A 113,696-nucleotide genomic window follows, 5' to 3' on the forward strand; every position below is an offset into this window, starting at 1 on the left:
CGCCCGGTGAGGAAAGCGCGTTCACCGGGCGGCCCGGCGGTCACTCGTCGGTCTCGCGCTGACGGCCCCAGCGGCGGCGGGTGGCGGACTCCTTCTCCCGGGCCAGCCGGCCGACCAGCCCGAATCGGCTGACCTGCCGTGGCGCCGCGTCCGGGTCGGCCAGCAGCATCACCACGCTGGCGCCGCCGAGCCGGGCCCGGTCGATGCTGACCGACCCGTTGGCCTGCTGCGCCACCCGACGGGCGATGTCCAGGCCCAGGCCGGTGGAGCCGCGGTCGCTGGCTCCCCGCCGCAGCGCCCGGTCCGGGTCGGCGATGCCGGGACCCGCGTCGTCGACCCGGACCGCGATGTACCCGTCCCGGCGGGAGACCGCGACCTCGAAGGCGGTGCCCTGCGGGGTGTACCGGAACACGTTGCCCAGCACCGCGTCCAGCGCCGCGGCCAGTTCGGCGCGGGGCACCGGTACCGGGATCCGCAGCTGCGCGCCGGTGACCCGGTGCGAGCGGTTCTGGTCGCCCGCCAGCGCCGCCCAGAACACCATCCGGTCCCGGACCACCTCGCTGACGTCACAGCTGCCCGGCAGGGCCTCTGCGGAGACCGTCTTGCGGGTCGTGTTGATCAGTACGTCGATCTCGCCTTCCAGCGTCACGATCGCCTGCCGGATCCGTCGGATCGTCCGGCGCCGGTCGAGTTCGGCGGCGCTGAACGATCCGACGCTGGTGTCGTCGGAGTCCAGGGCGTCGGCGTCCAGCCGCAGCACGGTCAGCGGGGTCCGCAGCCGATGCGACAGGTCGGCGACGAGTTCCCGTTCGTCGGTGCGGGACGTGACCAGCCGGTCCGCCATCCGGTTGAAGGCGTACCCGGCTTCGGCCAGTTCGCGTGGCCCGCTCGGCTGGATCCGCAGCTCCAGGTTTCCGTCGCCGACCGCGAGGGCCGCGTCGACCAACCCGCGCGCGGACGAGACCGCCCGGGCGGCGAGCCGGTCCACCACGATCACCGACGCCACCACCAGCCCGATCGCGACCAGGATCAGCATCAGCCAGGTGCCTCCGGTGCCGGCGTTCAGCGCGGCCTCGGCGACGAAGACCTCGACCACGAGGACGCGGCCGGCGACCGGTACCGGTTCCAGCCGGACCACTCCGCCGGGTACGTCGGCGACGACCGGTGCGCCGTCCCGGATCGCCCGGTCGACGTCCTGCGAATCGGCCCGGGGCGAACCGCCGGTGGACAGTCCGTGCACGACCGGCGGGTCGGTCGAGTTGCCGCTGCCCGCCTCGATGACCCGTCGGACCACCGCCGGATCGGAACTGACCGCCAACGCGCCGGTGATCATGGCGCTGCGTCGGGCCGCGTCGGCGAGGGCGTCCTCCCGGACGTCCCGGTCGAGCGCCGTACCGAGCGGGATCAGGAAGGCCAGCGCGACGATGGTGGTCATGCCGGCCCCGAGGTAGGCCAGGGCCAACCTCAGTCCGGTACCACCAACCGGAACCCGACCCCCCGCACGGTGCGCAGGTAGCGGGGCTTCGCCGCGGACTCGCCCATTTTGCGGCGGAGCCAATACAGATGTACGTCGATGGTCTGGTCCTCGCCGACCGATGGCTGCCGCCATACCTCCTCCAAGAGTTCCCGGCGGGACACTACCCGGCCCGGCCGGGCCGCGAGATAGGCCAGCAGGTCGAACTCCTTGCGGGTCAGTGCCAGTGGCACCCCGTCCAGGAGTGCGCTCCGTTCGCCGACGTCGATCCGCAGCCCGCCGACGGAGTGTACGGCCGGCTCGACGGTACGGCTCGCCCGGCCGACCCGACGCAGCACGGTGGTGATCCGGGCGTCCAGGTGGGCGCCGGTGAAGGGCTTGACCATGTAGTCGTCGGCACCCGCGCGGAGCAGCCGGACGATCGCCTGCTCGTCGTCCCGGGCGGTGGCGATGATGATCGGTACGTCGGTGATGCCGCGCAGCATCCGGAGCGCGTCGGCGCCGTCCAGATCGGGTAACCCGAGATCGAGGACGACCAGGTCCGGTGTTTCCGCGGCAACCCGGCGGAGGGCATCGAGAGCCGTGCCGACCGCGTGCACCGCGTGCCCGCGGTCGGCCAGTGAGCGCAGCATCGCGCCGCGTACGACATGGTCGTCTTCGACCAAAAGCACCGTGGCCACCTGATGACCGTACTGCCCGTGGCAAGTCGGAGAAATCGGCGTCCAGTATGGGGGAATCGGCCCCTTTCGTAGCGGGCTGGCCGGGTCAGCCGGCGCCGCAGGGCTGGCCGTTCAGCGTGAAGCCGGTCGGCCGGGGATTGCTGCCGCCGTGGCTGCCGTTGAACCCGATCCCGACCGAGGCTCCGGCGGCCAGGCTGGCGTTCCAGGTCTCGTTGCTCGCCGTGACGGCGGTGCCGGTCTGGGTCCACCGCGCCGACCAGCCCTGCACCACCCGCTGCCCGGTCGACGGGAACGTGAAGGCGAGCGTCCAGCCGGTCAGCGCGGTCGACCCGGTGTTCCGGATCGTCACGTCCCCGGTGAAGCCGCCGCCCCACTCGTTGACCGCGTACACGACCTGGCAGGCCGAGCCGCCGGAATCACCCGTCGTGGTCACGCCCACCGTCGCCGACGGCGCCGAAGCGTTGCCGGCGGCATCGACCGCGACCACCTGGAACTGGTACGCGGTCGCCGCCGTCAGGCCGGTCACCTGGTACGAGGTCCCGGCGACGGTGCCGAGCAGCGTCTGTGTGCCGCCCGTCGTGCGGTACACCCGGTAACCGGTGACCCCGACGTCGTCGCTGGACGCCGCCCAGTTCAGCGTGGTGCCGGTGGCGGTGGTGCCGGCGGCGGTGGGCGTACCCGGCACCGTCGGGGCGGTGGTGTCGGCCGGCGGCCCGCCGGAGTAGCCCAGCCCGAAGCCGTACGGGAAGAGTGGCGTCTTGCCGTCTCCGTCGTTGATCGGCTGCTGGCCGGCGCTGCTCATCCAGCTCACCGGCAGTTTGCCGCCGGGCTGGTGGGTGCCGAACAGCACGTCCGCCACGCCGCCCCCCTCGGTGCCGGGCAGCCAGGCGGCGAGCAGGGCGTTCCAGTTGGGCAACTGCGCCGAGATGTCCAGCGGTCGGCCGGAGACCAGCACCACGATCACCGGTACCCCGGACGCGCGCAGAGTGTTCAGGGTGGCGAGGTCGGTGGCGTCCAGTCCCATCGCACCGGGCCGGTCGCCCCGACCCTCGGCGTACGGCGTCTCGCCGACCACCGCGATGGCCGCTTGGTACGAGCTGTCGATGCCGGTTCCGGCGGCGTGGTAGGTGACCGTGCTGGACGGTGCGACCGCGTTCCGGATGCCCGCCAGGATCGAGGTGCCGGCGGTGATCGCCCCGCTGCCGCCCTGCCAGGAGATGGTCCAGCCGCCGCTGGCGTACCCGATGTTGTCGGCGCTCTTGCCGGCCACGAAGATCCGGTTGTTCGCGGCGGCCAGCGGCAGGACGTTGCCGTCGTTCTTCAGCAGCACCTGCGACTGGGCCACCGCCTGCCGGGCGAGCGCCCGGTGCGCCGCACTGCCGACGGTGGCGGTGTACGAGCGGTCGGTCAGCGGCCGCTCGAAGACGCCCAGCTCGAACTTCTTGGTCAGGATCCGCCGGTTCGCGTCGTCGATCCGGGCCTGGCTGACCCGCCCGGCCTGCGCCTCGGCGCGGAGGAAGCCGATGAACTGCCGCCAGCCGGTCGGCACCATCACCATGTCGATGCCCGCGTTCACCGCCTGGCTGACCTCGGCCGCGGTGAACCCGGTCGCGCCGTCGAGCTGGTCGATGCCGTTCCAGTCCGAGACCACGAACCCGGTGAACCCGAGTTCGCCCTTGAGGACGTCGTTGATCAGGTACGAGTGGCCGTGCAGTTTCTGCCCGTTCCAGCTGCTGTAGGAGATCATCACGGAGCCGACGTTCCGGCGTACGGCCTCGGCGAACGGCGGCAGGTGGATGTTCCGCAGTTCGGCCTCGGAGAGCTGCGTGTTTCCCTGGTCGGTGCCGCCGGTGGTGCCGCCGTCGCCGAGGTAGTGCTTGGCGGTGGCCAGGATCGAGCCGCTGGCGTCCAGCGAGGCGCCCTGTAGCCCGTCGATGACGCTGGTCATCGAGCCGACCAACGCCGGCTGCTCACCGAAGGACTCGTAGCTGCGGCCCCACCGGTCGTTGCTGACGACGCACAGGCACGGCGCGAACGTCCAGTCCACGCCGGTGCCGGTGACCTCCTCGGCGGTCGCCCGGCCGATCTGCCGGACCAGTTCCGGGTTGCGGGTCGCGCCGAGTCCGATGTTGTGCGGGAAGATCGTCGCGCCGACGACGTTGTTGTGCCCGTGCACCGCGTCCGAGCCGTAGATCATTGGAATTCCCAGCGGGGTGCCGAGGGCCGCGTTCTGGAACCGGTCGTACATGTCGGCCCAGCTCGTGGCGTTGTTCGGGGTCGGCGCCGAGCCGCCGCCGGAGAGCACCGAGCCGAGCCGGAAGTTCGTGATGTCGGCCGGGGTGACCGAGGCCCGCTCGGCCTGGGTCATCTGGCCGATCTTCTCGTCCAGGCTCATCCGGGCCAGCAGGTCGTCGACCCGGGTGGCCACCGGCAGGGCCGGATCCTGGTACGGCAGCGCGGCGGCACCGGCCGGCTGCGGGGCCGGTACGCCGATCCCGAGCAGGGCCAGCAGGGCGACGAACAGCAGGACGCGGGGCAGGGCGGCGGAGGAGGGTGGGGTACGCACGGGAGGTCCTCTCGGCGGCGCGTCCCGTACGCCCGGCGCCGCTCCCCGGCATACGGCCACGGCAAAGATCGATGACCATCGTTAGTGTCGGCTCCCGTCGACCCTATTCGGGAGCGCTCCCAGCCGCCTCCCGACACACCCTAACGATCAGATAACGCCCTCCGCTGAGGGTGTTAGGAGGGGGCCCTTCTTATGCAGAAAACGATAGGAAGGGGCCCTTCCTTACCGGGCGGGCAGTTGCAGGACCCAGCGGTACGCCTGGACTAGGCCGGTGTCGAAGCCGGCGGCGGAGCCCCAGAGGAAGAGTCGGAAGCGGCGGTAGAGCGGCGCACCCCAGCGCTGCTCTATCTCGTCCCGGGCGTTGTCCAGCCGGCGGGCCCACTCCCGGCAGGTCAGGTAGTAGTTGTGCCGGTCGTCCGCCAGGCTGAGCAGCTCGAACGGGGAGTGGGCCACGTGCCGCAGGTACTGGTGCAGCAGCAGCGGCGCCGAGCCGCCGGGGTAGACGTACCGCTTCATGAAGGTGGAGACGAGGTGCTTGCGGCGCATCGCCAGCGCGTCCAGGTAGACCCGGCCGCCGGGGCGGAGCAGTTCGGCGTACTTGCGCAGCGTGGTGCGGTAGTCGGGCAGGTGTTCGGTGACCCCCATGTTGACGATCGCGTCGAAGCGCTCACCGGGGGAGTAGCCGAAGATGTGTTCCCGGACCACCCGCACCGGCAGCCGCTCGCGGTCGAACAGTTCGGTGAGGAAGCGCTCCGACTCCACCGACAGCGTGGTGGTGGTGACCTTGATGCCCTTGCGGGCGGCGTGCTCGGAGAAGGCGCCCCAGCCGCCGCCGACCTCCAGTACGTGGTCGCCGGGCTGCACCCCGATGGCGTCCAGCGCGAGGTCCATCTTCCGGGTCATCGCGTCCTCGAGCGGCTCGGTGTCCGAGACGAAGACGCCCTCGGTGTAGCACCGGTGCCGCTGGTCCAGGAAGGTCAGGAAGAAGTCCGAGTCCTCGTCGTAGTGGTGCGAGATGGCGCGGCGGTCGTCCTCCTTCCGTCCGCCGCGCAGCAGCGCGGGGACGAACCGGCCGAGCCAGGCGATGGGATGTCGGTCCGGAAAGAACGACCGCATCCGCAGCGCGGCGGCGAGGTCGCCGTCGACGTCCAGCGAGCCCTGGAGGTACGCGACGGCGACGGCGAACTGGTCCAGTGCGGCGAGCGCCTTGGCGCCGCGCTCGTCCTTGATGATGATGGTGAACAGCGGTTCTCCGCTGCCGAGGATCTGCGCCGGCCCGCCGGCCGGAGCCACCGCGAACGGCACCGCCGGCTCGGTGGCGAAGAAGGTCTCGTATCTGCGCTGTAGTGCGCTCACGGCGTCCATGGGTGTCACGGCGTCAATCTAACGCCGAGGTAGCGGCGCCGGCAGGTGGAAAAGCCAGGACCGATAGCATCTCCAGAGTCGAACCTCTCGGCGCAGTCCGTTTCGTCCTAGATCAAAGGAGCCACCCGTGTCCGAAGCCCGTACCCCTGTCGTGGCCGACCCCGTCGTCGTCGCGGCCGGGACGACGGCGGCCGAGGCGGTGGCCGCGGCGGGTCTGCCCGGCGCCGGTCCGGGGGCGATCGTGGTGGTCCGCGACCCGGACGGCCGGCTGCGCGACCTGGACTGGACGCCCGAGGCGGACACCCCGGTCGAGCCGGTCCGGCTCGACTCGCCGGACGGGCTGAACGTGCTGCGGCACTCGACCGCGCACGTGCTGGCCCAGGCGGTCCAGGACACCTTCCCCGAGGCCAAGCTCGGGATCGGCCCGCCGATCGACAACGGCTTCTACTACGACTTCGACGTCGACCGCCCGTTCCAGCCCGACGATCTCGCCAAGCTCGAGAAGCGGATGCAGGAGATCATCAAGTCCGGGCAGCGGTTCCGGCGGCGGCGCTTCGACAGCCTGGAGGCGGCCCGGGTCGAGCTGGCCGACGAGCCGTACAAGCTGGAACTGGTCGACGTCAAAGGGGCCGGCACCGACGGCGGCGGCGCGGGGTTCGACGCCGGTGAGGTGATGGAGGTCGGCGCGGGTGATCTCACCATCTACGACAACCTGGACGCCGACTCGGGCAAGGTCTGCTGGTCGGACCTGTGCCGGGGCCCGCACCTGCCCAGCACCCGGCTGATCGGCGCGTTCAAGCTGATGCGTTCGGCCGCCGCGTACTGGCGCGGCAACGAGCGCAACCCGCAACTGCAACGGGTGTACGGCACCGCGTGGCCGACCCGGGACGCGCTCAAGGCGTACCTGAAGTTGCTGGAGGAGGCCGCCCGGCGCGACCACCGCAAGCTCGGCGCGGACCTCGACCTGTTCAGCTTCCCCGACGAGATCGGCTCGGGCCTGGCGGTCTTCCATCCGAAGGGCGGGATCATCCGTCGGGAGATGGAGGACTACTCCCGGCGCCGGCACGAGGCGGCGGGCTACCAGTTCGTCAACTCCCCGCACATCACCAAGGGCCAGCTCTTCGAGACCTCCGGCCACCTGCCGTACTACGCCGAGACGATGTTCCCGCCGATGAAGCTGGAGGGCGCGGACTACTACCTCAAGGCGATGAACTGCCCGATGCACAACCTGATCTTCCGGGCGCGCGGGCGTTCCTACCGGGAGCTGCCGCTGCGGCTCTTCGAGTTCGGCACCGTCTACCGGTACGAGAAGTCCGGCGTGGTGCACGGCCTGACCCGGGTACGCGGGCTGACCCAGGACGACTCGCACATCTACTGCAGCCGGGAGCAGATGCCCGGGGAACTCACCACGCTGCTGACCTTCGTGCTGGACCTGCTCCGGGACTACGGCCTGGACAACTTCTACCTGGAGTTGTCGACCCGGGACGACTCGCCGAAGTTCATCGGTTCCGACGCGGAGTGGCAGGAGGCCACCGACGCGCTCCGGGTCGCCGCCGAGGCGTCGGGGCTGGACCTGGTGCCGGACCCGGGCGGCGCGGCCTTCTACGGGCCGAAGATCTCGGTCCAGGTCAAGGACGCGATCGGCCGGAGCTGGCAGATGTCCACCATCCAGGTCGACTTCAACCAGCCGGAGCGGTTCGGGCTGGAGTACCAGGCGTCCGACGGCACCCGGCAGCGGCCGGTGATGATCCACCGGGCGCTGTTCGGTTCCATCGAGCGGTTCTTCGGCGTGCTGACCGAGCACTACGCCGGTGCCTTCCCTGCCTGGCTGGCCCCGGTGCAGGTGGTCGGCATCCCGATCCGGGACGAGCACGCCACCCATCTCGACCGGTTCGTGGCGGCGCTGCGTGCCGAGGGGATCCGGGCCGAGGTGGACACCTCCGACGACCGGATGCAGAAGAAGATCCGGACCGCCCAGCAGCAGAAGATCCCGTTCATGGCGATTGCCGGGGACGCGGACGTGGAGGCGGAGGCGATCTCCTTCCGTTACCGGGACGGTTCGCAGCGCAACGGCGTACCGCTGGTGGAGGCGGTGGCGCACGTGGTCGAGGTGGTCCGGTCGCGTACCAACTCCGGCCCGAGCGCGGAGCCTGCGCCCGAGGCGGTGTCGGAGTAAGCATCGGAGTAGGTGCCGGAGTAGGCGTTCAGGTCGGGGTGGGCCGGGAGACCGTCGGCCCGTCCGGGGCATTGACCGGGAGTCGCTGTGTCGGCATAGCCTCGGGCCGGGTATGCGGGAAAGCCCTTTCCGCACCGGCTCCCGGATTGGCGGCGGCATGCGACGCAGGACGATTCTCGCCACCGGTGCGGCATCGGCGATCGCGGCGGTGGGGGCGCTGCCGGCGGCCCGGCCGGAGCCCGACACCGCCGGGGCCTCACCGTGGCTGCCGACGGCACCGGCGACGTCGGTGGCATCCAGGCGGCGGTGGACGCCGTACCGTCCGGCAACCCGTCGACCTTCACCATCAGCATCCGGCCCGGGGTCTATCCGGGCCAGGTGATCGTGCCGGCGGACAAGCCGCACATCGTCTTCCGGGGCCTGTGCGCCGACCCGGCCCGGGTGGTGATCACCGACGACCGGGCCAACGGCACGCCGCGCCCCGACGGCGGCACCTGGGGCACCTCGGGCAGCGCCTCGGTGACCATCTCCGGCGCCGACTTCACCGCCCGGAACCTCACCTTCGCCAACTCCTTCGACGAGGCCGCCCACCCGGAGATCACCAACCGGCAGGCGGTCGCCGTGCTCACCCGCGCCGACCGGCTGGTCTTCGACAACGTCCCGTTCCTCGGCAACCAGGACACCCTCTACGTGAACAGCCCCGACGTGGCGACGGTCAGCCGGGCATACTTCCGGAACTGCCACATCTCCGGCGACGTCGACTTCATCTTCGGCCGGGGCAGCGCCGTCTTCGACCGCTGCGAGGTCCGGTCGCTCGACCGCGGCTCCACCACCAACAACGGGTACGTCACCGCGGCGAGCACCGACGTCGGCAACCCGTACGGCTTCCTCTTCGTCCGCAGCAGGCTGACCGGACCGGTCGCACCGGGGACGGTGTACCTGGGCCGGCCCTGGCATCCGAGCAACGACCCGAACGCCATCGCCCAGACCGTGATCCGGGACAGCTGGCTCGGGCCGCACCTCAACCCGGCACCGTGGACCGACTTCGGCACCTGGTCATGGCGGGACGCCCGCTACGCCGAGTACGCCAACCGAGGTCCCGGGGCTGCCGTCGGCCCCGACCGGCCGCAGTTGTCCACCGCCCAGGCCGCGGCGCTGACCCCCCGGGCCTACCTGACCGGTCCGGATGGCTGGGACCCGATGCGCTGGTCGTAGGATCATCGGCGTGACAGGCGCGGCGCCCCACGCGGAACCCGGTATGCCCGACGGGCTGGATCGGCTCTGGACACCACATCGGCTCACCTACATCTCCGGACCGGACCGGCCGGCCGACGGGCACGAGAAGCCGTCCGGCTGCCCGTTCTGCCTCGCCCCGGAACGCGAGGGCGAGGAGAACCTGGTGGTGCACCGGGGGGACCGGGTCTTCGTGGTGCTCAACCTCTACCCGTACAACCCCGGACATCTGCTGGTCTGCCCGTACCGGCACCTGGCCGACTACACCGAACTGGACACCGAGGAGACGGCGGAACTGGCCGACTGCACCCAGACCGCGATGCGGGTGGTCCGGCAGGTCAGCAACGCGCACGGCTTCAACATCGGCATGAACCAGGGCGGGGTGGCCGGCGCCGGCATCGCGGCCCACCTGCACCAGCACGTCGTGCCGAGGTGGGGCGGGGACGCCAACTTCATGCCGGTGATCGGCCGGACCAAGGTGCTGCCGCAACTGTTGGCCGACACCCGTGCGCTGCTCGCCCAGGCCTGGCCCGTACCGGCCTGACCCCGGCCCGCGCCACGCGGCGTTGCTTCCCGGGCTGACCTGCGGATATCAGAACCCGATACGGTACGGCGCGGCTCCGCTACGCGGCGAGGCCGGGCCGGGGCCGGCGGTGGCCGGTACGGAGTCCGGAGCGGATCGTCCGGGAGATCTCCTGCCGACCGAGCCCCGCCTGCCGCGCCGCGTCACCGAGCACCACCGTGATGTCGTGGTCGTCGAGCAGATGGACGGCGGCGAGCTGCCCGAGGTGGTACGCGGCCAGGTAGAGCGTGGTGTTGCGGGTGCCGGTGACCGCGCTGGCGACCGTGCTGGCCTCGGCGGCCAGGGCGGCACTGGCGTAGCGCTCAGGATGGCGTACCCGCTCGCCGCTGCCGTCGCCGCCCGGGGCGCTGATACCCGGACGGTTGCCGCCCGGGGACCGGCTGCCCGGACGGTCGCCGGCCGGGGCGGGCGGGAAGAGCAGGGCGGCCAGCTCCGCCGGGCAGTCGCCGAGTGGGACGTCCGGTGGGCGGACCCAGCGGTAGTGTCGCCCGCTGGCGTGCCGGGACGGTGGCGCGACGACGTACCCGTCGACACCGCGCCAGTCCACGCCGGGCAGCAGCGCCGTCCGGTTACCCGCGCCCGTCGGTCGCAGGTAGATGTGCCAGCCGCCGGAGCCGGTCCGGACGACCGGGCCGGAGATCGTGTGGTCGGACACGAGTTCACGCAGTGCGGACACCCCGGCGGGGACGTCGATGTCGCAGACGTCGAAGCAGACGCCGGTCCGGGCCGCGACGTTCGCCTCCGGCCAGCGGGTCCACCACCGCCGGATCAGCTCCGGCCGGGTGCTGGCGTCGTGCAGTCCGTGCCGGATCAGGCTGCGGTGCCAGCGGGGATGCTTGCCGGGTCGGTCGCAGTCGATTCCGCCGCAACTGCACCCGGCCCCGACCGGGGTGTGCAGCGGCAGTACGGGTACGCCGGCGGCGGCGTACTCCAGGGCGGCGCGCAGCAACGGTGACATTCGCCCGACCTCCTCGCCGGTCGGATACCCGCCACCAGGATATTCGAACATGCGTCCGAACGCAGCATGCGTCCGAACGCAGCCGTCGTCGTCTTCCCGACGTCGACGCCGGTGGAACGCTCAGCCGGCGGCGGAGGTCCGCTCGGCCGGCGGCGGTGGGCCGCTCAGCCGGTGGCGGAGGTCCGCTCGCCGATCAGGGTGACCAGTTCGGGCCAGGACTCGACCCGGTGCACCGACGCCAGGTGTCGCCGGTGGCTGCGTACCTCGTGCTCCCTCGGCCGGAACAGGAACCGGTTCGGCACGGTGTCCAGATAGGAGAGAACCTCCAACCGGTCGTCGACGAAGTGCGTGAGCCCCAACGCGGCGGCGATCGGCGCCTTCGCCTCGCGGGTACGGCAGAAGTGCACGTTGTCGGCCGCGATGCCGGTACGGCGGTAGAAGTCGTGGTGCGCCAACCACAGCCGGCTGCGTTGCTCGACCCGCTCACCGCACTTCGACACCAGGTGGACGTGCTCGCCGAACACCTCCGAGACCACGGTGGCCAGCGCGTCGAACACCCCCGGCATCGGTGGCGTACGCCGGAAGTCCTCGAGCAGCGAGGTGTCCTGGTCGGCCTCGTCGGCCCGCTCCGTACCCTGAGCGGTCGTCTCGATCGGATACAACCGATCCACCTGTTGGATGATGACCCCGCCGATGTCCACTCCGATGCGCATCAACTGATCATCGTCGTCCGTCCCTGGTGGAGTCCACCGAGTTGCCGGGCGAGGCCACCGGACCGGCCAGCGACCGGACGGTTCCCGAGCAGTTGGATCCGTCGATGTACCGGCCGGATATGACACGCTTACGGACATGAATGCGAATACACGGATGTTGGGTCGCAGCGGCATCGAGGTGAGCGCACTCGGTCTCGGCTGCTGGGCCATCGGAGGCGTCTGGCACGAGGGTGACCAGCCGTTGGGCTGGGGGCAGGTGGACGACGACGAGTCGATCCGCGCGGTCCGGCGCGGCCTGGAACTCGGGGTTACCCTCTTCGACACCGCCGACGTCTACGGCACCGGGCACAGCGAGCGGATCCTCGCCCGCGCTCTCGCGGGGCACCGCGACGAGGTCGTGATCGCGACCAAGTGGGGATACACGTATGACGAGGCCAGGCGGCAGGCGACCGGTCCGGACCCGTCGCCGGAGTACCTGCGTCGGGCGGTGGCGGCGTCGATGCGCCGGCTGGACACGGACCGGATCGACCTGTACCAACTGCACCTCGGCGACCTCGCCATCGACCAGGCGGCGGAACTGCTCGGCACGCTGGAGGAGTTGGTGGCCGACGGCAGCATCCGGTCGTACGGCTGGAGCACCGACTTCCCGGACCGGGCGCAGGCGTGGGCCACCTCCGGTACGCACTGCACCGCCATCCAGCACTCGTTCTCGGTGCTCCAGGACTCACCGGACGTGCTGGCGGTCTGCGAGCGGTACGACCTCGCCAGCGTCAACCGGGGACCGCTGGCCATGGGCCTGCTGTCCGGCAAGTTCACCGAGTCGTCCACGCTGGCCGCCGACGACGTACGCGGAATCGCCCCGATGTGGCTGGACTGGTTCCGGGACGGCCGACCCGCCCCGGAGTTCCTCGCCCAGGTCGCCGCCGTCCGCGAGGCGCTGACGGCAGACGGTCGTACCCTCGCCCAGGGCGCGCTCGGCTGGCTCTGGGCCCGCAGCGCCAAGACCCTCCCGATCCCCGGATTCCGTACCGTCGCCCAGGTCGAGGAGAACGTCGGCGCGCTGGCCCACGGCCCCCTCCCGGCCGACCAACTCGCCGAGGTCGACCGCCTTCTCGCCAAACTGTAAGGAAGGGCCCCTTCTTATCGCTTTCTGCATAAGAAGGGGCCCTTATTAACACCCCTGCACGCCCGCGCCGCTCAGCGGCTGTTGCTGTGCTCCTTGCGGAACTGCTCGGCCAGGTGGGCGGGCATCGGCTCGTAGCGGGCGAAGGCTCGCCGGAACGTGCCCCCGCCGGACGTCATCGAGCGGAGTTCGACGGCGTACCGGACCAGTTCGGTGGCCGGCACCTCCGCCCGGACCAGGGTGTGTTCCGTACCCGCCGGGTCCGGCTCGGTCCCGAGCACCTTGCCACGCCGTCCGGACATGTCGCTCATCACCGCGCCGACGGAGGTGTCCGGCACCCGGACCACCACCTCGTCGACCGGCTCCAGCAGGGTGACCTGGCCCTTCTCGGCCGCGTCCCGCAGGGCGAGCGAACCGGCGGTCTGGAAGGCGGCGTCGGAGGAGTCGACACTGTGCGCCTTGCCGTCGACCAGGGTCACCTTCACGTCGACCACCGGATAGCCGGCGACGATGCCCCGGTCCATCTGGCTGCGTACGCCCTTCTCGACCGAGGGGATGTAGTTGTGCGGCACCGCGCCGCCGACCACCCGGTCGGCGAACTCGAACCCGCCACTGCGGGGCAGGGGCTCCACCTCGATGTCGCAGACCGCGTACTGGCCGTGCCCGCCGGACTGCTTCACGTGCCGGCCGTGGCCCTTCGACGCGACCGCGAAGGTCTCCCGCAACGCCACCCGTACCGGTTCGGTCTCCAGGTCCACGCCGCCGCCCCGGAGCCGCTCCAGCACCACCTCGGCGTGTGCCTCTCCCATGCACCACAGCACGAGCTGGTGGGTCTCCGGGTTACGTTCCAGCCGCATCGTCGGGTCACCGGCGACCAGCCGGGACAGGTTCTTGGCCAGCGCGTCCTCGTCGGCCCGGCTCTTGGCGACGATGGCCACCGGCAGCAGCGGCTCGGGCATCTCCCACGGGGCGATCAGCAGCGGATGCTCCTTGGCCGAGATGGTGTCGCCGGTCTCGGCCGTACCCGACTTGGTGATCGCGCAGATGTCTCCGGCGACGCAGTGCGGCACCTCGCGCAGCGCGGCGCCGAGCGGGGCGTAGACGTGCGCGATCCGCTCGTCTGCGTCGTGGTCCGGGTGGCCGCGTTCGGCCATGCCGTGTCCGGAGACGTGTACGACCTGGTCGGGTCGCAACGTGCCGGAGAAGACCCGGACCAGGGACACCCGCCCGACGTGCCGGTCGATGGTGGTCTTCACGACCTCGGCGACCAGCGGGCCGTCGGGGTCGCAGGCCAGTGGTGGCTGCGGGGTGCCGTCGACCCCGGTGACGGTGGGCAGGTCATGCTCCAGCGGGGTCGGGAACGCCGAGGTCAGCAGCTCCAGCAGCGCGTCGATGCCCAGTCCGGTCTCGGCGCAGACCGGTACGACGGGATAGAAGTGTCCACGGGCGACGGCCGTCTCCAGGTCGTCGATCAGGACCTCGACCTCGATCTCCTCCCCGCCGAGATAGCGGTCCAGCAGGGTCTCGTCCTCGCTCTCCGCGATGATGCCCTCGATCAGCTCGTTCCGGGCGTCGCCGATCGCCGGCAGGTGCTCGGGATCGGGGTCGCGGACGGTGGCGGGCAGGCCGTCGGAGTAGTCGAAGATCCGCCGGGTGATCAGACCCATCAGTCCGACCACGTCGACCCCGTCGTCGTCCAGCATCGGCAGGTACAGCGGAAGGACGTTGTCGCCGAAGACCCGCTGGCACAGCGCCACGGTCTCGTCGAGGTCGGCCCGCTGGTGGTCCAGCCGGGTGACCGCGACGGCCCGGGGCATGCCGACCGCGGCGCACTCCTGCCACAGCGCGGCGGTGGCGCCGTCCATCCCGTCCACCGCCGAGACCACGAACAGCGCAGCGTCCGCCGCCCGCAGCCCCGCCCGGAGTTCACCGACGAAGTCGGCGTAGCCGGGGGTGTCCAGCAGGTTCACCTTGACGCCCTGGTGCGTCAGCGGCGCGCAGGCCAGGGCGATCGACCGCTGCTGCCGGACCGCGGCCGGGTCGTGGTCACAGACCGTGGTGCCATCGACCACCGCACCGGGCCGCGAGATCGTGCCGCTCGCCGCCAGAAGCGCGTCGACCAGCGTCGTCTTGCCCGCGCCGGAGTGGCCGACGAGCACCACGTTGCGAACCCTGCCGGGTTCATCCACCACCGGCGCCGGGCCGGTGACTCCTTTCTCCGAACTCTTCTGCGCCATCGGGCGCACCTCCCTAAGCCGGTGGTTGGTGGCGACCGCCGCGCGCGACGGGGGAGCTGCCCTGGCGACTCCGCGGCGATATCCTCGGGTGGCCTGCCGTGCCCGGGGGACGTGCCGGGTGGCAAGGTGAGCGAAGTCACGTCCCCTGCTCCGATCTCACACCCGTACAAGACGTGACACAAGCCCGCAGCGCGAACTAGCCGCCACCGGACGTACCGGCCCGGTTGCGCGCCCGTTATGGTGGGACGGCCATGGCGAAGATCTTCCAAGTGTCGGCCCGTGCGGGCATGACCCGCGTTGTCGAACCGATTGCCCGGACCCTGCTACGGGTCGGAGTGACGCCCAACGCCGTCACCGTGACCGGCACCCTGGGGGTGCTGGTCGGCTCGATCGCGCTCGGTGCCCGGGGTTACCTGGTGGCCGGTGCGCTGGTCGTGACCTTTTTCGCGCTCACCGACCTGCTCGACGGCACCATGGCTCGGATGCGTGGCGGGTCCAGCCGGTTCGGCGCCTTCCTCGATTCGAGCATGGACCGGGTCTCCGACGGCGCCGTCTTCGGTGCCGTCGCGTACTGGCTGGCCACCCAGAACGACCACGTCGGGGTGGCCGCCGCGCTGATCTGCCTGGTCTCCGGCGGGCTGGTCTCCTACGTGAAGGCCCGGGCCGAGGGGCTCGGCATGACCTGCAACGTCGGCATCGCCGAGCGGACCGAACGGCTGTTGATCGTCGGGGTCGGCGGGCTGCTCACCGGCCTCGGGCTCGACTGGGCGTTGACCACCGCACTCTGGCTGCTCGCCGCCGTCTCCGTGTTCACCGTGGGGCAGCGGATGACGCACGTCTACCGGCAGGCCCAACGCGCCGAGCTGGGCGTCGACGCGTGACCGGGCGAGCGGGCGCGTCGAGCGGGCGGATGGACGCACAGGCCGGCCGAACGGGCGTGCCGAGCGGGCGGGTGGACGCGTGACCGGGCGGCGGGCAGGCCGGTGACCCCGGTCGAGTTCGCCTACCTGGCGGGCTGGCGGATCGTGCGGACCCTGCCGCAGCCGGTCGCCGCGGCGATGTTCCGGGCCGCCGCCGACTACGCCCACGGCAAGCGTGGCCGGGGTACGACCCGACTCGCCGCCAACCTGCGCCGGGTGGTCGGCCCGGAACTGCCCGAGGCCGAGTTCGACCAACTGGTACGCCGTGGCATGCGCTCCTACGCCCGGTACTGGCTGGACGCCTTCCGGCTGCCGTCACTGCGCCGCGACCAGATCCGGAACTGGTTCCAGCTCGACGGCGCCGACATGCTCGCCGCCGACATGGCGGCCGCCCGGGGCGCGGTGGTGGCGTTGCCGCACTCCGGGAACTGGGACGCCGCCGGTGCCTGGGTGGCCGCGATGGGCTGGCCGATCGCCACCGTCATGGAGCGGCTCAAGCCGGAGGGGGTGTACGAGCGCTTCCTCGCCTTCCGGCGCGAACTCGGGATGGAGATCCTGCCGACTCACGGCGGCGAACGGGCACCCTTCGAGGTGCTTGCCGACCGGCTCGGCGCCGGATACCTGGTGCCGCTGCTCGCCGACCGTGACCTGTCGGCGCGCGGGATCGAGGTGCGGTTCTTCGGCGGACGGGCCCGGATGCCGGCCGGACCGGCCCTGCTCGCCATCCGCACCGGCGCACCCCTGTACGTGGCGGCGCTGTGGTACGACCCGGCCGGGCCGCGTGGCCGGCTGGTGGGTCCGCTGGAGGTGCCGGAACCGGACAGCGGGCCACTCGACGAGCGGGTCCGGGCCCTGACCCAGCAGATCGCCGACCACCTGGCGGCGGGCATCGCCGGGCATCCGGAAGACTGGCACATGCTGCAGCGGGTGTGGATCGACGAGGGGACGACCGCCGGCTCGACCGGGTCGACGGGAGCGTCGAAGGGCCGGTCCGACGCGGGGCGTGACGGCGCGGGGCGTGACGGCGCGGGGCGTGACGGCGCGGAGCCAGGAGTGGCCAACCCGTCCCCGATGCCCGGGCCGGCCTAGAGGGGGAGGGGACCCAGTGCGGATCGGCATCGTGTGTCCGTACTCCTTCGACGTGCCGGGTGGGGTGCAGAACCACATCGTCGACCTGGCGGAGGCGCTGATCGGTCTCGGACACGAGGTGAGCGTCCTCGCGCCGGCGGACGACGACTCGCCCCTGCCGTCGTACGTCGTCCCGGCCGGTCGCTCGGTGCCGTTCCCGTACAACGGTTCGGTGGCCCGGATCACCTTCGGGCCGGTTTCCACCGCCCGGGTCCGGCGGTGGCTGTCCCGGGGACAGTTCGACGTGCTGCACGTCCACGAGCCGTTCGTGCTCAGCCTCTCGCTGCTCGCGGTGCTCTCGGCCCGGGGCCCGGTGGTGGCGACCTTCCACACCGCGATGACCCGGTCCCGGGCATTGGCCGTCGCCCAGGGCATGCTGCAACTCGTGCTGGAGCGGATCACCGCTCGGATCGCGGTGAGCGCGCTGGCCCGCAGGCTCCAGGTGGAGCACCTCGACGGCGGCGCGGTGGAGATCCCCAACGGGGTGGCGGTGGCGAAGTTCGCCAATGCCGAGCCGTTGCCGGGCTGGCCCGGCCCCAGCGGCCCGGGTCAGGGCGGCACGCTGGGCTTTCTCGGCCGGTTCACCGAGCCTCGGAAGGGGTTCGGGGTGTTGCGGGACGCGTTCGTGGCGCTCGCCCCCGAGCGCCCGGGGCTGCGGCTGCTGGTCGCCGGCCCGGGGGATCTGGCCGACCTGTACGAGGGCGTACCGCCGGGGCTGCGAGACCGGATCACCTTCCTCGGCCGGGTGTCCGAGGAGGACAAGGCGCGGATGCTGCGCAGCGTCGACCTCTACGTCGCGCCGAACATCGGCGGCGAGTCGTTCGGGATGATCCTCACCGAGGCGATGGCCGCGGGCGCGACGGTGGTGGCCAGCGACCTGGACGCGTTCCGGCGGGTGCTGGACGGTGGCCGGGCCGGGGAAATCTTTCCCACCGGGGACGCCCAGGCGTTGCGCGGCACCCTTGCGAGGCTGCTCGACGATCCGGTGCGCCGGGCGGAACTCTCCGCCTGTGCCAAGGAGGTGGTCGCGGCCTTCGACTGGCCGACGGTTGCCCGCCGGGTTCTCGAGGTATACGCAACAGCGATCGAGGCCACCGACGGTCGCGTGCTGGACGAGGAGTGGATCGGCCCGATCTGAGCCTGCTGGGCCGGAATTCGCCCATCGGGCCGACCTGAGCGGGATCGACCGCGATGGGATGATCAGGCGATCCGGGCCGGCCGGACCGAGCCGGCCCGGGTGACGTGCCAGGGAAACGGGAATGAGGCCGCACTACGATGCCGGGCATGTGGTGGGTGGTGGGCGTCGTCGTGGCGGTCGTCCTGGTAACGACGTACCTGACCTGGACGGCGGCCCGGGTCGACCGCCTGCACTCCCGGGTGGAGTCGGCGGCCCGGGCACTTGACGCGCATCTGCTCCGCCGGGCGGCCGCCGCCGCGGTGCTGGCCGAGGAGCGGTACGCGGTGGAGCTGTACGCCGCGTCCCGGATCGCGCTCGATGCCGAGGGCGACGAGCGGGAGGCCGCCGAGAACGACCTGACCCGGCAACTGCGGATCACCCCGCTCGACCCGGACGACCAGGCCGCCGGGGCGGTGATCGGGGCCAGCCGTCGCCTCGGACTGGCCCGCCAGGTCCATACCGATCTGGTCCGTGACGCGCTGTCCGCACGGCGGCGTCCCCTGGTCCGGCTGATGCGGATGTCGCGGAAGCACGAGCGGCCCCGCTACTTCGACATCGACGACCCGACGCTGGACACCCGGACCGGACTCTCCGTCAGCTGAAACCGGGCTGAACAAGCTCCGGTGACCGGGCTGGGGAGCCTCCGGTGACCGTGAGCCGGGACACAGGGCAGTCCACCCGGGGGCTGATTGGCTGTCGGTCGCGCGTTGTACTCCGCGTAACATCGGGGGCGGATTTCATCCGCCAAACCACTGTCGAGGAGCGAGAACGCCGTGTCCGATTCCACCGCCAAGTCCGGTTCCGACCATTCGACGGCCCCGGAGCAGACCGGAAGTGCCACCCCTGTGGTCGGCACCGCACGGGTCAAGCGGGGCATGGCCGAAATGCTCAAGGGTGGCGTGATCATGGATGTGGTCACCGCCGAGCAGGCCAAGATCGCAGAGGACGCCGGCGCGGTCGCGGTGATGGCGCTGGAGCGGGTACCCGCCGACATCCGCGCCCAGGGCGGGGTGTCCCGGATGAGCGATCCCGACATGATCGACGGCATCATCAACGCGGTTTCCATTCCGGTGATGGCGAAGGCCCGGATCGGCCACTTCGTGGAGGCCCAGGTGCTCCAGGCCCTCGGCGTGGACTACGTGGACGAGTCCGAGGTGCTGACCCCGGCGGACTACGCGAACCACATCGACAAGTGGCAGTTCACGGTGCCCTTCGTCTGTGGAGCCACCAACCTCGGCGAGGCGCTGCGCCGGCTCACCGAGGGAGCGGCGATGATCCGCTCCAAGGGCGAGGCGGGCACCGGTGACGTCTCCAACGCGACCACGCACATGCGCAAGATCCGTGGCGAGATCCGTCGCCTCGGCTCGCTGCCGACCGACGAACTGTACGTCGCCGCCAAGGAGTTGCAGGCCCCGTACGAGCTGGTCCGGGAGGTGGCGGAGACCGGGAAGCTGCCGGTCGTGCTGTTCACCGCCGGTGGCATCGCCACCCCGGCCGACGCGGCGATGATGATGCAGCTCGGCGCGGAGGGCGTCTTCGTCGGCTCCGGGATCTTCAAGTCCGGTAACCCGGCGCAGCGGGCCGCCGCGATCGTCAAGGCGACCACGTTCTACGACGACCCGGACGTGCTGGCCAAGGTGTCGCGCGGGCTCGGCGAGGCGATGGTCGGGATCAATGTGGACGACATCCCGGTGCCGCACCGCCTCGCGGAGCGGGGTTGGTGAGCGCGAGGAGTGAGCCGGGTTTGCGAGCCCCGCAGTCGCGAACGGATGGCGGGTTGGTGAGCGCGAGGAGTGAGCCGGGCTTGCGAGCCCCGCAGTCGCGAACGGATGGCGGGTTGGTGAGCGCGAGGAGTGAGCCGGGTTTGCGAGCCCCGCAGTCGCGAACGGATGGCGGGTTGGTGAGCGCGGGAAGTGAGGTGACCGTCGGGGTCCTCGCGCTCCAGGGTGACGTCCGCGAGCATCTGCTGGCGCTGACCTCGGCGGGCGCGACCGCCCGCCGGGTCCGCCGGGCGGAGGAGCTTGAGCAGGTCGACGGCCTCGTCATCCCCGGCGGCGAGTCGACCACCATCAGCAAGCTGGCCGACGAGTTCGGGCTGCTCGACCCGCTGCGCAAGCGGATCGGCGCCGGCATGCCGGTGTACGGCTCCTGCGCCGGGATGATCATGCTTGCGACCGAGGTGCTGGACGGACGTCCCGACCAGCAGAGCTTCGGCGGCATCGAGATGACCGTACGGCGCAACGCGTTCGGGCGGCAGGTCGACTCCTTCGAGGCGCCGGTCGAGATCGCCGGCGTACCGGGGCCGAGTTTCTCGGCCGTCTTCATCCGGGCGCCCTGGGTCGAGCGGGTCGGCGACGGGGTCGAGGTGCTGGGGCGGGTGACCGGGGGGCCAGCCGCCGGCCGGATCGTCGCGGTCCGGCAGGGGAACGCCGTCGCGACATCGTTCCATCCGGAGTTGACCGGGGACCGGCGCCTGCACCGCTGGTTCGTGGATCTCGTCCGGCGTTCCGAGGACCGTTCCGAGGACCGATCCGGGGCCTGAACCGGGCGGGGAGGCGCCACCGAGCGGGGCCGATCCGGACTGCGATGTGCGAACCGTCCGATCCGACCCCGTGCCGGGCGTGAATAGGCCGGAAGGGCGTCGGTAGGATTGTCGCGGGTTCGGCGGTTCTTCGTGGAGATGGCGCGCGGTGCAGTCGACGCAGACGGCGGGTAGCAACGGAGGTTAGCTTATGTCCGGCCACTCAAAGTGGGCGACGACGAAGCACAAGAAGGCGGTCATCGACGCCAAGCGCGGCAAGATGTTCGCGAAGCTCATCAAGAACGTCGAGGTCGCCGCCCGTACCGGCGGTGGTGACCCGGCCGGTAATCCGACGCTTTTCGACGCCATTCAGAAGGCGAAGAAGAACTCGGTACCCAACGACAACATCGACCGGGCGGTGAAGCGCGGCTCCGGGTTGGAAGCCGGCGGTGCCGACTGGCAGACGGTGATGTACGAGGGGTACGCCCCCGGCGGCGTCGCGCTGTTGATCGAGTGCCTGACCGACAACCGCAACCGCGCCGCGACCGAGGTCCGGACCGCGCTGACCCGCAACGGTGGTTCGCTGGCGGACGCGGGCTCGGTGTCGTACATGTTCTCTCGCAAGGGTGTCGTGATCGTGCCGAAGGCGGGCCTGTCCGAGGACGACGTGCTGCTCGCCGTGCTCGACGCCGGTGCCGAGGAGGTCAACGACCTCGGTGAGGCGTTCGAGGTGATCTCCGAGCCGGGTGACCTGATCGCGGTCCGGACCGCCCTCCAGGACGCCGGCATCGACTACGAGTCGGCCGAGTCGTCGTTGGTCCCGAGCATGACCGTGCCGCTGGACGCCGAGGGCGCCCGCAAGGTGTTCAAGCTGATCGACGCCCTCGAGGACTCCGACGACGTGCAGAACGTCTTTGGCAACTTCGACGTCTCCGACGAGGTCATGGCGGCGGTCGGCTGAGGCCCTGGCGCCGTCGAGCCGATCGTTGCTTCGGCTCGGCTCGGCTCGACGGCGCGGTATCCGTACGCGGGTGAATCTCCGGCCGGCTCCGCTCATCCAGCCCTGCGCGCGGTCAGTCGCGTTTCGCGCGCTCGGCAATGGCCGGCAGGACGTGCACGAACGAGGCCAGGCTCTTGTACGGTTCACCGTCCAGGACCCGCGCCGCCAGCCCGAACGGGAACCCCGTCACGCCGAGCACCGATACCGCCGGGGTCCCGGGTGACGTTTCATGCATGATCCACTCGCCGCCGCGATGGACGGGTTCACCGGCTTCAAGACCGCCGCCGCTGAGGAGATCCCCGCCGCGGTCGCGGTGATGGACCCCTTCCACGGTGGTGCGCCTTGCCGGCGACGCCCTCAACGACTGCCGCCGCCGCGTTCAGCGCGTACCCGCTCAGATCGGTCAACGGCGCACCCGATAGCGCAGGTGAAGCACCCGGTTGCCCTGAATCACCACGTCAGGATCCTCCAACAGGTGCTGCGCGTCGACCGACCCGAAGTAGCGCTTGCCGGACCCGAACACGACGGGTACGACGTCCATGCGCACCTCGTCGACCAGGCCCGCGGCAAGCACCTGGCCACCGACGTCGCCAGCGGCGACCTCGACCATGCGGTCACCCGCAAGCTCCTGCGCCTTGGCCACGGCTGCCTCGACGCCGTCGACGAAGTGGAACGGCGCCTCGGGGTCCCAGCCCTCGGGCTTCGGCCGGTGCGTCACGACGACCACGTGGTCGACCCCGCTCGGAGGCTTCCCGTCCCAGCCGTCCGTCATGTCGAAGACGTGGCGGCCGGCGATTGTCGCCCCGATCTGGTCCCAGTACGGCCGGGTGTAGTCGTAGGACGTCTGCGACACCTTCACGTAGCCGCTCTCGTCCAACGGCACGTCACCGCTGGTCAACCAGTCGAACAGCGGTCCGGGCTGGTCGTTCTCGTCCGCGATGAAGCCGTCTACCGACACCGAGCTGTACATGACCACCTTGCCCACGGGGCTCTCCTCTGCTCTGGGGTGCCCCCAAATTAACGTGTCGTGAGCTGTCGCTCTTGTAAGAAATCAATCGGCCGGCAGCGGCCAGCCGTCCAGCACGTGGCCGGGATGTTCGCGCAGGAACCGCCGCCGGACTTCGACGTACCGGGTCGGCGTGAGCCCGGTGAACGCCCGGAACTCGTGGCCGAAGTGGGCCTGGTCGAAGTAGCCTGCGCCACCGGCGAGGTCGCCCCAGTCGATCGGTCCGGCGGGGTTGATCGCGAACACGGTGGCGACGAAGCGCCAGGTGCGGGCCAGCCGCTTCGGCGTGACGCCGATGAGCTCCTTGAACCGCTGTGCCAGATGAGTGCTGCTGACACCGGCTGCCAAGCTCAGGTCGCCGATCGCCACCGCCCCGCTGGTCGTCGCGATGACGCTGCTCGTGTGGCGGACCAGCCCCAGGCCGGCGGTCTCGCACAGCCGTCGCATCAGCTCCTCCTCGAGCAGCGTCAGCATCTCGTGCGGTCCGTCCGCCGTGGCCAGCCGGTCCCGCAGCTCAGCAATGGCGGGCCGGCCCCAAACCTGCTCTACCGTCACCGGCCGGTCACACAGCTCGGCCGCGGGCATCGGCAGGAACGGCGCCAGCCCCCACGGCTTGAAATGCACGCCGACGGACCGGGTCGGGAGTGGGTAGCCGAACTCCCACGCGTGGGTGGGCATGGTGACCACGCAGCCGTCGGCGTACTCGGCCGTCTCGATGTCGGTGCCGGCGCGGATGCGGAACGGCGCCCCGAGGTTGACGATGAGCAACGCCGACGGCGCGGGCGGCAGCATCAGCAGGGCGTACGGCGGCGCACCGCCCAGGTAGTAGAGGTCGTCGATCAGCCCGTCCAGCGGCGGTCGCGGCACTCTGGACACGTACTCCACGCCCACAGTATCGCCGGCATCGCGCGCCGGGATGGTCCGGCCGCGCTGCCGCCAGCATCGAGCCGGCGCCGATCCCGGACGAGCGCCCGGCCGCGGACATTTGCGACTGCTACGCGGCCGCGGGCTGTTCGCCGCCAAGTCGACCTCGTCCAGCGCGGGGACGAACACGTCCGGCGGGATGTGGAGTTCGTCGGTTGCGTAGGCGCCGAACCGGAGGATGTGGGAGGCGAGGTAGGGCGAGATCGGGCGCTGTTCCATGCTGGTCTGATGGCGATCGTCGGGGTGCTCCGGGAATTCGATTCCGATCGAGGCTGGGGTGTCATCGACGCCCCGGAGACCCCGGGCGGCTGCTGGGTGCACTTCTCCGCCATCGCCGCGCCCGGCTTCCGGGCACTCGCCGCCGGTCAGCAGGTGTACCTCCGGGCCGAGAACGCGGATCAGGACGGCTACGCGTACCGGGCGGTCAAGGTCTGGACGGGCGGTCCCGGAGAGCCGCCCGATCGGATCCCGGACTCGGACCCGGGCGCGCGGCCGGCGTACCGGAGCACGCTGACCATCGTCTACGACGATCCGACGGACGGGCCGACGCTCGACTAGCGCTCGGTGGCCGGGCCGAGCACCGGCTTGACGTCGAGGATGGGTGTTCCGTCCAGGGCTTCCAGGTCGCGTACCCGGATCCGGAGATCGTCGATCTCTACGATGGACACCCGGTGCAGCCCGATCGGATTCGGCCGGTCCGGTGAGCGGGTGCTGAACACTCCCGTCGGTGGTCGGTGAAGGTCGCCCCGGGGATGCACCACCAGTACGTCCCGGCTGGACCGGTCGAACCAGGTCAGCAGGAGAACGTCGACGCCGACCTGAAGATCACGCAGCCCCTCGCGGATCTCCGGCTCGAACACCAGCCACGCCTCGGGTGAACCCTCGTCGCCCTGCCTCGGCGCCGTGGCCCGGTCGACCAGCGGAGACTCGACCCGCCCGATCGGACGCAGCGCGTACGGTGTGCCGGCCGGATCGCCGTGGCCGCCCGGATCGACGTGGTCGCCCGGCTCTGCCTCGATGGTCATGAGTCTCCCCCCGATCGTGCGCCGACCGAGTCTAACGAACTGACTCGGGCCTGCTGGGCCCTTGCCACGGGAGGGGGCGTGGAATTGGATCATGAGGGTGGACGGCCACCTCTCGCATCTGGCGAATCTCGACCTGAACATGCTCGTGGCGCTGCGCGAACTGACCCGTGAACGCAACGTCACCCGGGCCGCCAGGCGTCTCGGGGTCACCCAGCCGGCGGCCAGCGCCGCCCTGTCCCGGCTGCGCCGACACTTCGGCGACGAACTCCTGGTACGTCGTAAGAGCGGATACGTGCTCACTCCGCTCGCCGTCCAGTTGGCTGAGCAGGTCGAGGCGGTGTGCGTCGCGGCGGAGCGCCTGTTCGCGACGAGCACGCACTTCGACGCGGCCACCTCGGATCGGGAGTTCACCCTGCTGATGGCCGACTACACGATCGCGGTCGTCGGGGAGCAGCTCTCCCGGCTGGTCCGGGTGGCGATGCCGCAGGCCGGGCTCCACGTCCGGTTGGTCCGCGAAGCGCTGGCCCTGGACTACGCCGAGACCATCCGTTCCATCGATGGCATCGTCGCCCCGCCGATCGGCCGGTTCCGGGCCCCGGACGTCCACTCGGCCGAACTCTTCCGGGACCGCTGGGTCTGCGTGGTCTCCGCCGAGAACCGGGCGCTGGACACCGACACCCTGTCCCTCGACGATCTCGCCCGGCTGCCCTGGGTCGCGCCGTACCATCCGGGTCAGGGGTTTCCCTCGGCCGCTCCGATCGCGCGGCAGCTCACCCTCCTCGGCATCCAGCCCCGGGTGGCGGTACGCGTGGAAAGCTACCTCGCGGTGCCGTACTTCGTCGTGGGTACGGACCGGATCGCGCTGCTCCAGGAGCGGGTCGCCTCGAAGTACGCCGATCAGTTCGCCCTCAGGGTGCTGGACTGCCCGGTCGAGCCGGAGCCGATCATCGAGGCACTGTGGTGGCACGAATCCTACGAGGACGACGCGGCCCACGCCTGCCTGCGCCAACTCCTCGCCCAAGCCGCCGCCAAGCTGTAAGGAAGGGCCCCCGCTTATCGGATTCTGCATAGGAAGGGCCCCTTCTTAACCACCGTCCCCCGTGGGGGCGCGGCGGGGAGGATGGGCGGGGGTCATAAACGACGTTTATGGCAGGTAGATGAAGTCTTTGTTTCCGTCCGTGATGGCGGCGTCGTTATCTTGATCCACAATCCAGCCGGGCTCCGGCCGGAAGAAGGTTGAGGTAGCGATGATGATGTTGTCGAGGTGGTACCGGGCGATCCGCCTGCGCGGACGATCCCGCGCCCACCGCCGTGCACTGGTCGGATTCGCGGCGACGACCACGGTGCTCGGGCTCGCGGTGACGATGGCTGTCCCGCCAGCGGCCTGGGCGACACCGGCCGCTGGGGCGGGACCAGCCGCTGGGGCGAAATCGGGCGGCCATCCGGAATTGACGGTGCTCTCGGGACGGGCCGACATGGTCTCCGGCGGCAACGCGCTCGTACAGGTGGCCCTGCCCCGGGGCGCCCGCGTCGCCGATCTGCGGGTGACGGTCGAGCGGAACCGGACCGTCCGCGACGTGACCCGCCAGTTCGCGCTCCGGGCCGACGGGCGGGTGACGGGGCTGGTCGACGGCCTGCCGGAGGGGCGCAGCGTCCTCGTCGCACGGGTGGACCACGGTGACCGGGCGCAGCTCCCGATCACCAACTACCCGATCGCCGGACCGATCTTCTCCGGCCCGCACAACAGCCCGTACGTCTGCGAGACGGAGACCGCCGGACTCGGACCGGCAATCGACGCCAACTGCCTCGCGCCGACCCGGTACGACTACTTCTACCGCTCCTCGGCCGACAACACGTTCCACCCGTACGACCCGGGCTCGGCGACACCGTCGGACGTCGCCAGCACGACGACGAACGACGGGAAGACGGTCCCGTACATCGTGCGGGTGGAGTCGGGCGTGATCAATCGCTCGATCTACCGGATCGGAGTCCTCTTCAACCCGCAGGGGCAGGCCTGGCAGCCGTGGGCGCCACAGCCCGGCTGGGCCCGGAAGGTGATGTACGTCTTCGGGCCCGGCTGCGGGGCCGGTTACCGGCAGGGGAGCAACGCGGCGACCGAGGTGCTGGACGACTTCGCGCTGTCCCAGGGCTGGGCGGTCGTGGTCTCGACGCTAAACATCGCCGGCACGCACTGCCAGAGCGCGCTCACGGCCGAGACGACGATGATGATCAAAGAGCACCTGACCGAACGGTACGGCCAGCCGCGTTACGTGATGGGGTTCGGCGGCTCGGGCGGAAGCTGGAGCCAGCACGTGATCGCCGAGCAGTACCCGGGACTGCTGGACGGCATCGTCCCCCAGTACGGCTTCCTCGACTTCAACGCGCTGCTCTACGGCGACCAGGTCGACTGCGCCCTGTTCGGCTCGTACTACGCGAAGTCGCCGCAGTTGTGGGCGGACCTCGCGGACCGCAACGCGGTGGAGGGGCGCGACTATCGGGTGTGCCAGGACGCCCAGGCGGGTCGTGGCCTGGCCCAGGTGCAGGCGACGGCGCGTTGCCCCAACGTGCTGCCGCAGTCGAGCTTCTACCACCCGGTGACCAACCCGGACGGGATCCGGTGCGCGTACCCGGACGCGAACGTGAACCTGCTCGGGCGCCGGAAGTCCGACGGCTTCGCCAACCGGCCGTTCGACAACGTCGGCATCCAGTACGGGCTCGGCGCGCTCGCCGACGGGACGATCACCCCGGAGCAGTTCGTCGACCTCAACGAGAAGGTCGGCGGCTACGACATCGACGGCAACCCGACGGCGGGGCGCTCGGAGGCCGACTTCGAGGCGCTGCGGCTGTCGTACCAGAACGACCTCGTCACCAGCGGAGTCGGCCTCCGGCAGACGCCGATCATCGACATCTCGGTCGGCGACACCCAGGGGGACACCCTGACCGGCGGCCACGAGCAGGTCTTCAACACCATCCTGCGGCAGCGGCTCAAGGCCGCGAACGGAACGGCCGCCAACCAGGTGATCTTCACGTCCGCCAACGCGGGTACCCGGAGCGGCACGGACACCGACATCGGGCGTACCGCCCTGCGGACGATGGACCAGTGGCTGGCCGGGATCGAGCGGGACACCTCGGCCGTGGACCGGGCGACCAAGGTGATCCGGAACAAGCCGGCCGGTGCGGTGGACCGGTGCTGGGACCGGGCCAACACCCCGGCCGACCCGGCCTTCTGTGCGGAGAACGCCCCGGTGCGGGGGATTCCCCGGATGGTCGCCGGCCAGTCCCCTCGGTTCGACGTGTTGAAGTGCCGGCTGGAGCCGTTGAAGCGCGGCGACTACGACGTGCGCTTCACCGACGAGCAGTGGAGCCGACTCGTCCGGACCTTCCGGACCGGTGTCTGCGACTGGTCGAAGCCGAGCGTCGGCAACGTCGGACATCCGCGACAGTGGGTGAGCTACGCGGCCGGACCGCAGGGCACCAAGATTGGTAGGGCCCCCGTCTCGACGCCGGGTGGCGGGCGCTAACTCCGTCCGGAAAAGCTGCCGTCGCGTGGTGGGATCCGGTCCGGTGTGCACCGGCATTCGATCCCGCCACGCGACGGCGCCGCGCTCGGTCCCGAGCCGACCCTAAGCCCGGTCCCTCGTCCAACTCAAAAATCGTTCGAACAGCTCCGCCGGAGTGACATCGGACAGGTCCCGGGCCGCCTCCCGCATCCAGTCACCGGCCCGAGTGGACAACCGGCACGGGTCGGTGGTCCGCAACAGCAGTATCCGGGCATCGGGACAGGGCCAGCGCTGGTCCCCGCAGCTACAGGTCCACTCCGGACGTACGGCCGCGTGGTCGACGGCACTGGAATTGCGAATAGCCATCAATCTTTTCGGCCTCTCAATCGATGGCGCGAGGTGCGGGAAGGTCCGGCGTGGAAGTTCCGCAGGGCTCAACTCCCGACTCCGGTTTGGTCACCGTCGACGACCGACGAGTTGCAAATGATGATGACTTTGGCATCGCAGCCGTAACCTCAGCCCGGCATTGGTCGAATTACCTATTCGGTGGCTCCTGAGCCGCAGCCGGGACGGTCGGGGCGGTCCGGCGGGCGCCACATCGGCCACAGTGGCGGGCCACCCTCGGGCAGGGTCAGGCAGCCGTCGGCGTGATAGCCGTGTCGCTGGTAGCGGTCCCGTGCCCCCGGGTCGCCGGCCACCAGGTAACCGGGCAGGCGGGCCGCGTCGAGCAGCCGGTGATGGTGCCGCAGCAGCGCACCCGCGAGACCCCGACCCTGCCGGGCCGGCCGCACCCCGAGGTACGCCAGGTGGTGGTGGGCGCTGCCCGGATGGTACGCGAGCAGGAGCTGGTCCAGCAGGTCGAACCGGTCCGCCCAGCGTCCGGTGGCGGCGAGCAACCGCATCCGGTACGACGGTGGGTCCGCCGCCGGACGGATCCGGTCCCGCCACACGGCGACGCCGGACAGGTCGTCGGTGACGTGCACGGTCCCGTCCGGGACGGCCGACGCCACGACGGTGGCGAACAGGTCGCGGCTGATCGCCAATCGCTCGTCCGGATCGGGTACGAGCCAGGCAGCCACCGGCCCGGCCTGGAACGCCTCGGCGAGTACCCGGCCGATCCAGGCGACCTCGCCGGCGGTGGCCTGCCGGACGGCCGGCACCGATCGGGCAGTCGACTCCGCTCCGCGAAATGGCAACGGGAACTCCTTTGCGGGTAATCAGCTTCGAGTCCATCGCATGAATCGTTCGAACAGCTCGGCCGGCGTGACGTCGGGCAGGTCCCGGGCGGCGTCGGTCATCCAGTCGGCCGCGTACATGGCCAGGCTGAGCCGGTCGGTGGTCAGCAACAGGAGTTCGCGGGCCCGAGGGCAGGGCCACCGTCGGTCACCGCAGCTACAGTTCCATTCCGGACGTACGGGGGAGTGGTCCTCGGGTGCGACGTGGGAAACGGCCATCGGCATTCGGCCTTTCCAATCGGGAGGGTGCCGGGGCGGAGGCCGGAATGAGAATGCCGGAGAGATCAACCTCCGCCCCGGTTCTTTCCCGCCACCGGGGGAAATCGGCGGCGTGCACATGATGCTGACTTTGCCACTGGTATCGCGCAATGCTGCGGGCCAGAATCGTGCCCCAAGGGATGAGGTGCCTTACGCGACGACAGAACGGGAGATGACGTGGACGACTCGGGGAGTACCGTCCCGCGTAGGCAACTGGGCAGATATCTGAGAGATCTCCGCGAGCACGCCCACGTAACGGTGGCCGCTGCCGCGCGGGAGTTGGAATGGTCGACGCCGAGAATCTGGCGCTACGAGACCGGTCAGGTGCCGATGCACCCGAACGACGTCGAGGCGATGTGCCGGCTCTACGGCGCCCCGCCGGAGACCATCAAAACCATGCGCTCGTTGGCCCGGGAAACGAAGTCTCGCGGCTGGTGGTACAGCTACGGCGAGGCAATTGACGAATGGTTCAAGCTCTACGTCGGACTGGAGGCGGAGGCAACCAGGATCAGAAAGTACGAAACCAACGTCATCCCCGGGCTGCTCCAGACGGTGGACTACGTGCGGGAGATCATGGCAACTGATCATCCGGAGATGGGTTCTGCCGAGCGGCAGGCGAAGGTGGAGGTCCGACTTCGCAGGCAGGGGCTCCTGTCTCGGACGGTGCCTCCAGGGCCACGACTCGACGTGATTGTGGGCAAAGTGGTGCTCCGTCGTCCGCTGCGGGACCGAGCCGCAATGGGGCGGCAGCTCGACTACCTCGTGGCGGCCGGAGGGCGGCATAACGTCACCGTTCGGGTCCTGCCGCTCGACGCTGGGCTGCACCGCTGGGCGATGGCCGGAGGGTTCACCCTGCTGGACTTCACGACCGAGAACGTCCGGGATCCAGAACCAACGACGGTCTACATGGACGGACCGTGTGGCGCTGTCTATCTGGAAAAGCCACACAAAATTGAGATCTACGAGGACGCTTGGCGCTCGCTGACCACGTTGGCGCTGAACCCGGAAGAATCCCAAGCGTTGATCACAGCGATCGCAAAGGAGATGCACGATGCGGAGTGATGGTGTGTGGCGCACGTCGTCCCGCTCCGGCGGCAACGGCGACTGTGTCGAGGTGGCGTGGGTACCCGGCTCGGTAGCGGTGCGGGACAGCAAGGACCGGTCCGGCCCGGCGCTGGCCTTCCCCGAGTCGGCGTGGCGGGCATTCGTCCAGGTCGCACAGTCGAAGGGCTGAGCCCCAACGCAAACTGGATGATCCCGAAGAGTTCGGCTGGTCTGAGCCGGCCGAACTCTTCGGGATCATGGGTACGAGTGTCAGATGGTGAAGCCGCCGTCGACGTTGACGGTCGCACCGGTGACGTACGAGCCGCCGTCGCCGGCCAGGAAGGCGACGGCCGCCGCGATCTCGGCCGGTGCGGCGTACCGGCCGAGGGCGGTGAAGCCCCGGATCGTCTCGGCGAACGGGCCGTCGGCCGGGTTCAGTGCCGTGTCGGTCGGCCCGGGATTCACCAGGTTCACGGTGATCCCGCGCGGCCCGAGTTCGCGGCCGAGTCCCTTGGTCAGGCCGGTCAGCGCCGTCTTGCTCATCGAGTAGATCGCGTGCCCGGGGAACGGGAGCCGCTCGCCCACGTTGCTGCCGATGTTGATGATCCGTCCACCGTCGGTCATGTGCCGGGCGACGGCCTGCGCGGCGACGAACGGCGCCCGGATGTTCACCGCGATGGTCTCGTCGAGCGCCGCCGCCCCGATCTCCTGCACCGAGGCCACCAGGTACACCCCGGCGTTGTTGACCAGGATGTCGAGCCGGCCGAACTCCTCGACCGTCCGGTCCACCGCCGAGGTGACCGCCGCGACGTCGGCGCTGTCCGCCGCGATGGCGACCGCCCGTCGACCGATGGCCTTGATCTGGTCGACCACGGCCGCGGCCGCACCAGCGTCGCTCTGGTACGTCAACGCCACGTCGGCGCCGTCCTCGGCCAGCCGTACGGCCACCGCCGCGCCGATGCCTCGTCCGCCGCCGGTGACGAACGCTACCTTTCCATCAAGAACCAGATCTTTTCCATAAAGAACGTTACTCATGCCACCTATCGTGGTTCAATCCCGAGCTGTCGTCTGGCGGTGATCGGACGCCTCGTTCGGGCGTAGATCAGCAGCGCGCCGGCGGTGAGGGCGGCCAGCGCGACCGTGGCGACCCCGGATCCGAGCAGTGTGCCGCCGGCTCCGAACGCCGTCACCAGCGGGCCGGCGAGCGCGGCACCGAGCGGCATGGCCGCGGTGGTCACCGCGCTGCGGGCGGCGAGCACCGCCGGCAGGTCGGCGGGTTCGGCGGCGTTCTGGAACAGGGCGAGGCTGAACGCCGGGAACGGCCCGTAGACGAGTCCACCGACGGCGAAGCAGCACATGGTGAGCCACACCGAGGTGCCGAGGCCGAACGGCAGCAGGGACAGGCCCCAGCCGGCGATCACCGCGATGGTGACCGGCCACTGCCGGGCGGCGGTGAGTGTGCCGCCGAGCAGGCCGCCGACGACCGCCCCGATCCCGAACACCGTCCAATATGCCCCGAGGAGGCCGGCGGCGCCGGTCAGCTCGTCGGCGACGTACAGGGGAAGGGCGACCTCGACCGGGCCGTAGAGGAAGTAGAAGACGGCGGTGACCCCGACGAGCCCGACCAGTTCGGGTCGCCGGGCGAGGACCCGGAAGCCGGTGCCGGTCGGCCGGTGGCCCCCGCCGGCACCGGTGACCGGCGGCAGGTCGAGCCGGCTCGCCTGGACCGCCAGCAGCAGGTAGCTGAGCGCGTCGACGCCGAGCACGAGCGCCGGATGGACCCCGGCGACCAGCAGGCCAGCCAGGGCCGGCCCGACGACGAAGGCCGCCTGCTGGCTCGTGCCGACCAGGGCGTTCGCCGGCAGCCGGCGGTCCGCCGGAAATATCTGACTGATCAGGGTGTACGTGCCGGCGCTGCCCCAGGCCGTGAGCAGCGACGATCCGGCGAGCAGGGCGATGTACGCGCCGGCGGTGAGCTGGCCAAGCAGGTGCAGCACGACGATCGCGCCGAGGGCGCCGGCCCGGAGTCCGGCGTTCGCGATCACCAGGCGACGGGCCGGCACCCGGCTCAGCCACCGGGCCAGCAGCAGGGCACCGGCGGCGGCCGGCAGGGTGTACGCGGCGACCGCCACCCCGATGAGCAGACCTGCCTGCTCGGGCGGGGCGAGCCGGAGGGCCAGCCAGGCGATGGCGACCACACTCATCCCGTCGCCGAGGTGTGAGCCCACCAGCGCGGAGAGCAGCCGGCGGAAGGCCGGTACGCCGAGCGTCGCCCGGTACGTCTCCGGCACGAGCCGGCTCGCCAACATCATTCCGGGACGATGCCACTTCAAGCCGGGTTGAGGTCAACCGGAGGTGGGCCGCTCGCTGCCCGTACTCGCCGGGGCGGCGGCCCACCGGTTGGTGGCGTCAGGCCACCTGGATGTTGGTGTCCACCGAGCACCAGAACTCGATGCTGGTGTAGGGGCTCGGCGGTGCGGTGATGTTGGCCCTTCCGTAGAAGCTGCCTTCCAGGTACGGCAGCGGTCCACCGGAGAACCATCGCCAGTTGACGTGGATCCAGGGCTGGTCCGCGACGTACCAGTGACTTTCCGGCCAGAACGGATGGACGAACCACGACACCTGGACCCAACGGTTGGCCGGACAGCCCACCAGCCCCGCCACCCCCACGTCCGGGGTGGCGGTGCCGTCCGGCGCAAGGGTTGCCTGGGTGGCCGCGCCGAGGTTCTTCCCGGCGCCCGGCGACAGGGTGGCGGCTCCGGCCGGTGTGGTCACGGCCGGAGCGGTGAGAGCCACCGCCGCCAACAGGACCACCGTCAGCAGGTTCCTGATCGAACGCATCGCTGCTCCCTAGTGAAGTCCGTGATTCGGGGCGAGTGGACCTCGCTCCGCGAGACCGCGCCGGGGATGGATGACGTTTGCCGCCGCCGTCCGCCCCGGCGCTGGTTCGACGATCGCCCTGCGTGAACCGGGGTGGGAAGGGCGGCGGAGTTATCCGTACAACGCCGTACGGTCCGCCGTACGGATCCGTACGGCGACCGGCCGTAGTATCGCGCTTACCCACTGCTGTCATCCGCCTGTGCGGGAGGGATGTCATGTCGAACTCCGTGTCGACCGACGTGGACCAGCCCGGACCCGCCCGGGTGCGTACCCGGCAGGACTTCGCCCGGGAACTGACCCTGCTCCGCGAGCGGGCGGACCTGACGGTTCGGCAGGTCGCGGGCCGGGTCGGGGTACAGGGCGCGCACAGCACGATCGGCGACTGGTTCGCCGGCCGGGGCCTGCCGTCGGCCAGTTCCGGCGATCTGCTGGTGCGGGTGCTACGGGTGTGCGGGGTGGTCGACTCCGATCTGGTCGAACAGTGGCTGCATGCCTGGCGGCGGGTCCGGCGTGCACCCGGGCGCCGAAGCGTCGGGCCGGAACCGTACCGGGGGCTGGCGAGCTACCAACCCGAGGATGCCGACTGGTTCTTCGGCCGGGAGGCGCTGACCGGGCAATTGATCGCTCGCCTGGCCGACCTGCACGTGGCGGGCGGTGGCCTACAGGTGGTGGTCGGTGCGTCCGGGTCAGGCAAGTCCTCACTGCTGCGGGCCGGCATGGTGCCGGCGCTGCGGGCAGACGCTCTGCCGGGCTCGGCCCACTGGCCGGTGCTGCTGTTCACGCCCGGTTCCCACCCGCTCGACGAACTGGCCGAGCAGTTGGCCGGGATCACGGGCGCCGCTGCGGAGTCGACGCCACCCCGGCGATGGGTGCTGGTGGTCGACCAGTTCGAGGAGGTGTTCGTGGCCTGCGCGGAGGCCGAGGAGCGGCGGCAGTTCATCGACGCCTTGTGTGCGGCGGCCGGCGGGCCCGACGGAGCGCTGGTCGTACTGGGACTGCGCGCCGACTTCTACGCGCAGGTCCTCCGGTACCCACAGCTCGTCACGGCAGTGCAGGCCGGTCAGCTCGCGGTCGGGCCGATGAGCGAGGAGGAGCTGCGGAAGGCGATCGTGCGCCCGGCCCAGCAAGCGAAGATCGATATCGAGACCGGCCTGGCGGACCTGCTGCTGCGCGAGGTCGCGCCCCGCAGCGGCGGTACGGGGACCGGGGCGCACGACGCCGGTGTGCTGCCGCTGCTGTCCCACGCCCTCTACGCCACATGGTGCCAGGGGCGGAACCGGCGGATGACGATCGCCGACTACCGCGAGGTGGGTGGGATCGACGGTGCCGTGGCGGCCAGTGCGGCGAAGGTCTACGACGAGCTGACCGCGCCGCAACAGGAGCTGGCACGCCGGCTGTTCCTGAGTCTGGTCCACGTCGCCGCCGACACGGCGGACACCCGGCGCCGGGTCCCCACCGCCGAACTCTTCGCCGAGCACGACGATGCCGGCGTCGCCGAACTCGAAGACGTCCTCGACCGGTTCGTCGCGCAGCGGCTCGTCACCGCCGACGTCGACACCGTCGAGATCAGCCACGAGGCACTGCTCGCCGCCTGGCCGCGGCTGCGGGCGTGGCTGGAGGCGGATCGCGCCGGACTGGTCGTCGGCCGGCGGCTCACCGAGGCGGCGGTCACCTGGCGGCGTGAGCACCAGGACCCGGCCGCGCTCTACCGTGGGACCCGACTCGCCGCCGCGCAGGAGTGGGTGGAGACCTCCGGGCACCGGGTGAACCTGACCCCACCGGTCCGGGAGTTCCTCGACACCTCCGTCCGGCACGAACTCGCCGAGCAGCGCGCGGTCCGCCGCCGCGCCCGCCGGCTCCGCCAACTGGTCGCCGGTCTCCTGGTGATGCTGCTGTGCACCGTCGTGGCAACCGCTGTCACGGTGCGGAGCCTGCGAGCGACCCGAGCCGAACGCAACATCGCCGTCTCCGGCAAGGTCGCCAACGAGGCCACCGCGCTGCGTACCACGAATCCCGCGCTGGCCGGGCAACTCAGCCTCGCCGCGTACCGCCTGGCACCCACTCCCGAAGCCGCCGGCAGTCTGCTCAGCACCGCGGCCAATCCCTACTTCACCCGACTGACCGGCCACACCAGCGCGGTCTACGCGGCGGTGTTCGGTCCCGACGGACGTACCCTGGTCACCGCCAGTTCCGACCACTCCGCCCGGCTGTGGGAGGTCGGCGACTCCCATCACCCGGTACCCGTGGCCACCCTCGTCGGGCACACCGACCAGGTCTACGCGGCGGCGTTCAGCCCCGACGGGCACATCGTCGCCACCGGTGGAGCCGACCGCACGGTGCGGCTGTGGGAGGTGGGCGAGCCGAGGGAGGCCCGAGCCGTCGCCACGCTGACCGGGCACACCGGAGACGTCCGCCGGGTGGCCTTCAGCCCCGACGGACGTACCCTGGTCACCGCCAGCGCGGACCGGACGGTGCGGCTGTGGGATGTCGGCGATCCCGGCGTCGCCGGACCGCTCGCCGTCCTGACCGGCCACCGGGAGGGCGTCGCCGCCGCGGTGTTCAGTCCCGACGGGCGTACGGTGGCCAGCGTCGGCTCGGACCGTCCCGTCCGGCTCTGGGACGTGTCGGACCGGCGGCGCCCGGAACCGCTGCCGGTGTTGACCGGCCACACCGACCGGGTGCTCTCCGCCGCGTTCAGCCCGGACGGACGAACCCTGGCCACCGGAAGCTTCGACAACACCCTGCGGTTGTGGGATGTCGGCGACGTGCGGCACCCTGGCCCGCTGGCGGCGCTGACCGGCCACGAGAACGGAGTCGTCTCGGTGGCCTTCGGGCCGGACGGGCACACCGTTGCCACCGGCAGCTACGACCAGACGGTACGCCTGTGGGATATCGCCGACCCGCACTTCGCCAGCGCTCCGGTCACGCTGAGCGGGCACGGGGAGACGGTCTACTCGGTGTCGTTCAGCCCCGACGGACGTACGCTCGCCAGCGCCAGCAGGGACGCGACGGCGCGGCTCTGGGACGTCCGGGGACCGGTCCTGACCGGACACGCCGGTCCGGTGCACTCGGCGGTGTTCAGCCCGGACGGCCGGGTCCTGGTCGCCAACGCCTACCGGACCTCGCGGTTGTGGGACGTGGGTGACCCGCGCAGCCCCCGCCCCCTGGCCACCCTGACCGGTCACACCGACAACGTGGTCATGGCGGCGATCAGTCAGGACGGCCGGGTCCTGGCCACCGCCAGTCTCGACCGCACGGTCCGGCTGTGGGACCTGACCGACCCGGGCGCTCCGACCCCGCTGGCGACCCTGCCTCCGGACACCGACAACGTGTTCGCGGTGGCGCTGAGTCCGGACGGCCGCACCCTCGTCACCGCCGGTGCCACCCGGGCGGTCAGGTTGTGGGACGTCACCGATCCGCGTCGTCCCCACCGGCTGGCGGTGCTGACGGGACACACCGACCGGGTCTTCACGGTGGTGTTCAGCCCGGACGGCCGTACCGTCGCGAGTAGCAGTGCCGACCGCACGGTGCGATTGTGGGACGTGGCCGATCCCCGGCTTCCCGCTCCGTTGGCCACCCTGGACGGACACGGCAACGGGGTGAACTCGGTCGCGTTCAGCCCGGACGGGCGTGCCCTGGCGACTGCCAGCTTCGACCACACCGCGCGGCTGTGGGACGTCGCCGACCTCCGGCGACCCTCCCTGACGACCACGCTGACCGGCCACGCCAACGGGGTGAACTCGGTGACGTTCAGCCCCGACGGGCGCACCCTGGCCACGGCGGGTTTCGACAGCACGGTGCGGATCTGGGATGTCGTGGACCGCCACCGGCCCGGCCCGCCGGTCGTGCTGACCGGGCACACCGACCGGGTCAACTCGGTGAGGTTCGCCCCGAACGGACGCACGATCGCCACCGGCAGCGCGGATGCCACTGCCCGGCTCTGGGACATCGACATCGATCGGATCGGCGACCGGGTCTGCGCCTTCGCCGATCTTCCCGTCGACCGCCCGCAGTGGCGACAGTACTTCCCGGACCTGGCGTACCGGCCACCCTGTCCGTGACCGCATCCGGCGCTCGGCCGACCGGTCGCGCCGGGACCTCTCCGCTCGTCGTCGGCCGGCGGCCGCCTGACCAGGTCGTCCGTCAGCGTTCACCTCTTGGTTGATCAAGATCGGTAGCCTCGCCTGCCATGGACGATCCAACAAGCGGTCCCGCTCGGGTAACCCGGCGCGGCATGCTCATCGGCGCGTTGACGACCGCCGGCCTGGCCGCGACCGGCGGCAGCGCCGCGTCGGCCCACCCGCCGCATCCGGCGCATCCAGCCCACCCGGCCCGTCCGCCGGCCCGCCGACGGGTACTGGTGGCCACGAACGAACCCTGGGGTACCTATCACGTCGCGCCGCTGCTCGCCGCCGCGCGGCGCGGCGGATACCAACTGACCCAGCTCGTGCCGGACCACACGCAGATCAAGCCCGGCGACCCGGTTCCGGTGGCAACCCCCGACGAGGCACCGCAGGCCGACCTGCTCGTGGTCACAGGCGCCGGGGACTGGCCGGCGGACTGCGCCGACCGATTCCGTCGACTGCCGCTCGCGGCCAGCTCGCTGGCCTACCTGAACCCGACCGAGGCGCCCCGGGCCCGAGAGATCCGGTCACGGCTGCGGACCATCACCTCGTCCTCGCCCGCCGAGGCCCGTGCGTTCGCCGGCTACCTCGGCCTCCGTCGGCCGATCCAGGTCGTCGGCTCGCCGCAGACCGACGATCTGCCGAAGCGCCAACCGCAGCCGGACACCGTGCTCGTCCTCACCAGCGTCACCTACCCGGACGCGACCGGCGGCGCGGCACCCGGTACCCAGCTGTTGCTGGACGCGGCCGCCCGGCTGCATGCGGCAGGCAAGCGGATCGTGGTCGGGATGCACCCGCGCGAGAATCCAGCGCTCTGGGAGCAGTACGAGATCAGCGCGGTGCCGTCCGTGCAGGCATCGGCAGCCGCCGAGGTGGCCATCGGAATCCCCGGCACCGTCTTCCCGCTGGTCGTCGCCGTGGGAACACCCGTGGTCGGCTGCGTCGACCCGGCTCTACAGGTACCGGACTATCTGCTGGACGTCTGCTCGTCGACCATCAGCACCGCCGAGCAGTCGGTCACCGCCATCCAGCAGGCCCAACTCCCCGACCGGACGACCATCGCCGACGCCGTCGGCCCGGTCGGCGGATCGGCTGTCCGCCTGCTCGACGCGTGGAGCCGTAGGGTGGGTCGTCCCGGGCGCGGGTAAACGGCGGCCGTGGATGCGGGGCGTCCAGCAGCCCGGGTGTCGGGCAGTGGCCCGGGTGCGGTGGTTGGCGAGGCACCGCCATCCGCCCGTACGGCGGACGGTTGGCTATTGCCCGACGCCTGGTGTGGGCCTGGTCACCACGCCGGCAAACTCGGTCGCAATCCGTCAGGGGTGCACGGGAGACTCGCCGGATGTTGCGTAGCGCCCTGCCCAGCCGCCCCGAGGCGCGCCGGCTCCTGGTCGGCACGATCTTCTCGGCCATCGGCCGTGGGCTCACGCTGCCTTTTCTCTTCATCTACCTCACCGAGGTCCGTCAGTTCGACGCCACCACCGTGGGCCTGCTCATCGGCTGGTTCGGCCTGTGCGCGCTCCTGATCGCGCCGCTCGGCGGCACGCTGATCGACCGGCTCGGCGCCCGTCGGATCGTGCTGCCGGCGCTGCTGATCGAGGCGGCCGGCGTCGGCGGGCTGGCGCTGGTGACCGAGGTCTGGCACGCCTGGATCGCATTGACGCTGGCCTCCATGGGCGCCGGGGTGATCTGGGCCGGGCAGAACACGATCCTGACCTCGCTCACCACCGAGGCCGAGCGGCAGAATGTATTCGGGCTCCAGTTCACGCTCCTCAACCTCGGCATCGGCGTCGGATCGGCGGTCTCGGGCTCGATCGTGCAGGTGGCTGAGCCCAGCACCTTCCAGCTGATCTACCTCATCGACATGGTGTGCTACCTTGCGCCGTTCCTGCTGCTGCTCTCCATGCCCCGGGTGGGTCGGCGGTTGGTCGAGCCGCAGCCGGCCGACGCCGATGCGGGCCGGAGGAACCGGGGATGGGCGGTCGTGCTGCGGCACCGCCCGTTCCGGCGACTGATCATCTTCAGCGTGTTGCTGACGGTCTCCGGCTATGCGCAGTTGGAGGTCGGCTTCACCGGCTTCGCCACCGAGACCGTCGGGGTGACCCCACAGATCATCGGGTACGCCTTCACCGCGAACACGATCGTGATCGTGGTGGCGCAGTTGTTCGTCCTCAAGAAGATGCAGGGGCGCAGCCGCACGATCGCACTCGCCGTCGTCGGTGCCGTCTTCGCCATCGCCTGGCTGGTGCTGGGCCTCGCCGCGGTGATCGACATCGACAGCGCGATCGTCAGCGCGTTGGGAGTGATCGCCTTTGGTGCGATCTTCGCGGTCGGCGAGACGTTGCTGTCACCGACCAGCCCCGCGCTGGTCAACGCACTCGCCACCGATGCCCTCCGGGGCCGCTACAACGCGCTCGCCTCGATGGTCTGGGGTATCTCCGGCGTCGTCGCTCCGGTCAGCGCCGGCCCGCTCCTGCACGCCGGACTGGGTGGGCTGTGGATCGTGCTGGTGAGCTGCGGCTGCCTGGCGGCCTCGGCAGTCGCGGTCTCCCTGCGTCGCTTGATCACCGCCGAACAGGATGGTCGGGTGACGCCGGCTCCCGCGCCGCATCCCGCCTCGACGCCCGCCGGGGTAGCGTGACAGCCGGAGCGCCTGTCGGGCGTGGCACGCGTACCCGACGTCCCGGGGGAGGACCGTTGCTGTCGATCAGCGCCGTGCTGCTGGACTGGCGGGGAACCCTCGTCTACACGCCACCGCTGACGGCCTGGGTCGAGCGTTCGCTGCGCCGGGCCGGGCTGGACACCTCGGCGCCGGAGGTGGCGCGGATCGAGGCGGCGCTGCTGGACGCGTTCCGGCAGCCGGAGGTCGTCCGGGCCGAGGTGGGGGCGGACCGGTCCGTCGCGCGGCACCGGGAGAGCTACGACCGGTTGTTCGCCGCCGCCGGCATCCAGGACCCGTTGGCGGAGGCGCTGTACGAGGTCGAGTCCGACCCGGCCGAGAACCCGTTCGCACCCGATGTCGCGCCCACGCTGGCCGCGCTGGCCGGGGCCGGGATCCGGATCGGCGTGATCAGCGACATCCACTTCGACCTGCGGCCGGTGTTCGCGGCGGCAGGGCTGGCCGGGTACGTGGACAGTTACGTGCTCTCGTACGAGCACGGGGTCCAGAAACCCGATCCCGCGATCTTCCGGATCGCGCTGGCGGAGCTCGGGGTCGAGCCCGGCGCGGCGCTGATGGTCGGCGACCGCTCCGGTTACGACGGCGCGGCGGTCGAGGTCGGCATCCCGACCCTGCTGGTGCCGCCGCTCGCCGACCCGACCGAGGAGCGCCTGCACCTGGTGTCCGCGCTCTGCGGGATCACCGTGTAGTGGTGCCGACCGGATCCCTGGCACTCGTCTGAACAGCGGTTTCGCGTTCCGGCGCCGATCTGTCGGCCCGCTCGGATCTCGGCTGCGGCACGTGGGACGCACGTCGGCGGGTGGTCCGTCGCGCGCCTGGACGCCGGCCCGGGTGAGCCGGCTCACAATACGATACGAGACGGTGTCGTTTCGGTTCTCTTCTCGTTATCGTCGGTGCGGTCAAGAAATCTTCCCCGCCGTCGAATCCGGCGATGCGGGGTGTCGGGGGGACACCTAGGCATGGAATTATCCGAAAACACCGGGCACCCGAGGCGCTGGGCGATTCTCGGCGTACTCGTGGTCAGCCTGCTGGTCATCGTTCTGGACAACACGGTCCTGAACGTCGCACTGCGGACGCTCGCGGACCCGGTGCACGGCCTCGGCGCCAGCCAGGGCCAGCTGGAATGGTCCATCAACTCCTACACGCTGGTCTTCGCCGGCCTGCTCTTCACCTTCGGCGTGCTCGGCGACCGGTGGGGGCGTAAGTGGTTCCTGATGGTCGGCCTGGCGGTCTTCGGCCTGGCCTCACTGCTGTCGGCGTACGCGCAGAACCCGGGGCAACTGATCGGGGCCCGCGCCCTGATGGGTCTCGGTGCCGCCGCCGTGATGCCGGTGACGCTGTCGATCATCTCCAACGTCTTCGATCCCAAGGAGCGCGGACGCGCCATCGGGGTCTGGGCCGGCGCGATCGGCCTCGGTGTGGCGATCGGCCCGGTACTGGGCGGACTGCTGCTGGAGAACTACTGGTGGGGCTCGGTCTTCCTGATCAACGTTCCGGTGGTGGTGCTCGGCGTGATCGCGGTGGCGCTGCTGGTGCCCGACTCGCGGGACCCGAAGCCGGGCCGGATCGACGTGGTCGGCGTACTGCTCTCGGTGATCGGTCTGGTCGCCCTGTCGTACGGGATCATCGACGGCGGCGAGCACGGCTTCGGTCGCCCGCTGGTCTGGGTTTCGATCATCGGTGGCCTGGCGGTGCTGGGCGCGTTCGTCGCCTGGGAACGGCGGATCGCCTACCCGTCGCTGGACGTACGGCTGTTCCGGGTACCCCGGTTCGCCGCCCCGGTCGCGGTGATCGGGCTGGTCTTCTTCGCCGCCATGGGCGTGATGTTCTTCAGCTCGTTCTACCTGCAACTCGTCCGTGGATACAGCCCGCTGGAGACCGGTCTGCTGTTCCTGCCGTTCGCGGCCGCCCAACTGGTCTTCGCGCCCCGTAGCGCGGCGATGGTCAAGCGGTACGGCGGTAGGGCGGTGGCGCTGGTCGGGCTGCTCCTGACCGCGGGGGCGCTCGCCGCCTTCGCCTTCGCCACCGCGGACACTCCGATCTGGATCGTCGGAGCGATCTTCTTCTTCCAGGGCGTCGGCATGGCCAACATCATGCCGCCGGCAACGGAGTCGATCATGTCGGCGCTGCCCCGGGAGAAGGCAGGGGTGGGCTCGGCGGTCAGCAACACCGTCCGCCAGGTCGCCGGTGCGCTCGGCGTCGCGGTGCTCGGCTCCGTACTCTCCGGGGTCTACCGCGACCAGATGGAGCCGGCGGCACAGGCGCTGCCGGCGCCGGTCCGGGACGCGGCCACCGAGTCGGTCTCCGGGGCGTACGCGGTCGCCGAGCGGCTCGGCCCGGCGGGCCAGCCGGTGCTGAGCGCGGCCAACGACGCCTTCGTCTCGGCCATGCACTGGGCCGCGGGACTCTCGGCGGTCTTCGCCGCCCTCGGCATCCTGGTGGTGCTGCGCTGGATGCCCGGCCGCTCGGCCGAGGCCCCGGTGCTGCCCCCGGAGCCGGCGGCGGATCCCGAACTGGTCGCGGTGTAACCACTGAGCGACAATGGTTGACGTGACCGAAACGACGGATGCTCCGCGGGCGCCAGGGCGCCCGCGGAGCATCCGCGCGGACGAGGCGATCCTGGAGTCGGCGCTCGACCTGCTCGCCGAGGGCAGCACCATCGAGGCGCTGTCGATCGAGGCGATCGCCACCCGGGCCGGGGTCGGCAAGGCCACCATCTACCGGCGCTGGTCCGGCAAGGAGGCCCTGCTCCAGGACGCGCTGCGCCGGCTGAAGCCGCCGCCGCCGGAACCTCCGGGCAAGTCCGTCCGGGAGGACCTGATCGCACTGGTCGGGGTGTCGGGACACAATCCCGACCCCCGGGTCAGGAAGATCATGCCCTGCCTGATGCCGATGATGAACCGCAGCCCGGAGCAGTACCGGCTCTACCAGGAACTCGTCGAGCCACGGCGGCGGATGCTCCGCGAGGTGCTGCGCCGGGGCGTCGAACTCGGCGAGCTGCGGGCCGACCTCGACCCCGAACTCACGGTCGCGCTGCTGACCGCACCGCTGGTGATGCAGCGGCTGCTGCGGGCCCAGCCGGACCTCGACGAGCGGGACCTGCCGGCCCGGATCGTCGACGCCGTGATCGCCGGCATCGCCCCCCGCTGAGCCAGCATCGCCGCCCGCTGATACCAGCATCGCCGCTCGTTGGCGCCGCTGCCGGCCTACTGGCCCGGCTGCTGGCCGCGTAGTCGGTGCAGGCGCAGCGCGAGCTGCACCTCCAGTGCCCGTTCCGGCTTCTGCCATTCCGGGCCGAGGAGCTGGCCGACCCGATCCAGCCGCTGGGTCACCGTGTTCACGTGCACGTGCAGCAACTCCGCCGCCCGGGCCAGACTGCCACCGACCCCGAAGTACGCCTCCAGCGTCTTCACCAGCGCGGTGCCCCGACGTGCGTCGTAGTCGACCACCGGCCCGACCGTGTCGGTGAGGAACCGGGCCACCTCCCGGTCGCCACCGGAGTCGACCGCGCCGAGCAGCAGTCCGACGAAGCCGAGTTCGGCACTGCTGGCGCCCTCCCCGGACCGGCCCAGCGCCCGGAGCGCGGTCAGGCACCGGTCGGCCTCCACGGCCGCCCCGGCCAGTGACGCCGGGCCGACCGCCGATCCGCCGGCCCCGGCGGTGACCGGCCGTCCGAGCACCCGGGACAGGTCCCGGACCACCGTCCGGGCCGCGGTCCCGGCGTTCTCCCCCGGCAGCATCAGCACCACCCGGCCGTCCCGGGCCGCCGCCAGGCCACCCCGGGTCGAGGCGTACGTGGTGGCCCACGACGTCACCCGCTGTCGGACCGAGGCGCTGCCGGCCATCGCGTCGTCGCCCACCGCGACGAGTACGTGCGGCGCGTCCAGGTCCACGCCCAGCCGGCGGGCCCGGCCACGCAGCGCCGCCACGTCGCGCACCGGTCGGGCGATCAGGTCGTCCAGCAGCTCGCCCCGGACCCGCCCCTCGGCGTCGGCGACCGTCTGCCGGAACAGCAGCAGCAGCGCGGTGACCAGGGCGGCGCGCTCCAGGATCCGCTGGTCGGCGTCGACGAGCTCCTCGTCGGGGCGCAACAGCAGCGCACCGAGGTTCTCCGCACCGGCGACCACCGCGGCGTACCAGAGACCACCCCGGCGCACGCTGCGTCCCTCGGTACGGGAGGCGACGACCGCCTCGTCGAGCGCGGCCCGCTCCGGCTCGTCGATCTCGCCGACCCGGGCCAGCGTCCGGCCCTCGGCGTCCAGCGCCAGCAGCGCCCCGCCCAGCACCTCGGTCACCGCCGCCGCGACGTCCTCCACCCCGCCGCCGCGCAGCACCAGCGCGGTCATCCGGTCGTGCGCGGCGGCGGCCCGCTCCACCGACGCGCTGTGTGCCTGGATCGTCGAGTTGGCGGCGGAGAGTTCCGCCAGCGCCGCCCGGGTCTCGGCGAGCAGCCGGGCGGTGTCGATCGCCACGGCCGCGTGGGCGGCCAGCGAGAGCAGCAGGGCCACCTCCTCCCGGGCGAACGGCCGGGCCGACCGGTTGGCGGCGTAGAGCACCCCGATCACCCGCGACCCGAGCCGCAGCGGCACCCCGAGGATGGCGACCAGACCCTCCTCGCCCACCCCGGCGTCGATCTCACCGGTGTGGTGGAACCGGGCGTCCTCCGGATAGTTCGCGGTGGCGTACGGGCTGCCGGTCTGGGCCACCAGGCCGCCCAGGCCCGCCCCCATCGGCAGCCGGAGCCCCTGGAACCGGGCCGAGATGGAACCGTCGGTGACCCGCATGTACGTGTCGCCGCGCTCGTCGTCGACCAGCGTCATGTACGCCACGTCGGTGCCGAGCAGGTGCCGGGCCCGGCGCACGATCGCCCGCAGTACGGCGTCGGAGTCCCGCAGCCCGGCCAGGTCGCTCGCGGTGTCGTACAGGCCGGAGAGTTCCGCCTCGCGGCGTCGGCGTCGTTCCAGCAGCGCCCGTACCCGCAGCGCCACCACCTTCGCCTGCTCCAGCTCGTCGAGCCGTTCGGCGGGGAGACCGGCGGCCCGGGCGGCGACCAGCGGCCCTTCGAACTCGACCGGAGCGGCCTCCCGGGCCAACAGCTCCAGAAACTCGATCGGCGAGGACACGGCGTCCATTCTGCGGGAGTAGCCCACTCAGTTCGCCGTCCAGCCCCCGTCGACGGGAATCGAGGCGCCGGTGATGAACGCCGCGGCCGGCGAACAGAGGTACGCGAGCAGCTCGGCGACCTCCTCCGGCTCGATCAGCCGTTTGATCGCCGCCCGGGCGAGCATGATCCGCTCGATCACCTCGCTCTCGGCGATGCCGTGGTTGCTCGCCTGCGCCGCGATCTGACCCTCGACCAGTGGAGTACGCACGTACGCCGGGTTGATGCAGTTGGCGGTGACGCCGTGCGCCGCGCCCTCCAGGGCGACGACCTTGGAGAGCCCCTCCAGGGCGTGCTTCGCCGAGACGTACGCGGCCTTGTACGGCGACGCGCGCAGTCCGTGCACGGAGGAGATGTTGATCACCCGGCCCCAGCCTCGGGCGTACATGTGCGGCAGGGCCCGTCTGATGATCAGGAACGGTGCCTCCACCATCACCCGGTGCAGGTGGTTGAAGCGTTCCGGTGGGAACTCGTCGACCGGGGCGACGTGTTGCAGACCGGCGTTGTTGACGACGATGTCCACCTCGGCGTCGATCCCGCCGGCCGCCCGTGGGTCGGACAGGTCCACCCCGATCGCCCGGCCGCCGATCTCGGCCGCGACGGCGTCGGCCCGGTCGGCGTCCCGGTCGACCACGGTGACCGCCGCGCCGGCCGCGGCCAGCCGGACGGCACAGGCCCGGCCGATCCCGCTGCCGCCGCCGGTGACCAGCGCGGTCCGGCCCGACAGGTCGAGCCGGACGACGTACGGAGCCGGGTCGTGCGCCGCGTCGTCGGGCGGAGCCGCGCCGTACCCGGCCGTGCCGGCGGGTCCGTCGACGTCCGTCGGATCCGATCCCTCGGGCTGGTGCTCCCGCCACTGCGCGGGCTGGTCGCTCCGCCCGGCTTCTACCGTCATGGCGCAAGAAGCTACGAGCCATCCGGGCGGCGGCACATGGGCGCCGGACACATACTCCGACGCCGGGCTATGTGCGGTCGGGCGGTCAGCGCGGAGCCGCGGCCGGCGACGGGCCTGGAGATGATCGGGACGGGCGTGTCGCCTCCCCGGGGGTCGGCGCAGGCCAGTAGGGTGTCGAACACACGTACGTGCTGCGGCAGGGGGAGGGGGCGGCGTGCGGGTGCTCGGCGTCGACCCGGGGCTGACCCGGTGTGGGGTCGGCGTGGTCGAGGGCGTGCCCGGGCGACCGTGCACCCTGATCGCCTACCACGTCGTCTACACCGAGCCCGAGGAGGAACTGCCGCTGCGGCTGCTGCACCTCGACACCGAACTGGCCCGACTGGTGGCGGAGTACCAGCCGGAGAGCGTGGCGGTGGAACGGGTGTTCAGCCAGCACAACGTGCGGACCGTGATGGGCACCGCACAGGCGAGCGCGGTGGCCGTACTCGCCGGGGCCCGGGCCGGGCTGCCGGTGCAGACGTACACCCCGAGCGAGGTGAAGGCGGCGGTGACCGGCTCCGGCCAGGCGGACAAGGCGCAGATGATGGCCATGGTCACCCGGCTGCTGCGGTTGGACGCGCCACCGAGGCCCGCCGACGCGGCCGACGCGCTGGCGCTGGCCATCTGCCACATCTGGCGCGGTGGCACCCGGGCCCGACTCGCGGCGGCGGCCAGCGCGGTCCGGCAGCGGGTGGCGGCCCAGCGGTCGACCGCGAAGCGACAGGGAGGAACGGGATGATCGCCAGTGTGCGGGGAGTGGTCGCCGGGCTGTCCCCGGACGGCGCCGTGATCGAGGTCGGCGGGGTCGGGCTCGCGGTGCAGTGCGCGCCGGGCACCCTGGCCGGGCTCCGGGTCGGCTCGCCCGCCCGGCTGGCCACCAGCCTGGTCGTCCGGGAGGACTCGCTCACCCTGTACGGGTTCGCCGACGACGAGGAGAAGCAGCTCTTCGAACTGCTCCAGACCGCCAGCGGCGTCGGTCCCCGGCTCGCCCAGGCGGTGCTCGCCGTGCACTCGCCGGACACGGTGCGCAAGGCGATCGCCAACGCCGACACCGGCACCCTGACCCGGGTGCCGGGGATCGGCAAGAAGGGCGCCGAACGGCTGGTGCTGGAGTTGCGGGACCGGATCGGCCCGGTCGCGATCGGCCCGGACGGCGCGGGGGGCGTCACCGCCGGAGCGTGGCCGGACCAGGTCCGGCAGGCGCTGGTCGGACTCGGCTGGACGGCCGCCCAGGCGGACCAGGCGGTCGCGGCGGTCGCGGAGGGCATCGAGGGCGCGACTCCGCCGGTACCGGTGCTGCTGAAGCAGGCCATCCGACTGCTGGGCAAGACCCGATGAGGACTGCTGGGCAAGACCCGATGAGGACTGCTGGGCGAGACCCGATGACGAAGCGGAGCATGATCACTCCTCGGGTGGCGGTCCGGCCGTGACCGACCACGAGGGGCTCGTCTCGGCGTACGCCAGCGACACCGAGCTGGACGCGGAAGCTACCGTACGCCCGAAGCGGCTGGCCGAGTTCATCGCCCAGCACCGGGTACGCGACCAGCTCGACCTGCTGCTGCGCGGTGCGATGGGCCGGGGCACCCCGCCGGACCACATCCTGTTGTCAGGGCCTCCTGGCCTCGGGAAAACGACCCTCGCCAATATCGTCGCCGCCGAGCTGGGTGCGGGGATCCGGGTCACCAGTGGCCCGGCGATCGAGCGGTCGGGTGATCTCGCCGCGATCCTCACCAGCCTCGGCGAGGGCGACGTGCTGTTCATCGACGAGATCCACCGGATCGCCAAGCCGGCCGAGGAACTGCTCTACAGCGCGATGGAGGACTTCCGGGTCGACGTGATCGTCGGCAAGGGGCCGGGCGCGACGGCGATCCCGCTGGACGTGGAGCCGTTCACCCTGGTCGGTGCGACCACCCGGTCCGGGCTGCTGACGGGTCCGATGCGGGACCGCTTCGGCTTCGTGGCGCACCTCGACTTCTACACCCCCGCGGAGCTGGACGTGCTGATCCAGCGGTCCGCGCGGATCCTCCGGGTGCCGGTCACCGACGACGGTTCGGCGGAGATCGCCGGGCGGTCGCGGGGCACCCCGCGGATCGCCAACCGGCTGCTGCGCCGGGTGCGGGACTTCGCCGAGGTCCGGGCCGACGGTACCGTCACGCTGGAGACCGCCCGGGCCGCCCTGCACGTCTACGACGTGGACGAGCTGGGGCTGGACCGGCTGGACAAGGCCGTGCTGACCGCCCTGGTCGACTCGTTCCGGGGCGGCCCGGTCGGCCTGTCCACCCTGGCCGTGGCAGTGGGGGAGCAGCCGGACACCGTCGAGGAGGTCTGCGAACCCTTCCTGGTCCGGGCCGGGCTGCTGGCCCGTACGCCCCGGGGCCGGGTGGCGACCGAGGCGGCTTGGCGACACTTGGGACGTACGCCACCGAATGGTACATTTGGTGCGGCTATGCCGTCGGCGCCCGACCTGTTCTCCGGGGGCTCCCAGGAGGTGTGACTCGAACGTGATCTGTGCCGCATTCGGTGTTCTCAGGTGCAGGGACTAGACTCGCCGCGGTTTGTACAGGACGTGAGATCCTGCCTCCGCTCCGGCATACCGATGCCGTGACGAGGCCGATGGGAAGGTCATAACAGTGCCAGCAGTGCCTTTGGCAGCACAAAGCGGTGGCGGCGCCGGCAGCTTCATGCCGATCCTCATGATTGTCCTGCTCTTCGGCGTCATGTACTTCATGATGATCCGCCCGCAGCAGAGGAAGCGTCGCGAGGCCGAGCAGATGCAGTCGTCGATCGGCGCGGGCGATGAAGTGGTCACCATCGGCGGGCTCTACGGCACGGTCACCGGCGTGGACGACGAGACCGTGATGCTCGAGGTGGCGCCCGGGGTGCAGACCCGGTACGCGCGGCCGGCGATCGCCCGGGTCATCAAGCCCGTGGAGCGGATCGAGACGGTGCAGGACGAGGTCGAAGTCAAGGAATGACCACCCGCGTGACGGGATAGGTTTGGCATCGAAGATAATAGATTGCCAAGCCGGTGGGGCACCCCACCGGTGAGGTAAGCACGTCGCCGGACAGGCCGGCGCCCGACTCGCCGCCCACCACTAGCGGCCGAACCGCGCAGGGAGACAGGACAGCCGTGGCACCACCTCAGGGACAGATGCGGCCCGGGCGGCAACTGGCCGTACTCGGGTTGATCTTCACCGTCCTCTACCTCTTGGTGTTCTTCGCCGCAGACGCCAAGGGCAGCTGGACGGACCGGCTCGAGCCAAAGCTCGGCCTGGATCTCATCGGCGGTACCCGGATGACCCTGGAGGCGACCACCGAAGCTGGCCAGGCTCCGCCGGCCGGATCGCTGGAGCGGGCCCGGGAGATCATCCAGGCGCGGGTGGACGGTCGGGGCGTTGCCGAGGCCGAGGTGGTCACCGAGGGCAACCGGAACATCGTGATCTCCGTGCCCGGCCAGAACGCCGACCTCGACGACGTCGGCACCGCGGCCGAGCTGCGGTTCCGCAAGGTGCTCAAGACCACCGACGGCGGCCCACCCAGCACGGCCGCGCCGACCGCCACCCCGTCCGGCAGCCCGGCGCCGTCCGGCAGCCCCGCCCCGACGGCCAGCGCGGGCGCCACCGGCAGTCCCAGCCCGGCGGTGACCGCCTCGGCGGGTGCCGGCGGCGGACAGGGCGGCGGCGCTCCGGCGCCCACCCCGACGCCGACCCCGAGCGCCTCGGCCACGGCGGCACCGACCGCCACGCCCAGCGCGACCCCGGCCGCCCCGGTCGACCAGACCCTGGAGGCCCAGCGGGCCGCAGTGGAGAAGAAGGTCGGCGCGGAGGCATGGGCGGCCGCGAACGCGCTACAGGCACCGGCGGACTTCAGCCAGGACCCGGCGCTCGCCGCGAAGCTCAAGCCGTTCGCCGACCTGACGCCGCAGGAGATCCGGGTGCTGCCCCCGGCGATCCAGTTCAACGTCCCCACGATCACCTGTGAGAAGTTGGACCAGCGGCCACCGGGCTCGGTCAAGGACGGGAAGCAGCAGGCGGTGGCCTGCGAGAGCGGCCAGGTCAAGAACCTGCTGGACATCGCCAAGGTCGAGGGCACCGACGTCGCGGACGCCGACGGGGTGATGGACCAGACCAGCAGCCAGTGGGTGGTCAGTCTCGACTTCACCGGCGACGGTCAGAGCAAGTGGACCAACCTGACCCGGGAGGCGTTCAACAACGAGGGCGGCGCCTGTGACGCCAGCGCCCTCGGCGAGAACGGCACCGGCAAGTGCCGGGTCGCCGTCGTGCTGGACAACCAGATCATCTCCTCCCCGGAGATCCAGGGCGTGCTGACCGGCGACTCGCAGATCACCGGCAGCTTCACCAGCGCCTCGGCCAACGAGCTGGCCAGCCAACTCCGGTACGGCGCGCTGCCGCTGACCTTCCAGCCGCAGGAGGCGCAGAACATCACCGCCACCCTGGGCACCGAGCACCTCCGGGCGGGCCTGCTCGCCGCGGGCATCGGCATGCTGCTGGTCGTCATCTACGCGTTCTTCTACTACCGGCTGCTCGGCTCGGTGATCTTCCTCAGCCTGGTGCTCTCCGCCGCGCTGGTGTTCGGCGCGCTGGTGCTGCTCGGCCGGCAGATCGGCTTCACCCTGACCCTGGCCGGAATCGCGGGCTTCATCGTCTCGCTCGGTGTCGCCGCGGACTCCTTCGTCATCTACTTCGAACGTCTGAAAGACGAGATCAGAGACGGCCGAAGTCCACGCAGCGCGGTGCCCCGCGCCTGGGTACGGGCCCGCCGGACGATCATCTCGGCGAACGCCATTTCGATCATGGCGGCCGTGGTGCTCTATCTCGTCTCGGTCGGTACGGTGCAGGGCTTCGCCTTCGCGCTCGGCCTGGCCACCATCCTCGACCTGGTAGTCGTCTTCCTGTTCCGGCATCCGATCATGACGATGTTCGCCCGGACCCCGGCGTTCCTCTCGCCGCGGGTCAGCGGACTCGGCCGCGCGTTGCAGTCGCGGGACGACGAGACGCCGACCGGCAAGACCCGCGTGAAGGAGGCCTGAGATGAGCAGAAGTGGTCTCGCCAGCCGCTTGTACCGCGGTGAAGCCGGTCTTCGGATCATTCCCCGCCGGAAGCTGTGGTTCAGCATCTCCGGCAGCCTGGTCCTGCTGGCCATCCTGAGCTTCGTGATCCAGGGCTTCATCCTGGGAATCGAGTTCAAGGGCGGCAACGAGTTCCAGGTGCCGACCAGCGTCGGCACCATGCAGCACGCCGAGGAGGCGGTGCACGCCGCACTCGTCGGCGAGACGACGCCGGACGGCCCGGCGGAGGTGGTGTCCAGCCAGCGCGTCGGTGACGCCACCTACCTGTTCCGGACCTCGCCGCTGGACCAGACGCAGGCGACCGAGGTCCGTACCGCGATCGCCAGCGAGCTGGGCATCTCGGTCGACCGGATCAGCGACAACCGGGTCAGCGCGGCCTGGGGTGCGCAGGTCACCCAGCGGGCACTGATCGGTCTGGTGATCTTCCTCGTCCTGGTCACCGGCTACCTGGTGCTCCGGTTCGAGCTGCGGATGGCGATCGCCGCGGTGGTCGGGCTCGGGCTCGACCTGGTGCTCACCGCCGGGATCTACTCGGTGGTGGGCTTCGAGGTGACCCCGTCGACCGTCGTCGGCTTCCTGACCATCCTCGGTTTCGCCCTGTACGACACGGTCGTGGTGTTCGACAAGATCCAGGAGAACACCCGGGGCATCACCGGCGGCAGCACGCAGACGTATGCCGAGGCGTCCAACCTGGCCCTGAACCAGACGCTGATGCGGTCGATCAACACCTCGGTCGTGGCACTGCTGCCGGTGGGCGGCCTGCTGTTCATCGGCGCCGGTCTGCTCGGCGCCGGCACGCTGAAAGACCTCGGCCTGGTGCTCTTCGTCGGTATGGGTGCGGCGTTCTTCTCCTCGATCTTCCTGGCCACTCCGCTTCTGGTCACGCTCAAGGAGCGGGAGCCGAGGATCAGGACCCACACCCAGCGGGTGCTCGCCCGGCGGGCCGGCGGCGGTCGGGAGACCTCGACCACCCGTCGCCCGGCCCGGCAGCCCGGCCAGGTCCGGCAGGCCGCCGAGCAGCCGGCGGAGGCCCCGGGCGAGGAGGAGACACCGGTACCCGCGACCGACGCGACCGCGTTGGCGGCCGCCGCGCCCAAGGTCGGCTCCCGCCCCTCGGGCAAGCGCTCGGGCGGTGCCCGGGGCGGTCGCTCCGGCGGCGGCAACCGGCCCGGTGGCAAGCGGCGCTGAGCCGGACGAACAAACCACAAGGCGCCCGGCGGACCACTTCGGTGGCCCGTCGGGCGCCTTGCCCGGGAAGGAAGCATTGTGACGGAGACCCCCACCGAGGTACGTGGTGACAGCGGGCCGGCGACCGCGCAGTTGGTGGCGAGCCGGGTGCTGGACGTGCCAGATTTTCCCAAACCGGGCGTCGTCTTCAAGGACCTCATGCCGTTGTTCGCGGACGGGGCGGTGTTCCGGGAGGTGATCGACGGAATCGTCGAGCATCACGGCCGGGAGTCGTTCGACGTGGTGGTCGGGATCGAGGCGCGTGGCTTCGTGGTGGCCGCCGCGATCGCGTACGCCACCGGGGTCGGGGTGGTGCCGGTGCGTAAGGCCGGGAAGCTGCCCCGGGCCGCCTACGCCGCCTCGTACGCCCTCGAGTACGGCGAGGCCACCCTGGAGGTGCACCAGGACGCCTTCACCGCCGGACACCGGGTGCTCGTGGTCGACGACGTGCTCGCCACCGGGGGGACCGCACAGGCCACCCTCGACCTGGTCGAGCGGGCCGGTGGCACGGTGGCCGGGTTCAGCGTGCTGCTGGAGTTGAGCTTCCTGAACGGTCGTGAACGGCTCGACCCACGACCGGTTCACGCCCTCTTAACCGTTTAATCACCGTTGACCGGCTCGACCGATCCGTACGTCCGGAGGACGGCCGCCCGGCCGCTGGTGCGGGTACGATTGCCCTTCGTGGTCGGGCGCGGGTGACCTGCCCGTGACTGGCGCAGGACCGGGTCGACCGGCTACGGTCGGCTCATTCCCGGCGAGGTGTTGAGGAGGCCGGTGTCCCACGATGTCGCCCCTCCGGCGGAGGGTACGGTGCATCCCACCAACGATGCTGATGGTCCCGCTGACGTTGCGACCGGCGCCGATGAGGTTGAGACTCCGGCGAACGGGCCGAGCCGGCCCGGTGGCGCCTCGGGGTCGGCGGACCGGACCACCCCCACCGGCGGTGAGAAGGTCGTCGACCGGAGCGCCGGATCGAGTGGTGCCTCCGGCGTGGTCGGTTCCGCACCGGCCGGCGGCGGTGCCGCTGGCCCGGTCGCGGCCTCCGGCGCGGTCGGTTCCACCACCGCTACCACCGTGGCCGGTCCCGGCCTGGGCGTTGTGGCGCCCGGCGTCCTCGCCGTCCCGATCTCCGATTCCGTCGGCCGACTCGTCATCGACCCGGAGTCGGGTGCCGACGGCTCCCTCGCCGCCATGGCGGGCGCGGGTGCCCTACCGCCCACGTCGAGCTTTGCCCTGGCCAACGCGCCCACCGGGCGCCGGGTCCGGGCCCGGTTGGCGCGATTCAACGCGCCCTGGCAGACCCCCCAGGTGAGTGAGGTGCTGGAGCCGCTCATCGCGACGCACCGCGCGTCCCACCCCAAGGCCGACGCGCGGCTGCTGCAACGTGCCTTCGACATGGCGGCCCGCTGGCACTCCGGGCAGTACCGGAAGTCCGGCGACCCGTACATCACCCATCCGCTCGCGGTCGCCACGATCCTGGCCAACCTGGGCATGGACACCACCACCCTGGTCGCGGCGCTGCTGCACGACACGATCGAGGACACCGACTACGGGCTCGACCAGATGAAGGTCGACTTCGGTGCCGAGGTCGCCCTGCTGGTCGACGGCGTCACCAAGCTCGACAAGGTGAAGCTCGGCGACGCGGCCAAGGCGGAGACGATCCGCAAGATGGTCGTGGCGATGGCCAAGGACCCCCGGGTCCTGGTGATCAAGCTGGCCGACCGGCTGCACAACATGCGTACCCTGACCTTCCTGCCGCTGGCGAAGCGGGAGCAGAAGGCCAAGGAGACGCTGGAGATCCTGGCGCCGCTGGCGCACCGGCTCGGTATGAACACGATCAAGTGGGAGCTGGAGGACCTGGCCTTCGCCAACCTCTTCCCCAAGCGGTACGAGGAGATCAACCGGCTGATCGGCGAGCACCAGCCGCAGCGGGAGGCCCTGCTGCGGCAGGTGACCCAGAAGGTGCAGGTCGACCTCAAGGCCGCCAAGATCAAGGCGGAGACCACCGGCCGACCCAAGCACCTCTACTCGATCTACCAGAAGATGATCGTCCGGGGTCGGGACTTCAACGACATCTACGACCTGGTCGGCGTAAGGATCCTGGTCGACACGGTGCGGGACTGCTACGCGGCACTCGGGGTGATCCACGCGAACTGGCAGCCGGTACCGGGCCGGTTCAAGGACTACATCGCGATGCCGAAGTTCAACATGTACCAGTCGCTGCACACGACGGTCATCGGGCCGAGCGGCAAGCCGGTCGAGATGCAGATCCGGACGTACGCGATGCACCGGACGGCCGAGTTCGGCATCGCGGCGCACTGGAAGTACAAGGAGAAGAAGGGCGAGGCGATCGTCGGCCCGCCGGCCCACATCGACGAGATGACGTGGCTGCGGCAGTTGCTGGACTGGCAGCGGGAGGCCGCCGATCCGAGCGAGTTCCTGGACGCGCTCCGCTTCGACCTGTCGAGCCAGGAGGTCTACGTCTTCACCCCCAAGGGCGACGTGATCCCGCTGCCGACCGCCTCCACCCCGGTGGACTTCGCCTACGCCGTACACACCGAGGTCGGGCACAAGTGCATCGGCGCGCGGGTGAACGGCAAGCTGGTGCCGCTGGAGTCGACGCTCTCCAACGGCGACGTGATCGAGATCTTCACCTCGAAGTCCGACACCGCTGGCCCGACCCAGGACTGGCTGGGCTTCGTCAAGAGCCCCCGGGCCCGGACGAAGATCCGGCAGTACTTCAACAAGGAACGCCGCGAAGAGGCGATCGAGGCCGGCAAGGACGCGATCGTCAAGGCGATGCGCAAGCAGGGCATGCCGTTGCAGCGGATGCTGACCACGGACAACCTGATGACCATCGCCCGGGACCTGCACCTGGCCGACGTCGCCTCGCTCTACGCGGCGGTCGGCGACAGCCAGGTCTCCGCCCAGTCGGTGGTCCAGAAGCTGATGGCGGGGTACGGCGGCGAGGAAGGTGCCGCCGAGGACCTCGCCGAGACGGCCGTCGCCACCCGCCCGCCGCGCCGCAGCGGCGGCACCAGCGACCCGGGCGTGGTGGTCCGGGGCGTCAGCGACGTGTGGATCAAGCTCGCCCGCTGCTGCACCCCGGTTCCGCCGGACACCGTGTTCGGCTTCGTGACCCGGTCCGGCGGGGTGAGCGTGCACCGCGACGACTGCGCGAACGCCGAGGACCTCAAGGCGCAGACCGAGCGGGTCGTCGAGGTGAGCTGGCGGCTCACCTCCGCCTCGACGTTCCTGGTGGCGATCCAGGTCGAGGCGCTCGACCGGCACAAACTGCTGGCGGACGTCACCCGGGTGCTCTCCGACGAGCGGGTCAACATCCTGTCCGCCACGGTCACCACGACCCGGGACCGGGTCGCGGTGAGCCGGTTCAGCTTCGAGATGGCCGACCCGAAGCACCTGGGCCACCTGCTGGCCGCGGTGCGGAAGGTGGACGGCGTCTTCGACGCGTACCGGGTCACCTCGGGCGCCTGAGCTACCTACCGCTCGCCGAGCGCCCCGCAACACCCGGACCGAAACGACGGCGCCGCGCCACCCCTGAACGGGGCGGCGCGGCGCCGTGTCGCGCTTGTGCCGTGGGTCAGCCGACCGGGGCGCTCATGGTCAGCGACTTGATCAGTACTTCCTTCTTCGGGTGGCCGCCGCCGGCCTGCTGGGCGAAGGCGCCGTCGTCACCGGCCGCGCCGACCTGCGCGACCAGGTCCAGGCCGCCGGTGACCGTGCCGAGCACCGTGTACGAGGCGGGAAGCTGCGAGTCGCCGTACACGATGAAGAACTGGCTGCCGGTGGTGCCCGGCTGGCCGGAGTTCGCCATCGCGATCACACCCGCCGGGTACGGCGGACGCTTGTCCGTCGGCAGGTTCTCCTCGGCGAACCGGTACGTCGGGCCGCCGGTGCCGTCGGTCTCCTTCCAGGCGGTGCCGGTGACGCTCGGGTCACCGCACTGCAACACCTGGAGCCCCTGGGTGACCAGCCGGTGGCACTTGGTGTTGTCGAAGAACTTCTTGTCGGCGAGGTGGGTGAAGCTGGCCGCGGTGCACGGCACGTTGGCCAGGTTCAGCTTCGCGGTGATCGGGCCGAGGCCGGTGTCGATCGTCATCGTCTGGCTGCCGGTGTTCTTCGCCGTGGTCGGCGGCAGTCCGACGTCCTTGGTCGCCGCGTTGCGCTGTTCGCCGGGGATCTCGGTCCACGCGCAGGTGGCTCCGCCGGCCTGGTTCGTGGTGTCCTTGTCGTCTCCCAGGCTCACCACCAGCCACACGGTGCCGGCGACCACCAGCAGCAACGCCACCCCCGCCCCGATGCTGGCCTGAAGTTGACGGCGCTTGCGGGCCGCGGTGGCCCGCTCGGCCATCTCCCGCTCCAGCTTTGCCCGCGCGGCGGCCCGTTGCCGCTCTCTGGTGGACGTCACGGTGGCTCCTCCTGGACTATGTGCAGCGCGGCTCCGTCCGCGGCTGGGGGTGTGCTCTGGGGTTCTACGGCTGTCCGGCGACCGTCGGACTGGCCGAGGGGGCCGCCGACGGCGTTGCGGCCGACGGAACCGCCGTCGGGTCGTCCGACAGCGGTTCACCGACGGTGAGGCTCTGGATCACCACGTCGGTCTTCGGCTTAATCAGTTCGCCAGAACCATTGTCCACGGTTTCCAGGCCGCCGACCTTTTTGATCACGTCGAGTCCGGCCGCCACCTTGCCGACGAGCGGGTAGCTGGGCTCGGCCGGGCTGAAGTCCTTGAAGAAGATCAGGAACTGGCTGCCGTTCGCGCCGGGCGGGTTGCCGATCATCGCCACCGTGCCGGCGGGGTAGAGCGGCGCCGAACCGGCGGGCGCGCTGGCCGACGGGCTGGCCGACGCGCTCGTGGCCGGGCTGGCGCTGGCGCTCGTGGACGGGGTCGCCGAGGGGCTGTCCGAGGGGTCCGGGTTGGGCTTGTTCGGGACGTTCTCGCTGAAGAAGGTGTAGGCGGGACCACCCATTCCGGTGCCGGTCGGGTCGCCGCAACGCAGCGCGCCCTCCTTGGTGATCTCGTGGCACTTGGTGTTGTCGAAGAACCCCTTGCCGGCCAGGTGGGCGAAGCTCGCCGCGGCGCAGGGCGCGGCGGCCAGGTCCAGTTCCACGGTCACCGAAGGACCCTGGTTCGTCGTGATCGTCATCGGCCGGGTGCCCCGGATGGGCAGATCGGTGGTGGGCGGTTGGCCGACGTCCTTGAGGCTCGTGTTCGCCTGGGCGTCCTGCGAACTCCAGGTGCACACCTCCGAGGTGGCGGTGTCGTCCGTGGGCTCACGGTCGAAGCCGCCGAGCGCCCAGAACGAGCCGAGCACGATCAACAGCAGCGCGACGGCGGAGCCGATCCCGGCCCGGACCTGCCGCTTGCGCCGGGCGGAAGCCGCCCGCCGGGCCATCTGCCGGTCGAGCTTGGCCCGCGCCAGTTTGCGCTGCCGGTCCCTGCTGGAAGCCACCCGCGCTCCCCTTTCCATGTGCCCCTGGTCGTCGTCTTACTCTGGTTGTCGTGCCCCGGGCGCCGTGGCCCACGGCGTGTCCGCCGCTCCGGCGTCAAGTGCGCCACGCCACACGCCCGCCAGAGTGTACGGGTACCCGCTGGGAAAGTGTTGTACGAGGTCACCCCGAAGCCATCGGAGATTATCACTGTGTCTCCTGATCTGCGCCGGGCTGCCCTGCGAGCGTCCGTGCCGGGGCGGTCCAGGCCCTCGGGTCCGGACCGCCGCGCGGACCCGGTCCGGGGCGCGGGCATGGGCCCCGTACCGGGCGCGGCCGCGGCCCGGCGCGGGGGGACGGTGTGGGGCGCGTCGGCCGGGCCGGTCGCCCGATAGGGTTAGGCAGAGCCAACCGTCGAGTGGGAGGGAGCGGACGTGCTCCTCGCCGGCTTCCCCGCGGACGCCTTCGGCACCAACTGTTATGTGGTGGCGACCGCGCCGGGGGAACAGTGTGTCGTCGTCGACCCCGGCATCGGGGTACTGGACCGTCTCGACGCCCTGCTGGCGGAGCATCGGCTGCGGCCGGCCGCCGTCCTGTTGACCCATGGTCACCTCGACCACACCTTCTCGGTCGCGCCCGTCTGCGGCGCCCGGGGGATCACCGCCTACGTCCATCCGAGCGACCGTGAACTGCTCGCCGATCCGACCAAGGCGCTCTCGATGGACCTGACCCAGCTCTTCGGAGGTCGGCTGCCGTACGCCGAGCCGGAGGACGTGGCCGAACTCACCGACGGGGCCACCCTGGCGCTGGCCGGGTTGGAGATCACCGTCGACCACGCGCCGGGCCATACCGGCGGGTCGGTGCTGTTCCGGCTGCCGGGCGCGGGCTCGGCTGTCCGGTCCGACCTGTCCCTTCCGCCGGGTGCGGACTGGGCGGCGGAGCAGATCTGTCTCTCCGGCGACGTGCTGTTCGCCGGATCGATCGGCCGCACCGACCTGCCGGGTGGCAGCCTGCCGACCATGGTGACGAGCCTGCGGGAAAAGATCCTTCCGCTCGCCGACGACACCGTCGTGCTGCCCGGCCACGGCCCCACGACCACCATCGGCCGTGAGCGGGCGAGCAACCCGTACCTGATCGAGGTCGCGGACCTCGACGGGCGGCACCGGGTCGCGCCCACCCGAGGCTGGTAATTCCGCTCGCGCGCGTCGCGCGCGATTCGACAGGAGCATCATGAGCAAGCCAACCCCGATCTCCGGCTTTCCCGAGTGGGCGCCGCCCCAGCGGATGATCGAGCAGTACGTCGTCGACCGGATCCGGAACACCTTCGAGCTGTACGGCTTCGCCCCGCTGGAGACCCGGGCGGTGGAGCCGCTGGACCAACTCCTGCGCAAGGGGGAGACCTCGAAGGAGGTCTACCTGATCAGCCGCCTCCAGCAGGAGGAGGGTGCCGTGCCCTCCAGCGAGGGCGCCCTGGGGCTGCACTTCGACCTGACCGTGCCGTTCGCCCGGTACGTGCTGGAGAACGCCGGCCGGTTGCAGTTCCCGTTCCGGCGCTACCAGATCCAGAAGGTATGGCGGGGCGAGCGCCCGCAGGAGGGTCGCTACCGGGAGTTCCTCCAGGCCGACATCGACATCGTGGACCGGGACACCCTGTCGTCGCACCACGAGGCGGAGATCCCGCTGGTGCTCGGCGACGCGCTCGGCGGCCTGCCGCTGGGCAACTCCGACGGCCGGCTGCCGATCCTGGTCCAGGTGAACAACCGCAAGATCTTGGAGGGCTTCTACCAGGGGATCGGGCTGTCCGACCCGCTGGCGGCGCTGCGCGCGGTGGACCGGCTCGACCGGATCGGCCCGGACCGGGTGGCGGAGCTGCTGGCCGAGACCGCCGGGGCGACGGTGGCGCAGGCAAAGGCGTGCCTGGCCCTGGCCGAGATCTCCGCGCCGGACCCGTCGTTCGCCGAGGCGGTCCGGTCGCTGGGGGTGACCGATCCGCTGCTGGACGAGGGGCTCGCCGAACTGGTGGCGGTGATGGAGAACGCCGTCGCGCACGCCCCCGGGCTCTGCGTCGCCGACCTGCGGATCGCCCGGGGTCTGGACTACTACACCGGCACCGTCTACGAGACCCAGCTGCGCGGGTACGAGCGCTTCGGGTCGGTCAGCTCCGGCGGCCGGTACGACAACCTCGCCAGCGACGGCAATGCCCGGTTCCCGGGAGTGGGCATCTCGATCGGGGTGACCCGGGTGCTCGGGCTGCTGTTCGGGGCGGGTGCGCTGTCGATCTCCCGGAGCGTGCCGACCTGTGTGCTGGTGGCCCTGGCGGACGAGGAGCGGCGGCCGGAGAGCAACCGGATCGCCGACGCCCTGCGCCGACGGGGCATCCCGACCGAGGTGTCGCCGTCGGCGGCGAAGTACGGAAAGCAGATCCGGTACGCGGAGCGGCGCGGCATCCCGTACGTCTGGTTCCCCGGTACGGACGGCATCGTCGGGGACGAGGTGAAGGACATCCGCTCGGGTGAGCAGGTGGCAGCGGTGCCGGACGTCTGGCAGCCGCCGGCGGCGGACCTCCGGCCGTCCATCGCCTGATCTTGGGTGGCGGGGGTGACGGTCCTGACCTACGCTTGCGTAAGTTACGCCACCGTAGGGAGAGTTCGTGACCATCACCCCCACCGCCCCGCTCAGCCAGGTCGCCCTGCTCACCGAACTGGAACCGGTCGTCGCGAGCAATCTCGACCGGCATCTCCGGATCGCGAAGGAGTGGTTCCCGCACGAGTACGTCCCGTGGAGCGAGGGACGGACCTTCGACGGGATCCTGGCCGGTGAGGCGTGGACGCCGGCGGACACCACGATTCCCGAGGTGGCCCGTACCGCCCTGGTGGTCAACCTGCTCACCGAGGACAACCTGCCGTCGTACCACCACGAGATCGCGACGCTGTTCGGCCGGGACGGCGCCTGGGGGACCTGGGTGCACCGCTGGACCGCCGAGGAGGGTCGGCACGGTACGGCGATCCGGGACTACCTCACCGTGACCCGGGCCGTCGACCCGGTGGCCCTGGAACGGGCCCGGATGGTGCACATGTCCGCCGGGTACAGCAACGTGCACGACGACGAGGTGCTGCACTCCCTGGCGTACGTGTCGTTCCAGGAACTGGCGACCCGGATCTCGCACCGCAACACCGGCCGGGTCACCGGCGACCCCCGGTGCGAGCAGTTGCTGGCCCGGGTGGCCGCCGACGAGAACCTGCACATGGTCTTCTACCGCAACCTGCTCGCCGCCGCCTTCGAACTGGCGCCCAGCCAGGCGATGCGGGCGGTGGCCGACGTCGTCACCGACTTCCAGATGCCGGGCAACGGCATCGAGGGCTTCGCCCGTAAATCGGTGGCGATGGCCCTGGCCGGGATCTACGACCTCCGCCAGCACCGCGACGAGGTGCTGATGCCGGTGCTCCGGCAGTGGAACGTCTGGGACGTCACCGGCCTGGATGCCGACGGCGAGGCCGCACGCGAGGAGTTGTCGGCCCAGCTCGACGGGCTGGAGCAGGCGGCGTCCCGGTTCGAGGAGAAGCGGGACGCCCGCCAGGCCCGGCTGGACGCCCGCTGACTAGGCGGACGGCGACACGCAGAACTCGTTGCCCTCGGGGTCGGCGAGGGTCACCCAGGTGTACGGGCCCTGACGCCCGTTGTGCAGGAACTTCGCGCCCCGTGCGGTGAGCCTCCCGACCACCTCGTCGACGTCGTCGGTCCCGACCCGCACGTCGAGGTGCATCCGGTTCTTGACCGTCTTCTCCTCCGGCACGAGCTGGAACAGCACCCGGGGGGCCCGCTCCGGCCCGTCCGGGTGGCGGATCGCCGCACCCTCCCTCCAGACCAGCACCCCGTTGTACGTCCTGGTCTGGCTCTCGGTGGCGTGCCCCTCGTCGACCATGCGGCGGATGAACGCCTCGTCCGAGGGCTCCACCTGCCAGCCGAGCGTCTCGGCCCACCAGTCGGCGAGCGTGTGCGGGTCGGCGGAGTCCTGCGTCACCTGGAAGTCGTAAGCCATCGCGGTCACCTTCGATTCGGATATAGATCGTCTGACAGAGGTCATGAGCGCCGCTGGTAAAGATCACGGAGCAGGGAGATCTCCGCTCCGTGGTGGATCGTCTCCCGGTTGATGTGCAGCACCAGCCCCACCATCGGCAGCTCGGCGTACGGGCCCTCGGCCGGTCCGCACGGCCGGGCCAGTCCGGCCGCGTCGAGCTCGCGTACGCCGGCCAGCCAGGTCGCGTACGCCTCGTCGAGCTGTCGCAGCGCCTCGGCGGCGGTGCCGGCGTAGGCGAAGCTGTCGTGGGCGACCGGTGGTCCGCCGAAGTGGGCGGCGCTGCGCTGGCCGAGGACACCGACGATGACGTGCCCGAGGCGCCAGGCGATCGTGGTGACCGGTGCCGGGGTAGGTTCCGGCCGGCCGTACTCGATGACGTACGCCCCGGAGCCGTGGGCGAGGTCGGCTGCGGCCTCCGTGCGGCGCCGCACGCTCCAGCAGCCCGGAACCGGCTCCCAGAAGTACTCGTCGTCGGTGAGTCCGTGCAGTCGCGGCCGCAGCTGGTGTTGCCAGTGCCAGTCCAGCTGGTCCACCAGTTGGCCGTTCCAGTCGATGCTCATGCTGGCAGGCTAGTCCCAATTGCGGACAGGTCCGGTCCGCAATGGCTGGCAGACTCGACCCATGCTCGACACCTCGGCGCGGCTGCTCCGGCTGCTCGCCATCCTCCAGACCCGGCCGGACTGGACCGGTCCCGAACTGGCCGAGCGGCTGGAGGTGACGGTCCGGACGCTCCGCCGTGACGTGGCCCGACTACGCGATCTCGGGTACCCGGTCCGGGCCACCCCCGGGGTGGCCGGCGGCTACCGGCTCGGCGCCGGGTCGACGCTGCCGCCGCTGCTGCTCGACGACGACGAGGCGGTCGCGGTCGTGCTCAGCCTGCGTACCGCGATGGGGCACACGGTGACCGGCATCGCGGAGACGTCGCTGCGCGCGCTGGCCAAGCTGGAGCGGATCCTTCCCACCCGGCTGCGTCAGCGCGCCGCGGCGCTCCGGCTGGCCACGGTGGCGCTGCCGGACCAGGTCGCCACCGTCGACCCGGACGTGCTGACCGTGATCGCCGAGGCGTGCCAGGGTTCGCAGCAACTCCGGTTCGGGTACCGGAACCGCGACGGCGAGCCGAGCAGCCGCACGGTGCAGCCGCACCGACTGGTACACACCGGCCGCCGCTGGTACCTGGTCGCCCGCGACGAGGACCGGGACGACTGGCGTACGTTCCGGACGGACCGGATCGACGACCCGCGACCGACCGGGACCCGGTTCACCCCACTCGACCCGCCCGACGCGGCGGCGTACGTGGCAGAGTCGATCGCCGCCGCGCCGTACCGGTTCCGGGCCCGGGTTCTGGTACGCGCGCCGGCCCAGGTGATCGCCGAACGCATTCCACCCTCGACCGGGATCGTCGAAGCGGTGGACCAGGAGAGCTGCCTGCTCACCACCGGCGCGGACTCGCTGCCGTTCATGGCGATGCACCTCGCCCTGCTCGGCCACGACTTCACCGTGCACGAACCCGCCGAACTGGTCGACGAACTCGGCACCCTGGCCGACCGGCTCGCCCGCGCCCACCACGCATCGACGGCCGGCCGGCCCTGAGGTGTTAGGAAGGGGCCCTTCTTCTACAGAAAACGATAAGAAGGGGCCCTTCCTTTCACTCGGTGCGGAGGCCGTTGGGGCGGAGGAGGCGCCAGAGGGCGGGCAGGCTGAACGCCGTCACGAGTAGGACGACGGCAGCGGCGATGCCGGACATGCCGGCGAGGCCGGTCCAGTCGAGGCGTAGTGGCTCGCCGACCATCACCAGGAGGGTGGCGCCGAGCGCCGTACCGATGACGATCGCCAGCACCAGTCCGAGCAGCACCGGTACCGCCGTCTGCCACAGCACCGACCAGCTCAGCGTGCTGCGCCGGGTGCCGAACGCGACAAGTACGGCGAGCATGCGACGCCGTTCCCGCAACTGCTCCAGGGTGCCGACCAGCAGGCTGGCGCCGAGCAGCAGCAGCGTCGCCAGTACGCCGATGAACAGCCCTCGGCGGATCTGGGTGAACCGGTCGACCTGGTAGGTGGCGTCCATGGTCTGCACCTGCATTCCGGGGCCCAGCGGGGTCACCGCGTTGCGGATCAGCTCGATGGTCTCCGGTTGGCTCCGGTCCACGGCGAGAAAGATGAAGGCGTTCAGGCCGGCGAGCGTACCCAGTTGCACCGCGTCCGGGGTGGCCAGGATGCCGGTGACCTGCCTGCCGATGGGATCCGGCCGGGACTCGGCCGAGCGGATGCCGGCCGGTACCGTCCACGGGGTGCCTGCCCGGTCACCGAGTTCCACCCGCTGCCCGGCGGTGGGCAGCGGCGGATTCGAGCCCTCCGCCCCGTGGTCGACGAGCGCGAAGACGTCGCCGTCGGTGCAGCTGTCCAGGGTGGCCAGCTCCCGCAGCGCCTGACAATCCCCGATCCGTAGCGCATTGGACGGTCGGTACCCGTCCGCGTCACGCGGCGTACCCACCGCCGCGAGTTCGGTGTCGAGCGTGCCGAGCACCTGACGGACGCCGGGGACCGCCCGGAGTCGCTCGCTGAGCGGTCCGACGTCGGCCCCGTCCACGACGTCGTAGCCGCTGACCACTACCTGGGCCCGGTTGACGTTGTGCCCGGAGGAGAGCACGTAGTTGTGCTGGATGCCGGAGAAGAGCATCTGTAGCGCGATCCCGCCCGCCACGGCCACCGCGACCCCGCTGACCAGCCGGGCCGAGGTCTCGCTGTCGAGTTGGAGCCGGCGGATGGCGAGCTGCCAGGAGACGGAGCCGCCGTGGAGCCGGCGCACCACCGCCTCGACCAGCCAGGGCAGCAGTGCGGCGACGCCGACGAGCAGCAGCACGACGCCGGTGACCACCTGTGCCTCGTTGAAGGCGCCACCGGCCTGGTCGATGCCGCCCAACAGCGGCAGGAGCAGCACCAGTCCGCCGATCGGCAGGGCCAGCCGCCACCAGAGCCGGCGGCGTCGACCGGTCGAGCGGCGGACCACGCCGAGGGGTTCGATGACGACCCGCCGCAGCGCGAGTTGGGCCACCACGACCGCCGTGCTCGGCACCGCCAGCGCGACCAGCACGGCGAGCGCCGGGTTCGGCCGGATGTCCCCGGCGTACACGCTGATGTCCCACAGCGTGATCCCCTCGACGAGCTGCCGGCCGATCAGGAAGAAAACGGCGCCGAAGGCGAGGCCGAGCACCGCGCCGAGCAGGGCCTCGCCGGCCGCGATCCGTCGGGTCATCACCCCGTCCGCGCCGACCAGGCGCAGCGCGGCCAGCCGCCGGTCCCGGTTCTCGCCGCCGAACCGCGCCGCGGCGGCGATGAAGACCGCGATCGGCAGCAGCAGCACCACGAAGATGATCAGGACCAGCAGCAGGAGTACCGGGTCGAGGCCCTCTCTGGTCGATTCGCTGCCGAAATGATCGATCCGGACGCCGGTGGATCCAGGCCGGAGTTGGTCGGTGCCGAGGTAGAAGGCGTACTCGCCCGGACCGGAGAGGCCCTCGGCGCCGATGGTGCCGGTCACCGGCTGTGGCAGCCGGGGCTTGAGCAGCGCACCCTCTTCGGCCGCGAGCAGTTGGCCCAGTGCCGGGGAGACGAACAGTTCGCCGGGCCGGGGGAGTGCGGTCAGGCCGGGCGGCACCGGCGGGTGTGCTCCTTCCGGTTGCAGCATCCGGCCCCGGATCGGCTGCTCGCGGTACTCGGTGTCGACGTTCGCAACCAGCAGGGTCCGGTCGCCCGGTGGCGGCTCGGGTGCACCTATGAACTGGTCGTCGCGGGCGGCGGTCCGGTCGTCGCGTTCTCCCAGCATGGTCGAGATTGAGGTGCCGCCGAGCAGCAGCGCCACGCCGAGGCCGACTCCGATCGCGGCCATCAGCGTTCGGACCATTCCGTTCCGTCCGCCGGTGAAGACAAGTCTGGCGCCGAGCGCCAGGTCCGCGATCCAGCCCGTGCCCGCCCGCTGCCGGCTGATCCGCCCGCTCATCGCGGCGCCAGCACGGTCTCGCGGGTGCGGCCGTCGCGCACCACGATCTCCCGATCGGCGTACGCGGCGACGCGTGGCTCGTGGGTGACCAGCACCACCGCCGCACCGGCCTGCCGAGCGGCCTCGGTGAGCAGCCGCATCACCTGTTCGCCGTTGAGCGAGTCCAGCGCTCCGGTCGGTTCGTCGGCGAAGACCACCCGGGGGGCGGTGACCAGGGCGCGGGCCACCGCGACCCGTTGCCCCTGGCCGCCGGAGACCTCGCCGGGGCGCTGCCCGGCCACGTCGGCCACCTCCAGCCGGGTCAGCCACTCCGCCGCCCGGCGCTCGGCCTCGCGTCGCCGGACCCGGTCCAGGCGCAGTGGCAGCGCGACGTTCTCCAGGCAGGTCAGTTCGGGCACCAGTTGCCCGAACTGGAACACGAAGCCGAACTCGCTCCGGCGCAGGGCGCTGCGCTCGGTGTCGGACATCGCGGAGAGTTCCCGGTCGCGGTAGTGCACCTCGCCCGCGTCCGGCCGGACGATGCCGGCCAGGCAGTGCAGCAGGGTGGACTTGCCGGAGCCGGACGCCCCCATCACGGCGACGATCTCGCCGGCCCAGACCCGGAGGGTCGCCCCGTCGAGTGCCGGCGTCGACCCGTACGCCTTGTGCAGGTCGATTCCGGCCAGCAGTGGTTGCTTCTCGGTGGACTCGGTCATGTCGTCTCCTGGCTGCTGAGCTGGGCCGGCACGTGCTGCGGCGCGGCGTCGCCGGGCGGAGCCGGCGTGGCCCCGTCGGGCGGGTTCGGCGTGGCTCTGTCGTGCAGGGTGGCCGCCAGATGGTCGAGCCGGGCGGTGGTCAGTTCCAGCCAGCGCAGGTCGGCCTCGAGGTGGAACAGCGCGAAGTCGCAGATGAGCTGGTCGGCGAGGTCCCCGTCGGCCTTCCGTCGGGTCAGTTCGCGCATCAGCCGCAGGTGCTCGGCGCGTTGGATGTCGAGGATGTCGGCGGCGTTCCGGCCGGTCAGTAGCCCGAGCACCACCTTCGCGTACAGGGTGTTCTGTAGGTAGACGTCGGGCTTCTCCGGCTGGGACAGCCAGCGCTGGACGTCGGTCACCCCCGCGGTGGTGATCGCGTAACGCTTGCGCTCGGGGCCGGCGCCGGGTTCCACCCCGTCGACCTCGACGAGCCCGCTCTTGAGCAGCCGGGCCAGGGTCGAGTAGACCTGCCCGTAGTGCAGCGGGCGGCCCTGGCCGAACCGCTCGTCGTAGAGCCGTTTCAGCTCGTAGCCGTGCCGGGGATTCGCCTCCAGCAGGCCGAGGAAGGTCTGTCCGATTGACATGGGCCAGACTCTACACCACGCGTATACACACCATGTATAGCCGGGGTGTGTACTCACTTCCGGTCCGATCCGGGTTGTGAGGTTCCCTTAACGCGTTGGACATCGATGCACTCAGATTTATGAAATCCTTCATTCCTACGGTTCGTGGCACCAAGCAGCAGCCCTCGGCGAAAGGGGTAGGCGGATGCCACGAGGCGTGCGGAACCGGCTGGTCATGCTGGCCGCGGCGGCGGTGTTACTGGCCGCTGGCGGATGTGCCGAGGACCCGACGTCGGCGTCGGGCGCGGGCGGCGGGAACACCATAAAGGTGGGCATTCTGCACTCGTTGAGCGGCACGATGGCGATCAGCGAGGTGACCGTACGGGATGCCGAACTGCTCGCCATCGAGGAGATCAACGCAGCGGGTGGACTGCTCGGCAAGCAGATCGAGCCAGTGGTCGAGGACGGCGCGTCGGACTGGCCGACCTTCGCCGAGAAGGCGCAGAAACTCATCTCGCAGGACAAGGTCGCCACGGTCTTCGGCGGCTGGACCTCGGCCAGTCGCAAGGCGATGCTGCCGGTCTTCGAGCGGAACAAGGCGCTGCTCTGGTACCCGGTGCAGTACGAGGGGCTGGAGAGCTCGCCGTACATCTTCTACACCGGTGCGACCACCAACCAGCAGATCGTGCCGGGGCTGGACTACCTGAAGGAACAGGGCAAGAAGAGCATCTTCCTGGTCGGCAGCGACTACGTCTTCCCACGCACCGCAAACAAGATCATCAAGGCGTACGCGGCGGCGAACGGGATGACGGTGCTCGGCGAGGAGTACACCCCGCTCGGCCACACCGAGTACAGCACGGTGGTGAACAAGCTCCAGCAGGCCAAGCCCGACGCGGTGTTCAACACCCTGAACGGGGACAGCAACGTGGCCTTCTTCAAGCAGCTGCGCAGCGCCGGCATCACCGCCGCCGCGATGCCGACCGTCTCGGTCAGCGTGGCCGAGGAGGAGGTGGTCGGGATCGGCCCGGACAACGTCGCCGGGCACCTGGTCGCGTGGAACTACTACCAGACCACCAGCGGCGCCCGGAACGACACCTTCGTGAAGGCGTTCAAGGCCAAGTACGGCACCGCCAAGGTCACCTCCGACCCGATGGAGGCCGGCTACAACGCGGTGTACCTGTGGGCCGAGTCGGTGAAGAAGGCGGGCAGCGTGGACGTCGAGGCGGTCAAGAAGGCCTCGGCCGGCATCTCGCTGGAAACCCCCGAGGGGACCGTCACGATCGACGGCGAGAACCAGCACGTCTTCAAGACCGCCCGGATCGGGCTGGTGCAGCCGGACGGCCAGATCAAGGAGGTCTGGAACTCCGGCAAGCCGATCAAGCCCGACCCGTACCTGAAGGGCTACCAGTGGGCGACGGGCCTGTCCTGAACAGGCCGTACGGACCCTGACTGACGGCTGCGACCCGGGACGGAGGCGCCGGAACCATGGCGACACTCAACCAACTGGTGATCGGGGCGAGTATCGGAGCGGTGCTGCTCCTGATCGCCCTGGGCCTGACCTTCACGTTCGGCCAGATGGGCGTGATCAACATGGCCCACGGCGAGTTCATCATGGCCGGCGCCTACACCGCGTACCTGCTGCAACCGCTGGTCGGTACGCAGTCGGTGGTCGTCGCCCTGCCGGTGGCGTTCGGCGTCGCCGGGGTGCTGGGGCTGATCCTCGAACGGCTGGCCATCCGGCACTTCTACGGCCGACCGCTCGACACCCTGCTACTCACCTGGGGGATCAGCCTCATCCTGCAACAGGTCGCCCGGGACATCTTTGGCGCACCGAACGTGCAGGTACGCGCGCCGGGCTGGCTCACCGGCGGTCTCGACCTCGGCGGCGTACGGCTGCCGTACAACCGGGTCTTCATCATGGTGCTCGCCGCCGGCTGCGTCGTGGCGATCTGGCTCTATCTGACCCGGCTGCGGCACGGCCGGCGGATGCGCGCGGTGATGCAGAACCGGCAGCTCGCGGCGGTCAGCGGGGTGGCCACCGAGCGGGTCGACCAGCTCACCTTCTTCATCGGCTCCGGCCTGGCCGGAGTGGCCGGGGTCGCGCTCACCCTGATCGGACCGGTCGGCCCGACGCTGGGCACCAACTACATCGTCGACGCGTTCCTGGTGGTCGTGGCCGGCGGCCTCGGGCAACTACGGGGCGCGGTCATCGCCGCCTTCGCCCTCGGCATCCTGAACAGTTTCGTCGAATTCTGGGTCGACAACGGGGCCAGTTTCGCCAAGGTGGTGGTGTTCGCCGTGATCATCGGATTCCTCCAGGTACGTCCGCAGGGCATGTTCGTCGTGCGTACCCGGGCATTGTCATGACCGAGCGGAGCGAGGTCATCAGCCAGCGCAGTCAACCAGGTCATGGCGACGACGAGCGAAGCGAGGAGACGACATGACCGCGCCGGCTGGCGGGAACGGTGCGGTGGCGACCGCGCCCAGGTCACCGGTGGAGGCCGCGCCCAGGTCACCGAGGATGGCCGCGCCGGACCGGCGACGGCTGGCCGGACCGGCGCTGTTCGTCGCGGTCGGGTTGCTGCTGATGGTGGTCGCACCGGTGTTGCTGTCGCCGTTCCGGCTGGACCTGCTCGGCAAGTACCTCTGCTTCGCCATCGTCGCGGTCGGGATCGGCCTGGCGTGGGGCCGGGGCGGCATGCTCACGCTCGGCCAGGGAGTCTTCTTCGGCCTCGGCGGCTACGCGATGGGCATGCACCTCAAACTCCGGGAGGCCGGTCCGGGCGGACTGCCGGACTTCATGGTCTGGAGCGGGGTGGAGAGCCTGCCGGCGCTGTGGCGGCCGTTCGCCAACCCGGTCTTCGCGATCGCCATGGTGGTGCTGCTGCCGGTGGCCGTGGCCGTGCTGCTCGGCCTGCTGGTGTTCCGGCAGCGGGTCCGGGGGGCCTACTTCGCCGTCCTCTCCCAGGCGCTGGCCGCCGCCTTCGTCATCCTGCTGGTCGGCCAGCAGGGGCTGACCGGCGGCACCAACGGGCTGACCAACTTCCAGATGTTCTTCGGGCTGGACCTCTACCAGCCCGCCGACAAGCGGATCCTCTACCTGGTCGTGGTGCTGGTGCTCGGGGCGATGTTCCTGGTCGCCTGGCAACTCGCGCGGAGTCGCTTCGGCCAGCTCCTGGTCGCGGTCCGGGACGGCGAGGACCGGGTGCGCTTCCTCGGGTACGAGCCGGCGGTGGTGAAGACCATCGCGTTCGCCGTGTCCGCCGCGATGGCCGGGATCGCGGGTGCGCTCTTCGTACCGATGGTCGGGCTGCTCAGCCCCGCCAACCTGGGTATCGTCGCCTCGCTGGAACTGCTGATCGGGGTGGCGATCGGTGGCCGGTTCTCGCTGGCCGGCGCGGTCGGTGGGGCGCTGCTGGTCAACTATGCCAAGACCATCTTCAGCGAGGAGTCGGCGGACAACTGGATCTACCTCCAGGGCGCCATGTTCGTCGTGGTGATGATCTGGGCGCCGCGCGGTCTCGCCGGGTTGGCCGCCGATGCCCGGGCCGCCGTAGCGGACCGCCGTCTGCGCCGGGCGCGGCCCGCCGCCGTCCCGGCACCCGCCGAGCGGGCACCGACGGCACCACCGGGTACGGCCGAGTCGAACGGATCGGTGGGTACGGGTGTGCCGGCGGTGGCCGCCGAGCGCGGCGAGGTGGGATCATGACCGATCTGTTGCAGGTCCGGGGACTGAACGTCGTCTTCTCCGGATTCCGGGCCATCACCGACCTCGACTTCACCGTCAACGCCGGCGAGCTGCGGTTCCTGATCGGGCCCAACGGGGCCGGCAAGACCACGTTGATCGACGTGATCACCGGTCTTACCAGGCCGGAGTCGGGCTCGGTCCGGTTCGCCGGCCACGAGATGCGCGGCCGGCGCGAGCACCAGATCGTCCGGCTCGGGATCGGCCGTACCTTCCAGACGTCGGTCGTCTTCGAGCAGTTGACCGTGCTGGAGAACCTGGATCTCGCCGCGACCTTCCGGCGCCCGCTCGGCACGCTGCTGCGTCGACGGCGGGGAGTCGCCGATCTGGTCGCGTCGGCCCTGGACACCACCGGCCTGGCGGATCTGGCGAACCGGCCCGCAGGGGTGCTGTCGCACGGCCAGCGGCAGTGGCTGGAGATCGGCATGCTGCTGGCGCAGTCTCCCCGGCTGTTGCTGCTGGACGAGCCGGTGGCCGGGATGAGCCGGGACGAGCGGGCCCGCACCGGCGAACTGCTGCGACAGGTCGCCCGGGACCACACCGTCATCGTGGTCGAACACGACATGGACTTCCTGCGCCGGTTCGCCAGCACGGTCACCGTGCTGCACGAGGGCCGGCTGCTCTGCGAGGGGACGGTCGCCCAGGTGCAGGCCGACCCCCGGGTGCAGGAGGTGTACCTCGGCCGGACCCGCAAGGAGAGTGCCGAGCTGGTCAAGGAGGTCGGGTAGATGTTGACGGTGCAGGGTCTGGACGTGGCGTACGGCCGGGCGCAGGTGCTCTTCGGAGTGGACCTGGAGGCACCGGCCGGTGCCCTGGTCTGCGTGATGGGCCGGAACGGGGTGGGCAAGACGACCCTGCTCAAGGCGATCATGGGTGTGCTTCCGGTCCGGGCCGGTCGGGTCGTCTTCGCCGGGGAGGAGATCACCGGCCTCAAGACGCACGAACGGGTACGCCGGGGCCTCGGCTACGTGCCCCCGGGCCACGAGACCTTTCCGCAGCTCACCGTCGCGGAGAACCTCCAGGTCGCGGCGGAGGCGGCGGGGGAGGTCAGCCGGGGCGCGGTGGACGAGGCCCTCGACCTCTTCCCGGCGCTGCCGGCGTTGCTGCGCCGACGGGCCGGTTTCCTCTCCGGCGGGCAGCAGCAGCAACTCGCCATCGCCCGCGCGCTGGTCAGCCGGCCGAAGATGCTGTTGCTGGACGAGCCGACCGAGGGCATCCAGCCGTCCATCATCCTGGAGATCGAGGAGGCGGTACAGCGGTTGCACTCCGAACTCGGCCTGGCGATCCTGCTGGTCGAGCAGTACCTGGACCTCGCACTGCGGGTGGCGGACCGTTTCGTGATCCTGGATGCCGGCGAGGTGGTCCGGTCCGGTGACCGGGAGGACCTCCGGGATCCGTCGGTGCACGGGCTGCTCTCGGTCTAGGACGCGTTCCACTCCCAGCTGCGCCAACGCCTCACCGACGGCGTCCAGCACACCGCTGGCCTGCCTCGCCATCACGGGGTCAACCATCGGGTATCAGCGACTATTTGTACCACTTTGTCGTTATCATCCTGGCAGGGTAGTTCCTGTCCTGGACGGACGAGCTGCCTGCCTTCGAACCGGTGACTCAACGGGGCTCCGCTGTCACCCGTACGGATGATCGGTCTTCGGCAGACCGTTCGTATCCGCCGCCGCCCTGTCCGGCTCGGGTGCCCGCAGCATCGAGGATCCGAGATCCTCGTGGCTTCCTACAAGGAGTTGATGGTGACCGAAGAGGCAAGGTACATCTCGAGGGACGAGGTGGAGGCGTTCGTCCGCAAGATGGAAGAGTGGAGCGGGCGACTCGACGACCGGGAAAAGATCCTGCTCCAGGCGATGCTGACGCCGCCGGAGACGATCCAGGGCGTGGTGCCGGCTGAGAAGGAGGGCTTCGAGTTCAGCCAGTTCACCATCGGCGTGCCACTCGAGAGTCTGCTCTGCCGGTTCCGCCAGGAGGAGACCGTCGACAAGCGGCTCTATATCAAATCGGCCGGCCCCAGTTGGGTCAGGTTCATCCAGCGGCGTCCTCCGGTCGCATGAACGGTGAGATCGGGATGGGTCAGGCCGGGCCCGACGGTCAGACCGCGGCAAGTTTGGCCGAGAAGTTGGCGGAGTGGGGAAAGGCGGCTCTCTCCGAGAAGGAGCGGGCGATTCTGCTGACCCTGGCGTGGCGTCACGCGGACCCGCTCGACCGGGTCCGGGTGCGGCGGGAAGACTTGCTGGACGAGGACGAAGAAAGGCTGGTCCGGGCGCTTGAGGTGGAGTTCGGGGGGCCGCCGTGACCGCGGTCGAACTGATCGTCAAGGCGACGCGGTTGTGCAATCTGCGATGCTCCTACTGCTACGACTGGCGCGCGGGTGCCGGCAACACCATGTCGTTCGAGACCCTGGCCCGGCTCCTGGCTCGTACGCTCACTCCAGCCGATCACGACGTTGTCGGTTTCGACTGGCACGGGGGTGAGCCGACGCTGCTGCCGCTCACCTTCTTCAAGAAGGCGTTGCATCTGCAGGATCGCTTCAGACGCCCGGAGCAGCTGGTCAGGAACGTCATCCAGACGAACGCCACCCTGATCACATCGGAATGGGCGAAATTCCTTGCCGAGAACAGCTTCGACGTGGGCATCAGCATCGACGGGCCGGCCGACGTGCACGACCGGTACCGCGTCGACCGGGCGGGAAGGCCCACGCTCGCCCGTACCCTCGAAGGCCTGGCGCGGCTGCGGGACCACGGTATCGAACCCGGGATAGGGATCGTCGTCGACAGGGCCGGGCTGGAGGCGGGTCCCGCAGCGCTGTTCGACTTCCTGGTGGCACACCGTGCGCGGCTCGTGGGGCTCAACTTCGTGATGCCGGAGGCCCTCGCGCCCGATGTGGGGGCGGTGGATCGCCGCCACTACGTCGACCCCGACGAATCCGCCGCGTTTCTCGTCGGCCTGTACGACCAGTGGCGCAGCCACGGTGACCCGGGGATCCACATCCGGGAGTTGGCGGCTCTCGTCGACTCGCTGCACGGTGTCCGGCCCGGACCCTGCACGCTGGCCGGCCGGTGTTTCGGGATCGTGTTCCGGATCGAGCCGAACGGCGATGTCTACCACTGTGACTATTTCGGTGAGGATCCCCGGTACCGCTGGGGAAACATCACCACCGACGACTTCGCCACGCTGCGGCAGAACCCGAGTTTGCGGATCCGGACCGCGACCCATGCCGGGGAGCGGAACAAGTTGCGCTCGTGTCCGGAGTTCAGCGTCTGCCACGGGTGGTGCCCGCATGTGCGGGCCACGGCACGGGAGCACCACGAGGGCTATCGCACCGATTGCTGCGGCCTCCGTGACCTCATCGCGCACATCCGCGCAAACCCGCCGGTACCGCGGGTCCGGACCGCGACGACGAGTGCCTGACCTGCCGAAGGAGTTGGCGTGACGCGCAACGTGGGACTCATCGTCAAGGTCACCCGCCATTGCAACCTGCGCTGTTCCTACTGCTACGACTGGCGATCCGGTCCGGAGCAACGGATGCCGTTCCGGGTTGCCGCTCGCATGACGGCTGCCGCGCTGGGTGACCGGGAACACCAGGCAGTGGAATTCCTGTGGCACGGCGGTGAGCCGACGTTGGTCCCCACCGAGTACTTCGAGAAGGTCATGGTGGTGCAGGCACGGCTGCGCCGACCCGGCCAGACGGTCGTCAACTCCATCCACACCAACGCGGTGAACATCGACCAGCGGTGGGTGGACCTGTTCCGGCGGCACAACTGGCAGGTCGGCATCAGCGTGGACGGCCCACGGCAGATGCACGACCGCCACCGCCTCGACGCCGCCGGGCGGGGCACCCTGGACCGCGCGCTGCGCGGCTATGCGGTGCTGCGGTCGGAGGGGCTCGGGGTCGGGGTGATCGCCGTGATCGACCGCAGCACGCTGGCTCTCGGGCCGGAGGCGCTCTTCGACTTCATGGTCGACGTCGGGATCGACAGCTACGGCGTCAACTTCGCCATGCCCGACCCGCAGCCGGATGCCCCGCCGGGTACCGCCGTGGCGCATTACATCACGACGAAGGAGCGGACCGAGTTCCTGATCGGCCTGTACGACCGGTGGCGGGCCGGCGGCGACAGGCGGATCGGCATCCGGGAGATCGATACCGTCCGACAGCGGCTGGCCAGAGTTCCTGGTTCCCTGCCCTGCACCTACGGCGGCAACTGCATCGGCAACCTCTACACCGTGGAGGCGAATGGCGATGTCAATCACTGCTGCTATCTGCTCGGTGACCCGAAGTACCAGTGGGGCAGCATCCTGAGCCAGGACTTCCCGGCCATTCGGCGGAGCCACAACATGATGACGATCATGGCTGAGCGTGCCGACGAGGAAGCGGCCCTGCAAACATGCCCTGAGGTCGCCGTTTGCCAGGGCGGATGTCCGATGGAGACGTACATGTCGGCCCGCCATGATCCTGAGCCGCTGATCGGCTGTTGCGGTCAGGCCGAGTTCATCCGGCACGTACGCGCGCATCCGGCCTGGGAGTGGGACCGGTGAGTGGGCGGCCGGACGACCACGGTGCCGCTCCTGTCTCCACCCTGAGCAAGGACGGCGACGACCGGGTCGGGGCGGGGCTGGTCGAGGACCCGTACCCGCATGCGGTGCTGGAGGCAGTGCTGGGTGAGGCCGAGTCGGGTGAACTCCTGCGCTGGCTCTCCGAGGATGCGTCGTGGGTGGTGGAGAGCAACGATCTTTACACCCAGTACCGGTGCACGAACATCCTGGACCTGATCTGCTGCGATCGGGTCCGCATCAGGTCCGCTCTCCTGCGGCTCGCCGGGGTGCTGGAGCAGACCTTCGACGTCTGTATCGATCGTCGACGAGTCGAGATCAGCGCCCACAAGCTGGTGCGGGGTCAGTACATCGGAGCGCACACCGACATGCCGCACGGGGTGACGGAGACCCATCGGGCGGTCATCTCCGTCGCCTCGCCCACGGCGCCGGTGGTCGGGGGAGAACTGACTCTCCTACGCTCCGAACATCCGTCCGACGCGGCGGTGCGGATCGCCCACAGCCACGACCGCGCCGTGCTCATGGAGCTGTCCGACCGTTCCCTCCACGCGGTCACCCCGGTACGCAGCGGAAGCCGGTACTCGATCGTGACGGGATACTGGACCGTGGACCCCGGCTGGGAGTCCGTGCCGCACGACCATCAGAGGACGCCCCTGCCCCGCCACCTGATGCGGGTCCTGGAACGCCTGGGCGCGTGCAGCGTTCCCCATGCCGGTCGCCACGTGCGCTCCGCCGACCACCGCGCCAAGCCTCGTCCGCTCTGTGCCCACCTCGCCGGCACGTACGCCGTCCTGCGGAACTGGGGCGCCGAGCCGGACGTCTGTGCGGCAGGGCTCCTCCACGGCCTCTACGGACCACTCGGAATCGGTACGGCGCTGCTCTGGATCGACGAGCGTGACGTGCTACGAAAAGCCGTCGGCGCGAGGGTCGAGGAACTGGTCTATCTCTATTCGGTGCTCGACCGGCGCAGCGACGAGGTCTCCGCGGACGGCCTGTACCGAACCCGGCTGCTGGGACGTGACCTGATGGAGACGATCGACGGCGCCAAGCTGGCCGCCGTGTTCCTCATCTCGTGGGCGAGCCGGCGTGAGCAGGCCCCCCGCGCGGGACTGTCGCCGGGCGAAGCCGACGAGATCACGGCGCGGCTGGAGCTGTTCGATTCGCTGGTCCCGGACCGTGCGGCGGCGGACCTGCGGACGACATTCGGATTCTGACCGAACGGGCACACCCGACGGAAGGAGGGGCGGTGCGATCGGCGATGACCGTGACGGTCATCGGAGCGACCAGGAACGCGCGGGTCGCGACCCGCCTGACCTACGCCTCGTTCCGGCGCCATACACCCGAACCGGTCCGCGTTCTGCTCGCGGACAACGGCTCCGTGGATGGCACCCTGGAAGATCTGCGCCGCCTCGACTGGGTCACCGTCTGGTCGCTCGACGAGCGGAAGCGGCTGGCGGAGGCCGACGTGGCCCGCGTCCGCCGGGGCATCCGTCGGTTGGCGGCCGGCCTGGACTCGCTCGCCGAGGAACTTCCGGATCGGCAGCGGTCCCTGCTGGAGCGGGTCCGGACCGAGATCGACGTGCGGGTGCCCAGCGACGAGGAGTTGTGCCGGCACTCCACCGCGTTGGACTGGCTCGTGACCAAGGTCGAGACCCCGTACTTCCTGCTCCTGGATTCGGACGTGGAGTTCCTCGACACCGGATGGTTGACCGACCTGGTCGATCTGGCGGAGCGGGAAGGGCTGGCTGCCGTCGGGGAGTACGAGCCGGCCCGGTTCCCCGTCCAGCCACGCCTGGCGACGTACCTCCTGCTGCTCCGTACCGACGTGTTCCGGTCCCTGCGGGTGCCGTTCCGGTCGGTGCTGCGTTTCGGCGACCCGGACGAGGAACGTCGCTGGCACGCGCGGGAGCTCGACCCGGTGCTGGATCCGTCCGCCTTCGACGGCTACGGCTCGGCAGCCTTCTACGACACGGCGGCGGTGCTCTTCGAGAGGATCCAGCAGCGAGAACTACCCTGGAGGTCGTTCCCGCGAGAGATCGCCGACAAGTTCCATCACCTGGGGCACATGTCCTGGGCCGCCGACGCTGGTCACGAGTACGTCGGGGTCGAACTGCTGCACGAGCACGTGCGGGCTGCCAACGAGCACGCTCTGCACCGCCTCGCAAGCTGCTACGGCGGGGGCGCTCTCGGGTGAAGCTCGCCTCGGACCGGCTCGGCCACGTGCCGCTGCGGTAGTGGGACGGGCCGGGGGATCTGGCGGTTGTGCCGGTCGAATCGGCTATGTCGGTCCTGCCGGTGATGCCGGTCCTTGCCGGCGTGTCCGACACCGGCGCCATCCGGACTAAACTGCCGAACCATGCTCGTCGATGCGACGCTGCTCGATGATCGCGCCTCCGCCTCCGCTCTCCACCGATGACCGGCGGAGGGGCCTGGGCCACGGCCGGCAGTCCCGGAGTGCGGACCGTCGGCGGATCCGGCTGGTCCTGGCAGCCGGGCTGGACCTGGGGGCGGGACGGTCCCCGTCCCCACCCCGGGCTGGCCCGCCCCGGGCCGTACCAGCCGGTGCCGGCGTGGGTCACCCAACTGGTCGGCTACACGGACGACCGGACCGGCCGACCGCACGCGCTGGTCACCAGCTACGCCGGGGCCCGGGTCGTCCTCGACCTCCTGGACGGGCGACTGGTCGGCGCGGTGGACGAGCGGGCCCACGCGAGCATCTGTGCGACCGTCCGGATAGCCGGCGAACTGATGATCGTGTCCGGCGCGGGATCGGGCTATCTACAGGTGAGCGACCTCGACAGCGGCCGTTCCCGGTGGCGGCGGTGGTGTGGGGACGTCCGTTCCCTGGGCACCGTCACCCTGGCCGGTCGGCCCTACGCGGTGTTGACCGGCGGCTCGCCGACCCTTCAGGTCTGGTCGCTGGCGGCGGACGGGGGCGAGCGGGTCGGCTCGCTGCGGGTCGGTGCGGAGCGGGTCGCCGTACTCGCCGCGACGGAGAGCGGCGACGACGCCATGGTGGCGGCCGGCACCGGCACCGGCAGGATCACGCTCTGGCGCCTGGTCGCCGATCCGGCCGACGGTGAGGGCGTACGCGGGGAGCCGCTCGGCGAGTACGCGTTCGAGGTGCCGGGCCTGGTGAACGTCCTGCGGTTCGCGGACTGGCAGGGACAGGGGGTCCTGCTCGGTGCCGCCGGGCGACTGGCCCGCGTCTGGGAGGTGCCCGGCGGGATGCCGCTCGGGCCGGTGTTCTCCGCGCACACCGGTCAGGTCAACTCGGTCGTCGCGGGGCGGTTCGGGGACCGTCCGGTGGTGTGGAGCGGTGACGACTCCACGGTACGGGCCTGGCTGCCCGAGTCCGGTACGCAGGTCGGGGAGGCGTTCCGCTATCCGTACGAGGCGGCACCGACCTGTACCATCGCCGCCGAGATCACCCGTCGGCCGATGCTGGTCACCGGTGACGCCGCCGGCCTGGTGTGGGTGTGGGATCCGGAACGGCCCTACCCGTTCCGCCGCGAGGCACCGACCGGAAGCCGTAGCGCCGAGCGGCCCGAAGACGTCCCAGGTCCGACCCGGCTCGCGATCACCGAGGTCGCCGGCCGCCCCGTCGTGCTCGCCGGGTTCGCCGGTCAGGCCGTCCGGGGCCTCGACCCGACGCGCGGCGTCGAGGTCGACGTACCACTCGACGGGTCGCCGGCCGCGCCGGTGCTGGTCGTGCCCGGACATCCGCCGTCGTTGGTCCGGATCGGGCTGGACACGATCGAGGTGTGGGACCCGGGCACGGGTACCCGGATCGGCGTGCCCCTGCCGTGTCCGGCCGTCGGCCCGGACGGTGCGCCGGGCCCGCTCGCATCGGGGCTGGTGGACGGCCGATGGGTGCTGCTGCTGGCCGCCGGGGAGGTGCTGTTCCGGCTCGACGTGCAGACCGGCCGGGTGACCGGCCCGCTGACCGGGCATTCCGGCCGGGTCCACGCGGTCACGATCGGGGAGGTGGCTGGGGTACCCGTGGTACTCAGCGCCGCCGACGACGACACCGTACGGCTGTGGGACGCGCGGTCCGGGCGGAGCGTGCGGACGGTCCTGGACGGTCATGGTGGTGCCGCGTACGCGGTCGCGGTCGCGACGGTCGACGGGCGCGGCCTGGTCTTCAGTGGGGGACGCAACGGCCAGGTCCGCAGCGTCGACCTGACCGACCTGGTGCACGCCGATCCGGACGGGTTCGGCTCGGGCCGGACGGACCTGATCGGGACCGGGCAGGCGGAGGAGTACGTCGATCCGGCCCTGCCCGAACCGGCGGTGCTGATGACCGCCACCGGGCCGGTGCGCTCGCTGGCCGTGACCCGGGCCGCCGGGACCGGCTGGCTGGTCGCCGCGGACGGTACCGTGCTGCGGTGGCATCCACTCGGGGACGTCACGTCGCCCGGTCAGCGGATCGAACTCGGCGCCACGGTGACGGATCTCGTGGCCCGGCCCGATCTCCTGGTGGTGGCGGCCGGCGACGGTCTGGTCGGTTACCGGCCGGTGGCGGCCGGCTGAGCCGCCGGGGCCGGGGTGTCGGGCTGAGCCACCGGGGCCTCGAAGAGCAGGCACGACGAGGTGGCATGGGCGACCAGACGGCCGCGTCCGTCGGTCAGTTTCGCCTCGGCCAGCGCGGTCCGGCGGCCTCGTTGCAGCACCGTGCCCTCGCAGCGCAGCAGTCCGCTGTCCACTGTCACCGGGCGGAGGAACTTGACGTTGAGATCCAGCGAGGTGTAGCCCATTCCGGCCGGCAGGGTGGTGTGCACGGCACATGCGGCGGCGGTGTCCAGCAGGATCGACAGCACGCCGCCGTGCACCGTGCCGAGCGGGTTGTAGTGGAACTCCTGTGCCGTCATCTCGACCGACACCCGGCCCTCGTCGGCGGTCATTCGGCCCATCGCGATCAGGTCGGTGACCGGTGGGGCGGGCAACTCGCCGGCGATCATCGCGCGCAGCAGTTCGAGCCCGCCGCGCCGGCCGAGGTGGGCGACGCCCTCCGCCGGATCGGACCAGGAGAAGGTGCGGTTACGGGTGTCGGGCTGCGTCTCGGTCATGGACGCAGCTTCCCAGCGGTTGCTGAGTCTGTCAATAAGACCTAGCCTGTCGGGATGGCGGCACCCGAGGCACTGGACTGGTCGGTCGAGAACTGCACGATCGCGCGCGCCATGGCGATCCTCGGCGAACGCTGGACCGTCGTCGTGCTCCGTGAGGTGTTCAGCGGGGTCCGACGCTTCGACGACATGCGCAGGCGCACGCAGATTCCCCGTCAGGTGCTCACCGACCGATTGACGATGCTGGTCGAGCAGGGCGTGCTGCGCCGCGAGCCGTACCGGGAGCCGGGTGCCCGGGTCCGGCACGAGTACCGACTCACCACGAAGGGGCTCGACCTGTGGCCCGTACTGGTGGCGGTGCTGGAATGGGGTGACCGCTACCTCGCCGACCCGGAGGGGTCACCGCTGACCACGGTGCACCGGGACTGTGAGGCCGAGGTGCGGGTGGTACTGCGCTGCGCGGTCGGCCACGAGGTGACCTCCCCGCGCGACGTCGCGCCACGTCCCGGCCCAGGTGCGCGTATCCACACCTGAGCCGGGATCGTTCGGGGTCGGTGTCCGGGCGACGCCGCAGGAGAGGTCTCCGGCGGCGTCGCAGCCGTGGACTACCAGGGGAAGCCGGCGCCGTAGGAGATGTTCGCGAGCGCCTGCTGCCCGGACGCGTTGGGGTGGAAGTAGTCCCAACTGGACAACTGGCCGAGCGCGAACGGGAAGTTGAACACCGCGTTGTCGTCGAAGGCGCAGTTGGACCCGTACGCGGCGCAGGCCTGGGCGAGCTGCGTGTTGAAGTCGACCACCCGCTGCCGTACCCGGTTGCGGCGGTCGACGTCGGCCTGGGCGTTCGAGGTCGGGTTGGCCAGCATCGACTGGCAGATGCCGAACAGTGACCAGGCCGAACGGGCGGCGACACTTCCCCGGCCGACCGACCACAGGCGCTGGATGTCAGGCACGCTGATCACGAACACCCGTGCGTTCGGCAGGCCGGACTTCAGCCGGCCGAGCGCCGCGTCGATGTTGCTCCGGAACGTGCCGACCGAGGTCATGCTCGACTCGGAACTGGTGCAGGCGTCGTTCGCGCCGATCAGCATCGTCACGTAGTCGACGCCCTGCGAGACGGCGGTGCCGGCCTGCCCGGCCATGTCCGCGGACTTGGCGCCGGACCGCCCGTCGTTGTGGTTGCGGCCGTTGATCGCCGGATTCACGGCGCGGATGCGCAGGTAGTGGCTGTTCACCGACGCGTCGTCGCCGGTGCTGAACGATCGGGACGGACAGTCAACGTACCAGCCGCAGGCGTTGAAGCCGCGGGTGATCGAGTCACCCATGCTGGCCATCGAGTTGGGGGGTGGGCCGGGGTCGGCGCTTGCCGGGCTGATCCCGACAGTGGTGACGAGCACGGCGGAGACGAGGAGCGTGGACAGGAGGGTGACGGTACGACGGACGGCGGACATGGGCGGCCTCCGGATCACGGTTGCCTTGGCCAGCTGAGGTGCGCGAATCATATAGACCGACCTCAGTCGCCACAACGCGTCGAACCATAAGGCATCTGTCCTCTACCAGCCGATATGCTAAGCATCTTGTTCATGATCTTAGATGTCTGAATACTCGTTAAGGATGTGCCAACTCGGCGCAGAAACCTCCAAACCCCCCATGGGAGGCTCCATATGCGACCCACAAGGTCCCCGATCCGCGTCGCCGCCGTGACGTTCGCGGCCGGATCCCTCGTCGCCGGGCTGTTGGTGTCCGTGCCCGCGCAGGCCGCGCCGGCCGTGGCCGCCTCGCCGGAAGCCGCGACGGCGTTGTCCGAGCGGCTCGGTGCCCGTTCCGCCGGTACGTACCTGGACGCCGGCGGCAAGATGGTCGTCACGGTGACCGACGAGGCCGCGGCCCGTGAGGTCCGGGCTGCCGGCGCGACCGCCAAGGTCGTCGCCCGGGGGTCCGCCGAACTCGCCGGCGTCACCGACGAGCTGTACCGCTCGGCCCGGATCCCCGGCACCGCCTGGTACGTCGACCCGGTCAGCAACCAGGTCGTCGTCGACGTGGACAGCACCGTCACCGGCGCCAAGCTCGCCAAGGTCAACGCGGTGGCGGCCAAGTTCGGTGGCGCCGTACGGGTCCAGGCGGTCCCCGGCACGCTGAGCACCACCATCTCCGGCGGCCAGGCGATCTACACCAGCGGCAGCCGGTGCTCGCTGGGCTTCAACGTCCGCAGCGGCAGCACCTACTACTTCCTCACCGCCGGGCACTGCACCAACGCCGGGGCGAACTGGTCCGCCAGCTCCGGCGGCTCCGTGATCGGCACCCGGGCCGGCAGCAGCTTCCCCGGCAACGACTACGGCATCGTCCGCTACAACAGCACCGCGCAGCAGCCCGGTGACGTCTGGCTGTACAGCGGCACCCGGGACATCACCGGTGCCGCCAACCCGACCGTCAACCAGTCGGTGCAGCGCAGTGGCAGCACCACCCAGGTGCGCAGCGGCCGGGTCACCGCGCTCAACGCCACCGTCACCTACCAGGGCAGCGGCACCGTCTCCGGCCTGATCCGGACCACCGTCTGCGCCCAGCCCGGCGACAGCGGCGGACCACTCTTCGCCGGCAACACGGCGCTGGGCCTGACCTCGGGCGGCAGCGGCAACTGCACCAGCGGCGGCACCACGTACTTCCAGCCGGTGGTCGAGGCGCTCAACGCGTACGGCGTCAGCGTCTACTGAGCTGACCGGTTCCCATGATCGGCGTGATCAGGTTCCCCTCGGTCGGTCGTCGGCGATCGCCGGCACCACCCCCTCCTGATCACGCCGATCATGGCCGTCCGGAGCGGACGGGTCGTCCGGGTCGGACGACCCGTCCGTTGCCGGATCCCGACGGCGTGATGCGGCGGCTACTGGTCAGGTGGGCGCGCGGCGCTCGGACGGGTGGTGGCGGGTCCGGCGGACCAGGGTAAGCACCACGACCAGCGGCCAGACGACCTCGGCACCGGCGGTCATCCGCTCGGCAAGGCCCGCCGTGCCGCCGTCGGGAAGTTGCAGGGCCAGCCACAGTCCGAGGGCGAGCATGATCACGCTCGCCGCGAATCCGACCGGCGGGCGCAGTACCCAGGGCAGGTCCCGGACGGCGGCGGAGCCCGGAGGCGCGCGGCGCAGGCGCAGGCGCCTGCGCCGGATGACGGCGAGCGCCGCCGCCCCTGGCCAGGCCGCGAGTGCGACGAAGGCGACGACGGCGGCGATCCCGTGCGCCGGAGGCGTGCTGTCGCCGTCGAGCTTGGGTACCGCCGCCACCAGTACGGTCGCCACGCCGCCGCAGCCGTACAGCACCCGGGCGGCGAGCGGGACGGGACGCAGGCCGATCGCGGTCACCAGGTGCGCCAGCCCGAGCCCGGCGAGGCAGCCGGTCAGAATCAGACGGTCCATCATCCCGTACGACGAGAGCGAACTGATGGTGTCGCCAAGCCAGTCGTACCCGGGTGGCTGGCGGACGGCCGCGATGGTCCATCCGACGATCAGCAGCACCGGGGCCGCCACGGACGAGGAGACGGCCCACCAGGGCACCGCAGGCATGCCGTCACCCTACGGGAGTACATGCCCGGCTATGTGCCAATATGACGGTTCCGGCGTGGCCAGCCCGGTCCGCCGGTCGGACCGAACTGCTCGGAAGCGGCGGTCTACCTCGGCCGGCACTCCATCTCCGGGCGCCCGGGCGCGCCGTATCCGGGATTCCGGCTCACCCGCCCCATGCTGACCAGGTGTTCGAGGTAGCGCCGGGCGGTCACCCGGGAGATGCCGGCCCGGGTCGAGACCTCGGTGGCGGACAGCCCGGCTCGGCCCGCAGCGCGGCGAGCACCGAATCCAGGGTCTCCGCGCCGAGTCCCTTGGGCAGCGTGTCGGCGTCCGCGCCGCGCAGGGTGGCGAACCTCCGGTCCACCTCGTGCTGGGCCGCCACCGCGCCACCGGCGAGGGACTGCCGGCGATACTCGGCGTACCGCTCGAGCTTGTCCCGAAACGCGGCCAACGTGAATGGCTGGAGCAGGTAGTGGGTGACCCCGAGCGCGACGGCGGCCCGGACCATGGCGAGATCCCGGGCCGAGGTGACGGCCAGCACGTCCCCGCTGCTACCGGCGGGCAGCGCCCGGCAGATCTCCAGGCCGTGCAGGTCGGGCAGGCGGAAGCGGATCGGGAGACGGAGCCGGGATCGGAGGCGCCGGTGGCCGACGACACCCGGAGGGCGAAGGTTTCCGGCTGACGACGCGAGGCGTGTCGCACTGTCGACCGTGGACCCGCCCGCTCATCGGGGAGCGCGGGCGGGCCCGGCCGAGGAACCGGGTGAAGCCGAGGAACCGGGTGAACAGGACGGCCGGGTGGAGTCAGTCGGGGCCGGGGTCCGACACCTGGTCGAGCAGGCCGAGCGCGTACGCGGCGGCGATCGCACCAGCCCGGTTGCGGGTACCGAGTTTGAGGAACAGCCGCCCCTGGGTGTTCTCCACCGTCTTCTCCGCGATGTCGAGCAGTCGCGCGGTCTGTCGTACGGTGTGGCCCATCGCGATGGACCGGAGGATGTCGGCCTCCCGGGCACTGAGCTGTGGCAACCGGCCTTCGGACTGGTGTGTCGACAGGTCGGGCCGTGCTCCGGCGGAGCCGTCATCCGAGGTACCCGGGCCGGCGCCGGTGGCCGGTCCGGCAGACGGTGCGGCGCCAGCGGGTACGACCAGCCCGAGTGCCGCCGCTCGGGCTACCGCCTGGCTCTGGCTCGCGACCCCGAGCTTGTGATAGATCCGCCGCTTGCTGTTCTCCACGGCGCAGGGCGTGCTGGCGATCAGGTCGGCGATGCGCTGCACGGTGTGCCCGGCGCCGATCAGGGCGATGATCTCCCGTTCCTGGTCGGTCAGGGACTCCCCGCTCGCCGGCTGGGTGTCGGGCCGGGCCCGCAGGGACTCCGCCTCCCGGCGCAGCACCATCAGCAGGGCCGGCAGGCCGTGTGAGCTCGGTACCAGGGTGTCCACGCCGATCTGCCGGGCGGCGGTCAGTTCGGCCGGGGAGAGATGGTCGTACATCACCACGATCCGGACCCTCGCACATCGCTCGCGGAGCAGGCGGAGGGCGGGTAGCGCGCCGTACATCGCGGGTCCGACATCGAAGAGCACCATGTCGGGTCTCAGCAGCGCGCAGAGTTGCAGAAGGTCGTCGTCCGTGGCGACATGACCGACGATGAAGAACTCCGGCTGTCCACTGAGCCAACTCGCCAGCGCATCGCGGAAGAGCCGGCGCCCAGAGCGGATCGCCACCCCGATCGGACGCTCGCGCGCCGCCTCCGTGTGCACGGCATCCTCCCCGGCGCCGATGCGTAGGGCCTCCCTAGGCGTGAGCCGTTCAGTGGGCCGGGTCCGAGTCACCGCGTCCGGGCGGGATTGATGCGGCAACTATGTGAGCCAGGCCACATGATGAGTGTGGCGGGTGCGCCAGCCCTGTGCATCGGCCCTAGGGGGAAATTACATCGACATTCGTCGAATTGTTTGATGAGATCGCTTAGGTGTCGAACGGGTCGAGGTGTGCCCGAACCGCGCCGAGTTCCGTACCGACGGTGCTGAACAGCACGGCCGGACCGCCGGCCGGCGGAAACATCGCCCGCGCTCGACGCCGGTCCGGCGGCCGAACGGCCCGGCGGCCACCGGGTGGGACGGGGTCAGGCGGGGCGGAGCGATCCGGGCCCAGACGGGGCCGGAGCGATTCGGGCCCGGGCCGGATCCACGACCGGCACCCCCGGCCCATGGGCCGGGCGCCGACGAGCACCGCCGGGCCGGATCAACCTGTCGCCCTCGGTTCGACCGCGAGATCGCCCGTCCGTTCATGGCGGTGAGTGCGGGCGGGCCCAGTGGAGGAATCGGATGAACAGGGCGGTGGGGTCGGGGCCGGGTTCGGGGTTCAACCGGTAGAGGTCAGCGGTGGCGGCGAAGAGCGCCGCGCCAAGATAGACGCGCAGGGCGATCCGGTCGTCCCGGTAGTCGGAGAGCAGAGTCAACCGGGCGGCCCCGCACGGCCAGGGATGTCCGCACCGACGACAGATCCACAGGGGACGCAGTGGCAGGTGCGGTCCGGATCGTCGGCCCGGCGTCGGGTCCGGCGGCGGGCTCATGTTTGGGTACGGTTCGCCCGCACGGCCCGGCCGAGGGTGATCAACCTGGCGGCCCCGATCCAGTTGACCTCGGTCGGAGCGTTCGAGGTCAGACCCGCATGCGTCCGCCAGGCGGGGCCGGGGTGGCTCGGCCAGATCGGTTCCGGTTCGGCGCGCCGGAACGGTCCCCGGTTCGTCGGGCGCTCCCGTCGAGACGGTCGAGGCTGGTTCGCGGCGATCCGGGATGCTGCGGAGGGTGTGGTGAACGTCGGCGGGTAGGGCGGGACGAGCGGCGGGGGATCGAACCGGTCCCGACACGGCCAGCGGTCACCGCAGCGACAGTGCCGCCACCAGGGACGCCGCCAGTTGCGGCGATGCTGTGGGGCGTACCGGATCGGTTCTGGCTGGTGTCGAAACGGCGACCACATCGGACTCGGACCTCTTCGTGGCTGAGATGTGAACGGGAGGCCCCGGGGACCGGCTCCGGGAGGTGAGGCGGGGAGCGGTTCCCCGGGGCGGGGCGCCCACCGGTTCGGGTTCCGGTTGCTGTCGAGCGCAATTCCCAGTTCACAGTGTGGTGATCGAGGCACTACTGTCGGAAGTGTTCGCGCGGCGACCCGAGTCGATGTCCGGAGTCGCATAATCCGAGGTAAGGAGCCTGTCCGTGGCCGAACCGTCCACACTCAGCCTCTTCGCCGGCGAGCTACGTCGGTTCCGTGGCATCGCCGGCCTCTCCCAGGACGGACTGGCTCAGCGGATCAATTTCTCGTCGGCGTTGATCGCCAAAATCGAGTTGTGCCAGCGTCGGCCGACCCGGGACTTCGCCAAGCGCTGTGATGTGGTGCTGGAAACCGGCGGCCTGCTGGAGCGGATCCAGCAGGTGCTCGGGCCGGGGCCGATCCTGCCGTGGTTCCGGCAGTGGGCGACCTTCGAGCAGGAGGCGATCGCCCTGCGTACTTTCCAACTATCGGTGTTCCCCGGTCTACTACAGACCGAGGCGTACGCGCGGGCGTTGCTCGCCAGTGGCGGGCTGCTCACCGCCGAACAGGTAGAAGAGCAGGTGGCCGCGCGGCTGGCCCGGCAGGAAATCCTGGCCCGGGACAAGGCGCCGATGTACACCGCCATCATCGACGAGCGGGTGCTGCACCAGCCGGTCGGCGGCGCCGAGGTGATGCGTGAGCAACTTCTGCACGTCGCGAAGCTCTGCGCCGATCGGCCCCGGGTTCGGGTGCAGGTCGTGCCGACCAGTGCCGGCGCGTACGCTGGACTGAACGGTCCCTTCGTGATGGCTACCCTGACCGACGGCGACGACGTCATCTACATGGACGATCAGCTCCAGGGACGGTTGATCGAGCACGCCGACGACGTCACGGTGATCCGGCAGCTCTGGGACTCGATCCGTAGCGAGGCGTTGAACGAGCAGCAGTCCATCGAGTTGATTCTGGGAGTGGCGGAGTCATGGAGTTGACCGGCGCGGTCTGGCGGAAGAGCAGTCGAAGCAACGGCCACGGTGGAGACTGTGTCGAAGTGGCTGACAACCTGACTGAAGTCGTCGGAGTCCGGGACAGCAAGGACCCGACCGGTCCGGTGCTGGCCTTCGAGCCCGGTGCCTGGCGTTCGTTCGTTCGCGCCGTCAAGAACAGGTAGCCGAGAACGACTTCGTTAGCGGGCCTGCCGGTTACCCACCTGGGGAGCGGGGCCCCGTCGAACCATAGCGGACTGCGTTGGCGCTTATGCTCGGAGGCTCAGAAAATCGACTGTCGATGCCGACGCCTCCCCGAACGCTAGCTCAAGGGATGATCTTGCGATACAAAGTGAAGGAAAACGCGAGAGTCGATCTATAGCGCCCCGGGTCAGTAAGTCTGCTCCCCGCGCACGCGGGGGGTGATCCATGGCGCCGATCGAGCACCGGGGCGGGGGTTGACTGCTCCCCACACACGCGGGGGTGATCCCCGCGCGGTGCAGTCGACGCTGGTCCAGCAGACCTGCTCCCCGCGTACGCGGGGGTGATTCCACCCGGGCGGCGAGTGGGCCGCCTTTACATGCCTGCTCTCGTGTACGCGGCGGTGAGCCGGGCAGCCGGCGTCCCATGCCACAGTGGGACGAGTGCTTCCAGCGCATGCGAGGCCGCTGCCACCGCTCGGCGTGGACCAGCCTCGGAAACCAGGCGGTTTCAGATCCTCGGCGACGAGACGTGGCAGCCTGCGATCGGAGATGCTGTGGGAGCGGCACCGCCTGGCCCTCGCAGTGCCCCGGCCAGTCGTGACCGCTGTTCATGGGGCACCGCAATCCGCCAGGAGAAGCGATAGGGTGGCGAATCGTGGTGTACCCCTCTGACCCCGGTCCACTCGATTTCCTGTCCCAGCGCTACACCCAGCTGCGCCTGCTCGGCCAGAACGCGGTGGCCGAGCTGTACGGCGGTGTCGACCAGGCCGGCGCCCCGGTGAGCGTGGTGGTGCTGACCGGATCGGCAGCGGCGGACCAGCAGTTGCGTGGCGCGTTCGCGGCGGCGGTGGGCAACAGCAGCTTTGCCCCGCAGGGCGGGGACCTGCCAGTCCACGCGGCCGACCTGTCCGGGCCCCGGCCCTGGGCGGCCACCCACCAGCAGCCCGGTCAGCACGGCGCGGAGCGGCTACTGGCAGGACTTCCCGGAGGCCCGATCACGGCCATCCCGCCCGGCGCTCCGTTCACCGCGACGCTGCCCGGCGCACCCCCCACTCCGGCTCCGCCGGGTGCCGTCCCTGGTTGGCCGCCCGGTCCTGGCTACCCGGCCACGCCCCCGCCGCGCGCCCGGATGTCCACCGGGGCAAAGACAGCGCTGATCGCCGGAGGTGTCGTCCTGCTCCTGGTGGTCGGGCTGGGGGTGTTCGCCGTCGGTAGGTTCCTGACCGATCCGAATCCGGTCGCCATCTCGACCGGGGGCCCGTCGCCGCAGGAAGACCCGTCCCTGCCCGACCCCTCGGCGGTCCCCAAGCCAGGCAACCCCGACCCGTCCGGCGGTCCGGGCGGTCCCACCCCTGAGCCGGGGGAGCCGACACTCCGTCCGGCGACGCCGGTCACCGTACTCGGACCGTCCTACGCCGCCGGTGATGAGACGTACACGATGGCGTTCTCCGGCTGGCCGATCGCGTTCCGTACCCCGGAGACCTGGGGATGCATGGGCGGGCAGCCGAAAATTCCGGACAGCAGGGTGTGGGTCTGCATCGACGAGGGCAACCCCGGCAGCCGGCAGCGGGCGAACATCCTGCTGCGTCCGTGCCCGACCACCTGCACCGCCGCCGAGCAGAAGGCGATGAACGAGGTGTGGCTGGACGAGCCGGAGAAGGCCAAGAAGGTCCGGCAACGCACCTACTACGTGGAGACCAAGGCCAACGACAAGGGCCTGTACACGGTGGACGCGAGCCACTTCTTCACCGACCCGAAGGACAAGACGAAGCACTGGCAGATCGGCGTCTACGTGGAGTCGCCACCGGACACCCGCGACCAGGTCCTGAAGATCCTCAACGACGTCGTCACCCAGGCCGGGTGAGCCGTCCGCGTCCCTGCCGGTCCTGCCAGCGCCGCCGGAACTAACCTCCGGCAACGGCCCCGGCCGGGGCCACGAACTGCGGTGCGGCCGGGCGGAGCGACAACCATTCGAGGTGCGCGCGGACGGTACGCGGGTCGGAGCCGACCGCGCTGACCAGCACCGCAGGGCCGCCGACCAGCGGCAGCACGGCCGCCGCCGAGTGCTCCGGCGTCGCGGTCCGGGCCCGGTCGACGACGCCGTCCCACCGGGCGGCCGAGTCGTACGGGGCCGGGCCCGGTGGGGTGCCCTCGGACCAGGCGGGGTCGACCACCAGGAGCGAACCCACCGCGCGGGCGCCGTCGAGCACCGCCGGGCCGGACCAGCCGGACACCTGCGGCCCGACCGCGAGATCGTTGCGGAACAGGGTACGGCCCCCGTACCGCAGCGTCGTCTCGATCCGTACGTCGCCGACCGGCTCGGCGTACCGCCCACAGACCAGTTCCTCGCGCCAGAGCAGGGCGGCCCCCTCGGCAAGCACGATGTCGGTGACCGTGCGATGGTCACAACCGGCCGCTCCGATCAACGGCTCGGGGAGCCAGCGCAGCCGACCACCGGCCGCGACCCGGGCGGTGACGTGCAGCCGGGACTCGCCCCCCGCCGGCCCGGGTAGCGCCAGCGACGCGGCGACACTCCGTACGCAGAGCCGGGCGTCGGGGCCGATCTCGATCTCGATCCGGAGGTCGTCGCCGCCGAGCGGCCCGGCCGCCCCACCGACCAGATGCAACTGCACCTCACCATCCGAATCGGACGGGTCGGACGGGAGGGTGCGTCGCGGCAGTAGTGGGGGTTCGCCGCGCAGCGCCGCCAGCCGGGTACCCCGGACCGGGTCGGCGACGGCCACGATCCGGGCCTGGGCCCGCATCAGGGTACGAGCTTCGCGGGCCCGTCGAGCCGATCGGTCCGGGCGGGCAGCAGTCCTCGGACCCAGTCCGCGACCTTCCTCGCCAACGGGTCGTCGACGAGGGAGAGGAAGACGGTGGGGAGGTCGCCCCGGCGGGCGGCGGCGTCCCGGGCCATCACCGACAGGTCGGCGCCGACCAGCGGGGCCAGGTCGGTCTTGTTGATCACCAGCAGGTCGGCGGAGGTGACACCGGGACCGCCCTTGCGGGGGACCTTGTCCCCGCCGGCCACGTCGACCACGAAGACCTGGTGGTCCACCAGTCCCCGGCTGAAGGTGGCGGTCAGGTTGTCGCCGCCGCTCTCCACCAGGACGAGGTCGAGGGGGCCGAGGCTCACCTCCAGGTCCTCCACCGCGTCCAGGTTGGCCGAGATGTCGTCCCGGATCGCGGTGTGCGGACAGCAGCCGGTTTCCACCGCCCGGATCCGGTCGGCCGGCAGTACGCCGTTGCGGAGCAGGAAGTCGGCGTCCTCGGTGGTGTAGATGTCGTTGGTGACCACGGCCAGTCGAAGTTCGTCGGCCAGCGCCCGGCAGAGCGCCGCGACCAGCGCGGTCTTGCCCGAGCCGACCGGGCCGCCGATGCCGACCCGGACCGGCCGGGCCGTGCCGGGCACCGGGGTGGCCAGCGGCGCGTGCGGGTCGACGCCGGGATCGGGATGTGTGTGTGGCACCTCGTCGACGGCGTGCTCGTGCGGACCGGCCCTGTGGTCGGGATGCCCGGCCCCATGGTCGGGTTGCCCGGTCCCGTTCTGCACCTGTGGATCAGGATCAGGACGCAAAGAGACGCACCTCCCAGTTCGCGTGTACCTCGGCACCGATCTCCAGCAGCGGGGCGGAGTCGGCGGGGAGCAGGTCGACCGGGTCACCGGCCCGCGCGGCGGCGGAGGCGGCGAGCCGGTCGCACTCGTCGGCCAGTTCGGCGACCAGGCTGTGCACGCCGTACGGGTCGAGGCCGAGCAGGCGTACGGCCGCGCTGGCGGGTCCGCTGACCATCCCGTACGCCCCGGCGACCGCTGCCTCGACCGGCGGAAGTCCGGCCGCCGCCGCCACGATGCCGAGCGCCACCGGATGGTGCCGGTTCCGCTGTGTCGGGTCGACCGACCAGATCGCCCGGCCGGCGCGGAGCAGGGCCCGGCCCTGTACCCGCGACGCCCGGCGCAGTGCCGGGGACGGGGTACGGGCGTCCAGGCCCTCGTCCAGCGCGTCGAGCCGGTACCGATCGAGGTCGTCGTGCCCGGCCGCGCAGGCGGCGGCGGCGAACGCGGCGGTGACCCGGCCGGAGGTGGCGAGCCGACCCCGGAGGAACCCGGACAGCCCGGCGAGATCTCGGAGCCGACCGCTGCTCACCGCCGCCTCCAGCCCGCCGGAGTGGGCGTGGCCGCCGGCGGGTAGTCGGCCGTCGGCGAGTACCAGCAGGGTGGCGAGTTTGGTCGCAACCCGAGGGACGTCGGTCATGGCGCTCAGAAGAGGAAGTAGCGCTGGGCCATCGGCAGTTCGGTCACCGGCTCCGGCTCGATGACCTCGCCGTCGATCCGTACCGTGAAGGTGTCCGGCTCGACCTCGATCCGTGGCAGCGCGTCGTTCAGCGGCAGGTCGGCCTTGCCCCGGGACCGGGTGTCGACCACCGGGGCCAGGGCACGCCGGATGCCGATCCGGTCGCCGAGCAGCGCGTCGATCGCGGCCGGCGCCACGAAGGCGAGGCTGGTCGCGGCCGGGACCACGCCGTACGCGCCGAACATCGGCCGGGGCAGCATCGGCTGCGGCGTCGGGATCGAGGCGTTGGCGTCACCCATCTGGCCGAGCGCGATCATGCCGCCCTTGAGCACCAGGTGTGGCCGTACCCCGAAGAACGCCGGGTCCCAGAGCACCAGGTCGGCGAGCTTGCCCGGCTCGACCGAGCCGACCTCGCCGTCGATGCCGTGCGCGACCGCCGGGCAGATGGTGTACTTCGCCACGTAGCGACGGGCCCGGAGATTGTCCGCGGCGCCGTCGCCGGGCAGTGCGCCGCGCCGGGCCTTCATCACGTGCGCCGTCTGCCAGGTACGGAGCACGACCTCGCCGACCCGGCCCATCGCCTGCGAGTCCGATCCGATCATCGAGATCGCGCCGAGGTCGTGCAGGACGTCCTCGGCGGCCATCGTGCTCGGCCGGATCCGGCTCTCCGCGAACGCCAGGTCCTCCGGCACGGTCGGGTTGAGGTGATGGCAGACCATCAGCATGTCGAGGTGCTCGTCCAGGGTGTTCCGGGTGTACGGCCGGGTCGGGTTGGTCGACGACGGCAGCACGTTCGGCTCGCCGGCCACCGTGATGATGTCCGGGGCGTGCCCGCCGCCCGCCCCCTCGGTGTGGTAGGCGTGGATCGACCGGCCGGCGATGGCCCGCAGGGTGTCCTCGACGAATCCGGCCTCGTTGAGCGTGTCGGTGTGGATCGCGACCTGGACCCCGGACGCGTCCGCGACCCGCAGGCAGGCGTCGATCGCCGCAGGCGTGGTGCCCCAGTCCTCGTGCAGCTTGAAGCCGCCGGCCCCGCCACGCAACTGCTCCCACATCGACTCTTCGCTGACCGTGTTGCCCTTGCCGAGCAGCAGCACGTTGATCGGCCAGGGGTCGAGCGCCTCCAGCATCCGACCCAGGTACCAGGGATTCGGCGTCACCGTGGTCGCCTTGGTCCCCTCGGCCGGTCCGGTGCCGCCGCCGATGATCGTGGTGATTCCGCTGGCCAGCGCGGTCTGGAGGATCTGCGGGCAGATCAGGTGTACGTGGCTGTCGATCGCACCGGCGGTCAGGATCTTCCCGTTGCCGGCGATGATCTCGGTGCCCGGCCCGATCACCAGCTCGGGGTGGACGCCGTCCATGGTGTCCGGGTTGCCGGCCTTGCCGAGCGCCACGATCCGGCCGTCCCGGATCCCGACGTCGGCCTTGACCACGCCCCAGTGGTCGAGCACCAGCGCACCCGTGATCACCGTGTCCGGGGCGCCGTCCGCGCGGGTCACCAGGGACTGGCCCATGGACTCGCGGATCACCTTGCCGCCGCCGAACACCGCCTCGTCGCCGTACCCGCAGTGGTCCTGCTCGACCTCGATCAGCAGGTTGGTGTCGGCGAGCCGGACCCGGTCGCCGACGGTGGGGCCGTACAGCGCGGCGTACCGGCGCCGGTCCATCGTGCTCACGCGCCCTCCCCGGCGGAACCGGTGTCGGTGTCGGCGGCCGTGCCGGAGGCGGTGTCGGCGGCCGTACCGGTGGCGGGCCGGTCCAGTGGGCCGGCGCACTCGCCGCGCAGTCCGGGTACGACCCGGGCGCCACCGAGGGGGACCAGGTCGACGTCGCGGCCGATGCCCGGCTCGAACCGCACCGACGTGCCGGCCGGGATCGCCAGCCGGTGGCCCCAGGCCGCCGGGCGGTCGAACTCCAGCGCCGGATTCGCCTCGGCGAAGTGGTAGTGCGAACCGACCTGGACCGGCCGGTCACCGGTGTTGACGACGGCCAGGGTCTGTACGGGGCGGCCGGGGTTGAGTGTCACGTCGCCCGAACCGGGCAGCAGTTCACCGGGGATCATGCCCGCCCCGTCACGAAATCGGTTCGTGCACGGTCACCAGTTTCGTGCCGTCCGGGAAGGTCGCCTCCACCTGCACCTCCGCGATCATCTCCGGAACACCGTCGAGTACGTCGTCGCGGCTCAGCACGTTGCGCCCGGTCTCCATCAGCTCGGAGACGGTACGTCCGTCCCTTGCGCTCTCCAGCAGGAACGCCGTGATCACGGCGACCGCCTCCGGATGGTTGAGCCGCAGTCCGCGTTCGCGTCGGCGCCACGCCAGATCGGCCGCGACATGGACCATCAGCCGTTCTTGCTCGTGACGGGTGAGGAACATCAACTACCTCCGCAGCGGCGACTCAGCGGATCGTGTCAGTCAGAGATTTCGATGAGGTTACGGGTCGCGTGGCGGCTCGACCAGCCGACAGGCCACCGACCGTGATCACCCGGAGATCGGTTGGCGGCGAAAGTCTTGACGAAATCCATACACTTCCCAGTTTTCACAACTTTGTGAAATCGCCGTAGCATCGGATCCATGACTACTGCGATCTCGGTCTCCGGCGTAGTGAAGTCCTTCGGCCGGAGCCGTGCACTGGACGGGCTGGACCTCTCCGTCGACGTCGGCGAGGTCCACGGATTCCTGGGCCCGAACGGCGCCGGGAAGTCGACGACGATCCGGGTGCTGCTGGGACTGCTGCGCGCCGACGCCGGCCAGGTCAGCCTGCTCGGCGGGCATCCGTGGCGGGACGCCGTGGCGCTGCACCGCCGGCTGGCGTACGTGCCCGGCGACGTCAACCTGTGGCCGAACCTCACCGGGGGCGAGGCGATCGACCTCTTCGGGGCGCTCCGTGGCGGCCTGGACAAGCGGCGCCGGGACGACCTCCTGGAGCGGTTCCAACTCGATCCGACCAAGAAGGCGCGGACGTACTCGAAGGGGAACCGGCAGAAGGTCGCCGTCGTCGCCGCGTTCGCCTCCGACGTCGAGCTGTACATCCTCGACGAGCCGACCTCCGGGCTGGACCCGCTGATGGAGGCGGTCTTCCAGGAGTGCGTACGCGAGGTCAAGCGGGACGGCAAGACGGTGCTGCTCTCCAGCCACATCTTCTCCGAGGTGGAGGCGCTCTGCGACCGGGTGAGCATCATCCGGCAGGGCCGGACGGTCGAGTCCGGAACCCTCTCGCAGTTGCGCCACCTGACCCGTACGGCGATCTCGGTCGAGACGGCCCGGCCGATCACTGGACTGGTCGAGCTGCCCGGGGTGCACGACGCCCAGGTGGACGGCCCGCACGCGAAGTTCGACGTCGACGCCGGCGAACTGGACCGGGTGCTCCAGCACCTGCACCGGTTCGAACTGCGCGCGCTGACGAGTTCCCCGCCGTCACTGGAGGAGCTGTTCATGCGGCACTACGGCAACCAGGAACCGCGCGCAGAACTGGCAGGCGTGTGATGGGCGGCCCCTTCACCGGCACCGCCCGGCTCGCCCGGCTCGCGCTGCGCCGCGACCGCGTACAACTGCCGCTCTGGATCGTCGGTACCACGGTGCTGCTGTCCGGCACGTACGCGGCGGCCCAGGAGCAGTTCCCGACCGAGGCGGACCGGCTCACGGTGCTGCGTACCGCCGTCGAGACCCCGGCGATCCTGATGCTGCGGAACGTCCCCACCGGGACCAGCAACGGCGAGATGATCGCGTTCCAGATCTTCCCGTTCCTGGTCGTGATGGCCGGTTTCATGAGCACCCTCGCCGTGGTCCGACACACCCGGCAGAACGAGGAGACCGGGCGTACCGAGATGGTCGGCTCGATGGTGGTCGGCCGGCACGCCAGCCTGACGGCGGCGATGATCGTCGCGGCCGGTGCCAACCTGGTCCTGGCCGGGCTGCTCGCGCTCACCCTGATCGGGAACGGCGAGCCCGTCGCCGGTTCCCTCACGGTCGGCCTGGCGGTCGGCGTCGGTGGCCTGGCCTTCGCCGCGGTCGCGGCGGTCGCCGCCCAGGTCAGCCAGACCGCGCGGGCGGCCAACGGGATCGGCGCCGCCGCGATCGGTGCCGCCTATCTGGTACGCGGGCTCGGCGACGCGCTCGGCGAGATCCAGCCCAACGGGTACACCATGACCACGGCCTGGCCGACCTGGCTGTCCCCGATCGGCTGGACGACCCTGACCCAGCCGTTCGCCGGAAACCGCTGGTGGGTGCTCGTGCTGCCGCTGGCACTCGCCGCCGCCGGGATCTGGCTGGCCTTCGCGTTGACGAACCGCCGGGACATCGGGATGGGCATGATCGCCGCCCGTCCCGGTCCGGCCACGGCCGCCCCCGGGCTGCTCAGCCCGCTCGGCCTGGCCTGGCGGTTGCAGCGCGGCACACTGCTCGGCTGGGCCGTCGCGGTCGGCCTGTTCGGGGTGACGATCGGCTCCCTGTCCAGCGCGGTCGAGGGGGCGTTCGACGGAAACGAGGGCGCGACGCGGACCATCCGCGAACTCGGCGGCGAGGGGAGCCTGGTCGACTCGTTCTACTCCGCGATGCTGGCCCTCATCGGCGCGATGGTCGCCGGCTACGTGGTCCAGGCGCTGCTCCGGGTCCGCGCCGAGGAGGTCGGTGGGCGGGCGGAACCGACCCTCGCCACCGGTGTCGACCGGCTGCGCTGGCTGGGCAGCCACCTGGTCGTCACGGTCTCCGGCGCGGTGTTGCTGCTGGGACTCGCCGGGATCTCCGCCGGCCTGGTGGCCGGGATCGCCATGGGTGACACCGGTGGCCGGCTGGCCGACCTGACCGCCGCCGCCCTGGTGCAGCTCGCGCCGGCACTGATCATGGTCGGCTTCGTCGTCGCGGTCTTCGGGCTGCTGCCCCGGCTGACCGTCGGGATCGCCTGGACCGCCTTCGCCGTCGCCCTGATCTTCGGCCAGCTCGGCGAGCTGCTGAACCTGCCCCAGGCGGTCCGCGACATCTCCCCGTTCAGCCACGTCCCGGCGCTCCCGGCCGCCGAGGCCAGCCTGCTGCCGTTGGCACTCCTGGCCGTCGTCGCGGTGGCGCTCGGCGCGGCCGGCATGGCCCTCTTCCGGCGGCGCGACCTCGCGCTCTGACCTTCGGTGCAAGGAGGGGGCCCTTCTTATCGCTTTTTGTAGAAGAAGGGCCCCCTCCTAACACCCCTGCTGCGGTGACGCATTGGCCGGGTGACGCGTTGTTGAGGCAGAATTACACGATCTTCACAAACTAAAGAAGGATGATGATGACCCGAACTGAGGGCCGGCGGGACGAGGAAGCGGTGCGTCGCTTCGTCGAGCAGTTCGCGCTGACCTTCAGTGATCTTGGCGTACCTCGGATGCCGGCGCGGGTGCTCGGCGCGCTGATGGTGACCGACGAGCCCGGACTCACCGCCGGAGAGATCAGCGAGCGGCTCGGGGTGAGTCTCGCCGCCGTCTCCGGTGCGGTGCGCTACCTCCAGCACGTCGGCCTGGCGGTCCGGGAGCCGGTGCCGAACTCCCGGCGCGACCGGTACCGAGCCCTCGGTGACGCCTGGTACGCGCAGAGCATCCGGGACGGGCTCTACCAGAAGCTCGCCGACATGATGCACGAGGGCGTACTGGCCGTCGGCGACGAGACCTCGCCATCGGGCGAGCGGTTGGCCGAGATGCGGGACTTCCTGCTCTTCGTCCAGGCGGAGATGGGTGTGCTCTTCGAGCGCTGGACCGAGGTCCGGCAGGCGAAACGGGAGCAGCGGGCGAAACACTCCTGACCCCGACCCCGACCCCGTCTGTCGGTGATCTGTCCGCTCGTACATCTGTCTCATGTCCGGTACAGAAGTAACATGAGTGACATCCGGGACGACGGGGTTTCGTCGATCACCGGCCTGGCGGCCCGACCGGCGGTGAGGGGCTCAAAGCCCTGAAGGACCTGCGGGGCGGGGCGGAGCGGCGCCGGGAACATCACCTGGCGCGGATGTATCCGCCCGCGAGGTCTTTTCGGGAGAGACCATGCCCACACCGCTCGTTCCGCTGACCCGTTGGCCGGGACCGGCCACCACCGGCGTGCCCCTCAACACCCCTCTGACGTCGTTTGGCTCGCTGGACCTGCGCCGAGACGGGCAGGTCATCACGAACCTGAACATCACCGGACAGGTCACCGTCTACGCCAAGAACGTCACCATCCGTCGTTCGAGGATCACCTCCGACGGCGCCACGTTTCCAATCCGGACCTTCGGGTCGGCGGTCAACCTCCTGATCGAGGACGTCGAGATCGACGGTCGGGGGAGGGCCCCCGCTGGCATCTGCTTCGACGACTACACCCTGCGTCGGGTCAACCTCCATCATGTACAGGACGGGACCTGGCTCGGTTCCCGGACCAATGTCCTCGACTCCTGGATCCACGATCTGGTCCGGGTTCCGGGCTCACACAACGACTGCGCACGTGTCACCGGGGCGGCGGACGTCGTCCTCCGGCACAACCGGTTGGACGCCTACCGGCAGAGCACGTCGGAGACGATGAACTCGTGCCTCACCCTCGGCAAGGCGGTGCGCAACCTGTGCTTCGAGGAGAACTACTGCAACGGCGGTGCGTACACCATCGGGATCCGTCCCGATCTGATCGCGTCGAGGGCTGTCTTCCGGCGCAACGTGTTCGGCCGGAACTACCGGTACGGCATCATCGCGCGACCCTCCCATCCGGGCGTCACCTGGGAGCGCAGCAACGTCTGGTTCGACAACGGCCAGCCGGTGCTCGCCTCCGGGCAGGGCTGATCCGTGCGTGCCATCGGGACCGTGTCAGGACGGCACCCCTTCGAGGTGGCATCACTGGCCAGCGCGGTGGTGTGCGGAAGCCTGTCGATCGGCTTCGACAGCCGGCCACGATCGGTCGCCGTCGCCATGCCCGACGTCCTGGAACAGATCTGGGCGTTCGGCCTCGTCGTGGTGGGCCTCTTCGGACTGTCTGGCATCACCTGGCAAGGTCAACTCCGAGGCTGCCGACGTACTGACCGACACCGCGTTGACCCTGGTCCAACCGCTCAAGCTCCGGATCGCGGAGCTGGAGGCGGAGACGATCGTCGCCCGGCAGCAGGTGGAGAAGGCGGCCCGTGAGGTGTCCGAACTTCGGGCCGTGGTCCGGGAGGCGACGACGATGATCCGACGATGGCGCTCGGCGATTCCGGCCCCGAACGCGACGATCGGCCAGATCCGCACCCTCGTTTCGGACCCCCGCAGCCGGCAGGACGACCTTCACCTGCGATGACGGCTCGGTTCGGGTTGGTCATGCCGACGGGCCGGGAACCGCGCTGGTTCAGGCGACGCCAACGGGCCGGAACTGCACGCTGACCCGGGGGCCGACCGGGCGGGCCGTCTTCGGGACCGCGTGTTCCCAGGTCCGTTGGCAGGAACCGCCCATCACGATCAGGTCACCGTGGCCGAGCGGAAAACGCAGGCTCGTCCCGCCGCCGCGCGGACGTAGCAGCAGTGGCCGAGGCGCACCGAAGGAGACGATCGCCACCATCGTGTCCTCGCGGGCCGAGCGGCCGATGGTGTCGCCGTGCCAGGCGACGCTGTCCCGCCCGGTGCGGTACAGGCACATCCCCGCGGTGACGAACGGCTCGCCCAACTCGGCGGCGTAGTGCCGGGTCAGGCTGCGCCGGGCCTCGGTGAGCACCGCGTGCGGTAGCGGCTCGTCCCCGTCGTACCAGCGGAGCAGGCGAGGGACGTCGACCACTCCGTCGTACATCCGGCGGCGCTCCGCCTGCCAGTCGACGTCGGTCAGCAGCGTGTGCAGCACCGCATCGGATCCGTTGACCCAGCCGGGCAGGTGGTCGACCCAGGCGCCCCGGCTCAGTATGTGCCGGCGGATCCGTCCGGCGAGTGGGCCGAGTCCGGCGCCGTCGCCGACGATGCCGTCATCCGCAGCGAGGTCCAGCATCGAGGGCTGGTAGGCACCGGCTGTCATGCCGCGATGATAACCCTGGTCGAACGCCAGTACGAAAGATTGGGTTATTTACTAAGTAACTAGTTATCGAGTAACCTCCTCCGCATGCAGCGAAACGCGGTGCGCTGGGGGCTGTTGGCTCTCTTCGCCGACGGACCCAAGTACGGCTACCAGCTTCGAACCGAATTCGACGCGCGTACGGGTGGCACCTGGGCGCTCAACGTCGGTCAGCTCTACACCACGCTGGAACGCCTGGACCGTGACGGTCTGGTCGCCTCGGTCGGCGCCAACGACGAGGGTCGGACGATCTACGCCATCACCGACGACGGTCGGACGGCGTTGTCGGACTGGTTCGCCACCCCGGTCACCGACACCGATCGGCCCCGCAGTGAGCTGGCTATCAAGCTCGCCATGGCCGCGGCGACCCCGGACGTCGACGTGACCGCCGTCGTCCAGGCCCAGCGCACCGAGTCGATGCGGCAGATGCGGGACTTCACCGACCTGCGTCGGCGGGCCGACCGGGACGACGACGTCGCCTGGCTGCTCCTCCTCGACCACCTGGTATTCACGCTGGAGAGCGAGATCCGTTGGCTTGACCACGTGGAGGCGACGGTGCTCCGTCGACGGACCCGGCGACGCTCGCCGTCGGCCGCGACCCAGGTGGAGCGGCGTGACTCGGAGGCGGCCCGGTGAGCGAGGTGGTGCTGCGGTTCACCGACGTTAGTCGGACGTACCAGTCCGGCGACACCGAGGTACGGGCCCTGGACGGGGTCGCCTTCGACGTCGTCGCGGGCGAACTGGTGGCCGTGATGGGTCCCTCCGGTTCGGGCAAGTCCACCCTGCTCGCCCTGGCCGGCGGGCTGGACACGCCGACCCGGGGATCGGTCCAGGTCGAGGGGGTCGAACTCGCCGAGTTGGGCGCCGCCGGGCTGGCCCGGTTACGCCGCGACCGGATCGGCTACGTGTTCCAGGACTACAACCTGGTCACCGACCTCACCGCGGCGGAGAACGTCGCCCTGCCCCGCGAGCTGGCCGGCGTACCGCCCCGGTCCGCCCGCCGGGAGGCGATCGCCGCGTTGGCCGAGGTCGGCCTGAGCGAACTGGCGCAGCGCTTCCCCGACCAGCTCTCCGGCGGTCAGCAGCAGCGGATCGCGATCGCCCGGGCCCTGATCGGCCAGCGCCGGCTGGTGCTGGCCGACGAGCCGACCGGTGCGCTCGACTCGCAGACCGGCGAGGCGGTCCTCGAGGTGCTCCGGGCGCACGTAGAAGCGGGCGCGGCCGGAGTGCTGGTCACCCACGAGCCCCGGTACGCGGGCTGGGCCGACCGCGCAATATTCCTGCGCGACGGCCGGCTCGTCGACTCCACCGGTCCCCGGAGCACTCCCGAACAACTGCTGGGCGGGCGGCCATGACCGAGTGCGGCGAGGGCATCGGCCAGTTCGGTCGTGGGAGTCGTGGCGCCGACGAGCGCGGCGAGGAGACGCCATGACCGGCGAGTTGGTTGGCTCGTGGCGTACCGCGGTGCGGATCGCCCGGCGCTCGGCCGCGCGGAACCGGGGACGCAGCGTACTGATCCTGCTGATGCTCCTGCTGCCCGCGTACGCCGCGACCCTGCTCGTGGTCGCCTGGGCAAACGTGGCGAGCCTGGGACGCGACCTCGACTTCCAGATCGGTGCGGCCGACGTCGTGTTGTCGGCGGAGCCGGCGGAACTGCGCAGGGTGGTCGCCACCCTGCCGGCCGGCAGCCGTACCGTGCCGCACGCCGTCGGCCGGACCGTGGTGGCCCTTCCCAGCGGCGGGCTGGCCGGCCACGAGTACGAGGCGACGGACCCCACCGACCCGCTCAACCGGGGCCGGTACGTGCTCCGGGCCGGCACGGCACCCCGGGGCGCCGCCGAGGTCGCCCTCAGCAGTGCGATGGCGGCGCGGCTCGGCGCCGGGATCGGCGACCAGATCGAGGCCGGAATGCCGCAGCGGCGGCTGACCGTTGTCGGGATCATCGACCTGAGCCGGTCGTTGAAGCTCGCCGCGCTGGTCGTGCCCCCCGACGTGGCACTGTCGGCGGGAGCGAGCCGCAGTCTGCTGGTCGACGTGGCGGGTGACCCCTCGGTCTGGATCCGTCCGCCGGTCGGGCCGGGTGAGATCACCCATCACGGTGACGGCTCGTGGAGCGAGGCCGGGCAGAGCTACACCGCCACGGACCGGCAGAGCCTGAGTCCGCCCGCGGCGTACCGGGCGACGCAGGCCGCGGCCACGGCGCTGGTGGTCAGTTTCGCCGCGGCCCAGGTGGTCCTGTTGACCGGTGCCGCGTTCCTGGTCGGCGCGCGGCGCCAGCGCCGGGAACTCGCCCTGATCGCTGCCGTGGGCGGCAACCCGCGCCAGGTGGGTCGGGTCGTGCTCGCCGGCGGACTGGTGCTCGGCGCCGTCGCCGCCGGTATCGGGAGCGCCCTGGGCCTGGCCACCTTCGCTCTCGTCGGTCCGACCATCGAGCGGGTCGCCGATCATCCGATCATCGACGTGTCGGTCCCGGGCTGGTCCGTCGCCGGCGTGGCGGCGGCGACCATCGCGATCGGGCTGGTCGCCGCGTACCTGCCGGCCCGGACCGCCGGCCGGGGGCCGCTCCGGGCCGCCCTCGGTGGCCTACGAACCCGGTCCCGGGCGGATCTGGGCTGGCTGGGGCTGGGACTCGTGCTGCTCACCGGTGGCACCGTGACCCTGTTCCAGGCGGCGCGCCCGGACGGCCGGACCGAACTGATCGTGGCGGGCGGCGTGGCCCTGCTGCTCGGGGTCACCGCCGGTACACCCGCCCTGGTGCGGGCCATCGGGCGGACCGCGTGGCTGCTGCCGCTGTCCGGACGGCTCGCGCTCCGGCACGCCGCGCGGCACCACCTCCGTACGGCGGCGGCGGTGGCCGCGGTCAGTGCCGCCGTCGCCGGCAGCGTGGCGTTGACCCTGGTCGGTGCGGCCCGGGGCGAGGCGGCGCAGGCCTGGCGGGACGCCCGGGACGGACAGGTCCTCCTGCCCGCCGAGGCGGCCGCCGTACTCGGTCCGGACGGGATCGGGCGCCTCGCGGACGCGCTGCCGGCCCGGAGCGCGGTCGCGTTGCGAACGGCGGTCGACCCGACCCGCCCGGGAACACGCTGGGCCCATCCCGAGGTCATGGTCGAACAGTTGACCGGTGCCGCGGCGGCCGCCGCCGACCAGGTCGGCATCGCGGTCGGTGGAGCCGAGACGATCCGGGCCGTCACCGGTCGGGACGCGACGACGGCCGAACTCGACGCTCTGCGGAACGGTGCGGCGGTGGCGTTCAACGACCGGCTCGTGGTGGACGGGCAGGTCGCGGGCGCGATCGGCGACGACGGGCCGAAGCTGCTGCCCGCCGTGGTGGCGGTGCGCGGCGAGTACTTCCGGGAACTGCCCGGAGTGCTGGTCTCCGAAGCCACCGCGCGGCGGCTCGGCCTCACCCCGACGGCCGGTCACCTGCTGGTGGACACCACCCGGACGCCGCGACCGGACGAACTCGCGGCGGCGACCACCATCCTGCTCCGGGCGCAGCTCGCCGCCGAGCCGGTCCGGGGTGCGCCGTTCACGGTCGAGCCGGCCGCGGTCCGGGTGGCCGGCACCGATCCCCGAACCATGTTCTACGTGCTCGCCGTGGTCAGCGCGGTGGTGACCGTGGCGGCGAGCCTGGTCGCCGTCGGACTCGCCGGGTCCGAGATGCGCGACGACCTGTCCACGATGACCGCGGTCGGGGCCGCACCCGGGGTCCGGCGCCGGATCACGGCCGCGCAGGCCGCCGTGGTGGTCGGCCTGGGTGCACCGCTCGGCCTGCTCGCCGGTATCGGCCCGGCCGCCGGGTACGTCGCGTTCGACGCCGGAGCGGACTGGCAGACGCCCTGGGGGCGGCTGCTTCTCGTGGTGGCCGTCCCGGCGGCGCTCGCCACCCTGCTCGCCGCCACCTTCGTCCGGACCCGGCCAGGGCTGGCCCGACGCGCGGGTTGACCGGGGACCCGCGATCTCCGGGTGGGGCGCCGGGCGGTTCGGGCCGTCCTGACAGAATGTCAGGGCAGCAGCCCGGACCATCCGGTTACTTGTGAGGAGACAGTTGTCGTGATCCGTACCCATGACGCCGGCACCCTGCGGGCGGCGCACGCCGGCACCACGGTGACCCTCGCCGGCTGGGTGGCCCGTCGGCGGGACCACGGCGGCGTCATCTTCGTCGACCTCCGGGACGGCTCCGGCGTGGTGCAGGTGGTGTTCCGGGAGGGCATGGACTCGGCCCACGCGCTGCGCAACGAGTTCTGCATCAAGGTCACCGGCGAGGTGACCCGGCGCCCCGAGGGCAACGACAACCCGGAACTGCCCACCGGCGAGATCGAGGTCACGGTCAGCCGACTGGAGATCCTCTCCGAGGCGGCGCCGCTGCCACTGCCGGTGGACGACCAGGTGGAGGCCGGCGACGACGTACGGCTCAAGTACCGCTACCTCGACCTGCGTCGCGGCGGTCCGGCCCGGGCGATGCGGCTGCGGTCCCGGGCCAGCCACCTCGCCCGGGGCGTGCTGCACGAGCGTGACTTCCTGGAGATCGAGACCCCGACCCTGACCCGGTCGACGCCGGAGGGCGCGCGCGACTTCCTGGTCCCGGTACGCCTCCAGCCCGGAACCTGGTACGCCCTGCCGCAGTCCCCGCAGTTGTTCAAGCAACTGCTGATGGTCGGTGGGATGGAGCGGTACTACCAGATCGCCCGTTGCTACCGGGACGAGGACTTCCGGGCCGACCGGCAGCCGGAGTTCACCCAGCTCGACATCGAGATGTCGTTTGTCACGCAGGATGATGTGATCGACCTCGGCGAGGAGATCGTCGGCACGCTCTGGCGGGAGCTGGCCGGGCACGAGATCAGCCAGCCGATCCCGAGGATCACCTGGCACGACGCGATGGACCGCTACGGATCGGACAAGCCGGACCTCCGTTACGGGGTCGAGTTGACCGAACTGACGGACTACCTGCGCGGCACCGAGTTCCGGGTGTTCGCCGGCGCGATCAACGCCGGTGGGTACGTCGGTGCGGTGGTGATGCCGGGCGGCGCCGGGCAGACCCGCAAGGAGCTGGACGGCTGGCAGGACTGGGCCAAGGCGCGCGGTGCCCGTGGCCTGGCGTACGTGGTGCTGGACGCCGAGTCCGGCGAGGCCCGGGGACCGGTGGCCAAGAACCTCTCCGCGGAGCACCTCACCGGGCTGGCCGACGCCGTCGGCGCCAAGCCGGGTGACGCGGTCTTCTTCGCCGCGGGTACGGAGCGGCGGGAGGCGCAGGAGTTGCTCGGCGCGGCCCGGATCGAGATCGCCAAGCGGGCGGGACTGGTCGACGAGAGCGCCTGGGCGTTCTGCTGGGTGGTCGACGCGCCGATGTTCGAGCGCACGGACGAGGGCGGCTGGACCGCCGTGCACCACCCGTTCACCTCGCCGAACGCGGACTGGGTGGACCGGTTCGAGGAGGCTCCGGACCGCGCGCTGGCGTACGCGTACGACATCGTCTGCAACGGCAACGAGATCGGCGGCGGCTCGATCCGTATCCACCGGGCGGACGTACAGCGTCGGGTCTTCGACCTGCTCGGCATCACCCCGGACGAGGCGACCGACAAGTTCGGGTTCCTCCTGGAGGCGTTCAAGTACGGCCCGCCGCCGCACGGCGGCATCGCGTTCGGGTGGGATCGGGTCTGCATGCTGCTGGCCGGCGCCGAGTCGATCCGCGAGGTGATCGCGTTCCCCAAGACGCGGGGCGGATTCGACCCGCTGACCAGCGCGCCCACCCCGATCACGGCGCAGCAGCGGGCGGAGGCGGGCATCGATGCGAAGCCGAAGGCCGCTGCCGCGCCGCAGGGCGGGACTGCGGGAGTGGCCGCTCCGGTCGAGCCCTCCTGACCGACTCGTGCCGGCTCGTCCCCGGCCGACATCTGGTCGGCCGGGGGTGGCCGTCAAAAGACTTGCCTCGGATGCTCATACTCGGACCATGGCGCCCAACCCTGATCTGATTATCGACATAGACCCGAGCGAGGCGGGGTCCGAGATCGTTCGGACCGTCGTCCTGCCGTGGTCGGGACAGAGCATGCCGCTGCGTCTCCCGGCCGGACTCAGCGATGGCACCGTCCTCCGACTGCCCGGCATCGGACCGGCGACAATGCCCGGGGGGCCGCCCCGGGACGCCTACGTGCAGGTCCGAATCGTGCCGGGCGGGGGCGGTGCGATCCCACCACAGTTCGGGGCCGCGCCCTTCGGTGCGACTCCGCCGCCGACGTCGGCCCCGCCCACGTCGCCGTACGGCGCGGGCCCGCTGCCGCCCACGTCGCCGTACGGTGCGGGTCCGGTCCCGCCGGTGACGTCGGCACCCCCGACCGCCCCGTTCGGCGCGCCGCCGCCGCCGAACCCGTACGGCGGGCCGCCCACGACGCCGTTCGGTGCGACTCCGCCGCCGACGTCGGCCCCGCCCACGTCGCCGTACGGCGCGGGCCCGGTGCCCCCGGTGACGTCGGCGCCGCCGACCGCCCCGTTCAGTGGACCGCCCCACTTCGGCGGGCCGCCCCAGTTCGGGGGACCGCCCCAGTTCGGCGCCTTCCCACCCGCGCCGCCGGCCAAGTCCGGCCGGGGCAAGATTCTCGCCATCGTGGGCGGTGCGGTCGCCCTGGTGCTGTTGATCGCGCTCGCCGTGCCGCTGCTCCTCTGGATGAACGGCCGCGGTTCGGACGACCCGACCGGAAAGAACGCCTCCGGCTCCGGCAACGACACGCCGGCCGCCGCCCAGCCGATCAGCGCCCAGGAGTACCAGGCCCTGCTGGCCGAGGTCGACAAGGCGGTGGCGCCGGCCTTCACCAAGCTCGGTGGGGCGAAGAACCCCAAGGCGGTCGGCTCGGCGGTGGACGGCATCGAGACCGCGCTCAACCAGCAGATCGAGGCGCTCTCCAAGGTGGTTCCGCCGGCGAACGCCGCGACGGCGCACGCCGACCTGCTCCGTGGGCTGGAGGGCCTGGGCGACTCGGTGGCGGAGACGGGCTCGGCCGCCGGTGCCGGCGAGGTCTGCCTCGGCTCGTCGGCGCTCGCCCGGCTCAGCCGGGAAGCGGCGAGTGAGGACGTGCGGTCCGCGCAGCAGGCGCTCGCCTCGGCGGATCCCGCACAGCCGTACCAGGTCGGTTCGTTCGTGCCGAAGAAGGCCACGGACACCAACCGGCGGGCCAAGAACGGCACGTTCCTGAAGCGGGTCCGCAGCGGTCAGGGACAGCTCAAGATCGAGAACGGTGGCAGCACCGATGCGGTGATCAACGTGGTTCTCGGCAGCGCCAAGTCTCCGACGGTGAGCGTGTACGTCCGGGCCAAGGGGAAGTTCACGGTCTCCAGCATCAAGGACGGCACGTACCGGATCTACATGACCAGTGGCAAGGACTGGGACGCGAAGGCCAAGGCGTTCAGCCGCGACTGCAACTTCTCGCGGTTCGAGGACACCTTCAAGTTCACCACCACCTCCAGCCAGTACACGATCTGGACCATCACGTTGACTCCGGTGGCGGGTGGCAACGCGCGTACCAGCGATGTCGACCCGGATGCCTTCCCGGGAGGTTGAGCGGTACCGGGGTCGCCGGTCGCGACGAGATGAGTACGGCGCCTGCTGACGGTGTGCCGGTCGGGTCCACGGACCCGGCCGGCACGTCCGTGCGGTGCCTGCCGCTCCCGCCGGGCTCGGCGGCGCTCGCCCCGAGGCCGGTGGCACCCGTGTCCGGTTCGTCGTCGCCGAGGTCGGGCCGGTGACGCTGCTCGTGGTCGGGGCCAGCGGCCACCTCGGGGGCGAGGTGTGCCGCCGGGCGGTGGACGGCGGATGGCCGGTGGTCGGGACGTACCACCGGGCGGCCGGCGTCGTCGACGGTGTGGACTGGCGCCGGCTGGACGTCCGGGATCCGCTCGCGGTACGTGCGCTGGTCCACCGGGTCCGGCCACGCGCGGTGGTCAGTGCCAGCTACCTGTACGGGGACTGGGCGGTCACCGCCGACGGTGCCGCGTACGTGGCGATGGCCGCCGCCGACGTGGGAGCCCGACTGGTGCACCTGTCCAGTGACGCGCTGCACGGCGGGCGCCCGGAGCCGTACCTGGACGACGAGCCGCCGAGCCCGGTCTACCCGTACGGTGCGGCGAAGGCGGCGGCGGAGACGGCGGTCCGACTCGTCCACCCGGCGGCGGCGGTGCTGCGCTGCTCGTTGATCGTCGGCGACGCGCACAGCAAGCAGGTCCGGCTCTGCCTCGACGCCCTCTCCGGGGTGCCGGGGGTGGCGGTGTTCCGGGACCTGATCCGGTGTCCGGTGTCGGTGGTGGACCTTGCCGAGGCGGTGCTCGAACTGCTCGGGTCCGACTTTGCCGGCCCGCTGAACCTGGGCGGCCCGGAGGCGGTCGACCGGGTTGAACTCGCCGGGTTGGTCGCCCGGCACTACCGCCTCGACCTGGGCGGACTCCAGATCTCCAGCGTGGTCGAGGCCGGGCTGTCCGTGCCGGCCGAGGTGCGCCTCGACAGCACCCGGGCCGGGGAACTGCTGAGGACCCGGCTTCGCGGCGTCAGCGAACTGTTTCCGGCGGGCTGACTGCGCCATCGGCGCACGGTCGGGTTCACGTGCCCGGCGCACGGCCGGGTCACGTGCCCGGCCCCGAGTCCTCGCTGACCCAGCGAACTCCATGCCCGGATCTCCGTCCCGGCAGTATGCACAACTATTGTGCAAACAGATTATGCACAAGTATTGTGCATCCATGACGAGTGAACGGTCGGATCCCGACGACAGCCCGTCCCTGGTGCGGCTGGACAGCGCGCAGATCCGCGTGCTGGCCCACCCGCTCCGCTCCCGACTCCTCATCGCGCTGCGCAGACAGGGCCCGGCCACCGCGACCAGCCTCGCCCAGGCACTGCACACCAACACCGGCGCCACCAGCTACCACCTGCGCCAGCTCGCCCAGGCCGGCCTGGTGGTGGAGGCGGACCAGGGCACCGGCCGGCAGCGCTGGTGGCAGGCGGCGCACCAGATCAGTAGCTGGCGCCGGACCGACTTCGACGACGACCCGGACGCCCTGGCCGCGGCCGACTGGCTGCACCGGCACGCGCTGCGGCTCCATGCCGACCTCGCCGAGCGTTGGGTCAGCGAGCAGCACAACTACTCGGTCGAGTGGCGGGACGCGGCCAGTTTCTCCGATTCGGTGCTCCGGCTGACCCCGCCGCAGTTGCGGCAGCTCAACGACGAGATGTGGGCCGTGATCAACCGCTACCGCCACGCGCTCCCGGTCATCGACCGCCCGGCCGTGGCCGAGCCCGAGGACGGCGCCGAGCAGGTGCTGATCTACCTGCACAGCTTCCCGGTGGGTGGGCCGATCCCCCTGGACGGATACGACGACGAGGAGGAACAGCCGTGACCACGTTGACCACCCGCCAGGCACGACGTCGCTATCTGGTCCTGCACGGACTGCGGTGGCTGCCGACCGGCTTCCTGATCCCCGTCATGACCCTGCTGCTGCTGGAACGAGGGCTCAGTCTTCCCGAGATCGGCCTCGTCGTCGCCGCGCAGGGACTGGTGGTGCTGGCCCTGGAACTGCCGACCGGCGGTCTCGCCGACGCGCTGGGCCGCAAGCCGGTGCTGGTCGCCGCCGCGCTGATCAATCTCGGCTCGCTGGCCCTGTTCCTGGTCGCCGACTCGGTCGGCCTGTTCTTCCTGACGTTCGTGCTCCAGGGGATCTTCCGGGCCCTGGACAGCGGCCCCCTCGAGTCCTGGTACGTCGACGCCGCACTGGCCGCCGACCCCGACGCGCCCATCGAACAGGGGCTCAGCGGCGGGGGAGTGGTTCTCGGCATCTGCATCGGCGCCGGGGCACTGGCCAGCGGCGGCCTGGTCGCGCTGGGCCCGATCGGCCCGGTCAGCGCGCTCACCCTGCCGTTGGTGGTCGCGATCGCCCTCGAGATCGTCGCCCTGATCGCCCTGCTCCTGCTGCTGGTCGAGGTACGTCCGGCCGGCGGTGTCGCCACGCTGCGCGGTTCACTGCGGGCGGTACCGGGCGTGATCGGTGGCGCGTTCGGGCTGCTGCGCCGGTCCCGGATCGTGCTCGCGCTGGTCGCCGTCGAGTTGTTCTGGGGCTTCGGCATGGTCACCTTCGAGGTGCTGCTCCCGGTACGCCTCTCCGAGGTGCTCGGTGATCCGGATCGGGCAGCGGCGCTGCTCGGTCCGACCGCCTCGGCGGCCTGGCTCGCCTCCGCGGGCGGCGCGGCGGTGATCGCGTACGCCAGTCGGTGGCTGGGCGTGCCGCTGAGCGCCGCGCTGCTCCGGATTCTCCAGGGGGCAACCGTGGTCGGGATGGCGCTGCTGGCGGGGCCGGCCGGGATCATCGCCGCCTACCTCTTCTGTTATGCGGTGCACGGTGCGTCCAACCCGATGCACATGGGACTGCTGCACCGGCAGGTGGACGGCCCGTACCGGAACAGTGTCGTCTCGCTCAACTCGATGGTGGCCCAGCCGGCCGGCGCGCTCGGCGGGGTACTGCTGACCGCACTGGCCGGGGCGACGACGGTCAGCACGGCGATGCTGGTCGGCGCCGTGGTGCTGGCCGCCGCCGCCCCGCTCTACCTGCCCGCCTGGTGGGCGGCCCGACGCGCGCCCGGAGCCGGGTCGGACCGGACCGCGCCGGATCCGGAGCCGGTCGGGCCAGGATCGGAGCAGGACGAGCCCGGTGTGGAGCGGGTCGGAACCGGTGCGGAGCGGGCCGAGCCCGTCTCGGAGCCGCCGGGGTCGGGTGCGCCGCCGACGGGTCGACCGGACCTGGTCCGCCAGCGGGGCGCCACGCAGGATCGGCCGGGCGAGTCGGTGCGTCCGAACCGCGGCTAGTGCCGACCGGCGCCGGCCGCCGGCGGGGTTGCCGACATCTGTTCGGCAACGTGCCCGGGGGTGGATTGGCGGAGGTCGCCGTCGGGTACATCCTGGCCGACCTACTGGGACCCCCACCGGGAGGAACTGATGCTCGCCTACATCGCCGCCGGCGTCTTCGCTTTCGCGCTGCTGCTGGACCTGTTCAACGAGAACCTTGGTGCCCCTGACCTGTTCAACTTCCCCACTCTGGTGCTGATCGGTCTGCTCTGCCTCGCCCTCTACCTCGCCGGGGTGGGACGTGGCCCGGGCACCGCGGGTGGCGGCGGGCGGTGGTATCGGGGCCGCCGGCCAGGTCGGGGCTGATTTGCGCCGGATCGCGACCGGCCCAGTTATCGGTGCATTTCCGGCACCGATAACCGGGCCGGTACTGTCTTCGTGATGGAGTCCGACGGCCTATTCTCACTCGTCGATCCCGCTGGCGGGCGTACCGCGCCGGCCGGGACCGGCGCCGACGGCCTCACCGTACCGTCCGCGGACTCACCGCTGCCGGTACGGATGCGTCCGACCAGCCTCGACGAGTTGATCGGTCAGGACCATCTGCTCGCACCGGGCGCACCGCTGCGGCAACTGGTGACCGGGACGTCGCCGATGTCGGTGATCCTGTGGGGGCCGCCGGGCAGCGGCAAGACCACCATCGCGCACCTGGTGGCGGGCGCCACCGAGCGGCGCTTCGTGGCGATGTCGGCACTGTCGGCCGGGGTGAAGGACGTGCGTGCGGTGATCGAGACGGCCCGTCGCGAACGCCGGGCCGGCGGCCGCCCCACCGTGCTCTTCATCGACGAGGTGCACCGGTTCAGCAAGACCCAGCAGGATTCGTTGCTGGCCGCGGTCGAGGACCGGACGGTGACGCTGCTCGCGGCGACCACCGAGAATCCGTACTTCTCGGTCATCTCGCCGCTGCTCTCCCGGTGCGTACTGCTCACCCTGCAACCCCTGGACGACGAGGCGGTACGCGGACTGCTGCGCCGCGCCGTCACCGACGAGCGCGGGTTGGCTGGTGCGTTGAGCCTCGCCCAGGACGCCGAGGACCACCTGGTCCGGCTCGCCAACGGTGACGTACGCAAGGCGCTCACCGCGCTCGAGGCGGCGGCCGGCTCGGCGCGGGCGCTGGGCGGCACCGTGATCGACCTTCCCACCGCGGAGCAGGCGGTCGACGTGGCGGCGGTCCGCTACGACCGTGACGGGGACGCGCACTACGACGTGGTCAGCGCGTTCATCAAGAGCATGCGGGGTTCCGATGTGGATGCCGCACTGCACTGGCTGGCCCGGATGCTGGTGGCGGGCGAGGATGCCCGGTTCATCGCCCGCCGGATCGTCATCTTCGCCAGCGAGGACGTCGGGATGGCCGATCCGGGTGCGCTGAGCGTGGCCACCGCCGCCGCGCACGCGGTCGAGTACGTGGGCCTGCCGGAGGCGCAGCTCAACCTCGCCCAGGCGGTGATCCACATGGCCACCGCGCCCAAGTCCAACTCGGCGACCACGGCGATCGGCGCGGCGATCGGGGACGTACGCGCGGGGCGTGGGGGAGCAGTGCCCAGGTCGCTGCGCGACGCCCACTACCCCGGCTCCCGGGGACTGGGACACGGCACCGGCTACCGCTACCCGCACGACGACCAGCGGGGCGTGGTGACCCAGCAGTATC

Annotated in this window: 105 protein-coding genes and 3 pseudogenes (1 of these 108 cut by a window edge); 67 read left to right on the forward strand and 41 right to left on the reverse strand. The window is 71.1% G+C overall.

Features of this window, described 5'->3' with window-relative positions; genetic code table 11:
• Nucleotides 1-40 precede the first annotated feature (40 nt).
• The 4 genes from ACFP2T_RS44145 to ACFP2T_RS44160 form a co-directional block, all read right to left on the reverse strand.
• Nucleotides 41-1,435, reverse strand: a complete 1,395-nt coding sequence (locus tag ACFP2T_RS44145; RefSeq protein WP_377433132.1) for a HAMP domain-containing sensor histidine kinase — start codon at nt 1,433-1,435, stop codon at nt 41-43.
• Between the two features lie 29 nt (nt 1,436-1,464).
• Nucleotides 1,465-2,154, reverse strand: a complete 690-nt coding sequence (locus tag ACFP2T_RS44150) for a response regulator transcription factor (RefSeq protein WP_107262887.1) — start codon at nt 2,152-2,154, stop codon at nt 1,465-1,467.
• A gap of 85 nt (nt 2,155-2,239) precedes the next feature.
• Nucleotides 2,240-4,720 (reverse strand): glycoside hydrolase family 3 N-terminal domain-containing protein, encoded by a 2,481-nt coding sequence (locus ACFP2T_RS44155; protein WP_377433134.1) that lies wholly within the window; start codon nt 4,718-4,720, stop codon nt 2,240-2,242.
• 222 nt (nt 4,721-4,942) lie between these two features.
• Complete coding sequence (locus ACFP2T_RS44160) at nt 4,943-6,085, reverse strand: class I SAM-dependent methyltransferase (protein ID WP_377433535.1); 1,143 nt, start codon at nt 6,083-6,085, stop codon at nt 4,943-4,945.
• Nucleotides 6,086-6,212: 127 nt separating this feature from the next.
• Between ACFP2T_RS44160 and thrS the strand changes: the two genes are divergently transcribed.
• The 3 genes from thrS to ACFP2T_RS44175 all read left to right on the forward strand — a co-directional run bounded on the left by thrS (nt 6,213) and on the right by ACFP2T_RS44175 (nt 10,038).
• Nucleotides 6,213-8,261 (forward strand): threonine--tRNA ligase, encoded by a 2,049-nt coding sequence (gene thrS, locus ACFP2T_RS44165; RefSeq protein ID WP_377433136.1) that lies wholly within the window; start codon nt 6,213-6,215, stop codon nt 8,259-8,261.
• A 261-nt stretch (nt 8,262-8,522) separates the two neighbouring features.
• Entirely contained in the window at nt 8,523-9,476 is a 954-nt protein-coding gene (locus ACFP2T_RS44170; protein WP_377433138.1) for a pectinesterase family protein, read from the forward strand.
• Nucleotides 9,477-9,519: 43 nt separating this feature from the next.
• Complete coding sequence (locus tag ACFP2T_RS44175) at nt 9,520-10,038, forward strand: HIT family protein (RefSeq protein ID WP_377433538.1); 519 nt, start codon at nt 9,520-9,522, stop codon at nt 10,036-10,038.
• Between the two features lie 79 nt (nt 10,039-10,117).
• Here ACFP2T_RS44175 and ACFP2T_RS44180 read toward each other — a convergent pair whose 3' ends face one another.
• On the reverse strand, nt 10,118-11,035 hold the full coding sequence (locus ACFP2T_RS44180) for a bifunctional DNA primase/polymerase (protein WP_377433140.1): 918 nt from the start codon (nt 11,033-11,035) through the stop codon (nt 10,118-10,120).
• Between the two features lie 164 nt (nt 11,036-11,199).
• Entirely contained in the window at nt 11,200-11,748 is a 549-nt protein-coding gene (locus ACFP2T_RS44185; protein ID WP_377433141.1) for a hypothetical protein, read from the reverse strand.
• A gap of 136 nt (nt 11,749-11,884) precedes the next feature.
• Between ACFP2T_RS44185 and ACFP2T_RS44190 the strand changes: the two genes are divergently transcribed.
• The gene (locus tag ACFP2T_RS44190) at nt 11,885-12,874 is read left to right on the forward strand and encodes an aldo/keto reductase (RefSeq protein ID WP_377433142.1); all 990 of its coding nucleotides are present in this window, start codon (nt 11,885-11,887) and stop codon (nt 12,872-12,874) included.
• 71 nt (nt 12,875-12,945) lie between these two features.
• On the opposite strand, the gene ACFP2T_RS44195 is transcribed toward ACFP2T_RS44190, so the two are convergent.
• A complete protein-coding gene (locus ACFP2T_RS44195) occupies nt 12,946-15,108 on the reverse strand; it encodes an elongation factor G-like protein EF-G2 (protein WP_377433143.1) in 2,163 nt (720 codons plus the stop codon).
• 251 nt (nt 15,109-15,359) lie between these two features.
• On the opposite strand from ACFP2T_RS44195, the gene pgsA reads away from it, so the two are divergent.
• From pgsA to ACFP2T_RS44230, 7 genes and pseudogenes are all read left to right on the forward strand, one after another.
• Nucleotides 15,360-15,989, forward strand: a complete 630-nt coding sequence (pgsA, locus tag ACFP2T_RS44200) for a phosphatidylinositol phosphate synthase (RefSeq protein WP_377433145.1) — start codon at nt 15,360-15,362, stop codon at nt 15,987-15,989.
• Nucleotides 15,990-16,091: 102 nt separating this feature from the next.
• Nucleotides 16,092-17,018: pseudogene (locus tag ACFP2T_RS44205) on the forward strand (phosphatidylinositol mannoside acyltransferase); the annotation flags it as partial.
• Nucleotides 17,019-17,133: 115 nt separating this feature from the next.
• Nucleotides 17,134-18,294, forward strand: coding sequence for a glycosyltransferase family 4 protein (locus ACFP2T_RS44210; protein WP_377433147.1), 1,161 nt, complete (start codon nt 17,134-17,136; stop codon nt 18,292-18,294).
• Nucleotides 18,295-18,431: 137 nt separating this feature from the next.
• Nucleotides 18,432-18,935 (forward strand): hypothetical protein, encoded by a 504-nt coding sequence (locus tag ACFP2T_RS44215; protein WP_377433148.1) that lies wholly within the window; start codon nt 18,432-18,434, stop codon nt 18,933-18,935.
• Nucleotides 18,936-19,178: 243 nt separating this feature from the next.
• Nucleotides 19,179-20,057, forward strand: coding sequence for a pyridoxal 5'-phosphate synthase lyase subunit PdxS (gene pdxS, locus ACFP2T_RS44220; protein WP_377433541.1), 879 nt, complete (start codon nt 19,179-19,181; stop codon nt 20,055-20,057).
• A gap of 176 nt (nt 20,058-20,233) precedes the next feature.
• The gene (gene pdxT / locus ACFP2T_RS44225; protein WP_377433150.1) at nt 20,234-20,875 is read left to right on the forward strand and encodes a pyridoxal 5'-phosphate synthase glutaminase subunit PdxT; all 642 of its coding nucleotides are present in this window, start codon (nt 20,234-20,236) and stop codon (nt 20,873-20,875) included.
• A gap of 190 nt (nt 20,876-21,065) precedes the next feature.
• Entirely contained in the window at nt 21,066-21,815 is a 750-nt protein-coding gene (locus tag ACFP2T_RS44230; RefSeq protein ID WP_192768442.1) for a YebC/PmpR family DNA-binding transcriptional regulator, read from the forward strand.
• A gap of 112 nt (nt 21,816-21,927) precedes the next feature.
• Here ACFP2T_RS44230 and ACFP2T_RS44235 read toward each other — a convergent pair whose 3' ends face one another.
• A complete protein-coding gene (locus tag ACFP2T_RS44235) occupies nt 21,928-22,089 on the reverse strand; it encodes a hypothetical protein (RefSeq protein WP_377433152.1) in 162 nt (53 codons plus the stop codon).
• Between the two features lie 15 nt (nt 22,090-22,104).
• On the opposite strand from ACFP2T_RS44235, the pseudogene ACFP2T_RS44240 reads away from it, so the two are divergent.
• Nucleotides 22,105-22,240, forward strand: a pseudogene (locus ACFP2T_RS44240) (transposase); the annotation flags it as partial.
• A gap of 17 nt (nt 22,241-22,257) precedes the next feature.
• Here ACFP2T_RS44240 and ACFP2T_RS44245 read toward each other — a convergent pair.
• A complete protein-coding gene (locus ACFP2T_RS44245; RefSeq protein ID WP_377433154.1) occupies nt 22,258-22,839 on the reverse strand; it encodes a dihydrofolate reductase family protein in 582 nt (193 codons plus the stop codon).
• A 66-nt stretch (nt 22,840-22,905) separates the two neighbouring features.
• Nucleotides 22,906-24,003: a helix-turn-helix domain-containing protein gene (locus tag ACFP2T_RS44250; RefSeq protein WP_377433155.1), complete on the reverse strand. Its 1,098-nt coding sequence runs from the start codon at nt 24,001-24,003 to the stop codon at nt 22,906-22,908.
• 9 nt (nt 24,004-24,012) lie between these two features.
• Between ACFP2T_RS44250 and ACFP2T_RS44255 the strand changes: the two genes are divergently transcribed.
• The gene (locus ACFP2T_RS44255; RefSeq protein ID WP_377433156.1) at nt 24,013-24,342 is read left to right on the forward strand and encodes a cold-shock protein; all 330 of its coding nucleotides are present in this window, start codon (nt 24,013-24,015) and stop codon (nt 24,340-24,342) included.
• On the opposite strand, the gene tsaA is transcribed toward ACFP2T_RS44255, so the two are convergent.
• On the reverse strand, nt 24,339-24,809 hold the full coding sequence (gene tsaA / locus ACFP2T_RS44260; RefSeq protein WP_377433158.1) for a tRNA (N6-threonylcarbamoyladenosine(37)-N6)-methyltransferase TrmO: 471 nt from the start codon (nt 24,807-24,809) through the stop codon (nt 24,339-24,341). The two genes, ACFP2T_RS44255 and tsaA, sit on opposite strands and share 4 nt — an antisense overlap.
• 91 nt (nt 24,810-24,900) lie before the next feature.
• On the opposite strand from tsaA, the gene ACFP2T_RS44265 reads away from it, so the two are divergent.
• Both ACFP2T_RS44265 and ACFP2T_RS44270 read left to right on the forward strand, forming a co-directional pair.
• Nucleotides 24,901-25,848: a LysR family transcriptional regulator gene (locus ACFP2T_RS44265; RefSeq protein WP_377433160.1), complete on the forward strand. Its 948-nt coding sequence runs from the start codon at nt 24,901-24,903 to the stop codon at nt 25,846-25,848.
• Nucleotides 25,849-26,056: 208 nt separating this feature from the next.
• Nucleotides 26,057-28,330: a DUF6351 family protein gene (locus ACFP2T_RS44270; protein WP_377433162.1), complete on the forward strand. Its 2,274-nt coding sequence runs from the start codon at nt 26,057-26,059 to the stop codon at nt 28,328-28,330.
• Between the two features lie 102 nt (nt 28,331-28,432).
• Here ACFP2T_RS44270 and ACFP2T_RS44275 read toward each other — a convergent pair whose 3' ends face one another.
• From ACFP2T_RS44275 to ACFP2T_RS44285, 3 genes are all read right to left on the reverse strand, one after another.
• Complete coding sequence (locus ACFP2T_RS44275; RefSeq protein WP_377433164.1) at nt 28,433-28,675, reverse strand: hypothetical protein; 243 nt, start codon at nt 28,673-28,675, stop codon at nt 28,433-28,435.
• A gap of 173 nt (nt 28,676-28,848) precedes the next feature.
• Nucleotides 28,849-29,505, reverse strand: a complete 657-nt coding sequence (locus ACFP2T_RS44280; RefSeq protein WP_377433165.1) for a GNAT family N-acetyltransferase — start codon at nt 29,503-29,505, stop codon at nt 28,849-28,851.
• 21 nt (nt 29,506-29,526) lie between these two features.
• Nucleotides 29,527-29,763, reverse strand: coding sequence for a hypothetical protein (locus ACFP2T_RS44285; RefSeq protein ID WP_377433167.1), 237 nt, complete (start codon nt 29,761-29,763; stop codon nt 29,527-29,529).
• 216 nt (nt 29,764-29,979) lie between these two features.
• On the opposite strand from ACFP2T_RS44285, the gene ACFP2T_RS44290 reads away from it, so the two are divergent.
• Entirely contained in the window at nt 29,980-30,864 is an 885-nt protein-coding gene (locus ACFP2T_RS44290) for a helix-turn-helix domain-containing protein (protein WP_377433168.1), read from the forward strand.
• Nucleotides 30,854-31,036 carry a DUF397 domain-containing protein gene (locus ACFP2T_RS44295; RefSeq protein ID WP_377433170.1) on the forward strand — a complete coding sequence of 61 codons (183 nt, stop codon included), beginning with the start codon at nt 30,854-30,856 and terminating at the stop codon, nt 31,034-31,036. Before ACFP2T_RS44290 ends, ACFP2T_RS44295 begins: the two co-directional genes overlap by 11 nt.
• A gap of 80 nt (nt 31,037-31,116) precedes the next feature.
• On the opposite strand, the gene ACFP2T_RS44300 is transcribed toward ACFP2T_RS44295, so the two are convergent.
• The 3 genes from ACFP2T_RS44300 to ACFP2T_RS44310 form a co-directional block, all read right to left on the reverse strand.
• A complete protein-coding gene (locus tag ACFP2T_RS44300) occupies nt 31,117-31,881 on the reverse strand; it encodes an SDR family NAD(P)-dependent oxidoreductase (RefSeq protein WP_377433171.1) in 765 nt (254 codons plus the stop codon).
• Nucleotides 31,882-31,886: 5 nt separating this feature from the next.
• The gene (locus ACFP2T_RS44305; protein WP_377433172.1) at nt 31,887-33,158 is read right to left on the reverse strand and encodes an MFS transporter; all 1,272 of its coding nucleotides are present in this window, start codon (nt 33,156-33,158) and stop codon (nt 31,887-31,889) included.
• Nucleotides 33,159-33,255: 97 nt separating this feature from the next.
• Complete coding sequence (locus ACFP2T_RS44310; protein ID WP_377433173.1) at nt 33,256-33,687, reverse strand: hypothetical protein; 432 nt, start codon at nt 33,685-33,687, stop codon at nt 33,256-33,258.
• 254 nt (nt 33,688-33,941) lie between these two features.
• On the opposite strand from ACFP2T_RS44310, the gene ACFP2T_RS44315 reads away from it, so the two are divergent.
• The 6 genes from ACFP2T_RS44315 to ACFP2T_RS44340 all read left to right on the forward strand — a co-directional run bounded on the left by ACFP2T_RS44315 (nt 33,942) and on the right by ACFP2T_RS44340 (nt 43,677).
• A complete protein-coding gene (locus ACFP2T_RS44315) occupies nt 33,942-37,787 on the forward strand; it encodes an nSTAND1 domain-containing NTPase (RefSeq protein WP_377433174.1) in 3,846 nt (1,281 codons plus the stop codon).
• 128 nt (nt 37,788-37,915) lie between these two features.
• Complete coding sequence (locus ACFP2T_RS44320; RefSeq protein ID WP_377433175.1) at nt 37,916-38,998, forward strand: hypothetical protein; 1,083 nt, start codon at nt 37,916-37,918, stop codon at nt 38,996-38,998.
• 191 nt (nt 38,999-39,189) lie between these two features.
• Nucleotides 39,190-40,488, forward strand: coding sequence for an MFS transporter (locus ACFP2T_RS44325; protein WP_377433176.1), 1,299 nt, complete (start codon nt 39,190-39,192; stop codon nt 40,486-40,488).
• A gap of 56 nt (nt 40,489-40,544) precedes the next feature.
• Entirely contained in the window at nt 40,545-41,216 is a 672-nt protein-coding gene (locus ACFP2T_RS44330) for an HAD family hydrolase (RefSeq protein ID WP_377433177.1), read from the forward strand.
• 270 nt (nt 41,217-41,486) lie between these two features.
• Nucleotides 41,487-43,055, forward strand: coding sequence for an MFS transporter (locus ACFP2T_RS44335; RefSeq protein WP_377433179.1), 1,569 nt, complete (start codon nt 41,487-41,489; stop codon nt 43,053-43,055).
• 13 nt (nt 43,056-43,068) lie between these two features.
• Nucleotides 43,069-43,677 (forward strand): TetR/AcrR family transcriptional regulator, encoded by a 609-nt coding sequence (locus tag ACFP2T_RS44340; RefSeq protein ID WP_377433181.1) that lies wholly within the window; start codon nt 43,069-43,071, stop codon nt 43,675-43,677.
• A gap of 56 nt (nt 43,678-43,733) precedes the next feature.
• Here ACFP2T_RS44340 and ACFP2T_RS44345 read toward each other — a convergent pair whose 3' ends face one another.
• Together ACFP2T_RS44345 and ACFP2T_RS44350 are read right to left on the reverse strand one after the other, a co-directional pair.
• On the reverse strand, nt 43,734-45,659 hold the full coding sequence (locus ACFP2T_RS44345) for a helix-turn-helix domain-containing protein (protein WP_377433182.1): 1,926 nt from the start codon (nt 45,657-45,659) through the stop codon (nt 43,734-43,736).
• A gap of 18 nt (nt 45,660-45,677) precedes the next feature.
• The gene (locus ACFP2T_RS44350; RefSeq protein WP_377433183.1) at nt 45,678-46,583 is read right to left on the reverse strand and encodes a 3-hydroxybutyrate dehydrogenase; all 906 of its coding nucleotides are present in this window, start codon (nt 46,581-46,583) and stop codon (nt 45,678-45,680) included.
• Between the two features lie 214 nt (nt 46,584-46,797).
• On the opposite strand from ACFP2T_RS44350, the gene ruvC reads away from it, so the two are divergent.
• From ruvC to ACFP2T_RS44390, 8 genes are all read left to right on the forward strand, one after another.
• Nucleotides 46,798-47,361 (forward strand): crossover junction endodeoxyribonuclease RuvC, encoded by a 564-nt coding sequence (ruvC, locus tag ACFP2T_RS44355; protein ID WP_377433184.1) that lies wholly within the window; start codon nt 46,798-46,800, stop codon nt 47,359-47,361.
• On the forward strand, nt 47,358-47,960 hold the full coding sequence (gene ruvA / locus ACFP2T_RS44360) for a Holliday junction branch migration protein RuvA (RefSeq protein ID WP_377433185.1): 603 nt from the start codon (nt 47,358-47,360) through the stop codon (nt 47,958-47,960). The genes ruvC and ruvA overlap by 4 nt, the downstream gene beginning before the upstream one ends.
• An 88-nt stretch (nt 47,961-48,048) precedes the next feature.
• Entirely contained in the window at nt 48,049-49,116 is a 1,068-nt protein-coding gene (ruvB, locus tag ACFP2T_RS44365) for a Holliday junction branch migration DNA helicase RuvB (protein ID WP_377433186.1), read from the forward strand.
• Nucleotides 49,117-49,303: 187 nt separating this feature from the next.
• On the forward strand, nt 49,304-49,597 hold the full coding sequence (gene yajC / locus ACFP2T_RS44370; protein WP_377433544.1) for a preprotein translocase subunit YajC: 294 nt from the start codon (nt 49,304-49,306) through the stop codon (nt 49,595-49,597).
• A gap of 155 nt (nt 49,598-49,752) precedes the next feature.
• Nucleotides 49,753-51,672, forward strand: coding sequence for a protein translocase subunit SecD (gene secD / locus ACFP2T_RS44375; protein ID WP_377433187.1), 1,920 nt, complete (start codon nt 49,753-49,755; stop codon nt 51,670-51,672).
• Between the two features lies 1 nt (nt 51,673).
• Entirely contained in the window at nt 51,674-52,900 is a 1,227-nt protein-coding gene (secF, locus tag ACFP2T_RS44380; protein WP_377433189.1) for a protein translocase subunit SecF, read from the forward strand.
• 78 nt (nt 52,901-52,978) lie between these two features.
• Nucleotides 52,979-53,542: an adenine phosphoribosyltransferase gene (locus ACFP2T_RS44385; RefSeq protein WP_377433191.1), complete on the forward strand. Its 564-nt coding sequence runs from the start codon at nt 52,979-52,981 to the stop codon at nt 53,540-53,542.
• Nucleotides 53,543-53,929: 387 nt separating this feature from the next.
• Entirely contained in the window at nt 53,930-56,434 is a 2,505-nt protein-coding gene (locus ACFP2T_RS44390; protein WP_377433546.1) for a RelA/SpoT family protein, read from the forward strand.
• A gap of 106 nt (nt 56,435-56,540) precedes the next feature.
• On the opposite strand, the gene ACFP2T_RS44395 is transcribed toward ACFP2T_RS44390, so the two are convergent.
• Together ACFP2T_RS44395 and ACFP2T_RS44400 are read right to left on the reverse strand one after the other, a co-directional pair.
• A complete protein-coding gene (locus ACFP2T_RS44395) occupies nt 56,541-57,368 on the reverse strand; it encodes a peptidylprolyl isomerase (protein ID WP_377433193.1) in 828 nt (275 codons plus the stop codon).
• Nucleotides 57,369-57,432: 64 nt separating this feature from the next.
• Complete coding sequence (locus ACFP2T_RS44400; RefSeq protein WP_377433194.1) at nt 57,433-58,410, reverse strand: peptidylprolyl isomerase; 978 nt, start codon at nt 58,408-58,410, stop codon at nt 57,433-57,435.
• A gap of 411 nt (nt 58,411-58,821) precedes the next feature.
• Between ACFP2T_RS44400 and ACFP2T_RS44405 the strand changes: the two genes are divergently transcribed.
• The 3 genes from ACFP2T_RS44405 (at nt 58,822) to ACFP2T_RS44415 (ending at nt 61,985) form a co-directional block, all read left to right on the forward strand.
• Nucleotides 58,822-59,577, forward strand: a complete 756-nt coding sequence (locus tag ACFP2T_RS44405; protein WP_377433196.1) for an MBL fold metallo-hydrolase — start codon at nt 58,822-58,824, stop codon at nt 59,575-59,577.
• Nucleotides 59,578-59,617: 40 nt separating this feature from the next.
• A complete protein-coding gene (hisS, locus tag ACFP2T_RS44410; protein ID WP_377433198.1) occupies nt 59,618-60,970 on the forward strand; it encodes a histidine--tRNA ligase in 1,353 nt (450 codons plus the stop codon).
• 73 nt (nt 60,971-61,043) lie between these two features.
• A complete protein-coding gene (locus ACFP2T_RS44415; RefSeq protein ID WP_377433548.1) occupies nt 61,044-61,985 on the forward strand; it encodes an acyl-ACP desaturase in 942 nt (313 codons plus the stop codon).
• Here ACFP2T_RS44415 and ACFP2T_RS44420 read toward each other — a convergent pair whose 3' ends face one another.
• A complete protein-coding gene (locus ACFP2T_RS44420; protein ID WP_377433199.1) occupies nt 61,986-62,426 on the reverse strand; it encodes a VOC family protein in 441 nt (146 codons plus the stop codon).
• A 41-nt stretch (nt 62,427-62,467) separates the two neighbouring features.
• On the reverse strand, nt 62,468-63,025 hold the full coding sequence (locus tag ACFP2T_RS44425) for a DinB family protein (protein WP_377433200.1): 558 nt from the start codon (nt 63,023-63,025) through the stop codon (nt 62,468-62,470).
• 61 nt (nt 63,026-63,086) lie between these two features.
• Between ACFP2T_RS44425 and ACFP2T_RS44430 the strand changes: the two genes are divergently transcribed.
• Complete coding sequence (locus ACFP2T_RS44430; RefSeq protein WP_377433201.1) at nt 63,087-64,055, forward strand: helix-turn-helix transcriptional regulator; 969 nt, start codon at nt 63,087-63,089, stop codon at nt 64,053-64,055.
• A 55-nt stretch (nt 64,056-64,110) separates the two neighbouring features.
• On the opposite strand, the gene ACFP2T_RS44435 is transcribed toward ACFP2T_RS44430, so the two are convergent.
• The 3 genes and pseudogenes from ACFP2T_RS44435 to ACFP2T_RS44445 all read right to left on the reverse strand — a co-directional run.
• Nucleotides 64,111-66,462 carry an FtsX-like permease family protein gene (locus tag ACFP2T_RS44435; protein ID WP_377433202.1) on the reverse strand — a complete coding sequence of 784 codons (2,352 nt, stop codon included), beginning with the start codon at nt 66,460-66,462 and terminating at the stop codon, nt 64,111-64,113.
• Entirely contained in the window at nt 66,459-67,157 is a 699-nt protein-coding gene (locus tag ACFP2T_RS44440; protein WP_377433204.1) for an ABC transporter ATP-binding protein, read from the reverse strand. The genes ACFP2T_RS44435 and ACFP2T_RS44440 overlap by 4 nt, the downstream gene beginning before the upstream one ends.
• A gap of 110 nt (nt 67,158-67,267) precedes the next feature.
• A pseudogene (locus ACFP2T_RS44445) lies at nt 67,268-67,777 on the reverse strand (PadR family transcriptional regulator); the annotation flags it as partial.
• A 184-nt stretch (nt 67,778-67,961) separates the two neighbouring features.
• Between ACFP2T_RS44445 and urtA the strand changes: the two are divergent.
• The 12 genes from urtA (at nt 67,962) to ACFP2T_RS44505 (ending at nt 80,591) form a co-directional block, all read left to right on the forward strand.
• A complete protein-coding gene (gene urtA, locus ACFP2T_RS44450) occupies nt 67,962-69,185 on the forward strand; it encodes an urea ABC transporter substrate-binding protein (RefSeq protein ID WP_377433207.1) in 1,224 nt (407 codons plus the stop codon).
• Between the two features lie 56 nt (nt 69,186-69,241).
• Nucleotides 69,242-70,123: an urea ABC transporter permease subunit UrtB gene (gene urtB / locus ACFP2T_RS44455; protein WP_196200968.1), complete on the forward strand. Its 882-nt coding sequence runs from the start codon at nt 69,242-69,244 to the stop codon at nt 70,121-70,123.
• A gap of 73 nt (nt 70,124-70,196) precedes the next feature.
• Complete coding sequence (gene urtC / locus ACFP2T_RS44460; protein WP_377433208.1) at nt 70,197-71,465, forward strand: urea ABC transporter permease subunit UrtC; 1,269 nt, start codon at nt 70,197-70,199, stop codon at nt 71,463-71,465.
• On the forward strand, nt 71,462-72,229 hold the full coding sequence (urtD, locus tag ACFP2T_RS44465; protein ID WP_377433209.1) for an urea ABC transporter ATP-binding protein UrtD: 768 nt from the start codon (nt 71,462-71,464) through the stop codon (nt 72,227-72,229). Before urtC ends, urtD begins: the two co-directional genes overlap by 4 nt.
• Complete coding sequence (urtE, locus tag ACFP2T_RS44470) at nt 72,230-72,925, forward strand: urea ABC transporter ATP-binding subunit UrtE (protein WP_196204201.1); 696 nt, start codon at nt 72,230-72,232, stop codon at nt 72,923-72,925. It abuts the gene before it with no gap.
• A gap of 297 nt (nt 72,926-73,222) precedes the next feature.
• Complete coding sequence (locus ACFP2T_RS44475; protein ID WP_377433211.1) at nt 73,223-73,561, forward strand: hypothetical protein; 339 nt, start codon at nt 73,223-73,225, stop codon at nt 73,559-73,561.
• Nucleotides 73,558-73,803 (forward strand): hypothetical protein, encoded by a 246-nt coding sequence (locus ACFP2T_RS44480; protein ID WP_377433212.1) that lies wholly within the window; start codon nt 73,558-73,560, stop codon nt 73,801-73,803. The genes ACFP2T_RS44475 and ACFP2T_RS44480 overlap by 4 nt, the downstream gene beginning before the upstream one ends.
• Nucleotides 73,800-74,918 carry a radical SAM protein gene (locus ACFP2T_RS44485; RefSeq protein ID WP_377433213.1) on the forward strand — a complete coding sequence of 373 codons (1,119 nt, stop codon included), beginning with the start codon at nt 73,800-73,802 and terminating at the stop codon, nt 74,916-74,918. The genes ACFP2T_RS44480 and ACFP2T_RS44485 overlap by 4 nt, the downstream gene beginning before the upstream one ends.
• Nucleotides 74,919-74,936: 18 nt before the next feature.
• Complete coding sequence (locus ACFP2T_RS44490; protein ID WP_377433214.1) at nt 74,937-76,043, forward strand: radical SAM protein; 1,107 nt, start codon at nt 74,937-74,939, stop codon at nt 76,041-76,043.
• Nucleotides 76,040-77,272 (forward strand): 2OG-Fe(II) oxygenase, encoded by a 1,233-nt coding sequence (locus ACFP2T_RS44495; RefSeq protein ID WP_377433216.1) that lies wholly within the window; start codon nt 76,040-76,042, stop codon nt 77,270-77,272. Before ACFP2T_RS44490 ends, ACFP2T_RS44495 begins: the two co-directional genes overlap by 4 nt.
• Nucleotides 77,273-77,304: 32 nt before the next feature.
• Nucleotides 77,305-78,252, forward strand: coding sequence for a glycosyltransferase family 2 protein (locus ACFP2T_RS44500; protein WP_377433217.1), 948 nt, complete (start codon nt 77,305-77,307; stop codon nt 78,250-78,252).
• Nucleotides 78,253-78,470: 218 nt separating this feature from the next.
• Nucleotides 78,471-80,591 carry a WD40 repeat domain-containing protein gene (locus ACFP2T_RS44505; RefSeq protein ID WP_377433218.1) on the forward strand — a complete coding sequence of 707 codons (2,121 nt, stop codon included), beginning with the start codon at nt 78,471-78,473 and terminating at the stop codon, nt 80,589-80,591.
• Here the strand turns inward: ACFP2T_RS44505 and ACFP2T_RS44510 are convergent.
• Entirely contained in the window at nt 80,567-81,127 is a 561-nt protein-coding gene (locus ACFP2T_RS44510; protein WP_377433219.1) for a PaaI family thioesterase, read from the reverse strand. The genes ACFP2T_RS44505 and ACFP2T_RS44510 overlap by 25 nt on opposite strands.
• 54 nt (nt 81,128-81,181) lie before the next feature.
• Between ACFP2T_RS44510 and ACFP2T_RS44515 the strand changes: the two genes are divergently transcribed.
• Nucleotides 81,182-81,658 carry a winged helix-turn-helix transcriptional regulator gene (locus tag ACFP2T_RS44515; protein ID WP_377433220.1) on the forward strand — a complete coding sequence of 159 codons (477 nt, stop codon included), beginning with the start codon at nt 81,182-81,184 and terminating at the stop codon, nt 81,656-81,658.
• 71 nt (nt 81,659-81,729) lie between these two features.
• Here the strand turns inward: ACFP2T_RS44515 and ACFP2T_RS44520 are convergent, their stop codons facing one another.
• Complete coding sequence (locus ACFP2T_RS44520; RefSeq protein WP_377433221.1) at nt 81,730-82,572, reverse strand: SGNH/GDSL hydrolase family protein; 843 nt, start codon at nt 82,570-82,572, stop codon at nt 81,730-81,732.
• Nucleotides 82,573-82,785: 213 nt separating this feature from the next.
• On the opposite strand from ACFP2T_RS44520, the gene ACFP2T_RS44525 reads away from it, so the two are divergent.
• Entirely contained in the window at nt 82,786-83,832 is a 1,047-nt protein-coding gene (locus tag ACFP2T_RS44525; protein ID WP_377433222.1) for a S1 family peptidase, read from the forward strand.
• Between the two features lie 174 nt (nt 83,833-84,006).
• Here ACFP2T_RS44525 and ACFP2T_RS44530 read toward each other — a convergent pair whose 3' ends face one another.
• The 5 genes from ACFP2T_RS44530 to ACFP2T_RS44550 form a co-directional block, all read right to left on the reverse strand.
• The gene (locus tag ACFP2T_RS44530) at nt 84,007-84,675 is read right to left on the reverse strand and encodes a DUF998 domain-containing protein (RefSeq protein WP_377433223.1); all 669 of its coding nucleotides are present in this window, start codon (nt 84,673-84,675) and stop codon (nt 84,007-84,009) included.
• 104 nt (nt 84,676-84,779) lie between these two features.
• On the reverse strand, nt 84,780-84,929 hold the full coding sequence (locus tag ACFP2T_RS44535) for a helix-turn-helix domain-containing protein (protein WP_377433550.1): 150 nt from the start codon (nt 84,927-84,929) through the stop codon (nt 84,780-84,782).
• Nucleotides 84,884-85,216: a response regulator gene (locus tag ACFP2T_RS44540; RefSeq protein WP_377433225.1), complete on the reverse strand. Its 333-nt coding sequence runs from the start codon at nt 85,214-85,216 to the stop codon at nt 84,884-84,886. The genes ACFP2T_RS44535 and ACFP2T_RS44540 overlap by 46 nt, the downstream gene beginning before the upstream one ends.
• A 262-nt stretch (nt 85,217-85,478) precedes the next feature.
• Nucleotides 85,479-86,432: a response regulator transcription factor gene (locus tag ACFP2T_RS44545; RefSeq protein WP_377433226.1), complete on the reverse strand. Its 954-nt coding sequence runs from the start codon at nt 86,430-86,432 to the stop codon at nt 85,479-85,481.
• 524 nt (nt 86,433-86,956) lie between these two features.
• A complete protein-coding gene (locus tag ACFP2T_RS44550) occupies nt 86,957-87,130 on the reverse strand; it encodes a hypothetical protein (protein ID WP_377433228.1) in 174 nt (57 codons plus the stop codon).
• A gap of 757 nt (nt 87,131-87,887) precedes the next feature.
• On the opposite strand from ACFP2T_RS44550, the gene ACFP2T_RS44555 reads away from it, so the two are divergent.
• The 3 genes from ACFP2T_RS44555 to ACFP2T_RS44565 all read left to right on the forward strand — a co-directional run bounded on the left by ACFP2T_RS44555 (nt 87,888) and on the right by ACFP2T_RS44565 (nt 90,752).
• Nucleotides 87,888-88,691 carry a helix-turn-helix domain-containing protein gene (locus tag ACFP2T_RS44555; protein WP_377433229.1) on the forward strand — a complete coding sequence of 268 codons (804 nt, stop codon included), beginning with the start codon at nt 87,888-87,890 and terminating at the stop codon, nt 88,689-88,691.
• Nucleotides 88,682-88,870, forward strand: a complete 189-nt coding sequence (locus tag ACFP2T_RS44560; protein WP_377433230.1) for a DUF397 domain-containing protein — start codon at nt 88,682-88,684, stop codon at nt 88,868-88,870. Before ACFP2T_RS44555 ends, ACFP2T_RS44560 begins: the two co-directional genes overlap by 10 nt.
• A gap of 673 nt (nt 88,871-89,543) precedes the next feature.
• The gene (locus ACFP2T_RS44565; protein WP_377433231.1) at nt 89,544-90,752 is read left to right on the forward strand and encodes a hypothetical protein; all 1,209 of its coding nucleotides are present in this window, start codon (nt 89,544-89,546) and stop codon (nt 90,750-90,752) included.
• 40 nt (nt 90,753-90,792) lie between these two features.
• On the opposite strand, the gene ACFP2T_RS44570 is transcribed toward ACFP2T_RS44565, so the two are convergent.
• From ACFP2T_RS44570 to ACFP2T_RS44595, 6 genes are all read right to left on the reverse strand, one after another.
• Entirely contained in the window at nt 90,793-91,653 is an 861-nt protein-coding gene (locus tag ACFP2T_RS44570) for an urease accessory protein UreD (RefSeq protein WP_377433232.1), read from the reverse strand.
• Nucleotides 91,653-92,360 (reverse strand): urease accessory protein UreG, encoded by a 708-nt coding sequence (gene ureG / locus ACFP2T_RS44575; RefSeq protein WP_377433552.1) that lies wholly within the window; start codon nt 92,358-92,360, stop codon nt 91,653-91,655. Before ureG ends, ACFP2T_RS44570 begins: the two co-directional genes overlap by 1 nt.
• A gap of 97 nt (nt 92,361-92,457) precedes the next feature.
• Nucleotides 92,458-93,144: an urease accessory protein UreF gene (locus ACFP2T_RS44580; RefSeq protein ID WP_377433233.1), complete on the reverse strand. Its 687-nt coding sequence runs from the start codon at nt 93,142-93,144 to the stop codon at nt 92,458-92,460.
• A gap of 5 nt (nt 93,145-93,149) precedes the next feature.
• Nucleotides 93,150-94,850 carry an urease subunit alpha gene (locus tag ACFP2T_RS44585; protein ID WP_417629221.1) on the reverse strand — a complete coding sequence of 567 codons (1,701 nt, stop codon included), beginning with the start codon at nt 94,848-94,850 and terminating at the stop codon, nt 93,150-93,152.
• Nucleotides 94,851-94,855: 5 nt separating this feature from the next.
• Nucleotides 94,856-95,245, reverse strand: a complete 390-nt coding sequence (locus ACFP2T_RS44590; RefSeq protein ID WP_377433237.1) for an urease subunit beta — start codon at nt 95,243-95,245, stop codon at nt 94,856-94,858.
• Nucleotides 95,246-95,255: 10 nt separating this feature from the next.
• Nucleotides 95,256-95,558, reverse strand: a complete 303-nt coding sequence (locus ACFP2T_RS44595; protein WP_192768490.1) for an urease subunit gamma — start codon at nt 95,556-95,558, stop codon at nt 95,256-95,258.
• A gap of 198 nt (nt 95,559-95,756) precedes the next feature.
• Between ACFP2T_RS44595 and ACFP2T_RS44600 the strand changes: the two genes are divergently transcribed.
• From ACFP2T_RS44600 to ACFP2T_RS44620, 5 genes are all read left to right on the forward strand, one after another.
• Nucleotides 95,757-96,668 carry an ABC transporter ATP-binding protein gene (locus ACFP2T_RS44600; RefSeq protein ID WP_377433239.1) on the forward strand — a complete coding sequence of 304 codons (912 nt, stop codon included), beginning with the start codon at nt 95,757-95,759 and terminating at the stop codon, nt 96,666-96,668.
• On the forward strand, nt 96,668-98,296 hold the full coding sequence (locus tag ACFP2T_RS44605; protein WP_377433241.1) for an ABC transporter permease: 1,629 nt from the start codon (nt 96,668-96,670) through the stop codon (nt 98,294-98,296). Before ACFP2T_RS44600 ends, ACFP2T_RS44605 begins: the two co-directional genes overlap by 1 nt.
• Nucleotides 98,297-98,442: 146 nt before the next feature.
• Entirely contained in the window at nt 98,443-98,949 is a 507-nt protein-coding gene (locus tag ACFP2T_RS44610; protein WP_377433243.1) for a GbsR/MarR family transcriptional regulator, read from the forward strand.
• 238 nt (nt 98,950-99,187) lie between these two features.
• Nucleotides 99,188-99,949: a hypothetical protein gene (locus tag ACFP2T_RS44615; protein WP_377433245.1), complete on the forward strand. Its 762-nt coding sequence runs from the start codon at nt 99,188-99,190 to the stop codon at nt 99,947-99,949.
• A gap of 247 nt (nt 99,950-100,196) precedes the next feature.
• Entirely contained in the window at nt 100,197-100,439 is a 243-nt protein-coding gene (locus ACFP2T_RS44620; RefSeq protein WP_377433247.1) for a hypothetical protein, read from the forward strand.
• A gap of 48 nt (nt 100,440-100,487) precedes the next feature.
• Here the strand turns inward: ACFP2T_RS44620 and ACFP2T_RS44625 are convergent, their stop codons facing one another.
• Nucleotides 100,488-101,141 (reverse strand): alpha-ketoglutarate-dependent dioxygenase AlkB, encoded by a 654-nt coding sequence (locus tag ACFP2T_RS44625; RefSeq protein WP_377433249.1) that lies wholly within the window; start codon nt 101,139-101,141, stop codon nt 100,488-100,490.
• Between the two features lie 84 nt (nt 101,142-101,225).
• On the opposite strand from ACFP2T_RS44625, the gene ACFP2T_RS44630 reads away from it, so the two are divergent.
• The 4 genes from ACFP2T_RS44630 to aspS all read left to right on the forward strand — a co-directional run bounded on the left by ACFP2T_RS44630 (nt 101,226) and on the right by aspS (nt 107,039).
• Nucleotides 101,226-101,813, forward strand: a complete 588-nt coding sequence (locus tag ACFP2T_RS44630; RefSeq protein WP_377433251.1) for a PadR family transcriptional regulator — start codon at nt 101,226-101,228, stop codon at nt 101,811-101,813.
• A complete protein-coding gene (locus tag ACFP2T_RS44635) occupies nt 101,810-102,532 on the forward strand; it encodes an ABC transporter ATP-binding protein (RefSeq protein ID WP_377433252.1) in 723 nt (240 codons plus the stop codon). The genes ACFP2T_RS44630 and ACFP2T_RS44635 overlap by 4 nt, the downstream gene beginning before the upstream one ends.
• Nucleotides 102,533-102,605: 73 nt before the next feature.
• Entirely contained in the window at nt 102,606-105,122 is a 2,517-nt protein-coding gene (locus tag ACFP2T_RS44640) for an ABC transporter permease (protein WP_377433254.1), read from the forward strand.
• A 108-nt stretch (nt 105,123-105,230) separates the two neighbouring features.
• Nucleotides 105,231-107,039, forward strand: coding sequence for an aspartate--tRNA ligase (gene aspS, locus ACFP2T_RS44645; RefSeq protein WP_377433256.1), 1,809 nt, complete (start codon nt 105,231-105,233; stop codon nt 107,037-107,039).
• A gap of 282 nt (nt 107,040-107,321) precedes the next feature.
• Here aspS and ACFP2T_RS44650 read toward each other — a convergent pair whose 3' ends face one another.
• Nucleotides 107,322-107,765: a hypothetical protein gene (locus tag ACFP2T_RS44650; RefSeq protein WP_377433258.1), complete on the reverse strand. Its 444-nt coding sequence runs from the start codon at nt 107,763-107,765 to the stop codon at nt 107,322-107,324.
• A 13-nt stretch (nt 107,766-107,778) separates the two neighbouring features.
• Between ACFP2T_RS44650 and ACFP2T_RS44655 the strand changes: the two genes are divergently transcribed.
• From ACFP2T_RS44655 to ACFP2T_RS44680, 6 genes are all read left to right on the forward strand, one after another.
• A complete protein-coding gene (locus ACFP2T_RS44655; RefSeq protein WP_377433260.1) occupies nt 107,779-108,729 on the forward strand; it encodes a hypothetical protein in 951 nt (316 codons plus the stop codon).
• A gap of 94 nt (nt 108,730-108,823) precedes the next feature.
• Nucleotides 108,824-109,735 (forward strand): sugar nucleotide-binding protein, encoded by a 912-nt coding sequence (locus tag ACFP2T_RS44660; RefSeq protein ID WP_377433262.1) that lies wholly within the window; start codon nt 108,824-108,826, stop codon nt 109,733-109,735.
• 163 nt (nt 109,736-109,898) lie between these two features.
• Complete coding sequence (locus ACFP2T_RS44665) at nt 109,899-110,552, forward strand: ArsR/SmtB family transcription factor (protein WP_377433264.1); 654 nt, start codon at nt 109,899-109,901, stop codon at nt 110,550-110,552.
• Complete coding sequence (locus tag ACFP2T_RS44670) at nt 110,549-112,012, forward strand: MFS transporter (protein WP_377433266.1); 1,464 nt, start codon at nt 110,549-110,551, stop codon at nt 112,010-112,012. Before ACFP2T_RS44665 ends, ACFP2T_RS44670 begins: the two co-directional genes overlap by 4 nt.
• Before the next feature lie 129 nt (nt 112,013-112,141).
• Complete coding sequence (locus tag ACFP2T_RS44675) at nt 112,142-112,357, forward strand: hypothetical protein (RefSeq protein ID WP_377433267.1); 216 nt, start codon at nt 112,142-112,144, stop codon at nt 112,355-112,357.
• Nucleotides 112,358-112,432: 75 nt separating this feature from the next.
• Nucleotides 112,433-113,696, forward strand: partial view of a replication-associated recombination protein A gene (locus ACFP2T_RS44680; protein ID WP_377433269.1) — the 5' portion only. It continues 278 nt past the right edge of the window; only the first 1,264 of its 1,542 coding nucleotides appear in the window; the start codon lies at nt 112,433-112,435; its stop codon lies off the right edge, out of view.

This window comes from Plantactinospora solaniradicis (assembly GCF_042658085.1).
GTDB classification, from domain to species: domain Bacteria; phylum Actinomycetota; class Actinomycetes; order Mycobacteriales; family Micromonosporaceae; genus Plantactinospora; species Plantactinospora solaniradicis.

Bases quoted from the DNA above. Each gene is read 5' to 3' on its own strand.
- ACFP2T_RS44145 (WP_377433132.1), bottom strand. From the start codon at position 1,435: ATGACCACCATCGTCGCGCTGGCCTTCCTGATCCCGCTCGGTACGGCG.
- ACFP2T_RS44160 (WP_377433535.1), bottom strand. From the start codon at position 6,085: ATGGACGCCGTGAGCGCACTACAGCGCAGATACGAGACCTTCTTCGCC.
- ACFP2T_RS44175 (WP_377433538.1), top strand. From the start codon at position 9,520: ATGCCCGACGGGCTGGATCGGCTCTGGACACCACATCGGCTCACCTAC.
- ACFP2T_RS44180 (WP_377433140.1), bottom strand. From the start codon at position 11,035: ATGTCACCGTTGCTGCGCGCCGCCCTGGAGTACGCCGCCGCCGGCGTA.
- ACFP2T_RS44185 (WP_377433141.1), bottom strand. From the start codon at position 11,748: ATGCGCATCGGAGTGGACATCGGCGGGGTCATCATCCAACAGGTGGAT.
- ACFP2T_RS44190 (WP_377433142.1), top strand. From the start codon at position 11,885: ATGAATGCGAATACACGGATGTTGGGTCGCAGCGGCATCGAGGTGAGC.
- ACFP2T_RS44195 (WP_377433143.1), bottom strand. From the start codon at position 15,108: ATGGCGCAGAAGAGTTCGGAGAAAGGAGTCACCGGCCCGGCGCCGGTG.
- pgsA (WP_377433145.1), top strand. From the start codon at position 15,360: ATGGCGAAGATCTTCCAAGTGTCGGCCCGTGCGGGCATGACCCGCGTT.
- ACFP2T_RS44215 (WP_377433148.1), top strand. From the start codon at position 18,432: ATGCCGGGCATGTGGTGGGTGGTGGGCGTCGTCGTGGCGGTCGTCCTG.
- ACFP2T_RS44230 (WP_192768442.1), top strand. From the start codon at position 21,066: ATGTCCGGCCACTCAAAGTGGGCGACGACGAAGCACAAGAAGGCGGTC.
- ACFP2T_RS44235 (WP_377433152.1), bottom strand. From the start codon at position 22,089: ATGCATGAAACGTCACCCGGGACCCCGGCGGTATCGGTGCTCGGCGTG.
- ACFP2T_RS44250 (WP_377433155.1), bottom strand. From the start codon at position 24,003: ATGGAACAGCGCCCGATCTCGCCCTACCTCGCCTCCCACATCCTCCGG.
- ACFP2T_RS44255 (WP_377433156.1), top strand. From the start codon at position 24,013: ATGGCGATCGTCGGGGTGCTCCGGGAATTCGATTCCGATCGAGGCTGG.
- tsaA (WP_377433158.1), bottom strand. From the start codon at position 24,809: ATGACCATCGAGGCAGAGCCGGGCGACCACGTCGATCCGGGCGGCCAC.
- ACFP2T_RS44265 (WP_377433160.1), top strand. From the start codon at position 24,901: ATGAGGGTGGACGGCCACCTCTCGCATCTGGCGAATCTCGACCTGAAC.
- ACFP2T_RS44270 (WP_377433162.1), top strand. From the start codon at position 26,057: ATGATGATGTTGTCGAGGTGGTACCGGGCGATCCGCCTGCGCGGACGA.
- ACFP2T_RS44275 (WP_377433164.1), bottom strand. From the start codon at position 28,675: ATGGCTATTCGCAATTCCAGTGCCGTCGACCACGCGGCCGTACGTCCG.
- ACFP2T_RS44285 (WP_377433167.1), bottom strand. From the start codon at position 29,763: ATGGCCGTTTCCCACGTCGCACCCGAGGACCACTCCCCCGTACGTCCG.
- ACFP2T_RS44295 (WP_377433170.1), top strand. From the start codon at position 30,854: ATGCGGAGTGATGGTGTGTGGCGCACGTCGTCCCGCTCCGGCGGCAAC.
- ACFP2T_RS44300 (WP_377433171.1), bottom strand. From the start codon at position 31,881: ATGAGTAACGTTCTTTATGGAAAAGATCTGGTTCTTGATGGAAAGGTA.
- ACFP2T_RS44305 (WP_377433172.1), bottom strand. From the start codon at position 33,158: ATGATGTTGGCGAGCCGGCTCGTGCCGGAGACGTACCGGGCGACGCTC.
- ACFP2T_RS44310 (WP_377433173.1), bottom strand. From the start codon at position 33,687: ATGCGTTCGATCAGGAACCTGCTGACGGTGGTCCTGTTGGCGGCGGTG.
- ACFP2T_RS44315 (WP_377433174.1), top strand. From the start codon at position 33,942: ATGTCGAACTCCGTGTCGACCGACGTGGACCAGCCCGGACCCGCCCGG.
- ACFP2T_RS44320 (WP_377433175.1), top strand. From the start codon at position 37,916: ATGGACGATCCAACAAGCGGTCCCGCTCGGGTAACCCGGCGCGGCATG.
- ACFP2T_RS44325 (WP_377433176.1), top strand. From the start codon at position 39,190: ATGTTGCGTAGCGCCCTGCCCAGCCGCCCCGAGGCGCGCCGGCTCCTG.
- ACFP2T_RS44335 (WP_377433179.1), top strand. From the start codon at position 41,487: ATGGAATTATCCGAAAACACCGGGCACCCGAGGCGCTGGGCGATTCTC.
- ACFP2T_RS44340 (WP_377433181.1), top strand. From the start codon at position 43,069: ATGGTTGACGTGACCGAAACGACGGATGCTCCGCGGGCGCCAGGGCGC.
- ACFP2T_RS44345 (WP_377433182.1), bottom strand. From the start codon at position 45,659: ATGGACGCCGTGTCCTCGCCGATCGAGTTTCTGGAGCTGTTGGCCCGG.
- ACFP2T_RS44350 (WP_377433183.1), bottom strand. From the start codon at position 46,583: ATGACGGTAGAAGCCGGGCGGAGCGACCAGCCCGCGCAGTGGCGGGAG.
- ruvA (WP_377433185.1), top strand. From the start codon at position 47,358: ATGATCGCCAGTGTGCGGGGAGTGGTCGCCGGGCTGTCCCCGGACGGC.
- yajC (WP_377433544.1), top strand. From the start codon at position 49,304: ATGCCGATCCTCATGATTGTCCTGCTCTTCGGCGTCATGTACTTCATG.
- secF (WP_377433189.1), top strand. From the start codon at position 51,674: ATGAGCAGAAGTGGTCTCGCCAGCCGCTTGTACCGCGGTGAAGCCGGT.
- hisS (WP_377433198.1), top strand. From the start codon at position 59,618: ATGAGCAAGCCAACCCCGATCTCCGGCTTTCCCGAGTGGGCGCCGCCC.
- ACFP2T_RS44420 (WP_377433199.1), bottom strand. From the start codon at position 62,426: ATGGCTTACGACTTCCAGGTGACGCAGGACTCCGCCGACCCGCACACG.
- ACFP2T_RS44425 (WP_377433200.1), bottom strand. From the start codon at position 63,025: ATGAGCATCGACTGGAACGGCCAACTGGTGGACCAGCTGGACTGGCAC.
- ACFP2T_RS44430 (WP_377433201.1), top strand. From the start codon at position 63,087: ATGCTCGACACCTCGGCGCGGCTGCTCCGGCTGCTCGCCATCCTCCAG.
- ACFP2T_RS44435 (WP_377433202.1), bottom strand. From the start codon at position 66,462: ATGAGCGGGCGGATCAGCCGGCAGCGGGCGGGCACGGGCTGGATCGCG.
- ACFP2T_RS44440 (WP_377433204.1), bottom strand. From the start codon at position 67,157: ATGACCGAGTCCACCGAGAAGCAACCACTGCTGGCCGGAATCGACCTG.
- urtA (WP_377433207.1), top strand. From the start codon at position 67,962: ATGCCACGAGGCGTGCGGAACCGGCTGGTCATGCTGGCCGCGGCGGCG.
- urtB (WP_196200968.1), top strand. From the start codon at position 69,242: ATGGCGACACTCAACCAACTGGTGATCGGGGCGAGTATCGGAGCGGTG.
- urtC (WP_377433208.1), top strand. From the start codon at position 70,197: ATGACCGCGCCGGCTGGCGGGAACGGTGCGGTGGCGACCGCGCCCAGG.
- urtD (WP_377433209.1), top strand. From the start codon at position 71,462: ATGACCGATCTGTTGCAGGTCCGGGGACTGAACGTCGTCTTCTCCGGA.
- urtE (WP_196204201.1), top strand. From the start codon at position 72,230: ATGTTGACGGTGCAGGGTCTGGACGTGGCGTACGGCCGGGCGCAGGTG.
- ACFP2T_RS44480 (WP_377433212.1), top strand. From the start codon at position 73,558: ATGAACGGTGAGATCGGGATGGGTCAGGCCGGGCCCGACGGTCAGACC.
- ACFP2T_RS44505 (WP_377433218.1), top strand. From the start codon at position 78,471: ATGACCGGCGGAGGGGCCTGGGCCACGGCCGGCAGTCCCGGAGTGCGG.
- ACFP2T_RS44510 (WP_377433219.1), bottom strand. From the start codon at position 81,127: ATGACCGAGACGCAGCCCGACACCCGTAACCGCACCTTCTCCTGGTCC.
- ACFP2T_RS44515 (WP_377433220.1), top strand. From the start codon at position 81,182: ATGGCGGCACCCGAGGCACTGGACTGGTCGGTCGAGAACTGCACGATC.
- ACFP2T_RS44520 (WP_377433221.1), bottom strand. From the start codon at position 82,572: ATGTCCGCCGTCCGTCGTACCGTCACCCTCCTGTCCACGCTCCTCGTC.
- ACFP2T_RS44525 (WP_377433222.1), top strand. From the start codon at position 82,786: ATGCGACCCACAAGGTCCCCGATCCGCGTCGCCGCCGTGACGTTCGCG.
- ACFP2T_RS44530 (WP_377433223.1), bottom strand. From the start codon at position 84,675: ATGCCTGCGGTGCCCTGGTGGGCCGTCTCCTCGTCCGTGGCGGCCCCG.
- ACFP2T_RS44560 (WP_377433230.1), top strand. From the start codon at position 88,682: ATGGAGTTGACCGGCGCGGTCTGGCGGAAGAGCAGTCGAAGCAACGGC.
- ACFP2T_RS44570 (WP_377433232.1), bottom strand. From the start codon at position 91,653: ATGCGGGCCCAGGCCCGGATCGTGGCCGTCGCCGACCCGGTCCGGGGT.
- ACFP2T_RS44580 (WP_377433233.1), bottom strand. From the start codon at position 93,144: ATGACCGACGTCCCTCGGGTTGCGACCAAACTCGCCACCCTGCTGGTA.
- ACFP2T_RS44585 (WP_417629221.1), bottom strand. From the start codon at position 94,850: ATGGACCGGCGCCGGTACGCCGCGCTGTACGGCCCCACCGTCGGCGAC.
- ACFP2T_RS44590 (WP_377433237.1), bottom strand. From the start codon at position 95,245: ATGATCCCCGGTGAACTGCTGCCCGGTTCGGGCGACGTGACACTCAAC.
- ACFP2T_RS44595 (WP_192768490.1), bottom strand. From the start codon at position 95,558: ATGTTCCTCACCCGTCACGAGCAAGAACGGCTGATGGTCCATGTCGCG.
- ACFP2T_RS44600 (WP_377433239.1), top strand. From the start codon at position 95,757: ATGACTACTGCGATCTCGGTCTCCGGCGTAGTGAAGTCCTTCGGCCGG.
- ACFP2T_RS44605 (WP_377433241.1), top strand. From the start codon at position 96,668: ATGGGCGGCCCCTTCACCGGCACCGCCCGGCTCGCCCGGCTCGCGCTG.
- ACFP2T_RS44610 (WP_377433243.1), top strand. From the start codon at position 98,443: ATGACCCGAACTGAGGGCCGGCGGGACGAGGAAGCGGTGCGTCGCTTC.
- ACFP2T_RS44615 (WP_377433245.1), top strand. From the start codon at position 99,188: ATGCCCACACCGCTCGTTCCGCTGACCCGTTGGCCGGGACCGGCCACC.
- ACFP2T_RS44625 (WP_377433249.1), bottom strand. From the start codon at position 101,141: ATGACAGCCGGTGCCTACCAGCCCTCGATGCTGGACCTCGCTGCGGAT.
- ACFP2T_RS44630 (WP_377433251.1), top strand. From the start codon at position 101,226: ATGCAGCGAAACGCGGTGCGCTGGGGGCTGTTGGCTCTCTTCGCCGAC.
- ACFP2T_RS44640 (WP_377433254.1), top strand. From the start codon at position 102,606: ATGACCGGCGAGTTGGTTGGCTCGTGGCGTACCGCGGTGCGGATCGCC.
- ACFP2T_RS44665 (WP_377433264.1), top strand. From the start codon at position 109,899: ATGACGAGTGAACGGTCGGATCCCGACGACAGCCCGTCCCTGGTGCGG.
- ACFP2T_RS44675 (WP_377433267.1), top strand. From the start codon at position 112,142: ATGCTCGCCTACATCGCCGCCGGCGTCTTCGCTTTCGCGCTGCTGCTG.